This is a genomic window from Bacillus salitolerans, assembly GCF_042680805.1.
GTDB lineage: Bacteria > Bacillota > Bacilli > Bacillales > SA4 > Bacillus_CJ > Bacillus_CJ salitolerans.
In genome coordinates, this window is record NZ_JBHUEM010000020.1 from 147,771 (window position 1) to 263,113 (window position 115,343).

A 115,343-nucleotide genomic window follows, 5' to 3' on the forward strand; every position below is an offset into this window, starting at 1 on the left:
CTAGTTTACAAGGCTGGATGGTTGAAAAATCAAGGAAAGCGGAATACGAGAGAGACATCATTAGCTAAATGGTACGCATGTGATTATGCACTTGAAGCAGCAAATGATGCAGTACAAATTCACGGGGCATATGGCTTTTCAAATGAATACCCAGTTGAAAGATATTTAAGAAATGCAAAGGCACCGGTCATATATGAGGGAACTAGAGAGATTCATACTATTATGCAAGCAGAATATGCCCTAGGATACAGAGTGGATAAACCACTTAATTGTCTCTTACCTTCATGGCCAAGCGAAAATAGACTATAAAGAAAGCAATAATTTTTAACATCTACATACTAACTGGTAGGTATGGTGATATTTTATAAGTATTGGGAGAATAATCTTTCTTTTCAATGAAACTTGTTTCTAAAATTTGAAATGGAGTGAGCGAGATGGATTTACGATTAACGGATGAACAAAAGATGGTACAAAAAACGATACGTAAATTTGTTGAAAGGGAACTAATACCACTTGAAAATGAAGTCCTGAAGAATGAGAGAGAAGGACGCCCTAGTCTTCCAGAAGGGAAACTGGGGGAGCTACAATTAAAAGCGAAAGAAGCAGGGTTTTGGGGGATCAACACTCCTGAAGAATATGGAGGTGCAAACCTTGGTCAAATGATGATGGCAATCGTTTTAATGGAGGTTTCAAAAACGTTTGTTCCATTTAGGTTCGGTGGTTCTGCAGACAATATTCTATATTATGCAAATGACGAACAAAAGAAAAAATATCTTCTACCTACAATAAGTGGTGAGAAGATTTCGTGCTTTGCCATGACAGAGCCGGGAGCTGGATCAGATACAAGAAATATAAAAATGACAGCTGTAAAAGATGGTAGCGAATGGGTACTAAATGGCGAAAAAACTTTTATAACTGGCGGAAACGAAGCAGATTTTGTTATGGTTATTGCAATTACGAATAAGGATAGACATCAGCAAACTCAAGGACGAGAAGGGGTTACGTGTTTCATTGTAGACCGGGATATGGGATGGAGATCGGAGTATATTCATACGATGGGGGAATGGGGACCAGCAGGATTAGTATTTGAGAATGTACGCGTGCCAGAAGAGAATATCTTGGGAGAAGTGGATAAAGGTTATAACCTTGGGTTGGAATGGATAGGTTTTGCTAGATGGGTAGTTGGAGCAAGGGCAGTTGGGAGTGCTGAGCGATTATTGCAAATGGCCATTGAGTATTCAAAAGAGAGAATAACCTTTGGACAGCCAATTGCTGAAAGACAGGCTATTCAATGGATGATTGCTGATTGTGCGGTTGATATTGAAGCTGCAAGATGGTTGGTTTTAAACGCTGCCTTTACGCTCGATCAAGGTGAAGATAACCGACATTATGCTTCAATGGCAAAGCTCTATGGTGCTCAAATGGGCAATCGAGTAGTGGATAAAGTACTTCAAATCCATGGCGGAATGGGATATACGAGAGAGTTACCTATCGAAAGATGGTACCGTGAAGCCAGACTTTGGAGAATTTATGATGGAACAGATGAAATTCAGCGCTTAATCATTGCAAGAAATTTATTAAAAGGCCATGTAAAGGTTAGCCAAATTTAGTGAAATTCAATCAAGGGGGAATCTAAATGTCAAACAGATTCGATGGAAGAGTTGCCTTCGTTACTGGTGGTAGTAAAGGGATTGGTAAGGGGATTACAGAACTTTTTGCAAAAGAAGGTGCAATTGTTGCTTTAGTTGATATAAACGAAGAAGCTTTAAATGAAACTACGAATGAACTGAAGGAAAAGGGATTTGAAGTTTACTCTAAGGTAGTGGATGTTACAAAGGCAGATCAAGTAGAGGTTGCAGTACAAGAAGTGTATGAATCCTACGGTTCTCTTGATATTCTAGTCAATAATGCTGGTGTCATACGAGATAATTTATTTTTCAAAATGACGGATTCAGACTGGGATTTGGTTATGGAAGTTCATTTAAAAGGAGCGTTTCATGCAGCTCGAGCCGTTCAAAAGTATATGGTAGAGAAGAAATATGGGAGAATTATTAACATTTCTTCGACTTCTGCTCTTGGTAATCGTGGGCAAGCTAATTACGCAACGGCAAAAGCAGGCTTACAAGGCTTAACGAAAACACTAGCAATTGAGCTTGGGAGGTATGGAATTACAGCAAATTCTGTAGCACCGGGATTTATTGAAACCGATATGACAAGAGAAACAGCAAGAAGAATAGGAATTTCATTCGATGATTTAATAAAAGCAAGTGTATCGGCAATTCCTGTTGGGAGAAGTGGTAAACCTCAAGATATTGCAAACGCTGTAGCATTCTTTGCGGATGAGAAGTCTTCGTTTGTTAATGGTCAAGTACTCTATGTAGCTGGTGGACCGAAAAACTAGAATATTAAGTGAGGTGAAAAATGATGTTTTCTCCATACATTGGAAAACGTTCAGAAAAGCTAAAGAACATGGTGGAAAGAGGTGCAGTCAAAAAGTTTGCAGAAGCAATTGGAGATCCACACCCTATTTTTCTGGATGAAAAAGTAGGCGCCAAATCAAGATACGGACAAAATATTGCGCCACCTACATTTCCTAGAGTGTTTGATTATGGAACAATTGAAGGTTTGTATCTACCCAATAAAGGCTTAATTCACGGTGAACAGGTGTATCACTATGAGCGACCATTACTTGTAGGAGAAGAGATTTACTGCTATACAGAAATACAAGATTACTATGAAAAAACTGGAAATTTTGGTCAAATGGGTTTCCTCGTTATATCGAATAATGGTGAAGATGATAATGGTTTACCTATTTTTACATCAAAGCAAGTCATTATTATAAGTGAAGCCGTTAGAAGGGAGTTGCTCGTATGACTATATCATTAAAGGAGCTACAAAGTGGCGACCAATTGCCGATTGTTGATCTTCCACCAGTATCACGTATTGATTTAATCAAATATGCGGGAGCTTCTGGTGACTATAATCCTATTCATACAATTGATGATGAAGCAAGGAAGGCTGGCTTGCCAGGTATAATCGCACACGGTATGTGGACGATGGGAAACTTAGGTAAACTTTTCACTTCATTTTATGAAGAAGGATTTTTACAAGATTTTTCAATTCGTTTCCAAGGAATGGTCCTCTTAGATGATGTTGTGACATTGAAAGCAGTATTAAGAGAAACAAATAATCAGAAACTAAAGTTTGATGTGAGAGCGAGTAAGCAGGATGGTACAGATGTGTTAAAGGGTGAAGTGGTTTACTACCTTTACAAAGACTAGGGAAATTATCGAGCCAGTTATTACAAAACTCAATGTAAGATCATTTCGAATTTATTAGACTAACATGTAAAGTGAGGTGGAGCCATTGAACTTTGAACTGTCTGAAGATATTCTTTTTTTAAAGAGAAATGTTCGTGAATTCATACAAACAGAAGTCGAAGCAGTAGCGATGAAAATAGAAGAAGATGATAGAATACCTGAAAGAATCATTACAATGTCAAAAGAGCTAGGATTATTTGGTTTAAGTATTCCAGAAGAATACGGTGGTACGGGCATTGGAATGGTGGGTAAATGTGCTCTTTATGAAGAGATTGGTCAAACACATAATGGATATACAACTTTAATAGGTGCACATACAGGTATTGGTACAGTCGGTATTGTAGAGATGGGAAATAAGAAACAGAAAGAAAAATATCTTCCTAGAATGGCGACTGGTGATTGGATAGGGGCATTTGCGTTAACTGAGCCAGATGCGGGATCAAATGCCGCAAACCTTAAAACGACAGCTGTTAAAAAAGGAGATAAATATATTGTAAATGGATTGAAGCATTACATTACGAATGCTAGCGATGCATATGTTTTTACTGTTATGGCAGTGACAGATCCTGACAAGGGAGCAAAAGGAATCACCTCCTTCATAGTAGAAAAGGATTTTCCTGGTTTTCGTGTAGGATCAATTGAGAAAAAAATGGGATTAAAAGGTTCTCAGTCTGCTGAACTTGTTTTGGAAGATTGCGAAGTGCCAATAGAGAATGTACTTGGTATAGAAGGTCAAGGCTATGTAAATGCCCTGAAGATATTAGCAAACGGACGTGCCGGGCTTGCATCACGAAACTTAGGGTCCTGCCAAAAACTGCTAGATATGTCGATTGCGTATGCAAAGGAACGTATACAATTCGGAGAACCTATCATTCGCTATCAGGCTGTTAGCCATATGCTAGCAGAAATGGCCGTTGAAATCGAAGCTCTTCGTTCGTTTACTTACAGAGTAGCGTGGATGGTAGACCAAAAAATGAAGGTCATTAAAGAAGCTGCGATGCTTAAACTTTATGGTTCAGAGGTTTATAACCGGGTTGCTGATAAAGCAGTCCAAATTCATGGAGGACTAGGATATATATCGGATTACCCGATAGAGCGATTTTACCGTGATGCTAGAATAACAAGGATCTATGAAGGAACATCAGAAATTCAGAAAAACATCATCGCATCAGAACTTGAAAAGGAGATAAAGTGAAACTTCAATCAGTGGGGGGTTCCCCATCCCCCACTGATTGATAGTTGAACCAATCGGGTTCTTACTGGCGCTTATCCCCCACTTAAACTTCTCGATTCATCTAAAGTTTTGAAGTGGGGGTCTTAGCGACAGTTGGAGCGGGATAAAGTAAAAGAATCTGGTGTCTTGTATGCTGCTACCTCTCTAATGAATGTTGTTTTATTATGAATGATTTTAGTTTAGAGAAGATAAATATACTAATTTAACTTGTTTAAATAAAATACTGACTAGTTAGTAACCTGTTTGTGGCTACTGGAAAGTGAGGAAACGATGAATTTTGACTATTCTCAGAAAGTAAAAGAGTATCAACGAAAACTAACCGTATTTATGGAGGATTATATTTATCCAAATGAAAAGCTATATAAACAACAGCTAGATCCGACTAACCCTTTTTCAAAAGTACCTCCGATTATAGAAGAGTTAAAATTTAAAGCAAAAGAAAAGGGGCTGTGGAATCTATTTTTACCAGATAGTGAGTTAGGTGCTGGATTAACAAACCTAGAATATGCCCCTCTTTGTGAGATTATGGGACGATCTGCCATAGCCCCTGAAGTTTTTAACTGTGCGGCTCCTGATACTGGAAATATGGAAGTACTTGTTCGGTATGGTACGGAGAAGCAAAAAGAAGAATGGCTAACCCCTCTATTAAACGGAGATATTCGTTCCTGCTTTTCCATGACTGAACCTGGTGTGGCATCCTCGGATGCGACCAATATCCAAGCAAGTATTATACGGGATGGAGAGGAGTATGTCGTAAACGGTACAAAATGGTGGTCATCTGGTGCAGGAGATCCAAGATGCAAAATTGCGATTGTGATGGGAAAATCTGATCCAAATGCACCAAAGTATTCTCAGCAATCGATGGTTTTAGTCCCTCTCAATACACCAGGAGTTACGATCAAGCGTTTATTACCTGTATTTGGATATGATCATGCTCCTCATGGGCATGCCGAAATAGAATTCAAGGATGTTAGAGTCCCAGATTCTAACATGATTTGGGGAGAAGGAAAAGGATTTGCAATTGCTCAAGGAAGATTAGGCCCAGGAAGAATACACCACTGTATGAGAACAATTGGTGCTGCTGAACGAGCAATAGAAGAATTGTGTAAGCGCATTCAGTCAAGAAAAGCTTTTGGGAAAAAACTATCCGAACAAGGTGTAATTCAGGAATGGATAGCCAATTCAAGGATTGAAATTGAGCAAGCTAGACTTCTGACACTGAAGGCAGCTTATATGATGGATACAGTTGGTAACAAAGAAGCTAAAACAGAGATTGCTATGATTAAAGTCGTTGCACCTAACATGGCACTAACTGTTATTGACCGAGCCATCCAAGCATTTGGTGCAGCTGGAGTTGGTGATGATACACCTCTTGCATCAAGCTGGGCTAACATACGCACGTTACGATTAGCTGATGGTCCAGACGAAGTACACCGCCGTGCGATTGCGAAATATGAACTTGAAAAGTACGAATAGTACGAATAGTGAAGAAGGTGGGGATTAGAATATGCATGTAAAAGAGCTTTTTGATCTTACTGGAAAGACAGCCATTGTAACAGGTGGAGGCCGTGGACTTGGAGAACAAATCGCGTTAGGTTTAGCTGAGGCAGGAGCTAATGTAGTCGTTTGTTCTAGAAAGTTAGATGCCTGCTTGGAAGTGAGTGAAGAATTGAAGAAATTAGGGGTCAATACACTCGCAATAAAATGTGATATTACAAACCCTGATGATATAAGAAATGTTGTGGAAGAAACGGTCAATCATTTTGGACGCATTGATGTTTTAGTAAATAACAGCGGTGCCTCATGGGGAGCACCTGTAGAGGAAATGCCACTGGAAGCATGGCAGAAAGTATTTGATGTCAATATCACTGGAACATTTCTAATGTCACAAGCAGTAGGAAAGGTCATGCTAGCTCAAAAAAGTGGCAAGATTATTAATATCGCATCCGTTGCGGGACTAAGGGGATCACACCCTAAATTTATGAATGCAATAGGCTATAACTCTAGTAAAGGTGCGGTTATTACCTTTACAAAGGATTTAGCTGCAAAATGGGGACCACAAGGCATCTATGTTAATGCGATTGCTCCAGGATTCTTTCCAACAAAAATGTCAAAAATTTTAATTGAGCAAGGAAAAGACCATCTTTTAGAGTCAACACCGCTTCGTAAATTTGGTTCTGATACAGATTTAAAAGGAGTTGCATTATTCCTTGCCTCTGCCGCCTCTGATTTTATTACAGGTGAGGTTGTTGTCGTTGATGGTGGCTCAAGTTCGATGTAAACTTGTAAACTTCACCCTTCTGAAAGTTGCCGATTATAGTTCAAAAGTTGCTGATAAATATTATTTTTGTATTAATTAGCTATTTTTTTCAGCAAATAACAAAACGAATGAATCATTGATTCTCATTTTCTACTAACAGAATAGGAAAACTAAACAAAAATTGATACTTTTTGCTACAAACCTTTAAAAATAGCTAATTTTCTATTCAACTAAACAACAACATGTGAGGTGAATACAATGAATCGGGATGCTGTCATAGTTTCAGCTGTAAGGACAGCGATTGCAAGAGCGGGAGGAGCATTAGCTACTGTTCCTGCACATATTTTCGGTGCTCAAGTTTTTAAGGAAGCAGTAAGACGTGTAAAGATTCATCCAAATCAAATCGAGGATGTCGTTATCGGAAATGTCACGAGTGGTGGAGGGAATATAGCTAGGTTAACAGCACTTCAAGCTGGATTTGGACTTGAAATTCCAGGGATGACGATTGATAGACAGTGTGGTTCTGGAATAAATGCGGTGAACCTAGCAGCACAAGCGATTAAAGCTGGTGTAGGAGACATTTTTCTCGCAGGCGGGATTGAGAGCATGAGCAGGGCTCCTTATTTAATGGAACGTCCTGATAAAGCATATAGCCCAATTCCACCGAGTATAAAAAAGCCAAGACTCTCACCGGATGAGATTGGAAATCCACCAATGGGAATTACTGCAGAGAATCTAGTAAAACAGTATAACATTTCACGAGAAGAACAGGACGAATTTTCATACCAAAGTCAGCAAAAAATGGCTGTAGCCATGAAGGAAGGACGATTCTCTGATCAAATAGTACCTATTCAAATTCCAACAAAAAATAAGAACCCTATTATTTTTAATCAAGATGAACACCCTCGTCCCGACACCACAATAGAAGCACTTTCAAAGATTCCGGCTGCATTTATTAAAGGTGGAACTGTAACAGCTGGAAATAGCTCTGGCTTAAACGATGCTGCAGCAGCACTTGTGATTATGTCGAGAGACAAAGCGGAAGAATTCGGACTCAAGCCCCTAGCAGTGATTAGAGAGTTTGGAGTTGCTGGTGTCAATCCCAATATCATGGGAATTGGCCCGGTACCAGTTACAAAAAAAGTGCTAGAAAAATCAAGACTAACAGTAAATGACTTAGATATTGTTGAAATGAATGAAGCATTTGCAGCTCAAGTTATAGCGTGTAATAGAGAGTTAAAGATCAACCTTAACAAATTAAATGTAAATGGTGGAGCGATAGCACATGGACATCCACTTGGTGCAACAGGCGCAATTCTTATTACGAAAGCTGTATATGAACTTCACCGAAGAAATGGAAAATATGCTCTCATTACAGCATGTATTGGAGGGGGGCAGGGAATAGCGACCATCATTGAAAGAGAGTAGGAACTCGGCCGTCTTTTAAATTCAGAATTTTCAAAAAGAAGGGAGAGCGCCATGGTATCAGATACAATTCCGATTCGGAAAGGTGAGGAAGTCGATATTGCGAGAATTGAAAATTATATTCGAGCACACATTCCGGATTTACCAAGTGAACCGCTTACTATCGAGCAATTTAGTGCGGGTAGGTCCAATTTAACCTATCAACTAAAAATAGGTAACTGGGAGGCAGTATTAAGGAGACCACCAATAGGACCTGTTGCTCCGAAAGCACATGACATGAAGAGAGAGTTTACTATTTTACAAGAAATTCAGCCTTTATATAAACCAGCACCTAAACCATATTTATTTGGTGATGAAACAATTATCGGAAGTCCATTCTTTATAATGGAACGAAAGCATGGGGTGTTATTAGATACACATTTTCCACCTCATATAAAGATAACAGATTCGAAATGCCGTCATCTCTCAGAAGTTATGGTAGATCAATTAGTTGAACTGCACGGAATTAACTATAAGGCAACGAATCTAGCTAATATGACAAGACCTATTGGGTTTATGGAAAGACAAGTACAAGGCTGGATTGGAAGATATGATAAGTCGCGTACGGATGAAATACCACAAGTGGAGGATTTAAAAAAGTGGATGATTGACCACATCCCTAAAAAAAGTGATATTTCAATTATTCATTACGACTTTAAACTCAATAACGCAATGTTTACTGAAGATTTAACTGAAATGATTGGTTTATTCGATTGGGAAATGACTACCGTTGGAGATCCATTAGCAGATTTAGGTGTAGCGATGAGTTATTGGATAGAGGAAAAGGACTCGGATTTACTAAAAAGAGGGATGGGAAAAGCTCCGATTACAACAAACCCCGGATTTATGAGTCGAAATGAGTTTATTCAATCCTACGCTGAAAAAAGTGGAAGGGATGTATCAAACATTGATTTCTATATGACTTTTTCTTATTTTAAATTAGCCGTGATATGTCAACAAATTTACTATCGCTTTAAAAAGGGTCAGACGCAGGATAGGCGGTTTGAAAATTTCAATTTATTCGTCAACAATCTCATTCAATATGCTCATGAAGCTGCTATTTCACAAAGATAATAAAGGAGCGCTAATGATGAGGAAAGTTCACCTTCTATTAAAGAAGGAAGAAATTGACCATGATAGAATTTCAATCGACAAAATAGTCGTGGTGTTCGATATTCTACTCGCCACTTCAACCATAGCCTCTGCCTTAGAATATGGGGCAAAACGAGTCATTCCAGTATTAGATGTAACAGAAGCAAAGTATATGACTACAAGGCTGAAAGATGAGGATTATGTATTAGTTGGTGAATATCAAGGAGTAACAATTGACGGTTTTTTATCACCCAATCCACTACAACTGAAGGATCAAATAAACGGAAAAACGGTTATTCTGTCCACTACGAATGGGACGGTTGCGATAAAAAATAGTGCTGGAGCAAAAATCGTTTACGCAGCATCAATCCTTAATAGTCAAGCAATCGTATCACATTTATTAAGATGTTATCCAAGTAATGAAACGATTGTGTTAGTGTGCGCAGGCTCGTCCGGAATGTTTAATATAGAAGATTTTTATGGGGCTGGATACTTTATCGATTGTCTACTTAAAGTTTCTTCAAGACGACTACAACTAACAGATTCTTCCTATGCTGCCCATCGGTTATATAGAGGAAATCAGCAATTAGGTTCAAGTATATTGCGAAATTCTAGGATCGGAACAAAACTCACTATGTATGGTTATGAGAAAGAGGTTCAATTTGTCACTAGGGAAAGTGTATTATCGAATGTTCCAATTTTAAATGATCAAAATCACATAGTTTGTGCTATGAAATTAGATTGAAATGAGGGAATCAAATGAGCTTACATCCACAGGTTGTATCATTGTTAAAAATGTTTGAGGCAAGGGGATTGCCTCCAATTGAAAAGCTACCCCTTTCTGAAGCGAGGGCTGCTTTTGAAAAGTCAAGCCAATTGTTAAGTAAACCGGAACATATAGTACCTACTGAAAATCGAATGATTAATGGCTATGAACAGGAAATCGGTATTCGAGTGTATACGCCAGAAACAGAAACAGATAGAAAACTCCCTGCGATGGTCTATTTTCACGGAGGGGGTTGGGTGATTGGAAATATAAATACCCACGATTCTCTTTGTCACTCACTTGCGTACCTTTCAAACTGTATAGTAATCGCGGTCGATTACAGTCTCGCACCTGAGAGCAAGTTTCCAGTTGCAGTAGAAGATGCTTATTTGGCCACTAAATGGGTTCATGATCATGCATTAGAATTAGGGATTGATAAACAGCAAATCGCAGTGGGAGGGGATAGTGCAGGAGGAAATCTCGCTGCTGTCGTTACCTATTTAGCGCAGCAAAGAAAGGAACTGTCAGTGAACTATCAGCTGTTGCTTTATCCGTCAACAAGTTTTGACTATACAGAATCATATGAAAGATATGGTGAGGGTTATCATCTAACCAAATCAACGATGAATTGGTTCCGTGAGCAGTATGTAAGTAGTGTAGATGATCTATTGAATCCTCTGGCTGCCCCCATGCTATTCCCAGAAAATGAGACGTCTAAATTACCGTCTACTTTTATTCTGACTGCTGAATATGATCCACTATGTGACGGAGGAGAAGCCTTTGCACAAAAATTGATAACAGCTGGTGTGGAAGTTAATTACGTATGTTATCCTGGCATGATTCACGGGTTTCTTGGAATGACTGAGTTCGTGGATGATGCTAAAAAGGCAGTACAAGAAATTGCTAAAAATATAAAGGCACATTTTGAAAAACAGACAGTAGACCAACAAAATTAACTTAGGGGGATTATTGTATGCAAACCTTACATTATGAATTTTGGCCAAAGCTTTCAAAATCACTGACAATCCCTGATACAACTTTATACGATAACTTACAAGTCTCCGTAAATAGGTATCCAAATCAAACAGCCATATATTACTACGGAACTAAGATTACTTACCGTCAATTAGACGACGAGGTAACAGCAATGGCCGGTTACCTTCAAGAAAAGTTAACTATCCATGCGGGAGATAAAATATTACTATATATGCAAAACTCACCCCAATTTGTAATAAGTTACTATGCTATATTGCGTGCAAATGCAGTAGTTGTACCTATCAATCCGATGCTCACTTCTGGCGAACTTGACTTTTATGTTCGTGATTGTGAAATTGTAACAGCACTTATTGGTCAAGAGCTCTATGCGAAAGTAAGTCCCTTGCTAGAGACAACGAGTCTTCAAAATGTGATACTGGCTGCTTATTCAGACTATGCGGGTGAATTCATTAAAACTCTTCCACCAGAAGTTCAAATGCCAGCCATTGTTGTTAATGAAGATAATCACTACTTATGGAAGGATGCAATTGGAGCAAATTTAAAGCCGTCCGAACATATAGCTAGTGCTGATGACCTAGCTGTTCTTCCATATACTTCTGGAACAACCGGTTTACCTAAAGGATGTATGCACACAAATCGTTCTGTTCAAGCAAATACAGTGGGAGCTTATCACTGGTCGAGATCAACGACAAATTCCGTCCATTTAATGAGTTTACCGTTATTTCATGTAACGGGCATGATTCATTGCATGAACATGCCAATCTATGGTGGAAGTATGATGGTAATAATGACAAGGTGGAATCGGGAACATGCGGTAGAGCTGATCAAAGAAACGGGATGTACACATTGGGTAGCGATTGCTACGATGATTATCGACTTTCTATCAAACCGTAATTTGAAAAAAGAGGATATCTCTTCACTTCAATCTATTTCTGGAGGAGGGGCTGCTCTACCAGAAGCGGTTGGTGAGAAATTATTTGATTTAACGGGTTTAAGGTTCGTTGAGGGATATGGTTTATCAGAAACCATTGCCCAAACTCATTTCAATCCAGCTGATCGTCCTAAAATGCAATGTTTAGGGATCCCATCTTTTGATGTTGATGCAAGAATCATTGATCCTATAACAAATAAGGAACTAGGTATTGATGAAGTTGGTGAGATTATCGTTAACGGTCCACAAGTAATGAAGGGCTATTATAAAAGGGATGATGAAAACAAAAAATCCTTTATTGAGTTAGATGGAAAATGTTTCTTTAAGACAGGAGATATTGGACGATATGATGAAGAAGGATATTTCTTTATCGTAGACAGGGTGAAGAGAATGATTAATGCTTCTGGTTATAAAGTTTGGCCTACCGAAGTAGAATCCTATTTATATAAACACCCAGCTATACAGCAAGCATGTGTGATAGGTGTACCAGACCCTTTACGAGGAGAGACAGTTAAGGCATTTGTGATTTTAAACGAGGAATTTGAAGGAAAAATATTTGAGGAAGAGATTGTGAAATGGGCGAAGGAACGTATGGCTGCCTACAAGTATCCTAGGTATGTGGAATTTAAGTCGCAATTTCCTGTTACAAGTAGTGGTAAAATTCTTTGGCGTAAACTCCAGGAAGAAGAGTGGAATAAGTTTGAACGTACTAGTCAATAGCCATCGCTCTAGAAGAAATAAAGAGAGGGGGAGGAAAGCCACTTGGAAATTTTTATTCAACAATTATTCAACGGGTTAACAATTGGAAGCGTTTACAGTTTAGTTGCACTTGGGCTAACGCTTGTTTATGGTATTCTGCACATTCCTAATTTTGCTCACGGAGCCTTTTACATGATGGGTGGATATATGACTCTTACATTTATGACAAAGCTGAGTATTCACTATTGGATTGCGATAGCTCTCTCAATGATTGTAGTTGGTTTATTAGCCTTACTCATGGAGAGAATTGTCTTTCATCCTCTTCGTAAAGCACCACCAATACATGATAAGATTGCAGCTATTGGGATCTTGTTGTTTCTTGAGGCTTTAGCTCAGTTCATATGGGGAGCGGACTATCAAATAATGCCATCTCCATACGGTCAAGTCGTCAATGTTTTAGGATTAACATTTACATTGCAAAGAATTCTCATCATTGTTTCAGCTGTAATTGTTATGGTTTTGCTTTATTTATTCTTAAAAAAGACATTTACTGGTGCAACCATTATTGCTATGTCACAAAACCGTGAAGGAGCGAATTTAGTAGGCATTAATACAAACAAGGTTGCAATGTTAACCTTTCTCATTTCAGGAGCACTTGCAGCTTTGGCTGCTTCACTATCTGCACCTATTAATCTTGTTTTTCCTGGAATGGGACATTTAGTTATTTTAAAAGCATTTGTCATAATCATTCTAGGTGGGATGGGAAGTATTCCAGGAGCCATAATTGGGGGATATATTTTAGGGTTTAGTGAGAGTTTAGGTGCTACTTACTTCTCTAATGATTATAAGGATATCATTGCTTTTGTGTTGCTAGTCCTTATCATGTCTGTTAAGCCAACAGGTTTATTTGCGAAAGGGGGACACTCATGATATCTATGAATCGTAAAAATATATATCTACTAATCTTAATCACCTTATCCATAGTATTTCCTTTTGCCTTTCAGAATGAATACCTTATTCATATTATGACAATCTCGTTTATTTGGATCATTGCTGTATATGGACTGAATTTGTTAGCCGGTTATACAGGGTACTTATCACTTGCACATGCTGGTTTTTTTGCTATAGGAGCTTATAGCCTCGGTTTATTAACAGTAAAAGCGCATGTTCCATTTTGGTTAGCATTTGCCCTAGCTCCAATAATAACAAGCTTAATAGGTTTTCTAATTGGGTTAATTGCACTCCGAACTAAAGAACATTTTTTTGCTATATATACTCTTTGTGTTGGCTATATTATTTATCTAGTCATTGATAAGTGGGAGGGACTAACAGAGGGTGTCCGTGGTCTTATTGGAATTCCAGCCCCAGCTAATATTGGTCCTATAACCTTTCAGTCATCTATTTCTGTTTATTACCTAGTCTTGGTTTTTCTATTCATAACGGCATTTGTTATGTATCGAATTGTTCATTCTTTAAATGGAAGAACGTATATCGCTATTCGTAATAGTGAAGAGCTTGCCAAGACAATTGGTATTAATACGATGAGGAATAAACTAACTGTGTTTGTAACTTCCACCTTTTTTGCAGGGTTATCAGGTGCCCTATATGCATGCTTTATTCGTTTTATTGGACCAGACATCGGAGGAATTTCAGTTACTTTTGATCTATTAATCTATATGCTAATTGGTGGAATTGGTACTCTGTCAGGTCCAATTGTGGGTACTTTATTAATTGTTTGGTTGTCACAGCAGCTACAATTTTTACAAGATTATCGAATGCTCATATTTGGACCTGTGTTAACCCTTCTAATTATTTTTTATCCAAGAGGAATTGTAGGTGGTGTAATGGGTTGGATACAAGTCTATCAAGAAAGAAAAAAACGGGGAACACAAGCTAGTGTCGACTCCAATTCTATAAATGCCCAAAAAGTAGAGGAGGGGTGATCGTGCTTTTAGAAACAAGAAAATTATCAAAAAAATTTGGAGGACTTGTAGCAGTCAATGATGTTGATTTTACGATAGAAGAGGGCAAAATTAATGCTATTATCGGTCCAAATGGTGCAGGAAAATCAACCTTTTTTAACTTAATTAGTGGATTTCATCCCCCGAGCGCTGGACAAATCCTATTTAAAGGGGAAGACATTACAAACCTTCCATCAAATAAAATTGCAGAAATGGGTATAGCTAGAACCTTTCAAACAACGAATCTATTTGAGCAGACCACGGTATTAGAAAACGTAATCGTTGGACACAGACTAAGAACAAAATCTAATCTAGTTGATGCACTCTTTAGAACGAAACGTTTAAAGGCTGAAGAGAAAAAGTGCTGGGAAAAAGCAATAGAAGTCCTTGATTTTGTAGGATTAACTCACATCGAGAACAAATATGTAGGTAGCATTTCGCAAGAGGAGAAAAAGAGAGTTGCCATCGCACTTGCACTTGCAACTGAACCTAAAATGATTTTCCTTGATGAGCCAGCTGCTGGCGTAAATCCAGATGAAACAGAAGGGCTTGTAAATCTAATCCGAAAAATAGCTAAAAAAGGGATTACAGTCAGTTTAATTGAGCATAAAATGCAAATGATTATGAAGCTTGCGGATAATATTATGGTCTTAAATTATGGTGAAAAAATTGCAGAAGGAACTCCTGAACAAATTAAAACCAATCAAGAGGTAATAGAAGCTTATTTAGGGGGGAGTGTTATTGCTTAACCTTACCAATGTTTCGGTTCAATATGGTAGCTTCACCGCGATTCGTTCAATCAATTTTGAGGTAAATGAAGGAGAAATCATTGTTTTGTTAGGTGCGAATGGTGCTGGGAAAAGTACAATCTTTCATACCATAAGTGGACTCGTAAAGCCAAGTAATGGAGAAATATATTTTCAAGAAAGAGACGTTCACAGGACATCTCCTGATCGGATTGTGCAGTTAGGTCTTGTTCAATGTGCAGAGGGACGAAAGCTGTTCCCTAGTATGAGTGTTTATGAGAATTTAAAAATGGGTGCGTATATTCACCGTAAAATGAAAAGTGAAATAAAACAATCACTTGAGTATGTTTATAATCTTTTTCCAATTTTGAAAGATAAACGAAACGATCCTTCTGGTTCCTTAAGTGGCGGGCAACAACAGATGCTTGCAATTGGTAGAGCACTTATGGCAAAGCCTAAGCTTATGATGCTTGATGAACCATCCATTGGGCTAGCTCCTTTGATAGTGGAACGTATGTTTGAAGTGATTGAACAGATTAATAATGAGGGTACTTCGATTTTATTAGCGGAGCAGAATGCAAATGCTGCACTTAGGATTGCTGATAGGGGATATGTGCTTGAGAATGGATCGATTGTTATGAAAGGTACAGCAAAGGAATTACTTTCAAACGATGATATTCGAAAAGCGTATATTGGGGCATAATGTATAACTTTACTTGAAGGAGGTGGTGAAGAACAAATATCGCAACAAAATTTCTGAATTTTCAATTATCAATAAGATGAAATGAGGGGGAAAATGATGAGAAACGGAAAGTTTTTATGGATCATTTGTGTATTATTCACCTTATTGTTTAGTTTAGCAGCTTGTAATAGTACTACAACCGATTCTAATAATGAGGAAGCGAATAATACTAATGAAACTGATCACAATGAGACCTCGGATAAAAATGAGGAGAGTGCAAGTGCTACAAATACTGCCACAATAAACATTGGATATAGTGGTCCTTTAAGCGGACCAGCGGCCTTTTATGGAAAACGCACTTTAAATGGCGTGTTAATGGCAGCAGAAGAAATAAATGATGCAGGAGGATTTGAGGTAGGGGGAACAAAGTATATGGTCAATGTCGTTTCTCTTGATGATAAGTACTTACCTAATGAAACGGCCAATAACGCGAAACGACTACTACAAGAAAACAAAACACCGATTATTTTTACCCCACACAGTGGTGGAATATTTGCATTACAAGTGTTTAATCAGCAAGATAAATTTATTATTGGTGCCTATTCAAGCGAACCTAAAATAACAGAATCTGGAAATACACTCACTGTGCGTATACCACCACGATATGATGGGTATTTAGAGCCATTTACAACCTATACCATGGAAAAGTTCGGAAAGAGAATTGCCTTCCTACCAACAGCCTCACAATATGGAAAAGACTGGTCTGAGAAGCTACATCCATTTTGGGAAGGTAAAGGTGGCGAGGTTGTCTTTAATTCCTCGATTGACTTTGCTAAAGAAACAGATTTCTTTACAATCGTAACAAATGCCCTAAAAGAGAAGCCTGATGTTCTATTCATTGGTGGACCTTCAGAACCAACTGCAAAGGTTGCTATGCAGGCTCGTGAGTTAGGATTTGAAGGTGGATTTATTGTAATGGATCAAGCTAAGTTCGACGAAATGTTACGAGTGACAGGTTCTTATGATGTGTTAAATGGAGCTATAGGGGTCATGCCTCTCGTTAATTCCGAAACCGCAGCCATTCCTGCATTTGTTGAGAAATATAAAGCTGAATATGGTGAAGACCCTGGTTCAGAAGCTGGATTAAACTACATTGCCATGCATGCATTTGTGGAGGCAATGAAGGCTGCGGGGACTGTTGAAGATGTAGAAGCTATTCATTCACATATGCAAGCTGGTTTAGATAATTTACCTGAAGAAAGTAGGATTTATATTATTCCGTCAATCGGTGGAGACGGTGGTTTTGAAGCTGATTTAGTTGTTGCGGCAATTGAGGACGGCAAAGTTGTTCCAATCGAGGTAGATTAACATAATTATATTATGTAAACTAAAGCAAAGTGGAGCCTTATTTCCACTTTGCTTTTCATTTATAAGGAGAGCCTAAATGCTTTAACGATAATTCCATCCCCAGCAGGTTCAAAATCGTGTTCAGGTAGAAGTGGTAACAGTGGTGCCCAAGTCACAAAGCTACAACAAAATTTAAATGCAATTAAGGCTCAAAACACAGTCCCAAATATGACGACCATTAGTGTCAACGGGGTTTTTGGAACTTCGACAGTAGATAACCTTAAAAAGGTCCAATCATATTATGGATTAACTGCAGACGGTGTGTATGGTACATCTTCTCGAAATCTATTTATGGACCTTATCGGTTCTTCGTCAGAGGGATATATACGATTCCCATTTGGTGGAGGAGTAGGGTTTAAAAACAGAAATGATGAATCCTATGAATCGGTTGATTACAGCTGGTTAACAGTTGATGCAATGAATACAGCTATGTCCTTTGCTGTTTACGCTTCAGGGGTTTTACACAAAGACCTACTCTTTAATGATGGAAGCTACATCAATGGCGGAGATAACACAGACCATGACACTCATACAGATGGAAGAGATCTAGATATATCAACATCCAATTTAACGACAGATGCAGAGCTGAAAACGGCATTGGAGTATATTATAGCTCAATCCAATGTTGAGAGAGTGTTGTTCAAAGAGACTTATGTCTTACCAAAAGTGGTTAAGGACGCAGGTCACTATGACCACTTTCATGTAGATTTTTATAAGTAATATAAAAAATTGAAGGTAGAGAGGTGTTATCTCTCTACCTTGATTATTGTTTTTAAGCTTTCTACGACTTCTTCTCTTTCAATTACATTGGTGTACAAGATGGTTACTTCAAGATTGTGTTCTTCTACATAAAATGATGAGGTACGGAGGGATAGTAATTGATGACTTCCTATGTATTCAATATATGGCAATAAATCTTCCTCTATGATATTTATTCCACTTTTACTGATTGCTAAAGTATAGTTATTATTCCTAATATCCTTCAGTTCATAATTCTCCGAGTGAAAACCAAGCCCAATGTCATTATTATCTACAAATTGAAATCCATCCTCTAAATCAACACTCATAAATGAGTAGTGTGAAGGTAAATAGAAACAATAAGTTCCAAGAAATTCACCACACATTAAGTGATATATTTTTCCATTATTGAGTTTTTTTTCCTTCGGAAGTTGTTCTGTATTATCGACTACTTCAAGAGTAATTAATTTTTCTGTACCTTCTGGAGCAATAAGAACTTCTTTTTCGTCTGCATCTTCATAGATGTGATCTGGCATTCCTTCAATGTAGCCATTCTTATTTTCATCTTCCTTTGATTCAATATCTGAACTAACATCATCTGGCTTTGGTTCACATGCTACGAGTAATATAATAACAAAAGCAATTATTTTAAGGATTTTAAACATATTTACCTCCTAAAACACTGATTTTTTCCTTCTTTTTCCTTTCTTATATAATAGATTAACTATTACAAACAAGAAATAAGGAAAAGTACTTAAGTTAGGTTCTTAAAATAGAGAAGAGGTAGGAGCAATATGATCATAGTTGGTAATATGGAAAACAACTATCCGATTTCTTTTATTCATACTTAGTAGCAACACAGAACCAAAATAGGGCATAAAAAGAGGTCGACAACTCTATATTTGGAACAAAAGGATTAAAAAAATATAACACAAAATAAATTTTGTGTTATTCCCAAAGACTGTCAGAAGAAAATAAAGTATTAGATTGAAAAATAAAGTGTTAGACTAGGAAAATAAAGTTGTAGACTTAGAAAATAAAGTAATAGACTAGCAACTGGTGCCCGTTGGTTAAGCTAACGGGCAGGATAAGGAATTTTTGAAAGGTTATTGATACAATAGAAAGGTGGGAGATTTTTGATAGAAACAAAACGTCTTATAATTAGAGAAATGGGGCAGTCCGATTATGATGCATTGTGCGGAATATTGTGTGATGAGGAAGTAATGCGTGCTGCTTATGAAAGAGCATTCAACTTAGAAGAAGCACAAAATTGGCTTAACAGACATCTTAAAAGATATGAAGAATATGGTTTTGGACTTTGGGCTGTTGTATTAAAAGAAACAAACGAAATGATTGGTCAATGTGGCTTGACAATGCAAGGCTGGAGAGAAAAAGAAATTTTGGAAATAGGATTTTTGTTTCAAAAAGCGTATTGGCACAAAGGTTACGCAACAGAAGCGGCAATTGCTTGCAACGAATACGCTTTTTCAGTTCTTAATGCAAATAGGGTTTATTCTATTATTAGGGACACAAATATAGCCGCTCAAAAAGTTGCTGTTCGAAACGGTATGAATATTATTGATAAAGATACTAAGAATTTTAGGAATATAGATATGGAATTTTTTCTGTATTCTGTAGAGCGAACAAAATGAGCAGGTGAAATTGAAAAAGGTTTCCATGATGAACCCATATACTGTTTGAAATTGAGCTAACAGAGAACGTTAGTTCAACAAAGCGGCGGCAGTCTAAATAAGTCAGGATGAGTTTCTAAAAATATGGAACAAACTTAAACAAGATTTTACAAATATGTAAGTTGTGGAGGGTGTCAAAATTACTTTTTGGCACCCTTTTTTTATTATAGGTTAATGGGTAAGGAGTGCTTTGTAAATAACTTTTAAGAGAAAAGTTATATGTCATTGATATAAAACCTATGTAATTTTTTAGTGTTTTTAAAGTGCATACACTTTAAAAACATATACCCTACTAGCCCCTATTATTTGGAGTAAATAAAGCGAAGAATAATCAGTTACACCATTTCTATTCAATAAAAACCTACCTTCGCTTTCTCTCTGCATTTTAAGTTTTTTTGCAACTTTGACGTACATGGAACGATTATTATAGTGAGGACTATTCCACCTTGATTAACTCCTGAATGTCGATGTCTAACAGTTTGCATACCGTTTCTAAGGTCGTTAGATAAACAAAGAATACGTTTTACTGAGCGTAAAGGTAATCCTGCACATAGTGCTGCTCATTTTGATAAATTAAAAATGCATTATCAGCAAAGTGAAAAGTATGGAAAAGCAGGAGTAAGAGAACTATCAGATGGAAGAATTAGATACTATGGTGAGATACCCCCGGCTACTAAAGCTGGTGAAATGGCAGGGAGAAGAGTATTAAGAGAGTGGAACCCTGCAACAGGTCTAAAAAAAACATGGCATGAAACTATAGACCATAATGGAATAATAAGGAAGTTAGACCTTATGTGAAATTTACAGGTGGGTCAAAAGTTCATTACAGATTTGACGGTAATGGAAGTTATAACGGAAAGTGGAGAAAAAATGGGTCATCCAACAAAAGAAGAGATTTACGGGATTTACATAAGCTGGTAAAGGGATAATAAATTTTTACTTGTAGGAGGAAGAGTATGTTTCAATTTGGTTTTTTTGTTGTTTGCTTGTTTTTGCTAGCTGTATCTATGTATATGTTTTCAAAAAGTGCATCTGAACGAGCTAGGGCTAGAACACAACATTTCTATGCCTCGTAAATTCAGACAACTTACTAGTCAACAAATAAGTTTGGTCTCTTTAAATACCATATAACAAAGTGAATCCTTTTATAAAGTTCTACGTCTAACATGTTAAGCGTGCAAAAAAAGATACGAAAAATAAGGAGATCAACTACAATGAAAAAAAAGATTCTATATATAGTGGGAACATCAATTTTAATTACATCTTTATTAGCTGGCTGTGGAACAAAATCAATACAGCAGGATGAAGTATCTGCCATTCCAGATAAAATGGAAGAGAAAGAGGACTTAAAGCAAGACGAAGGAAAGTTTTTATCCTCCTATGAACTGCATAGTGATTCAGGTACTATCGGCATAACATATGAGTTCAAAAATGTCTCTGGACAGTCACAAACTCTCACATTTCCTAATGGATTACGTGCAGATTGTATGCTGTTTAATGAAAATGGTGATTTACTTTATCAACATTCAAGTCAATTTATGGTTACTCAAGCTATTGAGGAGCAGATTCTAGAACCAAATGAATCTATCATCACAGACTTCATGATGTCTGAATTACCTGATGGGAAGTATCAATTAGTTATGTTTACTACATCTAATGGAGAAGAAGGCAAAATTACTACGGATATAACTATTGAAAATTCAATCTATCATAAAGAAAAAGGCAAATTAGTTGGGTGGGCGGACAACCACTCTGTTGAGTTTGATGTAAATGGGGAGGTAAAAACATTTCAACTGACTGATATAGCGATTGAGCAAATTTCGACATTAGAAGAAGGAGATGAAGTAGAAATCTCCTATACCGTGACAGAAATTGAGGCACCTACTATTATCCACATCGTGGTTCCTACAAAGAAAGTAGTACAAGATACATCAGTGCTCGCTTAAAATGAGAAGCTCGTTTCCATATACCGAGATATTAAACATAATAAATCAACTGAAGCACTAAAAGTACTTACTCCATTTGAAGTTTTCCAACTTTATATGTATTCAAAAAAGCAGGAGGACTTTGAAACATTATTCCATTTACATCCAATGGAAGATGATAATATGCCGCTTGAGCGATTTCTAACTGATTATGCAACTGAAGAAGCCAAAAAAGGAAACAATGCATTTTTTAAGAAATTAGAAGGTGTACGTAATTTTTATTCTACGTCCAATTGATCCAACGAGAACAGTTGTTTCATTTCAGTTGGTGAATGAGGAAATGATTATTGACTTTCAACTTGTCAAGCTAGAGGATGGAAGCTGGCGAGCAGGATGGGTACCCATGCAATAAATTAAACAAATATTCATCAGAGCCATTTCTTCAAGAAGGAGAAGTGGTCTTTTTTGTTGAAGTAATGTATTAAACTTTTATATAGGAGTAAAATCATGGATTATAAAGTGAAAACATATGAAGATGCTGTAAAAATCATTAATGAGATTGGCTTCCTACCTCTAGCCTCATTAGTACCAGAATATCCATCCTTAAATAGTATTACGTCAAAAGAAAGCTGGCATACTGATACAGAATATGATCCTTGGATCTGGAGAACAAAATTTTCAACAGACGGAGTCGCAGGATACGGGAAATTCATTCAGAAGAAATCTATATTAATTTCGAGGGATCTGCTCCCATATGTCAAGAAAGTGTTGGGGTACAATGAATTTGTTGAAGATCGCTACTTAAAGGGCAATGTCTCACGAGAAGCTTTATCAATCTATAAAATCATTGATGAAGAGGCTGGAATAGACACAAGAGTGCTTAGAAAAAAAGCAGGTTTACAGGATAAGGAAAATAAAAAGGTTTTTGATCATGCCCTGCAGGAACTGCAAGGAACCATGGATATTGTAATTTCAGGAATAAAAGAACAAAAAGATGAAAATGGAGAAAAGAATGGGTGGAACAGTACAGCATTTGAAACGTATGAATCATGGTCTAGTCGAAATGGGATTCAAGAAATAATTATGAAAAGGGAGGAAGCAAAGGATTATCTACTACAATTCTTTGCTCAATTTGCAAGTCCTGTTTCAGTTAAGAAGTTTAAGAAGATATTTAAATAAACATAAAACAACAGACTCATAGGGAAAAATGAGTCTGTTGTTTTATGTTTATCTTAATCATTCGCTTGTTCTTCACCAGAGGAATCGTCTGTTTCAAGCTTTTCATCCTCTTCACCCTCAGTTGTATCAGATGTAATACCTTCACGATTCACTTTCAACTCAAAATATTTATCTAGCACTCTCTCACCAATGATTTTATTAACTGGATTCTGGTCATTGTCAAGGAATGGAACGACAATTGAAAATGCAATTTCAGGCTGGTCATATGGTGCATAACCTACTAATGTTAAGTTGTTTAATTGATGGGACGTTTTTGTGTTGACATCATAATATGGCCTTTGGGCAGTACCAGTTTTTCCAGCAGGTTTGTAGGCTTTGTCACTAAACCAACTTCCCGCCGTACCACCTGGCTCCATTACTTGTTTAAACCCTTGTTGTACTCGAAGAAGATGTTCCTGTGACATATCAATTTTATTAAGAACAACAGGTGTAAATGGCTTTAATATTGGACCTAATGAATCCGAGATAGTAGGCTGTCTAATTTCATGTACTAATTGCGGCTTCATACGATAGCCTCCATTAGCGATTGTTGAAATATATTGAGCAAGCTGCATCGGAGTATATGTGTCATATTGGCCGATTGCGAAGTCTAGGAATAACCCAGGGTACTGGAAAATATCATTACTTGCATACCCATCCTCTTCATAAGGTAAGTCAATTCCTGTTGGAACACCTAAACCAAATTGATTAAAGTAATTACGGAACTGAACAATGGCTTCTGTATTACGTGGTACAGCCATACCAGAGTAGTAGTTTGATCCAAGCGAACGTAAGGCAATATGGAACATATAGACGTTTGAAGACTTTTGCAGGGCCTGAAGATCATTAACTGGACCTAGATTTTTATAAGATCCTTTGTCAGGTGTTCCTTTTAAACTCATCCTTTGATCTCGAATAACTTCTCCCGGACGAATAACACCTGAGTCAAATCCAGATAAAACAGTAGCACCTTTTACAGCTGAACCAACTTCAGTTGCATAAGTGATAGTCCCAAGGGCATAGTCTTGAATTTCATAGGATCCATCTTTTTTAGAAATTTGTTTCCCAGCTAATGATAAAACCTCACCTGTTTGAGGATGCATAAGGACGACAAAAGCACGATCTAAAAATGTAGCACCAGGTTTTTCCTTTGCATTAATGAGCTCCTCAATAAGAATTTTTTCCACTTCTTGCTGGAGTTCAAAGTCAATAGATAGTACGAGGTCATTCCCTGGTACTCCCTCTCTTATTACCTCACTTTGTAAAATAGCGCCAGCTTTATTCGTAATAAACTGAATTTGTCCTTTTTGTCCTACTAAGACATCCTCGTATTGTTGTTCAAGCTGGCTTTTTCCAACACGGTCTTTCCGGTTATAACCTCTAGATAAAAAGTAATCAAGAGATTCCAGTGGAAGTCCTTCTTCACTTGTCGTGATGTTACCTAGAACAGAGCGGAGAGTGCCTTCAATTTCGTACTTTCGATCCCAGTTTGAGGTAATAGTGATACCAGGTAAAGAATCTAGGTTTTCAGCTACAACAGCTAATTCTTCATTGGTTAGTGTTTTATCTTTAACCGTCACAGGTGATAGGGCATATCCACTGTTAAGTTCACGGAATATGGCTGCTACCTCCAATTCTTCTTGTGAAAATGAATCGATTTGTTCCGATGACAGTGTTTCAATAATTTGTTTGTAGATTTCATCATCTTTTATCTCAGGGTTATCCGACTTTATTTGTGATGATAATTCTTTCACTTCATCTCTATGAGTTAAGATCCAAAAATCCTTTAAATCTCTTTCCGTTAATTTATCCGTTTCTTTTTCAATCAGAGTGGAGAGCTTTTCGGCAAGATCTAATATGGTGCTTTGTGATGTTTCTTGTGTTCTAGTATATGTTATCGCATTGACAAGCTTGTTATTTACAATAATCTCTCCATTGCGATCGTACATTTTTCCGCGGGGAACTTGTGTTGAAACGTGAACATTTTCCGTTCTAGCAATCTCTTTTTTGTAATCTTCACCATGGACAATCTGAATTAACCCTAAACGTAAAATGAGAAGAGTAAATAATAAAAATACAAAAACAAATAGAAGGTTTAGCCGAAATGGTATCGGATTTTTTTTCGTTTTAATTTGAAACAACTCCTTCGCTGCTAAAAGCTATATATCTATTATACTTATATTCAATTAGAAAGTTATAATTTATATTTCTTCTGTATTATAATGTGTTTTATGATGGAAGTCATATATGAATACTTCTATTTTATAAGAAAAGAATTGAAATATATCTAGGCAAAATATAGTAATGAAGAATTTTCAAGAAATCGGTAGGCAAGTAGAACCCATTTCATTCACATTATATTCAAATAAGGGTTGTATTTTTTTACAGAACGATTTTTTTTTTCAATGTACTCATTCATTGTTTATCACAAATGCAAATCAAGTTAGACCGAGTGTCATTGACACTCGGTCTTTCTCATTGCTTAGGAATTATGTATGCTCACTATTTGTGGATAACTGAGTGATGTTCGTAGTAATCCGGCTCCAGCGCCCAGTCAAGATGAAATTGCAAAGATCGTCGCAATTTCATCCTACTCGAGGGAAAAAGAAAAATCACTTTTTCCTTGGTCAAATAACCCTTGAAGAGTAAAAGGGAAAGAGCGCCCTTTTTCTTCAAGGAACATTTGCTATGCCTGAGGATAAACGGGGCGCCCTGAGCCTTTTGTTCTTTTAATGATATTTAGGTTCTAATGTTTCGAGGTCGTCAATAAATTGCCGAATCTCTTCTTGTGAAAGGGGAATTAACATTTGGTCATAAAGTGTAATAATTTGTCCGTCCTTATTATCAGAATGGCCTTTCAAATAATGATATAAGTAGCTCCATTGGGTCTTTTTTAGAATTGATGCGGTGTTATGATATTTTACTCGTTGTAAATAAAATTCATTATTCAGTTCATCGAATTCCCCTGAAATGATTATTCCATCAATCTTCAACATTCTCACTCCATTTATTTGGCGTAGGATAAAAGATCGTTAATTATTTGAGTCTACTACATTTTTTAACACGAATAGTTTTCTTATTCAAATAAGTGTTAATGATGTTGTATAATTATGTTTAAAAGTAATTAATTTTATGTCATAAAGTAAGAAAAGACAAATGTGGGGTGTATGAATGATTTAAAAAGTCATACATTCAAAACATGTAAAAGATAGCTGGTGCTGGTCATCTACTAAATATGGAAAAGCCTGATGAATGTAACCAAATTGTGAAGGAATGATAATCTTTGAGTCTCAGGTCATAGAGAAAAATTTGTAGAAAAAAAGCATAAAAACACGAAAAAAATATGAAATGTAAGGGTTTTCATAAACTGTCTCGTATCAAGAGTTGTGTTACAATATTTTCTATCATTATTTTTGGAAAATTCAAACTGTTTGAGAGTGAGGTTGTCCCTATGACAAAAACCCTTCAGCGTGTAAAAGTAGAAGACATTTTAAGGGCGTATCATGTATTAAAGGATATTGTTCATAAAACCCCGTGTCAAAAGGATGAGATTTTATCTGAACAATATGAATGTAATGTTTTTTTAAAACGTGAGGATTTGCAAAAGGTTCGATCATTTAAATTAAGAGGTGCCTATTATTATGTGCAAAGTTTAACTAGCGAAGAAAGGGAGAGGGGAATTGTTTGTGCTAGTGCAGGCAATCATGCTCAAGGAGTTGCCTTTGCTTGTAAAGCTTTGGGTATTAAAGGGAAAATCTTTATGCCTTCAACGACACCTAGACAAAAAATAGCTCGTGTTGAATTCTTTGGTGGAAGAGAAATCGAACTGATATTAACAGGTGATTCATTTGATGATTCCTATGAAACAGCTATTCGTTATTGTAAAACTCACGGAATGAACTTTATTCATCCGTTTGATGATTATATGACAATAACGGGCCAAGGGACGATTGGAGTTGAGGTTCTTCAAGAGATGGAGGAGCCAATTTCATATATATTTATGAGTATCGGTGGTGGCGGATTAGTGTCAGGTGTTGGCTCCTACGTAAAAAGTATGAGCCCAGACACCAAAATAATTGGGGTAGAACCAGCAGGTGCTGCAAGTATGAAAAGTTCAATTGAGAAAAATGAAGTTGTTACATTAGATTGTATAGATAAATTTGTGGACGGTGCCGCAGTGAAGCAAGTAGGACACCTTACTTTTGAGATGACTCGGGAATTAGTTGATGATATTGTAGTTGTACCAGAAGGGAAAATCTGTTCAACGATTTTATCTTTATACAATGAGAATGCAATAATTGCAGAACCGGCAGGAGCATTGTCAATTGCCGCACTTAACGATTATAGGGAACAAATTAAAGGGAAAAATATAGTTTGTATTGTAAGTGGTGGAAATAATGATATTGACCGAATGCAAGAGATTAAAGAACGCTCGTTAATCTATGAAGGACTTAAACATTACTTCATTGTTAATTTCCCTCAAAGAGCAGGTGCACTTCGTGAGTTTATGCATGATGTTTTAGGGAAAAATGACGATATTACAAGGTTTGAATATACAAAAAAAAACAATCGCGATAAAGGACCTGTTTTAGTAGGGGTTGAACTTAAGTCCAAAGAGGACTATGACAATTTAATTGAGAATATGAAGAAAAAAGGGTTTACATATTTAGAAATTAATAAAGATCCTAATTTGTTCAACTTATTAATATAAACGTAAAAATTACAACCTATCTTAGAAAGAATGAGGCTATAATGTCTCATTCTTTTTTTTGTAAGAAAAAAATTTTTTTGAACATTTTTTGGAAGCGTTTTCTTTGTTAATTGGACAATGATGTAAGCGTTTTATAAATTGTCAGTATTGTCAGAATAATCTAAAATTGGTGTTGACTCCCAATTTATTCGGTATTACAATAGCAAAAAAATAAGATATTAAACAGTAACTTCAAAAATCGTACTCATAATCAAGAGTGTGTCTAGGGTTCCGATGCTAGAAAAAACATAGCATGACTGGTCCAAGCGACACAAGCACTTATTACTTGGTGTACACCGTGAGGACAAAAGCCTCTGCGGCAGGTCTTGATTCTTGCAGCTCCTACTCCTGACTGCTTGAAATCATTCCTGTTTGTAGGGGCTTTTTGTCGTCTTAATTTTCAATAGAAAAGGAGAGTTGAAAAATGAGTAAATGGATTTATTTGAATGGAGAGCTAGTTGAAAAAGAAAAAGCTGTTGTTTCTGTGTATGACCACGGATTCTTGTATGGAGATGGAGTATTTGAAGGTATTCGAATGTACGCAGGAAACGTATTTCGTCTTCGTGAACATATTGAACGCTTATACGAATCTGCTAGGTCCATCCTTCTCGAAATACCTTATTCCGTAGAAGAAATGGAGCAAATTGTCATTGATACACTAAGAAAAAATCAATTTCACGACACTGCATATATTCGATTAGTTGTATCTAGGGGGGCAGGTGATCTCGGACTAGACCCTACTAAATGTCATCAACCGAATGTTGTTGTTATCACGGAGCAGCTTGCCTTATTTCCAAAAGCGCTTTATGAAAATGGAATTTCAATGGTAACGGTACCTACAAGAAGAAGTCGACCAGATATTTTAAGTCCTAAAGTGAAATCGCTTAACTATTTGAATAATATTATGGTCAAAGTTGAAGCGACAAACGCCGGTGCAGATGAGGCGTTAACCGTTAATACAGAAGGTTATGTTGCCGAAGGATCGGGACAAAATATCTTTCTTGTAAAAAAAGGTGAGTTAATTACGCCACCTAGTTATGTAGGAGCATTAGAAGGAATTACACGTAACGCTATCATGGATTTGGCCAAAGATCTGGGCTATGTCGTAAAAGAATTACCTTTTACAAGGCATGATGTATATGTTGCAAACGAAGTATTCTTAACAGGAACCGCCGCCGAAGTGATTCCAGTTGTAAAAATCGATGGAAGAGTAATATCAGATGGAAAACCTGGCCCACATACACAAGCTCTTCTACATGCGTTTCGAAATCACGTTGTTAAGGATGGAATGAAAATATATCCATCTGAAAAGATTCAAGCAGGCTAAATAAAAAAAGGAAGAGGTATAAAAATGAGAAGTGACATGATTAAAAAGGGTGTCAATCGTGCACCTCATCGAAGCTTGCTATACGCAACTGGAGTCAAGCATGAAGATATGGATAAACCCTTTATTGGGGTCTGTAATTCATATATTGATATTATTCCGGGACATATGCATTTAAACAAATTTGCAGAAGTCGTAAAAGAAGCTATTCGAGAGGCAGGCGGTATTCCATTTGAATTCAACACGATAGGGGTAGATGATGGGATTGCCATGGGACATATAGGGATGCGTTATTCCTTACCAAGTCGTGAGTTGATTGCGGATTCAGCTGAGACGGTTATTAATGCTCACTGGTTTGATGGTGTTTTTTATATCCCAAATTGTGACAAAATCACCCCTGGTATGCTAATGGCAGCGGTTAGAACAAATGTACCAGCTGTGTTTGTATCTGGTGGTCCAATGGAAGCGGGGAAAAGTAAGGATGGAAAACCACTTTCTTTAGTATCAGTGTTTGAAGGAGTTGGAAGTTTTCTATCTGGAACACTAAGTCGAGAAGAGCTGTTAGAAATTGAGTCAAGTGCCTGTCCTACTTGTGGGTCATGCTCAGGAATGTTTACAGCAAATTCGATGAATACGTTAATGGAAATGCTTGGGGTAGCGTTGCCAGGAAACGGAACGATTGTGGCCACTTCAGACGACAGACACAAGCTTATTAAAGAAGCAGCTAAACATTTAATAGAATTAGTGAAAAAAGATATTCGGCCTAGAGACATCATAACGAAAGAGGCTATAGATGATGCTTTTGCTCTTGACATGGCCATGGGGGGCTCAACCAACACCGTATTACATACATTAGCAATTGCACATGAAGCCGAAATTGAGTATGAGCTGTCAGATATTAATAAAATAGCAGAAAAAGTTCCGTATCTTTCAAAAATCTCTCCTGCGTCTGACTTTTCGATGCAAGATGTTCATGAGGCTGGTGGGGTAAGTGCGATTATTAAAGAACTATGCAAAATCGATGGTGCCATTCACCCGGATCGAATGACCGTCTCGGGACGCACATTACGGGAAACAGTTGAACATTCTGAAATCATAAATGATAACGTGATTCGCAGAAAAGAGGACCCATATAGCCCAGTTGGAGGATTATCAGCTTTATTCGGTAATCTCGCTCCAAAAGGTAGTGTGATAAAAGTCGGCGCAGTAGACCCTTCTATTAAAAGATTTCGGGGAGAGGCTATAATTTTTGAGTCCCAAGATGAAGCACAAGAGGGGATTGATTCAGGTCTTGTTAAAGAAGGTCACGTTGTAGTGATTCGTTATGAAGGACCAAAGGGTGGACCTGGTATGCCAGAAATGCTTGCTCCAACATCGTCAATTGCAGGAAGAGGATTATCTACAAAGGTAGCGTTGCTAACAGATGGTAGATTTTCTGGTGCAACTAGAGGTATCTCAATTGGTCATATCTCCCCAGAGGCAGCAGAGGGAGGTCCAATTGCATTTGTAGAAAACGGTGATTTGATTTCAATCGATCTCGAAATGAGAACCATTCATTTACATGTCTCTGATGATGAATTTGAAGTTAGGAAAAGACAATGGATTAAGCCAGAACCAAAAGTGAAAACAGGATATTTAGCGAGATATTCAAAGCTTGTAACGTCAGCAAATACAGGTGCAGTATTAAAAATATAGCATTTTAAGGAGGTGGCAAATATAAAGTGAAAACGCTCGAAGAGAAAACGAGTCAAATCCTTTCCGGCTCAAAAATGTTAGTAGAAGCTTTGAAGGAAGAGAATGTTGAGGTTGTATTTGGTTACCCAGGTGGTGCAGTATTAAATATTTATGACGCTTTATTTGACGGAGGTATTCCTCATATTTTACCTCGTCACGAACAAGGAGCCATACATGCAGCAGAGGGATATGCAAGAATATCTGGTAAGCCAGGAGTTGTGATTGCAACATCAGGGCCAGGTGCAACAAATATTATGACCGGATTAGCGGATGCCATGATGGATTCTCTACCTCTTGTAGTTTTTACAGGACAGGTAAATGATTTCGCTTTAGGGTCAGATGCCTTTCAAGAAGCTCCAATCTTAGGTATGTCCACACCTGTAACAAAACACAATTATCAAGTTCGTGATGTAAAAGACTTGCCTAGGACGATTAAAGAGGCGTTTTACATTGCCACAACCGGAAGACCGGGACCTGTGTTAATCGATATACCAAAGAATATTAGTGCCGCTGCTTGTTTGTTTCATTACCCAGAACATGTGCACTTACCTGGTTATCAGGTTGTTTCAAACCCAGACAAAAGTGCGTTAACTACTCTAGTTGAGGCTATTCATTCATCTAAAAAACCAATCATCCTTGCAGGTGCCGGGATATTACTTTCAAAAGCAAATGGTGAACTATTAACGTTTGTTCAAAAGACAAAGATTCCGGTAGTAAATACGCTACTTGGTCTAGGAAGTTTTCCGGCAAGTCACTCATTATTTTTAGGTATGGGCGGTATGCACGGTACGTATGCTGCCAATATGGGCTTATATGAATGTGATTTATTGATCAATATTGGTGCTCGTTTTGATGATCGTTTAACAGGTAATATAGAGCATTTTGCTAAATTTTCAACAGTAGTTCATATAGACATTGATCCAGCTGAAATCGGTAAAAATGTTTTTACGCATATACCAATCGTAGGTGATGCTAAGGAGACTTTACACCTACTAAATGAAGAAAGCTATACATCAACGTTTCTAGAATGGCATGATTATTTATCAGAACTTATGAGAGAGTTTCCACTTTGGTATGAAGATGATTTACATTCCTTTAAACCACAGAGATTAATAGAGTCCATTCACGCCTGTACAAATGGGAATGCGGTGATAACAACGGACGTCGGACAGCATCAGATGTGGGCTGCTCAATTCTACGGATTTGACTCGCCGAATAAGTGGGTAACCTCTGGTGGATTAGGAACAATGGGGTTCGGATTACCAGCAGCAATTGGTGCACAAATTGCACAACCTAATGAGTTGGTAATCGCAATTCTAGGCGATGCAGGGTTTCAGATGACCATGCAAGAGCTTGCATTGTTAACTCATTACAAGCTACCCATTAAGGTAGTGATTGTTAACAATCAATCTATGGGAATGGTTCGCCAATGGCAGGAAATTTTTTACGATGGTAGGTATTCACATTCATTGCTTCCTGATCAACCGGATTATGTAAAACTAGCTTCCGCATTTGGTTTAAAAGGTGTTGTCATTCAAAGTGAAGACTCGTTTATCCATAATTTAAAAGCCGCGATTGATTTAAATGAACCGATTATTTTAGACTGCCGGATAACCAAGACTGAAAATGTATACCCAATGGTTTCACCAGGTAAAGGAATTCACGAAATGGTAGGTGTCAAACCTTGAAAAGAACGCTATCAATGATCGTAAATAATCAGCTTGGTGTATTGAATAGACTCACAAACTTATTCTTAAGAAAAGGGTTAAATATTGATAGTTTATCAGTAGGACCACTAGACGGAAAGCAAATGTCGCTTCTAACAGTGGTAGTCTCTATTAATGAAGAGAAAGAGGTAGAGCAGATAAAAAGACAGTTAGAAAAACAAATTGATGTTTTACAAATTACCGATTTTAATCAACATTATCAGAATTTTACAAATGCAAGAGGTTAGATAGGAAAAGTTAATAGATAGAAGGGATTAATCATCATTATAAAAGGAGTGATTCTAACATGGCAAACATGTTTTATGACCAAGATCTTTCTTTAGAACTAATAAAAGGTAAGCGTGTAACAATCATTGGATATGGATCACAAGGACACGCACATGCTCAAAATCTTCGAGAAAGTGGAGTTGAGGTAATAGTTGGTGTAAGGCACGGCAAGTCAAGGGATCAAGCTATACAGGATGGATTTAGAGTCCTGTCCGTTGCTGAGGCTACTGATCTAGCTGATGTGGTGATGGTATTGCTACCAGATGAGAAACAGCCAGAAGTCTACAATAATGAGATTAAACCATATCTCTCACCAGGAAAGGCAATAGCGTTTGCTCACGGATTTAATGTCCATTTCAATCAAGTCGTTCCCCCAACTGATGTGGATGTTTTTTTAGTTGCTCCAAAAGGACCAGGTCACCTAGTTAGACGTGTGTTCGAAGAAGGTGGGGGAGTTCCTGCATTGTTTGCTGTTTACAGGAATGCTAGTGGAATTGCACGAGAACTAGCTTTATCCTATTGCAAGGCAATTGGAGCAGGCCGGGCGGCGGTCATTGAAACTACCTTTCAGGAAGAAACGGAAACAGACCTATTTGGAGAGCAAGCCGTATTGTGCGGTGGTACAACGGCACTTATTAAAGCCGGATTTGAGACTTTAACTAAAGCTGGATACCAGCCTGAGGTCGCTTATTTTGAATGCTTACATGAGCTAAAGCTTATTGTTGACCTTCTTTATGAGTCTGGATTAGAAGGGATGAGATATTCGATTTCAGACACAGCACAATGGGGAGACTTTACAGCAGGACCTAGAATCGTTACAAATTCTACGAAACTAGAAATGGAAAAACTTTTATCGGAGATACAAAATGGAGAATTTGCGAAGAATTGGATTTTAGAGAACCAGACAAACCGGCCAGTTTTCAATGCTGTAAATCGCAAGGAAAATCACCACCTTATTGAGATTATAGGCAAAGAGATGAGGGCTAAAATGCCATTTATACACACAAAAAAGAAAGGCTTGGTCACAAATGCGAAAAGTTGATATCTTTGATACAACCTTACGTGATGGTGAACAATCTGCTGGTGTGAATTTACATCCACATGAAAAAGTAGAGATTGCTAAGCAACTAGAAAGATATGGTGTAGACATGATAGAGGCAGGATTTCCTTGTTCATCAGAAGGGGACTTTCAATCAGTCAAACAAATTTCTGAAACAGTTAAACAATGTATGATAGTGGGTCTTGCAAGAGCCAATAAACAAGACATTGATGTTGCCTATGAAGCCCTAAAAGACGCAAAGAACTCAGGAATTCATTTATTTATTGCCACTTCACCACTTCACATGAAGTATAAATTACATTTAACTCAAGAAGAAGTTATTGAAAAGGCTGTTTGGTCAGTAAAATATGCGTCGCATTACTTTTCACATATACAATGGTCCGCTGAGGATGCGACACGGAGTGATTGGAATTTTTTATCAAGAATTATTACGAACGTGATTGATGCAGGAGCAAAAGTCATCAATATTCCAGACACGGTCGGGTACTCAACACCACAAGAATATGGTGAGCTATTTTCATATTTGATGAAAACAGTACCAAATATAAACAAAGTAAAGCTATCTGCTCATTGCCATGATGATTTAGGTCTTGCAGTTGCAAATAGTCTTGCAGCCATTCAAAAGGGGATTCATCAAGTAGAGGGGACTATTAACGGTATAGGAGAGCGAGCAGGAAACGCATCATTAGAAGAAATTGTTGTTGCATTACGAATTCGAAACGATGAATACAAGGTGGATACAAACATTGATTTAAAACAAACGATTCGAACAAGTCAGCTCGTAAGTAAGTTTACAGGAATGATAGTTCCCCAAAATAAAGCTGTAGTTGGTTTAAACGCTTTTGCACACGAGTCTGGCATTCATCAAGATGGAGTGTTAAAGAATAAACAAACGTATGAAATAATCGAGCCCGAGATGATCGGATTAGGGTCAAATAAAATGGTTTTAGGTAAACATTCTGGTAGTCATGCGTTTAAAGAAAAGTGCAAGGAACTAGGAATATCTTTAAATGAAGATGAAGAAAAAAAGCTATTTCATGCATTTAAGGAGCTAACTTCAAAAAAGAAGGAAGTTACTGAAGATGATATCTTTGCACTCATGTTGGACTCCTCTATCAAAGAAATCGGTGCAGGTTATAAACTTGAATTATTACAAGTTTCATATGGTTCGAACATTATTCCAACAGCAACCATTCGAGTGGAAACACCCGAGGGATTCAGGATACAGGAATCAGCAACGGGAAAAGGTAGTGTTGAAGCGGTTTATAATACGATCTCTAGAATATTGAAACAACCTAGTGAACTGGTGGACTATCGTATTCAATCTACAACAAATGGAAATGATGCCATAGCAGAGGTGTATGTAAAAGTAAGGTATGATGGACACATTAGCTCAGGTCGCGGTATAGAAACAGATGTTCTAGAGGCTTCTGCAAAAGCTTATTTCGATGCTGTTAACCGAAGTTTGGTGAAGGTGTGGTTTGAACATCAAACAAAAGGAGTGGAGGCTCTATGAGTTTTAACATTGCTCTACTAGCTGGAGATGGAATTGGACCAGAGGTTATGTTTGAATCTGTTCTTCTTTTAAAAGAAATTGAGAAATTATACAACTGCTCTTTTTCGTTTCGTGAAGGAAAGGTGGGTGGCGTTGCCATTGAACATTATGGAACACCTCTACCAGAAGAAACAGTGGAGCTTTGTAAGAGAAGTGATGCCATTTTACTCGGGGCTGTAGGAGGTCCAGCATGGGATCATTTACCTGTTGAAATCCGTCCTGAAACAGGATTACTACAGCTTCGAAAACAACTAGGGTTATTTGCAAACCTTCGTCCTGTAAAGGTAATTCCACCATTAACTAAGAGCTCCCCATTAAAGGACAGCGTCATAATGGGAGTAGATCTTTGCATTGTAAGAGAGTTAACGGGGGGCTTATACTTCGGTACACCGAGAGAAAGAAGGATAGGACTAGAAGGGGAAGAGGTTATTGACACACTAGTATACAAAAGATATGAGATAGAGAGAATTGTAAGAGAAGCATTTGAATTAGCTAGATTAAGGAAACGAAAACTTGTTTCAGTCGATAAGGCAAATGTATTAGAAAGTAGCCGATTGTGGAGAGAAATAGCAGATGCATTATCTATTGAGTACAGTGATGTTAAATTAGAACATATGTATATTGACAATGCAGCTATGCAATTAATAAAGAAACCTATCGAATTTGATGTTATTGTTACAGAGAATATGTTCGGTGATATTTTAAGTGATGAAGCATCGGTATTAACGGGATCTATCGGTATGTTACCTTCTGCAAGTATAGGAAATGGTCCAAGTTTGTATGAACCAATTCATGGTTCAGCACCTGATATTGCTGGGAGAAATGTGGCAAATCCTTTAGCTGCTTTTTTATCTGTAGCTTTAATGCTTCGATATTCGTTTGGACTTTCGAAAGAGGCGGAGTGCATAGAGGGAGCTGTCCATTCGATTTTACTTGAAGGATACAGAACAAAGGATTTAGCAGATGAAGGAAAAACATTTGTCTCCACATCTGAGATGGGGGCATTAGTTAGAGACGCTATTCAAAATAAATATCTGGATTATGAGCTCGTTAATTTCTATGAGAAATGTAGGTAGGTGAACGAATTGAAACCGCGAACATTAGTAGAAAAAATATGGGATCAACATATTGTCTACCAAGAAGACAATAAACCTGATTTACTTTATATTGATTTACATTTGATACATGAAGTGACATCTCCGCAAGCATTTGAGGGACTTCGTCTAACAGATCGAAAAGTAAGAAGGCCAGATCTCACATTCGCGACTGTAGATCATAATGTACCAACTAAGAACCCATTTGAGATAGAGGATGAGATTGCATTAAATCAATTAACAACACTAGAAAGAAATTGCACCGAATTCGGTATACATCTTGCTAATCTGTCAAGCGATGAACAAGGTATTGTACATGTAATTGGCCCAGAACTTGGATTAACACTTCCAGGAAAAACAATTGTTTGCGGTGATAGTCATACATCGACACATGGTGCTTTTGGTGCATTAGCTTTTGGAATTGGAACAAGCGAGGTTGAACATGTTCTTGCTACTCAATGCTTATGGCAAACTAGACCCAAAAGTTTAAAAGTTGAAATTACAGGAACACCACTGATTGGGACCACAGCTAAGGACATCATTCTTGGATTGATTGCTACATACGGTGTAGAATTTGGAACAGGTTATATTATCGAATTTACAGGGGATACTGTTCTGAAAATGACAATGGAAGAACGTATGACCATTTGTAATATGGCGATTGAAGCTGGAGCCAAAGCTGGGCTAATAGCGCCAGATGAGGTGACGTTTTCTTATATAAAAGGTCGAAAGTACGCTCCAAAAGGAAAGCAATATCACCAGTTCGTGTCTGAATGGAAATCTTTAGTTTCTGATGAGGATGCTACGTACGATAAAGTAATATATTTTGATATCTCTCAGCTAGAGCCCCAGGTTACATGGGGAACCAATCCTTCGATGGGAGGGAGTGTAAATGGAGTAATCCCTTCTCCAGACGAATTTCAAACAGAACAAGAGCGCCTTGCACTCCAGAAAGCTTTAGACTATATGAATTTAGTTCCAGGTACAAAAATAAAGGAGATAAAAATTGATTATGTATTCATAGGATCGTGTACGAATTCGAGAATTGAAGATTTACGAGAAGCAGCCTCGTTCATTAAAGGGAAAAAAGTGGCTAATCATGTAACGGCATTAGTAGTACCTGGCTCTAAACACGTTAAGGCACAAGCCGAACAAGAGGGAATTCATATAGTGTTTCAAGAGGCAGGTTTTGAATGGAGGGAATCAGGATGTAGTATGTGCTTAAGTATGAATCCAGATTTTGTTCCACCCGGAAAGCGTTGTGCATCTACTTCGAATCGAAACTTTGAAGGGAGACAAGGTCGAGGAGCGAGAACCCACTTAGTAAGTCCTATTACAGCAGCAGCTTCTGCAATCCATGGTCATTTTGTAAATGTAAGTGAGCTAATGGAAATGGAGAGTGTGAATCAATGAAACCCTTTACAATTCATACCGGATTCGTAGCCCCTTTACCATATGCAAACGTCGATACTGATCAAATGATCCCGAAACAGTTTTTAAAAAGGATTGAAAAATCTGGTTTCGGCCAATTTTTGTTTTATGATTGGAGATACAAAGAGAATGGTACAGAAGACACTACCTTCATTTTAAATAGATCCTGCTATAGAAGTGCTAGCATACTGATAGCTGGACAGAACTTTGGGTGTGGTTCATCGAGGGAACATGCACCATGGGCACTTTTAGATTATGGTTTTAAAGTCCTTATTGCCCCTAGCTTCGCTGATATTTTTTATAGCAATTGTTTTAAAAATGGCTTATTACCTATTAGACTTTCTGAAAGAGAAGTTGCATTATTGTTTGAAGCAGTAAGGGAAACAAGCTATGAACTAACAATTGATCTTGTTCAACAAACGATTACTAATAAGGATGGGTTAGCTTTTATATTCGAGACAGATCCTTATCGAAAGAGAATGTTAATAGAAGGTTTAGATGATATTGGATTAACAGAGAAATATAACTTATATATATCTAACTTTGAAAAGAAATGTCACTTTCTATAATTTTTGCGGACGGATCTAATAAACTAATCCTTATTAGCTCAGCTTATTTATAAGAACAAGTTAATACACTTTTTGCATAAGGAGGTTGAATATGGACCGTGTATTTAATTTTTCAGCAGGTCCATCTGTATTACCATTACAAGTCTTACACCAAGTTAAGGAAGAAATTACTTTCCTACAATGATCAAGGAATGTCTGTATTAGAAATGAGTCACCGATCTGAGAGCTTTTCTGACATTATGGATAAGACAGAAGAGTTGCTTCGTAAATTAATGAATATCTCACCGAATTATCATGTATTGTTCTTACAGGGCGGGGCATCTCTTCAATTTTCAATGATTCCCATGAACTTATTAATCAATTCAAAAAAAGCATACTATGTTGAAACCGGTTCATGGTCGATAAAAGCAATTGAGGAAGCAAGAAAAATTGGAGAGGTCTCAATTATTGCTTCTTCCGAAGATAAAGACTTTACTTATATACCATCTATAGATTTTTCTTCTATTTCACAATCGGCTAGTTATTTGCATATTACAACGAATAACACAATTGAAGGCACAAGCTATCATATTATTCCGAGGATATCAGAAACACTCCCACTTATTGCCGATATGTCTTCTAATATATTATCCCAGCATTATGATGTATCGAAGTTTGGGCTCATCTATGCAGGTGCACAGAAAAATCTAGGTCCTGCTGGTCTCACCGTTATCATTCTCAAAGAAAATTTATTATGTGAACTTCCAGAAAGTTTTCCAACTATGCTAAACTATCGAACCTTTATAAAGTCACGGTCGTTATATAATACGCCACCTACTTTCAGTATATATGTCATGAAATTAGTACTAGAATGGTTAGACAACAATGGAGGGATTCCTGCAATCGAAGAGAAGAACAAAGTGAAAGCATCCTTGCTTTATGATATTTTAGATCATTCAACATTGTTTTTTTCAAGAGTTGACGTTTCAAGTCGTTCCCTTATGAATATTCCTTTTACTACGAACTCCGAATCTGTTAATAAACAATTTATATATGAAGCAAAGAAAAAGGGCTTATTGAATTTAGAAGGACATCGATCTACAGGAGGTATGCGAGCAAGCCTTTATAACGCCATGCCCATCGAAGGTGTAAGAAAGCTTGTAGATTTCATATATGAATTTGAAAAAAAGTATACATAAAGGGGGTGATATAGTGTATAAAATTCAAATTTTGAACACGATTTCCTCAAAAGGATTAGATGTTCTAAATCGTGAAAATTTTAACAATAATGCTGATGATTCACCTCATGGAATTCTCTTAAGAAGTTACAATTTACATAATACACACATCCCGTCTAGCGTTTTAGCTATTGCAAGAGCCGGAGTTGGAATAAATAATATTCCTGTCAATGATCTAACTTCTAGAGGGATCATTGTTTTTAATACACCTGGTGCTAATGCCAATTCAGTAAAAGAATTGGTGATTATGAGTTTAATCGCATCATCAAGACACTTATTTAAAGCCGTTAAATGGACTAATAGTCTCATAGGAGAAGGCGAAAGTGTTCCAATTTTGGTTGAAGCTGGTAAAAAGGAATTTGTAGGGGTAGAGATACGTGGAAAAAAATTAGGCGTGATTGGGGTTGGTGCAATTGGAGGATTAGTTTCAAACGATGCTGCATCCCTCGGTATGGAAGTTCTTGCATTCGACCCGTTCATTTCTGTTAACACAGCTTGGCAACTATCACGAGAGGTCAAGCGAGCACACAATATCGAGGAAATATTTTCAACATGTGATTACATTACTATGCATGTTCCATTAACAGAAGAAACAAGAGAATTACTAAATGAGAAGGCATTTCAACAGATGAAAAAAGGAGTCCAATTACTGAATTTTTCTAGAGGAGAGTTAGTTGATGAAGTTGCCTTGGAAAATGCTCTACTTTCGAACATTGTTGCTAGTTATATAACTGATTTTCCAAACGAAAAACTCTTATCCATGAAAAATGTGGTTGTAATCCCGCACCTTGGTGCATCAACGATAGAATCAGAAGAGAATTGTGCCTATATGGCTGCTCATCAATTAAAAAATTTCTTGGAAACAGGCAATATAACTAATTCAGTTAACTTTCCTAATGTGTATTTACCATATATAGGTAGGGAAAGGGTGACAGTTGTTCATCAAAATATTCCAAACATGGTTGGTCAAATTACTTCTATTATGGCTAGATACTCGATTAACATTGCGGATATGATGAATAGGAGTAAGGAAGCATGGGCATACACGATGATGGACTTAGATGGAACAGTTGATCATCAAGAAGCATTGATTACTGAACTTTTACAAATAGCAGGGGTAAAAAAAGTTAGAATAATCTAAGGTATACACCGACAGTCTTTCTTGTATTTTTCTTAAATAAAGAATTAAAGGATGAAAGTAATATCCATAACTATAACGTCTATCAATCAAGATAACAAGAAGAGCAGTTGATGATGATAAAGTCAGTCTTTATGTATGGATGCATTTTCTTAATTACTGCCATTTCAATTGCCAATATCATTAATACAATTTCAACGATCATCTCATTAAGAAAAAGGGAGTTTGCCATGTTGAAGTCGATTGGAATGAAACAATTTTCTATGGTTAAAATCTATTTTTTTTTGGAATTCCGCTAAGTGTTGCTGTTATGTATTTAATATACCTATCAGTAATGAACACCTTTAGCTACGGTTTTGAATTACCTTGGTTAGGTATAATGTATATAATTGTTGCTGTCTTTATTATTGTAAGCACTGCTATGCTATACTCGATTTCAAAGGTGAAAAAAGAGAATATAATCGATGCGTTAAGAGAATATTTAAAAAAAATTCATCAAAAGAAATGTAGCGTCGTTCAAGGAGACTGCTAAGTAATGATCGAAGAAAAAAGACAGAAGGAGAGTATATTCCCTCTGTCTTATCATTATTTTTTCGGTATTTCACATCCATTTTCATCACAAGTAATACCGTTTTCTGTTATCTCTTCAATAAAAGGTCCGTCTTTTTCAAGGATTTGCTGCAACGAATTTACAAAGACTTCGGTTGGTTGTGCCCCAGTTATCGCATACTTCCGATTGATAAGAAAATAAGGTATACTTCGAATTCCAAGTTCTGAAGCTTCTTGTTCATCTTTTCGAACTTGATCACTCATTTCATCACTAGATAACATGTTTGCAACAGATTTACCATCTAACCCAACTTCAACTGCTAAATCAATTAGTGTAGAATGGTCACCTATATGTTTTGATTCAGAATAATGGGCACGAAGTAAACGCTCTGTCATCTCGTGCATATACCCTTGCTCTTTTGCATACATAGCTAGTCGGTGAGCGTCAAACGTGTTGGTTAAAATTAACGTATCATATTGGTATTCAATTCCAACTTCATTACCCATTTTAATCATGTTGGCAACACTTGCTTTAGCTTGATCCAAGCTCATTCCATATTTTTGGGATAGCTTTTCATAAATAGAATAATTTACATCTCTCTCTGACGTTGGATCTAATTCAAAACATTTATACACGACTTTTACTGGTTGATCTAATTTGTTAATAGCGTCCTCCAGACGCTTTTTGCCAATATAGCAAAATGGTCAAGCAAAATCTGTCCACATTTCAATTAACATATGCTTACCTCCAAACTAAATTGCTTTCTATACTAGTATATCTATCGTAAAGTCATTTAGTCCAATGGATTGCTTCTTGTATAATCGGACAGTTTGGATTAGGAAAAACACGAAAAAGACAAGCTCCAATTTGCTTGTCTTTTTCGTTATCTATTCATGCAGAATTAATTTATCCGCGTCTACCGCCTCTACCGCCGCGTTTTGTTTCTGTGCTACGTTTAAGCATAGACAGGTTTTCTTCACTAGATTTTAGAAACTTAGCCATTTTGTCTTCAAAGCTTTCCTTAGGTTTGAAATTTCCACCTTTAGAACGAAAATCTCTTGAATTTCTATCTTCTCTTCCTTGGCGGGGAGGTCGATTGGAGTAAGAGTTCGTTTCTCTTTCAGGTCTATCAATCGCTTTTTTAATAGACAAAGAAATTTTTCCCTCTTTTTCACTCAAAACTTTTACTTCAACCTCGTCACCAACTTTAAGATGGTCATTTACATCTTTAACATAATTATCTGCGACCTCACTGATATGAACAAGACCAGTTTCGCCGCCTGGTAATTCAACAAATGCTCCAAAATTAGTAATTCCTGTTACTTTTCCTTTAACCTTGCTACCTAGTTCGATTGGAAGTTCCCCCTTAATAATGTTGAGACCCTATTATACCAAATAATAAACAACTTTTCTATTATCTAAACAGTGTATAGATGGAAAAATTACATTAAAAAGAATTGAATCAAGAATTCAGGGAGAAACTATGATAATAAACATAATATATTCAGGAGGATTTAGCTTGGGTACAAAAGAAAATGTAATTTCAATTTTTGCCTTAGGTGGCTTACATGAGGTCGGAAAAAACATGTATGCTATTCAATATTCTAATGATATTGTGATTATTGATTGTGGTAATAAATTCCCAGACGAAAGTTTACTGGGAATCGATTTAATCATCCCTGACATAGGTTATCTGGTAGAAAACAAAGAGAAAATAAAAGCTCTTGTAGTCACACATGGTCATGAAGATCATATTGGTGGTATTCCGTATTTTTTAAAGAAACTCAATGTACCTGTATATGCTACTAGGTTTACTCTTGGATTGATTGAGTTGAAATTAAAAGAACATCGTATTTTAAGAGAGTCAGAATTAATTGAAATCGACTCTCATTCGAATCTACAGTTAGGGGAGATTGATGTTTCCTTTTTTAAGGTAAATCACAGTATTCCTGATTGTTTGGGTATTGTCTTTAACACCGCAGATGGAACAATCGTTCATACAGGTGATTTTAAGTTTGATTTAACACCAGTAAATAACCAACATTCAGATATTCATAAGATGGCCGAAATTGGTCAAAAGGGTGTACTACTTTTATTGTCTGAAAGTACGAATGCAGAAAGACCAGGACTAACACCATCTGAGCAAATGGTAGGGAAGCACATGGATGACGCTTTTATGAAAGCGAATAGAAAAGTGATTGTTTCTACGTTTGCGTCTAATGTAAGTCGTGTTCAGCAAGTAGTAGAATCAGCAATGAAGACAAATCGAAAATTAGCCCTATTAGGGAGAAGTATGATTAACGTAGTGGAGGTGGCGATTGCTCGTGGTTATTTAGATGTACCAGAGGGGATGATTATCGATCAACATGAAATTAATGAATTACCCCCTGAACAAGTTGCTATACTTTGTACTGGTAGTCAAGGTGAACCATTAGCTGCGCTTTCAAGACTTTCAACTGGGAATTTTCGTGGAGTTGAGGTTTTAAAGGATGACACCGTTATTTTAGCAGCTGGTCCAATCCCAGGTAATGAGAAGAGTGTCACGAAAATTATAGATAATCTGTTTGCCCTTGGAGCCAAAGTGATTTATGGATCAGGAGTTACAACGGGGATGCATGTATCGGGGCATGGTTATCAAGAGGATTTAAAACTAATGCTTACATTAATGAAGCCGAAGTATTTTATTCCAATTCACGGAGAATATAGAATGCTACATCAACACAAATTATTAGCAGAAACTGTTGGTGTTGAGTCTGGGCATACCTTTATATTAAACAATGGAGATGTTGTAGATATTGATAATCAAGTTGCTAGACAAACACGATCGATTCCAGCTGGTAATACGTATGTAGATGGAATGGGTGTAGGAGATGTTGGAGAAATCGTTTTAAGAGACCGGAAACAGCTTTCTGAGGATGGAATGCTCGTAATTGTATTAACGATGAGCAAGTCAGAAAAAAAGCTTATCTCGAATCCTGATACAATATCGAGAGGATTTGTGTATATCAAAGATTCAGAAAGACTATTACATGATGTTGATAACCTAATTAAGAAAACAGTCAATAATTTTCAAGACAGAAACAGAAGCTACTGGAGTGCATTGAAACAAGATCTAAAAAGAACAGTAGGGGAATACATCTATTCAAAAACGAAAAGAAAACCAATGATACTTCCTATCATCATAGAAGTGTAAAAAAATTCGACAGGTGCCAGTCACTTGTCGAATTTTCTGTACCAACCACACCAAGTACATGAAGAGACGTACGTAGAGAAAGTCGAAATTCTCCCAGTACCTAAGATTGAATTATATATGGACAGAAATAGGTTTAAAGTATAAGTTTGAACATATACAACCACGGCAGTTAACAGAGCAAAAGGATTGATGATGTAATCTTTATTAGTATGAATTCCTCGTGAATACACGAGTGCATGTTCACTCCGAAAACTTCATAAAGGTCGAAAAAAAATTTGACACTTCATTAAAATAATCCTATAATAGGCTTTGTAAACGCATACAATGGTTTACATAACAACGTTCGAATTTGAAAAGGTTTTCAAAAAACTAGTGAATATTCTATTAAAAACCTATTTCTCTAGTAATTTTACTCCTATTTATTCTGATTATGGAAAAATCAGAATTATATTTTATGAGTTTTTGAAAAGCTTTTCAAAAAGAGGATTTCTATAAAAGGTACCTAAGAGTGACTATATAAACACTTTTAGTATCGATAAAAACATTTGTCATTTTATATGATGAGGGGGAAAATTGTAATGAAAATGTGGAAAAGTGTTTTATCATTACTATTAGTTTCATCGTTTTTACTTTTGGCCGCATGTGGTGGAAATGAAAGCCAAGACGAAGGAAACAATAGTGGTAATGATAAGGAAAGCGGTTCTGTTGATAAAATTTCAATTTTCGTTAGTAAGGTTGAAATCACTGAGCAATTAGAAGCGTTGGCTAAGGAATATGAAAAGGAAACTGGCGTTGAAGTTGAGGTTTGGGGAACGACAGGTGACGATTACTTCCAACAATTACAAATCCGCTTAAACAGCGATCAAGGTCCATCAATCTTTAGTTTACGTCATTTAACAGAAGCGAAAGCTATGGAATCTTATGCGTACGACTTAAGTAATGAAGAGTATGTACAATACATTGCCGAAAACATGGCATTAGAACTAAACGGAAAAGTACTTGGAATTCCGTTTGGTGTTGAAGGATTTGGATTAGTTTATAACAAGGATTTAGTAGATCCAGCAGATGTTGCTGATTATGATTCTTTTGTAAATACACTAAAGAAATTTAATGGTACAGATGTGTCTGGGCTTTCTCTTTCTCAAGAAGGTTTCTTCTTAATTGGCCACATCAGTAACTATCCATTCTCACTTCAACAAGACAACATTGCATTTATGGATCAGTTAACAGCTGGTGAAGTGACGTTAGCTGAAACTGAAGAATTCCAGAAGTTCGGTGAATTAATGGAAGTATTAAGAGAAAACTCTCGTAATCCATTAGAAGTAACTTACGATTCACAAATTGGTGATTTTGCATCTGGTAAAACAGCAATGATCCACCAAGGAAACTGGGCTAATGGTATGTTAGCTGATTACGATATCGATTTTGAATATGGTATGCTACCGGTTCCACTTATGGATAACGATAAGCTAGCAGTTGGAGTAGGAATGAACTGGTCTGTTAATGCTATGAAAGATGAGGCTGAAATTCAAGCTGCACTTGACTTCTTAGAATGGATGCATACTAGTGAAACAGGTCATAAATATATCGTTGAAGAATTTAAAGCAATTCCAGCTTTAACTAATATCACTCCTGGTGAACTAGACCCATTATCACAAACTGTTTTCGAAGCAACAAATAGCGGAAATACAATTAAATGGTCACACACTTATTATCCTGCGAACGTTGTTGTGAATGATTTCGTTCCAGCAGCACAAAACTTCTTTATTAATAAGGATGTATCAGGACAAGAATTCATTCAACAACTTGATGAAGCTTGGAAAAATGCTAGTAAATAATAATAAGTGACTTTAAATAGAAGGAAGAATGCACTATTGCTCTTCCTTCTAATTCTAGAAATAGAATTAATGAAGTAATTCATTGAAATTATGATCAGATTTTGACTAATTAAAAAGAAAAAAGCCTCTAAAGTAGAATGGCTTTTTTCTTTTTTAAAATGAACGGCCATTACTAATTTTCCGAATGGAATAAACTAGAAAGAAGGGGTTTTCGGTGTTAAAAAGAAAAGATAAAGGGTGGTTTATCCTCTTTACTGTCCCTCTCATTACTATCTTTACCACAGTGGTGCTAATTCCTTTTATGATGGGAATTTATTATTCTTTTTTTAGCTGGGATGGAATTGGTGCTAACCCTAAAACTTTTGTAGGATTCGATAATTTCATAAGTTTGATAGAAGATAAGCGATTTTTAACATCGGCTGTTCTAACTGTAAAGTTTACGGTTTTATCATTGATTACTGTTAATATAATTGGACTTGGTTTTGCCTTATTAGTTACTGCAAAGCTACGGACAGTAAACGCCGCACGTGCAATGTTTTTTATGCCTAATTTAATTGGTGGATTAATACTAGGTTATATTTGGCAGTTTATTTTTTCTGATGCCTTTCGAGTATTAGGAGAACTGACTGGATTTGAAAGTCTCTTCTTTAACTGGCTACTAAATCCAGACTATGCTTTGTATGCCCTCGTATTTGTCTTCACATGGCAGATGGCAGGATATATGATGATCATTTATATTGCAGGACTTCAGGGGATATCGACAGAATATATTGAGGCGTCAAAAATTGACGGTGCAAGTGCATGGCAGAGATTTACAAAAATTACATTGCCATTATTAATGCCAGCATTCACCATCTGTCTATTTTTGACACTTTCGTTTGGATTTAAAATTTATGACGTGAACTTATCCTTAACCGGTGGAGGTCCAATTAATTCGACAGAATTATTTGCGATGCATATCTATAACGAAATATTCGGTTATAGTAGATATGGGTACGGACAAGCGAAAGCTGTAGTATTCTTTATTTTAGTAGCTGGTGTAACATTAACACAGGTTTACTTAACGAAGAAGCGGGAGGTTGAGATGTAATGAAAATAATTGGTAAATACAGCAAGGAAGCAGCCTTGTTTATAGGTGCCATTCTTTTCCTTTCACCTGTGTACATTATGTTTGTGAATTCATTTAAAACACGTGAGGAAATGTATAAAAACGTTTTAGCACTTCCTGAGGAATTAACATTTGAATACTATATAGGCGCTATTGAAAAGATGAAATTCTTAACAGCGTTTGGTAACTCGCTGTTTATTACAATTGTTTCTGTTATATTTATTGTGACTTTGTCATCTATGACTGCTTGGATGTTAGCTAGAACAAACAATACCATAAGTAAAGTTATCTTTATGACATTTATTGCAACTATGCTAATCCCTTTTCAAACAATAATGATGCCATTATTACAATTTATGGATAAAATTATGGATACAACAAGTTTACCAATGCTAAATACAAGAGGTGGACTTATCTACATGCACATTGGTTTCAATGCAAGTATGGCTGTTTTCCTATACCATGGATTTGTAAAATCGATTCCAATGTCATTAGAAGAAGCAGCAACAATCGATGGATGTACAAAATTCGGTGTGTTTTGGAGAATTGTTTTTCCGATGTTAAAACCAATTACAGTTACAGTTATTATTCTCAATGTTATTCAAATATGGAATGACTTTTTACTACCTTCTTTAGTTCTAACAAGTACAGGACTTAGAACAATTCCTCTATCAACTTTTTATTTCTTTGGAGAATTTACAATCCAATGGAATCTTGCTATGGCTGGCTTAACGCTTACCATTATTCCAGTCGTTATCTTTTATTTATTTGCACAAAAACATATTATTAAAGGAATCGGAGAGGGAGCAGTTAAATAAATTATTTAAATTATTACGCTATTCGGTTTGTATAGTTAACATTGAGAGGAGGTAAGAGCATGCACGCACATGGATTTATGGGTTTATTTTATGGACTGACAGAATGGATTATGAAATTATCTGTTATTAACATTTTGTGGAGTATCATAAACATCCCAATTTTTCTTATTCTTTTGTTGATGGCGTTAAGCCCATCTAATAGTGCTGTTGCATTTCTTGCTATTCCTTTTGCGTTTTTATTGCCTCTACTATTTTTCCCAAGTACAACCGCTGTTTTTGGAATGGTCCGTGATTGGCTACTAAAAAAAGAAAATGGTTCATTAGTAAAGGGATATTGGCTTCACCTTAAAAACAATTATAAACCGAGCTCACTTTCAGGGGTTATTTTAACATTTATCTGGTTTGTGTGGGGAATTGACTATTTTTATCTTCGTTCTTTTCATGACATATTAGGTATCGTGTTATTTTTTATAGGGATTCTATTATTTGCTTTTACAATGATCTTTTTTTGTTTATATGTTCATTACCATATGGGAATGAAGGAATTGTTTAAACATACTTTTTTTGTGACGGTTGGTAGCCCTTACACATTATTGGGAACACTTATTATGAATAGTATAGTCATTTTTTTAAGCACAAGATTTCTCTTTTTAATTCCATTTTTTACAATGTCCATATGTGCATTTTTAACGTTTTATCTATTTTATCGTTTCTCATTAAGGGTCACGAACAAAGAGACATAACAAGTAGAGAAATTAGAGATGAAAAGCTTCTCAGAAAGAAACGAGCTAGTTTTGATTAGGAGGTGGACTAATTGGAGGGAATGAAGCATTGCTGCTCAGCAAGTAGAGGTTCTCACCATAAAAATAGTCTTGGCATAGATAATGCTCCAATCTATTCTTCAAAAAGAATGGTGGATACGGATAATATGGTGCTAATCCCTAGTGGTACCTTCATAATGGGAAGTGAGTCGGATGAAATTGTTCCTGGTGATGGAGAAGGACCTGTAAGAGAGGTTGAAGTGCAGGCGTTCTATATGGATAAATGCTCAGTTACAAATAAACAGTTTCAAGAGTTTGTAACACAAACCAATTATGTAACGGAAGCTGAAAAATTCGGATGGTCCTTTGTATTCCATTTATTTGTGTCTGAGGTTGAAGCGAGAAAGGTCAAGCATGTAGTACAAAATACTCCTTGGTGGTGGGTCGTGGAAGGAGCATGCTGGAAATCACCTGAGGGACCAGACTCCACTATTTCTAAGCGAATGGATCACCCTGTTGTACACATATCGTGGAATGATGCAATGGCATATTGTAAATGGGCTGGTAAACGATTACCTACAGAAGCAGAGTGGGAGTATGCAGCGCGGGGTGGACTCGAACAACTGGATTATCCGTGGGGAAATGATCTCTTGAAAAACGGGGAGTATCTTTGTAATATTTGGCAAGGAAAATTCCCAACTGAGAATAGTAAAGAGGATGGGTTTATCGGAACCGCACCAGTAAAAACGTTTCCAACAAATAATTATGGACTTTATCAAGTTTCAGGAAATGTTTGGGAATGGTGTAGTGACTGGTTTCACATTCCCGCCCCCCCAACAAGCTTAATAAAGAACCCAACAGGTCCATCAGAAGGTGAGACAAAAGTCATGCGGGGTGGATCTTACCTCTGCCATCACACATACTGTAATCGTTACCGGGTATCAGCTAGGACTTCAAATACCCCTGATAGTTCTACCGGGAATATTGGATTTCGTTGTGTTGCAGATGTTTAAGAGTTAAAGATAACTACTAAATGTAATAACAAATTGATATAAAGGAAGATGCTACCGTGATTAACAAACCAAATATCGTCTATATAATTTCCCATGATACAGGAAGACATATTGGCCCTTACGGCAAAAAGGTTCATACTCCTGCACTTAATATGCTTGCTGATGAAGGTATTCGGTTTGATCAATACTTTTGTTCACAACCACAGTGCAGCCCAAGCAGAGGAAGTATACTAACTGGTAAATATAGCCACAACCATGGAATGATGGGGCTTGCTCATATGGGATTTAGTATGGATGAGGCTAATGCAACTCTTCCTAGGGAATTATCGAAAAATGGTTATGAAACTCATTTATTTGGCTTTTTTCATGAGTCTATAAATGGAGAACGAAATGCTGAAACACTGGGGTATCAACACTTTTGGAAGGTACCAGGTAATGCGTCTGAGAAAGTAACAGATAAATTTGTAGACTTTTTAAACAATCATTCAAGTGACAAACCTTTATTCTTGTCCGTTGGTTTTGAGGAAACTCACAGACCGTTTGATTTATTTGAAGAAGACGCTGATGAAAATATTGATATACCTCCATATTTACCAGATACCCCTGAGGTACGAAAAGATGTTGCTAAGTTTCAAGGATCTGTAAAGGAAATGGACCGTGCTGTATCAAGAATAATTGATTCGTTAAAGGAACATAATCTTGAGGAAAACACTGTCGTCATATATACAACTGATCACGGTATTGCTTTTCCTCGTGCAAAAGGGACATTAAAGGATTCAGGTTTGGAAACATCGTTAATTATGAGATTCCCTAAAGGTTTTACGAAATCAGGAATCGTTATTGAGGAACTATTATGTAATGTGGATTTGATGCCAACATTGTTAGATCTAATTGGGGCTGATATTCCTAATGACATTGATGGAAAAAGCTTTTTACCTTTATTAGTAGAGAAAGACTATGAACCAAGAGACCACTTTTTCTGTGAATTAACTTGGCATGACCGATATCATCCGATGAGAGGCATTCGTACAAATCGTTATAAATATATCCGTAATTTTGAGGATGGGCCAAAAGTTTATCTACCATTTGATCTCCATGAAAGTCCATCGGGAATGGTCGTAAGAGATCAATATTATGTTTCTAATGAACCTGAGGAGCTATACGATTTAGAATTAGATCCTCTTGAAGAAAACAATATAATCGCGGAAGATACGTATCAAGAAATTGCTGAGCAATTAAGAAATCGCGTTCTTATTTGGATGAAAGAGACGAACGATCCTTTATTAAATGGACCAATACCAGGAATCGAAGCAGACGAATGGGAAGATGAGGTAAAGAACGCAAGAGTTTATAAAGGTAAAGACTAACTCAATGACGGGGTTGGATTAACAATGACAACAATAAAAGATGTTGCGAAATTATCTGGTGTATCAATGAGTACTGTCTCTAGAGTGATGAATGCACCTGAGTCAGTACGTGCTGATAAACGAGAAAAAGTTGAAAAGGCAATACGAGAACTAAGATATTACCCAAACGCTTTAGCGAGGGGCTTAATCTCCAAGCGAACTGAAACTCTTGGTGTATTAATACCAGATGTTTCGAATCCATATGTATCAGAAGTCATACGAGGAATGGAAGATGCTGCACATAGTTTAGGAAGCAATCTCATTTTATGTAATACTGATCGTAATCAAGAGAGAATGATTAATTATTTAAAGGTGTTAAAAGAAAAGCAGGTAGATGGAATCATTTATACGAGTGAGCCGTTTACAGCGGATTTTCATAAACTGTTTGAAGAATTTAATATGCCTGTTGTACTTGCATCAACACAATCAATAGAATACGAGATTCCTTCTGTCAAAATTAATGATGAGAAGGCCGGTTATGATGCGGGAATGTATTTAATTCGAAAAGGTCATTACAAAATTGGGATGATAAGCGGCCCGATCGAAGACCCCATTGCGGGGTATACTCGATATTCTGGCTTTAAAAAGGCAATGAGCGAAATTCTACCGATGGAAACCATTGATGCCTGGATTGAATTTGGTTCGTATCGTTATGAAGATGGATATGAAGCAATGAAAAGACTTTATAAAAAACAGCCAGAGGTTACGGCTGTGTTTGTTGCTAGTGACGAAATGGCACTTGGTGCTATTTCCTATCTTCATCAAATCGGGATTAGTGTTCCAGAAGAGGTTTCTGTTCTTGGTTTTGATAACACGAAAATTGCTAAAATGTGTATCCCAAAATTAACAACAATTGGTCAACCGATGTATGATATTGGGCAAAAAGCAGTATTCAAACTTGAGGCACTATTAAATTCAGAGGAGTTAGATGAACTAAGGTCATATCTAGACCATACAATCGTAGAAAGAGATTCGGTAAAAGAGCTTAGTAGAAAGCTATATTCAAATTGGTAAAGAAGGGACCTAAGAATGAATAAAAAATGGTGGAAAGAATCAGTAGTGTATCAAGTCTATTGGCGTAGCTTTTACGATACAGATGGTGATGGGTACGGTGATTTAGAGGGAGTTATCGAGAAACTAGATTATATAAAAGAACTTGGAGTAGATATCATATGGCTAAACCCGTGTTATGAATCTCCAGATTTTGATAATGGATATGATATATCAGATTATTATGGAATCATGGATAAAGCTGGCGACATGGCGACTTGGGAACGCTTACTTAATGAAGTTCACAAAAGAGGTATGAAGCTAATAATGGATCTAGTCGTAAATCACACCTCCAATCAACACCCATGGTTTGTTGAATCGAGTTCATCAAAGGATAACCCTAAAAGAGATTGGTATATTTGGAAGGATCCAAAAAATGGGAAAGAGCCGAATAACTGGCGCTCTTACTTTACACCATCAGTTTGGGAGTACGATCAAAAGACCGACCAGTATTATATGCATTCCTTTGCAGTAGAGCAACCAGATTTAAATTGGGAAAATGTCGAAGTTCGTAAAGCCATTTATGATATGATGCATTTTTGGTTAAAGAAAGGTATCGATGGCTTTCGCTTGGACGTTATAAATTTATTAGCAAAGTTAAAAGGCTTTCCTGATGTAGAAAACCCTATGAATATTAACTACCTAGGTAATAATGAAGGAATCCATGATTACTTGCAGGAGATGCATCAAGAAGTGTTTAGACATTATGATATTATGACAGTTGGAGAAATTCCGTTTGTTACTCCTGAGGATGGCTTGCTATATGTCGGGGAGGACCGTGATGAGCTTCACACATTGTTCCATTTTGAAGTTGCAGATGACATGCCAAGATGGGATATGAAACGTTTCAAAGAAATTCAAACCCGCTGGTATGAAGGACTAAATGGGAAAGGAACAAACTCTCAGTTTTTAAATAATCACGACCATACAAGACAGGTTACTCGATATGGAAATGATAACGAATATAGAGTGGAATCTGCGAAGCTATTAGCAACAATGATTCATACTCTTCCAGGAATTCCATATATTTACCAAGGTGAGGAAATTGGAATGACCGGTGTCCGCTTTGACTCTATCGAGGATTACAAAGACATTGCAATGAAAAATAAATACAAGGAAGAAGTCGAAAAAGGGAGAGATCCACAGGAGGTATTTGAAAGCCTCTTAATGTTGACTCGTGATAACTCTCGTACACCCATTCAATGGGACGACTCTCCTCAAGCAGGATTTACAACTGGAACCCCTTGGATTAATGTGAATCCGAATTACAAAGAAATCAATGTGAAACAGGCATTAAGCGATCCAAAGTCTGTATTCTATTATTATAAGAAATTAATTGAATTGAGAAAAAACAATGAGCTTATGATTTATGGTAACTATAAGGACCTTTCTTTTGATGAGGAAAGTCTTTATGTGTATACACGTAGTCATGAAGGGAAAATTTGGTTAGTCATATTAAACCATGCAAACCATAAAAGTGAGTTTATATTACCAGAACAATTTAATGATCATGAGAAGGCTTTAATCATTTCGAACTATGAGGATGTACGTGAACAGGATTCTCTCAAAAAGGTAATCCTTCGTCCGCATGAGGCAAGAATTTACCAATTCTAAGTAACATTTACAAACGGGTATGATCCTATTTAGTAGGATTGTACCCTTTTATAATGAATCTTACTATCGCCATGTTAAAATAGAATTATAGAGTAGATTTTCATTAAGAAATTTGGTGGCTAGAATGAAGGAAAAGCACAAGATACATGAAGTAGATCTATATAAACCGATTCAACGGTTTTTTATACGTGAAGACTTTGAGGTTTACGGTGAAGTTAATGACTGTGACATGGTGGCGGTTAAAGGAGATCAAGTTGTTATCATTGAATTAAAGAGAAATTTATCTGTAGAACTACTGGTACAAGCAACAAAACGTCAGAGAATAACAGATGATGTGTATGTTGCTATTCCTAAACCAAGTTATAATTTAAGGTCAAAACGGTGGACTGATGTTTGCCTTCTTATACGTCGCCTCGAGCTTGGATTAATAATCGTCTCTTTTGCAGGTAATGGAAGAAAAGCAGAGGTGGTTATTCATCCCTCAAGTTTTAACCGCAAAAAAAGTATCAGTCAAAATAAACGAAGACGAGAACATCTGTTAAACGAAATAAATGGTAGAAGTGCAGATTATAATATTGGTGGGAGTACACGTACAAAAATTATGACTGCTTATAAAGAAAATTGTATTCAGATTGCATGCTATCTCAATCAGTTTGGAGAAATGTCACCAAAGGCTCTGAGAGAAAAGGGTACAGGAGTGAAAACCTCATCAATTATATCGAAAAATTATTATGGTTGGTTTGTAAGAGTTCGTCGAGGTGTATACATTATAAGTGAGAAGGGGAAGGAAGATATAAAGGAATTTCCGGAAATAGTAAACCATTACTTAAAAATCGTAAAATAGTTACATTAAGGGCTAATTTCTTCCACCAAAACATGGTGATTGCAGAGATTATAATGCCCTTTTCTGTTGTTGCCTTTTATACATCATTCGAGTATTCATTGTGCGATCAGTGAATATTTGTTTTCGCACTTTTTTACTCACTTCCAAGTTAAACAAATTATCAATGAACCAAGCCAGATGATATTCATATTTTGGACCTAAAAATCTTAGTGTAAGGAAAGTCACAATTGCTAAAAAATACAATCCAAGTATTAATAAGAAACTACTAGAAATGAGCCCCGCCAATAACCACCTAATTGTCTCCACTTGATCCCCATTTGGTAAATCGTAATTCTGCTTATTCTCAATTTGTCTGCTATTAAAAGAGTACATACTTAACACCTTCCTCTGTTTTCCATATCATTCGAAAAATAAGATCCAATTATAAGGGTAGAGACATGCCTATTTTATATGTAAGAAGCTCCTTGTACTAGATGCTGAAAATTAACTAAATAGAGTATATAAAGGAGGAGAGACAGAAGCTTATGCAAGCATAAAATTATTTGCTATTGAAAAGGTTCATTACTCCAACAATCAAATACTCTGTTTCAAATGCTTTAGACTGGAAATCGGCATTAACTATCATATGTTGGAATGATGAGAATGTTCGGCTGTTGGATAAGAATAGGTGTTCAAAACAGTTACAGGAGCCATATGAAAGTACATTTTATAGTGAAAAATATTTCCAAAAACCTCTTGACTTCCATTTATTGAGAGTGATATGATTTTTGTCCGTGACTCAAAAATCGATAGGAGGAAAGAATTTGATAACATTACAAGGAATCTGTAAATCTTACAAAGTTGCTAAACGTACAGCAGGACTTCGAGAAGCAGCTAAATCTTTATTTTACCGAGAACACACCATAATACCAGCTCTCCAAGATGTATCATTCAACATAAACCAAGGTGAGATTGTAGGCTACATAGGTCCAAATGGGGCTGGGAAATCAACAACTATTAAAATTATGAGTGGAATACTAATGCCCGACCAAGGCAATTGTTCTATTATGGGTTTCACCCCTTGGAAGAACAGAGTGGAGTACGTAAAAAATATTGGTGTCGTCTTTGGACAACGATCTCAGCTCTGGTGGGACGTTCCTGTCATAGATTCGTTTGAGCTTCTGAGAGACATCTATAAAGTTCCTCTTAAAGAATATACCGATAATTTAGAACTCCTTACGGAATCTCTTGACCTGAATAACCTCTTACAATTACCAGTACGACAATTAAGCTTAGGGCAACGAATGCGTTGTGAAATTGCTGCCTCCTTATTACATAGTCCAAAAATTCTATTCCTGGATGAACCTACGATTGGCCTTGATGCCGTTTCTAAAATCGCAGTACGACAGTTTATAAAAAAAATTAATCAAGAAAAAGGTGTCACAATTATTTTGACAACTCATGATATGAGTGACATTGAAGCACTTGCGAATCGGGTCATATTGATAGGAAAAGGTTCCCTATTGTACGACGGAGGTCTTGATGATTTGCGGAAGCGATTCGGTACGAAAAAAATCATGACGATTGACTACCAAGAAATGAACGAGCCTTTCCAAATTCCTGGAGCAACGATTCTCTCGTGGACACCAGTTCGTGCAACACTTAGTTTAGATAGTGAAGTAACAAATACATCAGAGGCACTTGTCCATATCTCAAACCAGGTAGATTTGATTGATGTAGTTATTCAAACAAGACCCATCGAAGAGATAATTGTAGAACTCTATAAGGAGTACGAAGTATGAATGTATATGTTTCCGTCTTAAAATTACGACTATTAAATGGATTGCAATATCGCACAGCAGCATTAGCTGGCATTGCTACTCAATTCTTTTGGGGATTTATGTACATCATGATATTTGAAGCATTCTACGAGCATGCACTTCACAATCCACCTATGACATTAAAAGAATTAATGACATACATTTGGCTTCAGCAATCCTTTCTAGCATTCATCATGCTTTGGTTTCGTGACAATGAGCTTTTTAATCTAATAACGAGCGGAAATATCGCCTACGAACTTTGCCGACCATGTGATTTGTATGGCTTTTGGTATGCGAAACTTCTAGCACAACGACTATCTAGTGCTTTACTCCGTTGTCTTCCTATTCTTATCTTTGCATTTATTATTGTAGAACCATACCGAATGACATTACCACCGAACCTTTTGACTGGAATTTTATTTATCCTAGCCTTGCTTTTGGGTTTACTCCTTCTTGTAGCGATTTCCTTGTTTATCTATATATCTGTTTTTATTACTATGTCTCCTGTTGGTTCTTTGTTAGTATTTGGAGTTCTTGGTGAATTTTTTGCTGGCCTTATCATACCAATACCGCTAATGCCTGAATGGTTGCAAAAAATCGCTTATTTATTTCCTTTCCGATTAACAGCCGATTTTCCGTTTAGAGTTTATTCGGGGCATATCCCTCAAAACGAAGCAATCATCGGTATATTCCAACAAATTGTTTGGCTTCTTTTATTGGTATGGCTCGGAAAAATGGCAATGAATAAGGTACTCAAAAGAGTAGTTGTGCAGGGGGGATAAGATATGAGTCTATATTTTAGGTATCTATTAATCTTATTTAAATCTCAAATGCAATACCGTACATCCTTTTGGCTCTTAACATTTGGACAGTTTTTTATTCCTTTAGCAGTGTTCGCTGGCCTCTACTTCTTATTCGAGCAATTTGGTCAAATCAAAGGGTGGCAATTTTTTGAAGTTGCCTTATGTTTTGCTGTCATACATATGGCTTTTTCGATAAGTGAATGTTTTGCTAGGGGGTTTGACTCCTTTTCAAGTCTCATCATTAATGGTGAATTTGATCGTTTACTTGTACGACCAAGAAATTCAGTCTTACAGGTACTTGGATCAAAGTTTGAGTTTACTAGATTTGGAAGACTGGTACAAAGTATGATCGTGCTTATATGGGCAACCTCAAATTTAATGATCGATTGGAATCTAATGAGAATTTTAACCCTTTGTTTAATGATCTTAAGTGGAGTGCTTATTTTTGCAGGAATCTATATACTAGCTGCTACGATGTGCTTTTGGACGGTACAAGGACTTGAAATTGCAAACATTTTTACGGATGGTGGGAGAGAAATGGCTCAGTATCCACTAAATATTTATCACAAATGGGTTGTAAAATTTTTTACGTATGTGATTCCTTTTGGAACTGTTAACTATTTACCATTATTATACTTACTTGGGAAAAATGAAGGGAACGATTGGTTGTATATGATTATGCCCGTTCTCGGTAGTCTTTTTATTTTCCCCTGCTTAATCGTTTGGTCAATAGGTGTTAGACATTATCGATCGACTGGTTCATAAGCATACTTATATTTGATTATTTTTTATCCCGCTCTATCCGGCGCTAAGGCCCCACTTCAAAACTTTAGAAGAATCGAAGAAGTTTAAGTTGATGATAAACGCGAGTAAGAACCCTATAATAGGAACACAGACTAAGATCGCCACATCCTGTGGCAACGTCTGTGTGAGGAAAACCATGATACGGACCATGCCCTTGGTATATAAACTATTCTCGTAAGATTGGAAGAATAAACATGGCAGAAGCATTTAATGTACATCTATAAGTTGTCTGTATAATAAATCAGCAACAAATAAAACGTTGAATTCTTCTACGATAAGCTGAAGGTTTTACAAAAACCCCTAATGTTAAGTAGAAAATTTAATTGTAGAATCTACATGACAAAATGAAACATTGTTTCTTATTATTTCGTCTAATTAGTTGTAGTTATTAATCGACAAAAGGGGTATCAAAATGAATAAGGATTTAGGGAATAAATTAAGGAGTTTAAGACAATCATATCAACTTACACAACGCCAGGTATCCCATCAACTTAAGATTAACCATAATACAATTTCTTCATATGAAAATAATAAGTTTAGGCCGAACTTAAAGGCGTTATATCGATTGGCAAAATTTTACAATGTTCCATTAAAGGAATTACTAAGTGAACTTAAATAATTTTTATTTCATCTTCCTAATAAGTGGCCCAATTAAAAAGAGCACACTCACAAAATGGAGTGGGCTCTTTTTTTTGTCATCATTACTAGTTGAATGGATTAACCCTTCATTAAAATGGAATGTTTATTACTTCTTAGTACTGTAATAAAGCCATCTAAGATCTCATGACTTATCGTAAATCCCTTACGTTTATAAAACTCTAATGCTTGATTATTTCCATTTGAAACATAAATGAAATAGTCATCAACATCATCAAATTTCATTAGCCACTGCATTGACATGTCAAAGAGCTTAGAGCCAATTCCATATTGCCTATATCCTTCTTTAATATAAAATTGAGATAAACAACCTACAGTTTTATTATGGACAGATGATAAATCAAAAAAAGTCGCAAAATCATTAGAATAGACTTCTTTTGGTGAAACATTAGAATAAACATATCCAATTTTTTGATCATTTTCCTTTACTAAAATGGTATAGTTGCTGGATGCATTTTTTACAGAAGGTAGCAATCTAGTTTCAAAATTCATCGTATCAAATAATTCACGTTTTATATAAGATAATGATTTCTGATAAGCCATTAGTTCATTACATAGGTCCTTACATACGTCAATTTGATCATCAGGAATTATTTCATATTGAAAATTCATTTTTCATCACTCCTTTTTCAGTATAATTCGAAATAGAATATGCTTAATCCTCCTTTCTAATAACATTTTTTACAGTGATCAAGAAGGTGGCGATAACTAGAGTACAAAGAATAACGATTAGACAAATCTTTGAATAATGGATTGTAACTTAAAATATATATGTACTAACCGGTTACATACCTAAAGTGTTATTCGTTTTGAATTTGGAAAAAAATGAGGTGGCAGAGGATGAATGGAAAAGGGAGTTTAACTATTGAGGAAAGTGTAGAGAAAACTTGGGACGGTTTATTCAATCCTGATATATTAGAAAAATGTATGATGGGATGTAAAAAACTGAACTTGGTTGATCAAAACAAATATAAGGCTGTGCTTTCAATTGGGATTCCGCCAGTAAATGGTAAATATGATGCAACCATAGAAATTGATGAGATTGAAAAATGGAAGACGTATAAATTGATGATAAACGCAGAAGGTAGTGCTGGTACCGTTGAAGCAAAGAGTTTAATAAATTTAGTACGATTGGATGAACTTAAAACTGCACTTCATTATGATTTTGACGCTGCGGTTGGGGGAAAGGTTGCAAAGTTTGGTGGTCCTATCTTAAATGGTGTAGGGAAAATGCTATTACAAGATTTCTTTAAAAAATTTGGAAGAGAGTTGAAAAAAACAAAAACCCAAAATTGATTCTAGCCTGAGTAAAACCTTCGATATCATTTGATATGATAACAGATAGATTATTAATTTTTAGCCCCCATATAATAATTGCAAGAATAGTACTTCATTATTGGGGTACTGTTTTTACTTATAAGTTAAGTAAGTTTCTTGTGTTTAGTTTATACAATGTTACTGCTAAATCCAGCTCCAACGCCCAGCCAAGATGAAATGGCGACGATCTTTGCCATTTTCATCCTACTCGAGGAAAAAAAAATCACTTTTTCCTTGGTCAAAAACATGTCATAAATAAAAGGGAAAACCACCCTTTTTTCATGACAGAACATTTGCTCCACCTTAGGCTAAACGGGGCGCCATGAGCCTTTATGTTTAAGCTTCCAGTATAGATGAAACATGAGAAAACTTTGGCTTAAATATCGACTCTAGTTTACTTTTGAAGCACTTTCAACTGTATTTCAGCTTCTTTTAAGTTGTTCGTTTTACATACCCCATACGCCCGCCATGATGTACAATTCTTGTACAAGCTCATATTTGGCCATTATGAATGTTTTAGTTAATTTAATTGTCCTCTGTTAGAAACAATTATAAAATTCTGTATTATAATAGAAAGATAATTTGTTAATATATATTCAATCTATAAGGATGATGAACGATTTGAGGTGAAGAGATGAATTTATCATTTATTCAAAATAAATTAAAACGCCATAATGCATCAATCCTAGGACATGAACATTTCTCAAAATATGCTGTTTTATTACCACTTATAGAGAGAGAGGACGATATACATATCCTCTTTGAAGTGCGGTCACAACTTTTGAGAAGACAGCCTGGTGAAATTTGTTTCCCTGGAGGACGTATTGATAATCAAGACAAATCCCCAATGGAAGCGGCTGTTCGGGAAACTACTGAAGAATTGGGAATTCATAATGAGGAGATTAAAAGTGTATATCCGATTGATTACCTCGTTTCTCCATTTGGAATGATTGTTTATCCATTCGTTGGAATCATACGTAATGTTACGTCCATTCAATACAATAAGAAAGAAGTGGAAGAAATTTTTACTGTTCCACTATCATTTTTTCTTCAAACAAATCCTAAAACATTTAAAATACATTCAAAATTGATACCTGAGGAAAACTTTCCTTTTGAACTTATAAAAGGTGGAGAAAAATATAACTGGCGAGCTCGGTCAATTGATGAGCTGTTTTACTTTTACGAAGATAAAGTGATTTGGGGACTAACAGCTAGAATATTACATCATTTTTTAGAATTAACGATGGAATAATATATGTACTTGGAGACTTACAATATGAGAAGTGAAACGGAAATGATAAATCTTAATTGTACACAAAGAGTGATAATGGAATAAGAGCTGTTTTACTTAATGGTTCAGGAGACAATCCTACTATTAAACAGGATAGATATCAAGACTATCATATTGTGGATAGCGACAAGTACTTTTTACTGATAATCTATAATCAATTGAACGTTCGCAGGAAGGAGCAACAATGAACATTCATCTAACCCGAAATAAGATTAAACAAATGTGCGGTACAGTCTCCTTCAAAAGAGGGGACTCTTTTTATCGCTCTAATAAAGTAGTAATGAAGAGTAATAATGACAGTCGCTGTTTGGCCATTGTTTGTGGGACAGAGGACTTTAAAGTAGTCATTGAAGCAAATAAACATAGTGAGATAAAAGCAGCATGTAGCTGTCCAAAACTGGCTTCCTTTCAAAAGGATTGTCAGCACGTTGCAGCGGTTTTATTGTATCTATTCCATCACCAACAGAATACTCAAAACCAAACGGAATGTATTAAAGACTCTTCGAATCATACAAGTGAGTTAACTGGAGATTTATTTAATATATTTGATGGAAAATTAGCACCTTCTAGTGGAAAACAGCTACATTTTGAAAATAGGAATAAACTAGACGTACTATTCATTTTACGACCATTTTACTTAGGAACAGGGGAATATATAATTAGTTTTGAAATTTGTATAGGAAACACACAAATTCGAAATATTCGTGAATTTTTAAGTGACATTCATAGTAGCAGTAGAAGTAAAGTGTCTCATTCTTTTACTTATGATCCAGTTTCGCACTATTTTCAACATGAAACAAATCAAATCCTTCAGGAGCTCTATCTGATGACGGAGGATGAAAAGATTAAAATTGAAAGCTATCGTGATGATTATTTAAATCGAGAGCATTTACTTATTTCACCGACTTACTGGCCAAAACTTGTCCCATATTTGGTTAAAACACCGTTTATTAAGCTATATAGTAATGGAGAAGCTATTGATTCACTTCAAATTTCGAATGAGATGCTACCCTTGAACTTCAACATTAATTTTATTGATGGAAGCGGTTATCAGCTTGAGGTTATTGGATTGAACTATTTAACTATACTTCGCTCCTATCATACAATTATATTCGATGGAAAACTGATTGAGTTAGATAGTGAAAATATTGCGCGCTTAATCGAATTAAAACGTCTAATCGACAATTCAGAGAGAAATCAAATTTTAATCCCGAATGAACAGCTCGAAAGTTTCTTGGATAAGGTAGTTCCAGGTCTGAAAAAAATAGGGCATGTTCATATGAGTGAAGAAATAGAAATTCATCTAAAAAAAGCACCATTAGTGGCAAAGTTATATTTAGATCGAGTGAAGAATCGTCTACTTGCAGGAATGGAGTTTAATTATGGAAATACGATGTTTAACCCTTTAGAACCTCAAGATAGTCGATTTGAATCTTTTTTAATCAGAGATCGTGAGTCAGAAGCTAGGATCATTAAGATCATAGAAGATAGTGGTTTTACCAAAACCGAAGGGGGTTACTATTTACATAACGAAGACCTTGAATACGAATTTTTATATGATATCGTTCCGAAACTACAAAAGCTCGTACAAATTTATGCAACAACAGCCGTGAGAAACAGGATTTTTCGAAAAAATCCTCCTCCTCGAATTCGAGTAAAGGTTCCTAAAGAAAGAACAAATTGGCTCGAATTTAAATTTGAACTTAATGGAATACCCGACATTCAAATCCGAGAGCTTTTAGAAGCTCTTGAAGAAAAAAGAAAGTATTACCGTTTGCGCAATGGATCTCTGCTTTCACTTGAAACAAGAGAATTTAAAGAGATTCAGAGGTTTCTTCATTCTATCCCCCAACAAAAAGGAGACTTAGAATATGGATTACACATTCCAATGGTTAGTGGGATTGGCTTACTAGAGACAATCAATGAAAGTGACTTCATTACAAAAGAGGAATCATTTCAGGAATTTATGCAGACGATCTTGCATCCAGAGAGTGTAGAAGTTGAAATACCTAAAACTGTTGAACGATACTTAAGAGATTATCAAAAGACCGGTTTTAAATGGATGAAGACACTTGCACGTTATCGATTTGGTGGAATATTAGCAGATGATATGGGGCTCGGGAAAACACTTCAATCAATAACCTTCATATTATCTGAACTCACTGATATTCGAACGAAGAAACTCCCTGTCCTTGTTGTTTGTCCTTCATCCTTAACCTATAATTGGCTTAATGAAATAATGAAATACGCGCCAGAGCTTGAAACTCTGGTAATCGATGGGGCTACAAAAGAGAGAATGGAGTTGATAAAGGAATTAAAAAATTTCGATGTCATTATTACCTCGTATCCCTTATTACGAATAGATAGTGAGTGGTATTCGAAGCAAAGCTTTCATACAGTCATTTATGATGAAGCCCAATCCTTCAAAAATCCAACTACTAAAACTGCCAAGTCTGTAAAAAAGGTTAAATCCATACACCGTTTTGCTTTAACAGGTACACCTATAGAAAATTCACTCGAAGAGCTTTGGTCGATTTTCCACGTGGTTTTTCCTGAGTTATTTCTAGACTTAAAGGAATTTAGTCAGCTTTCAAAAGAAACAATCTCACGGACTATTCAACCATTTCTACTTAGGAGAATGAAAGAAGATGTATTAGCTGAACTTCCACAAAAAATCGAGACGATACATTCAGTTGAATTACTTTCCGAGCAAAAAAAGCTGTATGCGGCGTATTTAGCAAAACTTCGTCACGATACCTTAAAGCACTTAGATCAAGATACGTTTAGGAAAAACCGCATTAAAATACTTGCTGGTCTGACAAGGTTACGTCAAATTTGCTGTCACCCCTCCTTATTCGTAGAAGGTTATAAAGGAGGGTCAGCAAAGTTAGAACAGCTTCTGCAGATTATTGACTCTAGCAGACGTTCTGACCGTAGAGTACTTATTTTTTCTCAATATACAAAAATGCTTCAAATCATTGGGAAACAACTATTTAACCAAGGCGTTCAATATTTTTACCTTGATGGACAAACCCCATCAGAAGAACGTGTAGAACTGTGTAATCAATTTAATGCAGGTGGATGTAATTATTTCCTGATTTCATTGAAAGCTGGGGGGACTGGACTTAATCTTACTGGTGCGGGTACCGTCATTCTCTATGATTTATGGTGGAACCCTGCAGTAGAAATTCAGGCTGCCGACCGTGCGTATCGTATGGGACAAAATCATGACGTTGAGGTGATTAAGCTAATTTCGAAAGGTACGATTGAAGAGAAAATACATGATTTGCAAGATCAGAAGAAACAACTCATTGACCAAGTCATTCATTCAAATGAAAAAAACACAACACTAACAGAGGATGAAATTCGACAAATATTATTCGACAGGTGACAGTCACTTGTCGAATTTTCTTTGCCGTGTTCAAATGGATACATCAGTATATCCTTATTATTCAGCTTCTGTTGGAGTATGGGGCTAACCCAAATATAGGAAATGATTATGGATGGACCGAATAGGTAGAAACTAGAATGTGGTTACTAGTGACTAGTGGTGATCGATTAAACCCTTGTAAGATGTTTCTGCCATAGGTTGTGCTGAAGATATCGGAAACTCCAATTACGTAGAACTGTATATTTCTTTATATGAAAAGTAGAAAAACCGAATAAAAAACCTATTCTCTAATAGCTGATTTCTTTATTGTTAGGGACTTTTTTAACAGAGCAAGAGTCAGTCTTTTATAGGAATAGGTTATTTTTCAAATTTATTGATGTATTTCCGTACTTACAACGATATTGTTACGTTTCCCTTTAGACTCCTGAACAATTACAACAGCCATAATTACCATAAAGATTCCTATATATTGCCATATGCTTAAATGCTCATTAAATATGAAAAAGCCTACTAACGCAGCGACAACTGGTTCAATAGTGGCAATGATGGAGGCACGACTAGATTCAATTAATTGTAATCCCCTTGTATAAAAAATAAAGGGTAACATCGTCGACAGGAATCCTAGGCCAATTATGAGTAGCCACGATTCTATATTTAAAAATAAGTTGGGAATTTCCCATAGCTTACTAAAAGGTAATATAGCAACAGCTGAAAAAATAAACGTATATAGGGTTACTGTGAGTGAATCGTATTTCTTAAGTGCGAATTTTCCAAAAATGCTATATAGTGCATAGAAAAAACCTGAGCCAAGTCCTAGAATCAAGCCATACAAGGAAATTGAGCCTTCAAATACAGGGAATATACCGATTACAAACGAACAGCCCATAAAGGTGATAAAGAGTGCTAACATTTTTCTAGTAGTGAATAATTCCTTAAACAGTAAACGAGATAAGACGGTCACAAAGGCAGGAGCAGTATATAAAAGGATGAATGAAATCGAAATGGATGTCTCTTCAATGGCACTAAATAAACACCAGTTGAAAAGAGCAATACTAAATACTCCTGTTCCAATAAAATATTTACTATCATTCAAGTGTATTTTTAAGAGGCTTATATTTTTAAAGAGTACATATACTATCATGCATATTGAAGCACATAAAGCACGTACAGCCACTACTTGAGTAGGTGTGAAGCCAAGCTCATACAGGTAAGTCACAAATAACCCAATAATTCCCCATAATGATGCTCCTAAACCAATTAGTAACAACGCCAATTTGTTATCCATCAAAATTCCCCCAATAAATAATAGGCATACTATATACTAACAAAAGTATCGATTCGAAGTAAATCAAATTATTTACAACTTGGTCCATATATGTTCTCATTAAAAAGCAAGTAATATTATATTTGAGGTGAGGCTATATGAGCCAAGATTTTTACTGTGATGAGGTATTAAGCGGAAAAACGATTGTTGAAAAAGTATACGAGACAGAAAATACGTTAGCCTATTATCATACCCGTCCATCCTATGATGTACATATTGTAGTTATACCCAAAAAGCACATACCATCCTTAACAAAAATAGAGAATGACGACCATGATTTATTTGTAGAATTAATGAATGCAGTGAGAAAAGTCGCATCAAATATAGAGCAGGAATATGGTGCTTGTCGTGTAATAACTAATTTAGGAAGGTACCAAGATTCTAAGCATTTACATTGGCATGTAGTATCTGGAGGTAATCGATAAGATCTCAAAACGGTTTTAATAAAAATAAAGATTGCACATGAAATATTGTAGTAAACGGAAGAAGGAGTTATAAGTAGAGGGCCTTTGATCAAATTGGACATTGTTTCCGTTTCATACTTAAAAAATATCTTGGTCAAACTACATATAGTAATGAGCAAAGGAGTGTTTCTTATTATAAAATGTATTGCAATTGATATGGACGGAACATTATTAAATAATGACCACGTAGTGAGTCAAGAAAATACGGAGGCGATTTTGAAAGCTCAGTCCGCAGGGATTGATGTGGTAATTGCAACTGGAAGATCTTACAAGGAAGCGAAGTATGTACTCCTAGAAGAAGGCATTCATTGCCCAATAATTTGTGCAAATGGTGCAGAAATCCGAAGTGAAGAAGGGGACATACTTGCATCAAAACCTTTATCTAAACAAAAAGCACAAGAGTTAACGGGAATTCTTAACAGTCATGATGCCTATTATGAGCTTTACACAAGTGAGGGGACATACACGAAGGATTATGATAAAGCATTAACTGTTATCATGGATATTTTCATGAGTGCTAATTTACGTAGTGATTATGATAAAGCATTAGAAGCAGCAAAAGAACGTTTTGACAAAGGGATGGTTCACCTAGTAGACAATTTTGATAAGTTGCTTCATGATCAAAAGATACCTTTATACAAATTTATCGTATTTTCATTCGAAGAACAGAAGTTAAACCAAATACATAAAGAACTTTTATCCATAAAAGATGTTGCGATTACCTCATCAGGAAAAGAAAACATTGAGATTAACGGTATTCATGCTCAAAAAGGCTTAGCTCTTCAGACGTTTGCGAAACATAACAATATTCGATTGGAGGAAACGATGGCTATTGGCGATAACTACAATGACATTTCAATGTTAAAAATAGCGGGTAGAGCAGTGGCAATGGCTAATGGACCAGAAGAGGTAAAAAAACACGGACATCTTATAACCGATACAAACCATAACAACGGGGTAGCAAAAGCAATCTTGGAAATACTCCATTAACAAAAACGACAGGGAAGAAGACCTGTCGTTTTTATATGAAGAAAAATCGACAAGTGACTGTCACCTGTCGATTGTCACCTGTCGATTTTTAAGCAGTAGATTGGTTCAGGATGGTGACCTTCTTCGATTTCTCCAGTCGGTTTAAATCCAATGTTTTCATATGTTCGAATTGCTCTCACATTGTTATGAATGACAGATAGATAGATTTCATCACATCCATATGTGGTGGTCATGTCCTGTATTACTAATTTAAGAGCAGGAACTCCGTATCCCATACCTTGAAACTGGTGACCTATCATCATACTAATTAACTCATATCTTTTCATAGAGCTCTTAAAATAATCGATATCCCGATGTGCTTGTCGATGACTGATTTCAAATTTCTCCGCTAGAGTAGAAGCATTCGGATATTTACCAAATCTTATCTCTTGATCAAACCACTTAAGTCTATGTAAGTTACTCACCTAGCTAACCACCTTGCAGTTATTCCATTTCAATCTAGTAACAGAATAGAATATTTCTACACTTTTGTATATATCATAGGTGAGACTCACGCCTGGTTAGCTCTACAGAAAGTAACTTCCTAAAATTTCTACTTTTGCACATCTTTTTTTACTTTTTAGATCATTTATAATTTGTGTCCCAGCAGATTTCTTCTATGTTTGTATGAATTCAAGTTCATTTGAAGTGCATCCCAATTTGCAATCAATATCCCTAATAAAATGGTAAACGAACCGAATACCATTGGCCATGATAATGCCTCCCTATAAATAATAATCCCTAGTATCATAGCTATTATTGGAGAGATGTACAACCATGTTGAAGGGAAAACGGGATTCGTCTTTGATACCAACCAGTAAAAGAGTGTATGTCCGACCATCGAGCCTAGAACAATTAAATACATTAAAGAGCCTACTATTTTTAGATTTAATAGAGAGCTCATATCAAGATATGAACTTTCAGTAAACAAAGATAACACGAGAAGGAGAAATCCACCATAAATCATCTGAGCAGCGTTTAATGCAATTGTAGATATGTTATCAAATTTCCTGATAACTTTTTTAGAATATAATGCACCTGAAGCATAAAAGAATTGACCAATTAATATAGAAATACAACCAATAAACCAAAACAAATTGGATTCAAGACTAACCTGTGGAACAACTAAAATGATTAATCCAATGAATGCGATTATACACCCGGCCACTGCTTTTTTAGATATCTGCTCTCGAATGACAAATGCCTGTATCATAATGATTATGATAGGTGCAGTTGCAGAAAGAATAGCTGCGGTTCCAGAACTTACATACTGCTCAGCCCAATAAAGGGTTGAGAAGGTTCCAAATGTTAAGCAAATACCTGTTATTAACATGTCCCGTTGCCAAAGCAATGAAACATGGATTTTCTTTTTCATTACCATCCAAGTAAATAAGAGGAGTCCCGCTATAAAAAAACGAACCCCGGCAGATAAAAAGGGAGGTGCACCTGCATCAATCCCAATTTTTATCCCTAAAAAAGTTGTTCCAAAAATTAAACACATTATTAAATAGTTTACGAGTATCATATTGTATCCGCCTCCTGGAATCATTATAATGGGAAGTGAATAGAACACATGCGATCGAATAGAACAGTTTTGGAGGTGTACCATGGATAAAGAACCTGTGTTTCAAAAGGTTTACGAATATCTTGATAACCGAATTAAACGGGGGGATTGGAAGGAACATGAAAAAATTCCATCTGTACGTAAGCTTGGTGAAGAGTTAGGTGTACATAGACTAACCGTTTTAAAGGCCTATCAGCGATTAAAAGAACAACATAAATTGTATGTTAAGGATAAGTCAGGCTACTTTGTTCATCCCGGAGCTTCTTATTCTTTCAGTGATATGGATGATCCGATTGTCACCTCTTTCATCTACAAGAGTCACTTGTCAGAAATCCATCGTATCCCTGTAAAATATCAGTTCTCTTACTCTTTAATCGATCCAAATTTATTACCTAATCATTATTTTTCGGAGCATATGAAAGAGGTATTTGATCTAAATCCGAAGGTGTTAAGCACATACTCGACGATACAAGGAGACAATGATGTAAGAGAAGCTCTTGCTCAATATTTTAATAAGAAATACCAATTCCATCTTGCTGCAGATGACCTTTTAATTACATCTGGTTCTCAGCAAGCAATTGATATACTATCGAGAATATTTATTCAACGAGGCGATGTGGTGCTGATGGAGCGACCAACATATAGTGCTGCCATCGATATCTTTAGACAACAGGGTGCAAAAATCGTAACGATTGATATCCATCCTTATGGATATGATCTTAATCAGGTTGAAGCGTTCATGAAAAACTACAAGCCACGAATATTTTATATGAATCCGACCTTTCACAACCCAACTGGATATACAGTGCCAACAAACCAGAGAAAAGAATTAGTGGATCTTGCCGAGAAATATAAATGCTTTTTACTAGAAGATGATCCTTTCAATGACATCTATTTTCACGATTTACCACCAAAGCCATTGTTTTCATATGATACATCAGGCTATGTATTGTATATTCGAAGCTTTAGTAAATACATTGCTCCTGGCCTAAGAATTGCAGTTCTATGCACAAGACCTTCTATTATGAAACATGTCATAACGGTAAAGTCACTAACAGACAATGGGACACCGTTACTAAACCAGAAAATGTTTCTACATTACTTTAGTTCTGCGCGCCTTCAACAACACATTGAAAAATTAAGAATTGCCTTGCATATACGGAAAGAAATAATGGAAGAAGAGCTTGCAACAACTAACTGGAATTGGATTAGTCCTAATGGAGGGCTTAATTTGTGGATCCAATTACCAGATACACTTGAAATGGAGACTTTATTAGCAACAAGTCTCGATCACTCAATCTCATTTGTTCCAGGATCAATATGTGATCCTACAAAAGATACTAAGTCGTGGATACGGTTAAGTTACTCCTATATAAAGGAACAGATGATTAGAGAAGGTATTCAGAAGCTTTTAGTTCTCTCAAACCAAATTGAGAATAGATAAGCATATTATAACAAGGGATGGAGGTAAAACATGAGGGTTAAAAATATTCTGGTAGCTGGTAATTATGAAGAGGAATTCAAAAAGATGGATTCCAATTGTTCTAGAGAATATCGTTTTCTCCACGCAGATGAGATCGCAGACTCAGACCTTTCTTGGGCAGACGTGTATGTTGGTTCAAAACCGTGTGCAAATTTTAATCTAGCTAAAGTTAAATGGGTGCATTCCTTTAATGCAGGAGTCAATAATTATTTAGAAATCGATGGATGGGAAAAGTATAACGTTCTTTTAACCCGTACAGTCTGTTCGTTCGGAGAAAGAATTAGTGAGTATTGTTTAAGTTATATTCTTAGAGATCTTCAATACCACGAAGAATTTCTGTTCTGTCAGAAAGAAAAGAAATGGATGCCAAAAACACCTAAGATGATTAAGGATCAAACATTTTTAATATATGGTACAGGAGAAATAGGACAAGTTGTGGGGAAGACCCTGAGTGAATTTGGAGCTACTGTTTTCGGTGTTTCTAAAAGTGGCAAACAAAAACAGAATTTTAAAGAGGTGTTTGATATCAGTTCTGCCTCCTCATTAATTTGTAAAGCAGATTGGATTATAAGTACATTACCTTTAACTCATGACACCATCAGAATCTTTGATACACATTTTTTTGAGAATATGAATGGATCCGTTTTTATTAATGTGGGTAGAGGAGCTACTGTAGATGAAGTTGCTCTTCTGTCTTCTTTAGAAAGTGGAAAAGTACGACATGCCATATTGGATGTTCTATCAGAAGAGCCTCTTCCTGAGAATTCAACTCTATGGGGCAGAAAAGATGTAATAATTACACCTCATATATCTGCAATAACCCAAAAAAATGAGGCAGTAGAATGTTTTTTTGACACTCTATGGAAACTTGAAAACAATGAACCAATTCCTAATAAGGTTGATTTCTCAAAGGGATATTAAATGGCGAAATCTTCATATGAATGAATGAAAATTAGATTAGCGATTGATGAGAAGGAACATTGATTAATAATAGAGAAGTAATTGGAATAGAAGCAGTTATGCGAAATAGATGAAAAGATAGAGGAGGAACATAATTGTACGAATTAAAAACGAAGGAAACAGAGAATAGTGTAATTGAATTTATTGAAAAAGTTGATAGTCCTAAGAAAAAAGAAGATTCCTATAAATTATTAGATATATTTACAGAAACCTCAGGATATCCTGCAAAAATGTGGGGACCAAGTATTATTGGGTTTGGTTCATACCACTATAAGTATGAATCGGGGCACGAAGGGGACGCTCCTTTTGTCGGATTTTCACCTCGAAAAGGGAAAATCAGTTTATATTTTGCGGTCGGTGATACTAACCGAGAAGATTTACTAAAGGACTTTGGAAAACATACGACTGGTAAAGCTTGTGTTTATATAAATAAAATATCTGATATAGATGTAGATATATTAAAAATCATGATTTCACAATCCATCATATTTTTACGAGAACATTACAAAGAAAACACAAATCATTGTTAAAGTAGGTCCTAAAGTAAACCTAGGTCATAATTTTTAAAATTCAATGAATAAATTTGCTGGTTAAAGGACTAAAAGTTTGACGTGATTTTCTACTTCTTGGTACGATATGACAAATCGAAAGAAATGACAGTCATTTATTCCATCCACAATTTTTTTTGAACGTTAGAACAATATTTGTAGGTGAATCAGTTCCATAATCTAATCCATATATAGGAGAGTTGTCAAATGAATGAAGTTACATTAAATAATGGTGTAAAAATGCCTCAGCTCGGGTTTGGTGTTTGGCAGGTGGAAGATGAGCAGGCAGCTACAATCGTATCTAAGGCAATCGATGTCGGATACAGATCGATTGATACAGCTATGATCTACAAGAATGAATGTGGAGTAGGTGAAGCGATTAAAAATTCTTCTGTACCCAGGGAGAACTTATTTATAACAACGAAAGTATGGAATAGTGACCAAGGTTATGATAATACTTTGCGAGCTTTTGATGAAAGTCTTGAAAAACTTGGACTAGATTATGTAGACCTTTATTTAGTTCACTGGCCAACTCCTCAGTTTAATCAGTATGTAAATACATATAAAGCGCTAGAAAAACTTTATCATGATGGAAAAGTCCGTGCAATTGGAGTTTGTAACTTCGAAATTGAACACTTACAAAGACTGTTAAATGAATGTGAAGTTGTACCCGTTCTAAATCAAGTTGAGTGCCATCCATATCTTTCACAAATCGAGTTGAAAGAATTCTGTTCTAAGCATGATATCTTTGTAGAGGCATGGAGTCCACTTGAACAAGGAGGGGAAGTGCTGAAAGACGAGGTTATTAAAAAGATAGCTCGCAGCCGTGACAAATCGCCAGCCCAAGTGGTGCTTAGGTGGCACATACAAAATAACACTATTGTAATTCCAAAGTCAGTAACACCATCAAGAATTGAAGAAAACTTTAACATATTTGACTTTGAACTAACTGCTATAGAAATGTCTAGCATTGACAGGATAAATATTAATAGACGAAGAGGAAAGCATCCAAACGAGATGAATAGCAGATAACAACCTAATGTGTAGAGTTACTAAATGTAGACCTTCTATAAAAGGTCAGTAGTAACTCTACCTTTTTTTATTTTTTCAAAGTATGTTAGAAGCAACAGTGATTAGAAATTACAGGATTCTTATGAAAATTGTAGAATAATTTATATGAAGCGTTTACGTAATACGTCTAATTATTAACAGGTTATAGAAAAGTTGATGAGTTGAATAACGTTTATAAAAATTTCTTACGAATCTCATCTTTGCATTCCAACATATGTGTAACTATATCAATTTAATATTCGTACTAGAAAAAGACTAGAAGCTTGGCTGTTGAAATCAATAAAGGTAAGTTTAGTAGATCAAAAGGGGGTGAAGTCATGCTCGAACTTCGTTTTAGATGGAAACCTTACTTGAGATATGGACAAAAATTGTCAGTTGATAAGAACAAAGTGGTTTATCGTCAAGGTGAAAGGGGAAGAGGATTTTACTATTTAGAAAATGGGGAAATTAAAATCACTCTTCTATCAGATAAGGGAGACGAGCGAATTATTAATATAGTTCCAACAGGTATGTTATTTGGGGAACATGGTGTTCAAAATGAGCCCTATTTAACAAGTGCAAGTACATCATGTGAATCGACTATTTATTATTTCTCTGATGAGGTATTAGCCACGATTTGTCGTGAATATCCCAATGCCGCTACCACTTATACAGATTCATTGATTTATAAATTTAGAATTCTAGCAGAAATTGTTTCACTACTCGATAGTCCTGTCGATCAACAAATTGCCTATTACCTACATAAACTTCACATTGAAAATGGTAGTGTTCCTATGAACCAAACCGCATTCGCTAAGTATATTGGTACATCGAGAGTTACGTTAAATAAAATCCTTCAAGATTGGAAGAAACAAGATTTAATAGAAATAAACAATCGACAAATTAAGATCTTACAATTAGAAAAGATATGGGAAATCGCCACAAAAGAATGAATAAATAGAGAATTACTTCACCAGATTTCTTAAGAAGTCTGGTTTTAAAATGAAGTGTTTTCTGTCTTGGATTTTGATAATTCCATTATCTTGCCACTGCTTTAATACTTTATAGACCGTGATTCTAGTTAAACCCGTACAGTTTGCTATATCTTGCTGGTATAGAGGAATTTCATAACTTTTAAATTCATCACAAACAGTATGAAGAAGAAGTGCGATTTTCTGTTCTGATGTAAGCGCATTCAAGTTTATGTCATCTAAAAGAATACGCATTTTATGAATGACAGTACGTGAAAAAAGCTTAAATATTTCTGGGTGTAAGGTGATAAGGTTTTTAAACTCTAGACATGAAAAATGAAAGAGTACGGAATCCTTTACAGCAATGGCTGTTGTGAAATGTGTTTTTTGGTCTAATACTTGCACACCTAATAGTTGGTTTGGAAGTACAATATTTAGAGTTCGCTCTTTACCAGCTGCTGTTTCAGTAATAATCCTCACTAGCCCCTTATGTAAGTAATAAAATCCCTCTCCTGTAGATCCTTGACTATAAATAATTTCTTTTCTCCTCGTAAACTGTCTCTTTCCATAATGTAAATAAGATTCCCAATTGTAAGTACTTTCATAAACAGTGACCACACCATTACCTCCTTATTATTTGAAAGAGATGCATTAGCATAGCTGAGAATAATAGTACTCTTCCTGGCAAATCAGACTTCAATAAATTCACTTTTATCATAGTAGAGTTGGAAATAAAATACCACATATAAATTTAACTATTTAGAACTTTTTGAAAATTATTTCTACTTTACGTTAACTGCTTTACACTTTTTCCTTAAGATTGCGTATTAAAATCAAAATAGAATTTTCAAATGATTAATAAAGGAGGTATTATATGGGGATTCGTACAGGAGCTGAATACATCGAAGCTGTGAAATCACGTCAACCAGAAGTTTGGTTGTCTGGAAGAAAGGTTACTAATATATTTGATGAGGCGGTGTTCAAGCAACCGATTCTTGAAATTGCCAAGCTTTTTGATATGCAACATAGTCCTGAATTTCAGGAAAAAATTACTCACATTTGTGAGGAAACAGGTGAGAGAGTAAATAATTCGTTTTTAGTTCCTAAAAGCTATGATGATTTAAAAAGACGAAGAGCAGTATTTGAAGAGTTTGCAAAGGCCACATTTGGTCTAATGGGTAGAACACCTGATTTCTTAAATGTCGTTGTCACATCCATGTATTACAATTCATGGTTTTTTGAAAAATATAACAAAGAATGGGCAGTAAATGTTCGAAATTATTATAAATTTATTCGAGATCATGATCTATTTTTAACACACGCAATTATCAATCCTCAAAATGACCGTAGTAAATCATCGCATGAACAACATGATACCTATACTCATTTAGGTGCAGTAAAGGAAACTCCAGATGGACTAATAGTAAGAGGTGCAAAAATGCTAGCTACTTTAGCACCGATTACTGATGAAGTAATCATTTATTCGTTTCCTGGTTTTAGTCCAGGTGATGAAAAGTATGCATTAGCGTTTGCAATACCGATTGACACTCCAGGACTTCGAATAATTTGTCGTGAACCGATGCAAGATGGTACTCGTTCATTTTTTGATCATCCACTCGCATCAAGATTTGAAGAGATGGATGCCTTATTGGTGTTCGATGATGTAGTGGTTCCTTGGAATCGTGTGTTCCTATATAACAATGTAGAAGCGGCGAACAAATTATATCCTATGACAGGTGCTGGTCAACAGCCAGCTCATCAATCAGGGGTAAGAGGTCTTGTTAAACTTCAATTTGTGACAGAGGTTGCCATGAAGCTTGCGGATACGATCGGGGTAGATGGGTATTTAAATGTTCAAAATGACCTCGGCGAGTTGATTCAATCACTAGAATCAATAAGGGCTTTATTAAATATTGCGGAGTACGAGCATACGATGACTGAACATGGGGAAGCAATGCCAGATTATGTCGCACTCGAGACCATTAGAGGACTTCTACCTAAAATGTATCCGAGAGCCATTGAGGTTATGCAAATAATTGGGGCAGGTGGCTTACTAATGTCTCCAACAAGGGCCGATTTTTTGAATGATGAATTACGAGAAAGTATTGATAAGTATTATGTTGGAAGAGCCGGGGTATCCTCACTAGATCGAGTAAGTATTTTTAAACTGGCATGGGATTTATGTGGTGAGGCCTTTGGCCAACGTCTCCTGCAATATGAACGATATTATACCGGTGATCCAATTCGAAAGAGAGCCATCTTCTTTAACAACTATAAACAGCAGCGTTCACTTGATATGGTTGATGAGGCTTTGAAAGTAAGTGTATTAGAAAAAGATGTAGTGAAAAAATAGTGTATTTGTACGAGAGGAGCTATCTATGGAATCGCACTTTAATACTTCTTTAACTTTAAAAAATTCTATCATTGCCATTGGCGCCTTCGATGGTGTCCATTTAGGTCATCAAGCAGTCATCAAGGCAATAGTGGAAAGAAGTAAGTTATTAAAAGTACCAGCTATTGTGTATACCTTTGATCCTCCCCCTCGTGTATATTTTCACGGTGTGCATCATCTAACTTCAATTCATGAGAAGTTAGCAAAGCTAGAAATGCTAGGTGTCCAGCATGTAATTGTTGATAGTTTTGATAAAGCATATTCAAACAGAAGTGCTTATGAGTTTATCGACGATTTAATGAAGCTTAATCCCATGGAAATACTAGTAGGACAGGATTTTAGATTTGGATATGGTAGATATGGAGATATTCAATTATTAAGACAATACTTTACAGTACGGATAGCTGAATCGGTTTGCTGTTCAAATGGAGCAAGAATATCATCGACTAGAATAAGAGCATTAATATCAAAAGGTGATCTCCAACTCTCACAATCTCTTCTTGGATGGCCAATAGTTAAATAAAACACGAGATTGGAAAGGAGTAAGGTTTAATGAAACTACTAGGTATTTCTGGAACAATCATCGGTTCAAAAACGGGAATTATTGTAAGAAGAGTACTGGAAGAAGTGAAGAATAAACATTCGGATATTGAAGTTGAGTATCTAGATATGATGGATTATGATGTCCAGTTCTGTGATGGAAGGGAGCCATCTACTTATTCAGAGGATACCAAAAAGGTAATGGAAATGGTATCCACTGCAGACTTTTACATTATTGGTACACCCATTTTCCAAGGATCTATAACAGGTGTATTAAAAAACTTATTCGATTTAATAAATCCTAATGATTTTCGGAATAAGGTGATGGGATTTGTTGCAAACGGAGGAACATATCAGCACTACCTGGTCATTGAAAATCAATTAAAGCCAATTGCAGGATACTTTAGAGCGTTTGTAGCTCCAAGCTACGTATATGCACATAGTGACCATTTCAATCAACACAATGAACTAGTCGATTCTAATGTTTTGGAAAGAATTCATTATCTTGCTGATGAAGTAGTTTTTATGCAAAAAGCATTAAGATCCAATCATCCTAACTTAGTAGATTAAATTATTCAAAAATTGGGGGAGATTCCTTTGCAAAGACAATTCATACCGATTAATTTAATGCAATTTATTGAAGACAGCAAAGACCAGCTCAAGCCACCTGTAAATAATAAGCTTGTTTGGAAGGACGCAGAATTAATGGTGATGCTTCTAGGTGGACCGAACAAAAGACGTGATTTTCATGTAGACCCTTCAGAAGAGATATTCTATCAAGTAAAAGGTAGTTGTTACGTCGAAGTTATAAACAGTGAAGGAAAGCGTGAGGTTGTCGAAGTGAAAGAGGGAGAAATGTTCTTACTTCCAGCTAATGTTCCTCATTCACCGCACCGAGTTGCAGACACAATTGGATTAGTTATTGAACGAAATAGAGCTGAAGGTGAGCTAGAGGACTTTGTTTGGTTCTGTGATGAGTGTGATCATGAAATGCACCGCGTAACAATCCAACTAACCAATATCGAAGTACAGGTAAAGGAAGCAATTAATGGCTTTAATAGTAATTTAGCGCTTCGAACATGTAATAGCTGTGGTCACGTTATGCCGGTGGAAGCGAGTGAATGGAAATGCGAGTAGATTTTCATACTCACATCATCCCAGAAAATTTTACCGAATTAACAAAACATTTGACAGGTGAAAGATATCCGACTCTCCAGCGTACATGTGCATGCGGAGCAAACATTATGATTGCTGATAAAGTATTCCGTGAGGTAACCGATCAAGTTTGGAGCCCAGAAAAGCGTATGAAGGACATGTCAAAAGAAAATGTGGATATTCAAGTACTTTCCCCAATCCCAGTCACCTTTTCCTACAATGCACCTGTTGCTGAAGCGGAACAATTAGCACGTATTCAAAATGATTTCATTGCGGATATTGTAAGTCAATATTCTTCTAAATTTATAGGACTCGGTACTGTTCCGATGCAAGATGTAACCGTTGCTATTCGAGAAATGGATCGATGTATAAATGAGTTGGGTTTAAAAGGAATTGAGATAGGAACAAATGTAAACGGTAACAACTTAGACGATCCTTCGTTACTGGAATTCTTTGAGATGGCTGAGAAATGGGATGTACCCCTTTTTATCCATCCATGGGAAACTTTAGGGAAGGAACGAATGCCAAGGCACAATTTAATGTACACGATAGGTATGCCGAGTGAAACAGCATTAGCTGGTGCTAGTTTAATTCTTGGGGGAGTCATGGAGAAGTATCCAAACCTAAAAATCTGTTTTGCGCATGGTGGCGGGGCATTACCATATCTACTACCAAGACTCGACCAAGGTTGGAAAGTGTGGCCTCATTTACGGTTACTTGAGGAACCACCTAGCTTTTATGCAAAGAAGTTTTATTTTGATTCCTTGGTAAATGACCCTATTAATGTGAATTACTTGATCCAAAATTTTGGGTATGAACGCATTATTATGGGTTCAGATTATCCGTTTTTATTAAGAGAGGTTCCACCTGGAAAGGTGATTGATGATACGTTAAGTCTAACAGATGAGCAATCTGCTGCAATCCTTGGGTTAAATGCACTACGCTTCCTAAATATGAAGGTTAAGGTGTGATAATCGATGAAGAACGAGACCATTTCACCTGAACAGCGGTTAGAAGAACTTGGGATTACCTTACCTCCTATTAGACCATCAGCTGGTAATTATATAAGCTGTGTACGTACAGGAAATCTTATATTTACTGCTGGTCAAGGTACAGATGAATACCGCGGTAAATTAGGAGAAGATGTAACAGTTGAAGTTGGTTATGATGCAGCAAAACAATGCATGATTAACCTCCTAACTGTTATTAAACATGAACTTGGAGAATTGAGTAAAGTAAGAAAGGTTGTAAAACTGTTAGGGTTTGTAAATAGTTCGCCTTCTTTTATTGACCAACCGAAAGTCTTAAATGGGGCGTCAGATTTACTTGTGCAAGTGTTTGGAGAAAAAGGAAGGCATGGTAGATCTGCTGTTGGAATGGCACAACTTCCAAATAATAACGCCGTAGAAATTGAGATGATTTTAGAAATAGAGGAGTAGGGGGGCATAACATTGAGTCCAATCAAACAACAAGTCATTAAAGACTCAAAACTCTTTATTAACGGAGAATTTAAGGATTCTGTTTCCGGAGAAACCTTTGATACTATTGACCCTTCAACCAACCAGAAGCTTGCTTCAGTAGCAAAAGCAAATGAACAAGATGCTGCCAACGCTATTGAGATTGCGAAACAGACGTTTGATAGTGGTAGTTGGAGTGAAATGCCTGTTGCAGATAGGTCCAACATACTTTGTAAAATGGCAGATCTTGTCATGGAAAGAGTAGATGAATTAGCATTGATTGAGACTCTAGATGTAGGAAAACCTATAAAGGAAAGCAGGGGTTTTGATATACCTAGGGCGGCTGCTAATCTGCGTTTCTTTGCAGAGATGGCGAATTATCTTCACCATGAGCATTACGATCATTCTAAATATATGTCGTATTCAAAGTATTCACCAGCTGGAGTTACCAGCTTAATCATTCCCTGGAACCTACCTTTTATGCAAATGACCTGGAAAGCTGCTGCTGCCATGGCTGCTGGAAATACAGTTGTGGTAAAACCTGCTTCCTATACTCCATTAAGTGCAGTAATGCTTGGAGAAATTGCAAATGAAGCTGGGCTACCACCAGGAGTTTTAAATATTATCACAGGTCCCGGGAATACGGTCGGAACGAGAATGACCAACCATCCATATGTAAGAAGAATTTCCTTCGTCGGTGATAGTACGACTGGTCGAACTGTTATGCAAAACGCAGCTAGTCAACTTACTCCAGTATCACTTGAACTTGGTGGGAAATCAGCGAATATTGTATTTGAAGATGCGGACCTAGAGGAAGCAGTTGCTGGATCTATTGAAGCAATCTTTAGAAATCAGGGTGAAATCTGCTTAGCTGGATCTCGTCTATTTGTACAAGAAAGTATTTATGATTTATTTTTAGAAGAGTTTATAGAAGCGGTAAAAAAAATTAAAGTGGGTGACCCATTAAGTGAAGACACCGATATGGGAGCATTAGTATCAAAGGCCCACTTAGAATCTGTCGATCAATATGTACAAATTGGTCTATCAGAAGGTGCGAAGCTAGCGATTGGTGGAAAACGAGTTGCTGGATTTGAACAGGGAAACTTTTATGAGCCGACCGTTCTTTATGATGTTAATAATAAGTCAACAGTTGCTCAAGAAGAGATATTCGGCCCTGTTTTGGCAGTAATACCGTTTCATACAGAAGAGGAAGCCATTCGACTAGCCAATGATTCCATTTATGGTCTTGCCGGCGTGGTGTGGACAAATGATTTGAGACGTGCTCATCGAGTTGCTTCTCAAATCAATTCCGGGCTTATATGGATAAATTGCTGGTACTACCGTGATTTAAGAACACCATTTGGTGGATCTAAAGCGAGTGGAGTGGGGCGTGAAGGTGGTAGACATAGCTTTGAATTCTATACAGAGGCTAAAACGATTACGTTGAAGTTATAAAAATGACCTATAAAGAGTGAAACATTGTCACTCTTTATTTTTCTTAATGTACAAAGCTAAAGGAGTGAATATATGAATCTTCTAATTGAAGATCTTGCCATTCAATTACTAGATGCTGAGAGGAGTAAGACGGCTATCCCACCTCTTTCTGAACAATACAAAGAATTAAATGTGACAGATGCCTACCAAATTCAATTAGCACTTATGAGGAAAAAATTAAACGAAGGTAAAAAGGTGATTGGAAAAAAAGTGGGCTTAACAAGTAGAGCTATGCAATTAATGCTTGGAGTAAATGAACCCGATTATGGGCATTTACTAGACGATATGAAGGTTGAGGATGGAGATTCAGTAAGAATAAAGGAGATGTTATCTCCCAAAGTAGAGGCAGAGATAGGATTCGTTCTATCTGAAGATTTATCAGGACCTAATGTTACATATATAGATGTCCTAATGGCCACTAAGTATGTTGTACCGACTTTAGAAATAATTGATAGCAGAATTGCAGATTGGAAGATACGATTAGTAGATACCGTAGCAGATAATGGGTCATCAGCAAAAGTAGTCGTAGGAAAGAATACTGTACAGATTGAAGGATTAGATTTACGTAGTATAGGAATGACCCTTTATAAGAATGGTGAAATCGTTTCAACCGGATCTGGAGCAGCTGCTCTTGGCCACCCAGCTCATGCAGTAGCTTGGCTAGCCAATAAGCTATATGATTTTGGAATTACCCTTAAAGCAGGAGAACTTATTCTACCAGGTGCACTAAGTGCAGCAATTGACGTACAGCAAGGGGACATCATCTCAGCCGCTTTTGGATCGCTTGGTTCAGTTTCAGTGACATTTGAGTAGAGGAGTTGATAGTTTGGGAAAAATAAAAGCAGCTATTCTTGGTTCTGGAAATATTGGTACTGACCTTATGTATAAACTAGAACGCAGTAATGTCATTGAATTATCAGCGTTAATTGGAATTGACCCTGACTCAGATGGGTTGAAGCTTGCCTATGAAAAAGGATATCAAGTTTTTTCAAACGGCATTCAAGATCTAATCAATCATCCAGATATGGCAGAGATTGTGTTTGATGCAACTTCTGCTAAAACACACTTACTACATGGGCCTGTCTTAAAAGAATTAGGTAAACTCGCCATAGATTTGACTCCTGCTGCAATAGGTCCATTTGTCTGTCCAACAGTAAATTTAGATCCAAAAATTGAGCTATCAAATGTAAACCTAATTACTTGCGGAGGACAGGCCACAATTCCCATCGTACACGCAGTAAATACGGTGTCCGATGTGTCGTATGCAGAAATAGTTGCCACCATATCAAGTAAGAGTGCTGGTCCTGGAACACGAGCAAATATAGATGAATTTACCATTACAACGAAAAGAGGAATCGAAGAAGTTGGAGGGGCTGACCAAGGAAAAGCGATTATTATTTTGAATCCTGCCGAACCTCCAATCCTTATGCGTGACACGATATATTGTGAAGTGAAGAATATGGATCAATCTGCTATCAGTAATTCTATCTATGCAATGGTAGAGAAGATGAAGGAGTATGTACCTGGATATCGCTTAAAGCAAGATCCATTATTTGATGAGAATAGGGTAACGGTATTTGTTGAAGTACAAGGGGCTGGAGATTATTTTCCCGTATATGCCGGAAACCTAGACATTATGACTGCTGCTGCAACGAGAGTCGCGGAAGTGCTTGCTAAGGAAATTCTTCATAAGAAAATATGAATATTGCTAATTAGAGAGGAGGTTAGTTAGTTGGATCTTAAGAATGATAGATCGATTAGAGTCACAGAAGTTTGTTTACGTGACGGTAGTCATGTTCTTTCACATCAATATACGGAGGAGCAGGTGCGTAGCGTTGTTCGTGGATTAGATGATGCCGGGATGCATTATATAGAGGTAAGTCATGGAGATGGACTAGGAGGCTCAACTCTACAATTTGGCAAATCCCTTGTTAATGAAATGAAACTAATAGAAGCAGCAGTTGATGAAAGTAATCATTCAACAATAGCAGTTCTGTTACTCCCTGGAATTGGCACTGTACATGAACTAAAGGAGGCGCACCGTTTAGGAGCTGGGTTGGTAAGAGTGGCGACACACGTAACGGAAGCAGATGTTTCTGCCCAGCATATCCATATGGCCCGTGACCTTGGGATGGAAACATTAGGATTTTTAATGATGGCACATATGACTCCGATTAATAAGTTAGTAGAACAGGCAAAATTAATGGAAACTTATGGGGCACAGGCTGTGTATGTGACTGATTCGGCAGGTGCGCTTCTCCCAGGTCAAGTTCGAGAAAGAATTGCGGCACTTCGTGAATCATTGCAAATAGAAGTTGGTTTTCATGCTCATAACAATCTATCATTAGCGGTTGCCAATACACTTATTGCCATAGAAGAAGGAGCAACAAGAATAGATGGAAGTTTACGCTGTTTAGGAGCTGGGGCTGGAAATGCACAAACAGAGGTTTTACTCGCTGTACTAGAACGAATGGGAGTAGACGTTGGGATTGACATATATAAATTGATGGATCTTTCGGAGAATATTATTGGTCCATTAATCCCCCGCGCTCAAGAAATTAATAAGGGAAGCCTTGTATTAGGATACGCAGGTGTTTATTCTAGTTTTTTACTCCATGCAGAACGTGCGGGTAAACGTTTCAATTTAGATCCAAGGGATATTTTAATAGAATTGGGAAAGCGAAAAGTAGTGGGTGGTCAGGAAGACATGATCTTAGATGTTGCATCGGAACTTGCACAATCCTATGTACAAAGGGGGTTAAAGCATGACACTAGCATCAACTATTGAAACAGAAATAGTGGAATACTTATACACGGCTGAAAAGGAAAAACGTGAAGTAGTTAAGGTAACAGACCACTATCCAAATCTAAGCTTCTCAGATGCATATTCGATTCAACAAAAACTTATAGAACGACACCTTCAAGATGGTTCTCGCTGTATCGGTTACAAGCTCGGTTTAACGAGTAAAGCGAAACAACAAATGATGGGAGTTCATGAAGCTATTTATGGTTACTTAACAGATGACATGCTTTCACTAGAGTGGGAGCCACTTGAATATAAACAATTCATTCATCCAAAGGCAGAACCAGAAATTGCCTTTCTAATCGATGAAGACTTGAAAGGTACGAATCTCACTGCGGAAGATGTATTACGTGTTACGAAATATGTAGCACCTGCTATCGAAATTATTGATAGCCGATATTTAAACTTTAAGTTTACTCTGACTGATGTAATTGCAGATAATTGTTCCTCCGCAAAGTTTCTAATGGGAAGCAAATGGATGTCCCCTTCTCGTTTAGATCTAGGCAACCTTGGCGTGTTCATGTCAAAAAATGGGGAAGTGGTTCAGGTTGGTGCAAGTGCTGCAGTTTTAGGACATCCTGCAACGTCAGTAGCATGGGCAGTTAACAAACTTGGAGAGGTTAATAAGGGTATTAAAAAAGGGGAAATCATACTAAGTGGGGCAATTTCAGAAGCCATTAGTTTTAAACCTGGGGATACGATCCATGTTCAGTTTTCTGATTTAGGAAGTGTTGCATTTTCATGTAAATAACTGTTGATTGGTTCTAGCAAGTTATTAATTGGATATTCAAATACGGTAACTACTTTACACTTGTTTATGTAAATCGATATTAAAATCCGAATACGTCATAAAAACTTGTACTTAATACAATATTCATGTGGTGATTTCCGTCAAATGATAGGGCTATTGTGAAGGATTATTATAAAAACGAGAAGGGTGTGCTAGAAATGCAAAAGTTAAATAAATGGGGAATGATTCTTTTAACAACGGCTCTGGTTCTCGCAGTGGCTGCCTGTGGAGGAAGAACCGTTTCCAACTCTGATTCTAGTGAGACTTATCATTTTAAACTTGCGCATATTACGCCTACTGATCATATGTGGCATAAGGCTGCTGAAAAATTCAAAGAGGAACTTAATGCTCGTTCTGGCGGTAGAATGATAGTAGAGATTTATCCAGCAAGTCAGTTAGGTACTGAAGCTGACATGGTCCAGCAAATTTCAGCAGGGTCGGTTGATTTTGGCTTTATTACTGCAGCATATATGAGCTCACGTGCACCTGCTTTTACAGCATGGTTTGCTCCTTATGCATTTGAGAATTTAGAAAGTGCGAATAAAGCACGTGAAACAGAAGTTGCTAAAAAAATTCTAGGTACATTAGATGAACAAGGTATAAAGGGCCTAGATTACTTGTTTGCGGGAAACCGTGTAATGATATTTAAAGATAAAGAAGTGATGAAGCCAGAAGATATGAAGGGGTTAAGATTTCGAGTTACACCAAGTCCACCACTACAGGATTTTTACAAATCATTAGGGGCATCTCCAGAATCTCTTCCACTTCCAGAGGTGTATGCCGCTGTTCAAACGGGTGTTATCGATGGAATGGATATGGATTTAGATGCAACAATTACGAATAAATATCATGAAGTTACGAAATATGGTGCTGTGACCAATCACATGGTATGGCCTGCTGTTGCCATGATGAACAAAGGAACATTTGAAAAGCTTTCAAATGGCGATAAGAAAATCATCAATGAAGCCATTAAAGCAGCAGCTGAGTATGCGGTTACAACGCGCTCTGCACAAGAAGAAGAATTTAAAAAGACGCTTAATGACTCAGGAATGAAAATTTATGAAATTGACCAAAAGTTGTTCGAGCCTTATATTAAGCAATTTGATGAAAAATATGGCCCTACTGATCCATTGATTCAGGAATTTCTCGATACATTCCGTAAGTAATCGAATTGGAGGTTAAAATGTGAAAGTTATAAGTGATAGAATAGCCAGTTTCGAAAAGAAACTGGCTATGATCCTCATGTTTGCAATGGCGGTCATCATAGCACTGGCCGTATTCTTTAGATATGTTATTAATTACCCTTTATTTTGGGCAGGAGAAATTTCCATCTTTCTATTAATCTATATAACGTTTATTGGAGGTAGTCTTGGTCTAAAGTATAACTCACAGGCATCTGTTACTATTTTGACAGATTATTTACCTGAAAAAGCAAATAAAATGATAGCAATATCAGGTCATATATTTATGCTGTTATTCATGACCATCCTTCTATTTTATTGTTTTAAGTGGATCACTTCACCAAATGTAGCATTGCAAAAATCAAGTGCGATATTACTTCCTATGTGGGTTCCTTATTGTATACTACCCATTGGCCTATCATTCTCAACACTCCACATACTTAACAATTTATCAATCCTCATAAAAGGTGATGATAGGCAATGATTACAATCGTGATTGTGTCCTTTATCGTATTCTTGCTCATGGGAATCCCAATTTCAATGGTTCTTGGGATGACTACCATTGTGTATTTTTTAGTAACTGGAAATGCAATATTGCTAGATTCAACTCCCCAGAGACTCTATTCAGGTATGGAAAATTTCGGTCTACTCGCAATTCCACTTTTTATGTTAACCGGAGAATTAATGAATAACGGGGGAATTACCAATAGACTTGTTGTATTTTCTAGAAAACTAGTAGGTCATGTTCGAGGTGGGCTTGCATATGTCACGATTATTTCAAACATGTTTTTAGCTTCAATCCTAGGATCGGCTAACGCACAAGCCGCGATGATGAGTAAAGTAATGGTTCCTGAAATGGAGAGAGAAGGCTATAAAAGAGAATTCTCGTCAGCCTTAACTTTAGCATCTTCTATCGTAGCACCCATTATTCCACCAAGTATGATTTTTATCATTTATGGGACTCTTTCAGGCACTTCAATTGGTGCTCTATTTATGGCAGGTATTTTACCTGGAATTATGTATGGAGTAGGTTTTATTGGCCTTATTGCCTATATAGGTTATAAGAATAGTTTTCCAAGAAGTGAAAGGTCCTCGATGAAGGAAGTGTGGCAATCGTTTATCAAAGTCTTGCCAGCACTCCTAGTTCCATTCATAATAACTGTTGGAATATTGAGCGGTGCCTTCACTGCAACAGAATCAGCAGGTGTAGCAAGTGTTGTAGCCTTTATTGTCGGAATGTTTTTTTATAAAGAATTAAAATGGAAGAAACTCCCGACTATTTTAATAAACACAGTAATTAGTACCGCAACAGTTACGTTTTTAATTGCAATGGCAAATCTATTTGGGTGGATAATTGCTTTTGAACAAGTTCCACAATATATAGCGAACTCTATGCTTTCAATTTCCAACAGCCCGTTTGTTTTTCTTTTATTAGTCAATATCTTTTTATTATTAATCGGTACAGTCCTTGATGGGATTGCTGCCTTAATTATTTTGGTTCCTGTTTTTATGCCATTAATTACTGCCTTTCAAATAGACCCAATTCACTTTGGTGTCATCATTTGTATTAACTTAACAATTGGGTTATTAACGCCTCCTGTGGGAACTGGATTATTTATTGTTTCATCTATTGCCGAGGTAAGATTTGAAAAATTAGTTAGGGCAATTTTACCGATGTTATTCCTAGGAATAATGATTTTATTCATCATCACATACTGGGAAGGTTCAACCTTACTTATACCAAAATGGTTAGGCTATTAACGTTTTTTGGAGGTGAAGTTTGTTGCCCATTATTCAAGTGCAAATTCTAGAAGGAAGAACAGACAATCAGATCAGAGAATTAATCAAAGAATTAACTGATGCAACTGTAGGATCTTTACACGTAGAACCTAACCAAGTTAGGGTGATTGTAACAAAGATTCCAAACCAATATTGGGGAGTAGGGGGAAGGACGAAAGCTGACCTAATGAATAGTGATCAATAGTGTTCAAATAAAGAACAGTACTTTGTAAATGAAAGTACTGTTTTTTATTTGAATTTATATTGTTACTATTTCTTTTTCTTTTTTGTATCTTCAGCTAAATGCTTCATTTTTAATGCTTTTTCCAACGTAACATATACATGAAAGTTCATTTCATCAACATTTCTCACATCATCAATTTTCCCTTTACGACCTTTTATCGTTACATTTTCACCAACAGAGGGAACCCTTTTAAGAAGCTGACTTAATAAGAGATGCTTGTTTTCATAAAAATATACATTAAACATTTTCTCACCTTTTCTTCTAATAGTTTATGCTTCTAAATGAAGCTTTTCTATAGACTATTAAAGGTAAGCTTATTTTAGAATCGTCTAGTATATTTTTTTGTATAGTGACAGTTAACAAAAAAAGTAGGGTTAAATGAATAGTAGGAATAGATAATCAGTTAACTAGAATTGTATTATGTCAACTAAATAGATGGATTCAGTTTCGAAATGGCATTTTTGATAGGGAAGAAATCCATGTTGAGATATGAGGGATAAAGTAACATACTTTATCGCCCTCATTAGTAAAGGTTATATTTAATCGACCCCTGTGTATTCGGGTAGTATAATGGTAAACCTTGTCCCTAAACCTAATTCACTAGTTGCAGAAATCTTACCCTTGTGCTCTTCAATAATTTTATAAGATACCATCAACCCTAAACCAGTTCCTTTTTCTTTTGTTGTATAAAATGGCTCACCCATTCTTTCGAGTTGTTCTTCTTTCATTCCTGGTCCATCATCACTTATGACTATTTCAACCATTTCCTTTGTATAAGAATGGACTTGAATATCAATCCTTCCAGAATCATTGATAGACTCAATGGCATTTTTAACTAGATTTACAAATACTTGCTTCATTTGATTTTCATTACAATGGACGAAAAAGGCTTCCTTCGAATACTTTTTATGTATCTCAACATTATGAAGCACTGCTTGGGTTTGAAGTAACAAAATAATTTCATCAAGTAGCACTAGAAGATTGACAGTTTTGAAAGTGTTCGAATGCGGTTTTGCTAAAACAATTAACTCACTAGAGATTTCGTCAATTCTATCTAATTCATTTTCCATTATGGTTAGATATTGATCTAAGTTTTCGACTTTCGACGATTTTATTAACTGTAAAAATCCTTTTAATGATGTAAGTGGGTTTCTTATTTCATGAGCAATACCAGCTGCCAATTGACCAGCAATCGACAATTTTTCTGATTTTAATAGTAATTCTTGGGAAGACTTTCGATCTGTTAAGTCCCTAATCATCGTAATTGAACATTCTTCTCCATTAAACATTGTCAGCATAGTCTTCGTTTCTACTTCCAGTATACGGTTTTTATGAGTGATTAACTTACTGTTTGTAAGAAGAATTTCATTCTTATTATCCTTGTTGTGGATGGTTTCAAATGTAATATAGTCATGTTCTCTTCCAATTAGATCCTCTTTTATTTCAAAGTCTAGTAGTTTTACAGCTTCTTCATTTACATATACGATTTTCCTATCATTTTTAATCACAATAGCTTCTGGTAATTCTTCTATTAATCCCTTATATAACCGTTCGCTTCTTTCTAACCTCTCTTGATTCGTTTTTATATTGTTCTCAGCGGGTCTAGTAAATCTTGAGGTGAAAAGATAAGCAATAAAAATGGCGAGAAATATAAAAACGATAGCCGCGTAAAACATAATTTGATTAATGGAGGCTGCTCGCTCCGTTAGTTCTTCCTGCTCAATTAATGCGACAAACTTCCACCCAAGTTTTGGGGAAGTATACACATTTAGTAAGTAAGTTACTCCATTTTTCTTCGCTTCAGTCATACCTTGAAAAAGATCGTCAGTAGTTTTAATGTTATTAAAGCCGAGTTCTATAATATGCTTTGCATTATATTGAGGAAATTTTGGGTGTGATAAAATAGTGCCATCTTCTTGTACTAACAATAGATATCCTGATCTTCCAATATTAATCCCTTCAATTAGAGCCGTTAGGTTTTTTAAGCTAACATCTATACCTTGAACTCCAATGATATTATTGTCATTATCTTTAATTGTTTTTACAGTACTTACTATATGAGTGTCATCGATTTGGTTATAATAAGCTTTTGTTCGTAAAACTTCGTCGGGCTGATTAATCGCTATATCATACCACGGCCTAAGTCTAGGGTCATAATAAGAAAGTGTTTGACCTTCTGGCCATTGTACATAACCACCATCTGTTGTCCCCATATAGATGTAGGCTATATTTTCATGAGTTTCTCCGAACTCCTTATAAAGAGCATAGATTTCTTCTTCGATACCCCCTGCTTTTGAAGGGGACATATTCGTTGATAAATAAGGTTGCTCAGTATTCATATAGGTAGTTAGATTCTTTGCTTTTCTTACAACATCTGTATTTGATAGGAATGAAGAATTTTCTTTAATTGTTTCAAAATATAGATGGATTGCCTGTTCTACCTGAATAATTTCCTTAGTAGTTGATTCCTCAAATACTTCATATGTTTCTTTTGTTACGAAATAATTTGTGATAGCGCTTGAACAAATAATGGGAAAAACGGCAATGAAAATAAATGCAATAAACACTTTATTATGTATATCAAAAAGCTTTTTCATTTTTCCACTCCATATTGGATCGAATTAAATAGAATATTTTTATTATTAAATAAATTTACTAAATTATAACATAATCTGAAATTTTTATGACAGAAAACAAGGGATTTAAAGATAGTAAGAATGATGAATGTGATTGATGCAATGTTCAAAAAAAATAATTCGATAGACGAAATTTTAGTAAAAATATAGAGGAATCTCATGACCAATTGGCAAATTACTAAAAGAAACATTTTAGAACATACTTAGGGGGTAAGATTGATGAAGTTTGAAGAATATCAGTATAAGAGGCCTAGTTTAGAAGATCTAGAAAGAGATTTTACTCAATTACTTAAAAAGTTCCAAGTCGCGGAGTCCTTTGAAGAACAAAATGGAGTGATGTTTGAAATTAACGATTTGCGTTCTGAATTTGAGAGCTTAAGGCAGATTGTCCAAATTAGACAAACCATCGATACAACAGATGAATTCTATAAAAAGGAAAAAGAATTTTTTAACGAAATAGGGCCAGCATATAAAGGACTAATTACAAAATTTTATGAAGAACTTACTTCTTCAAAATTTCGTCCACAACTAGAAGAGAGGTGGGGAAAACAATTATTTTTATTAGCTGACACTCAGTTAAAAACATATTCATCAGAGGTCTTAAGTGACATGCAAGAGGAAAATAAACTCGTAAGTGAGTATGTTAATTTACTAGCATCAGCAAAGATTCCCTTTGATGACGATGAAAAAAACCTTTCTCAATTAATTCCGTATCACCAATCACCAGATCGAGCTATACGTAAAGAATCAAATGAAGTAAAATACAGTTTTTTTGTTGAACACGCTGAACATTTAGATGAGCTTTACGATAAGCTAGTAAAGGTTCGGACAAATATTGCAAAGAAACTTGGGTTTTCCTCATATACTGAATTGGCGTATGCCCGATTAAATCGAACAGATTATAATGCAGAAATGGTGGCAAAATTTCGTGATCAAGTAAAAGAATATATCGTTCCGTTGGCAACTAAATTAAAACAAAAACAACAAGAACGTATAGACGTTGATTCATTAAAGTATTACGATGAAAGCTTCAGCTTTAAAACAGGTAACCCAGACCCCAAAGGAAATGCAGAGTGGATTGTTGAACAAGGTAAAAAAATGTACGAAGAAATGTCAACTGAAACAAATGAGTTTTATACGTTTATGGTTGAAAACAACTTAATGGATTTACTAAGTAAATCTGGCAAAGCTGGTGGAGGCTATTGTACCTATATCAGTAAATATAAATCTCCTTATATTTTCGCTAATTTTAACGGAACAAAAGGGGATGTTAGAGTATTAAAACATGAGGTTGGGCATGCCTTTCAAGTCTATGAAAGTCGCGGATATGAAATTCCAGAGTATGGATTTCCGACATTGGAAGCCTGTGAAATCCACTCAATGAGTATGGAATTTTTTGCATGGCCTTGGATGGAGCTCTTCTTTGAGGAAGACACAGATAAGTATAAATTCTCTCATCTAAGTGAAGCTGTTCTTTTTATTCCATATGGAGTAGCAGTGGATGAATTCCAACATTTTGTATATGCAAATCCAGAAGCTACTCCAAATGAACGAAAGCTAGCTTGGAGAGAAATAGAGAAAAAGTATTTACCTCATCGAGATTACGAAGGGAATGAATTCTTAGAAAATGGTGGATTCTGGCAGCAACAAGGACATATTTACAAAGTTCCCTTCTATTATATCGATTATACACTTGCTCAAATTTGTGCTCTCCAATTTTGGAAGAAAAATCAGGATGATCCAGAAATAGCTTGGCGTGATTATTTACATCTTTGCAAGCTAGGAGGAAGTAAATCCTTTACAGAGCTTGTAAAAGAAGCAGATTTAATTTCTCCTTTTGAAGGGGATTGTGTTAAATCCATAATTGATGAGATAGAAACATATTTATTTTCGATTGATGATAAAGCACTTTAGTGGCTAGGTTCACAGTAAGGGTACAGTTTAAAGCTGTCCCCTTTTTTGTGTGTAAATAAGAACCTATTCATACTAAAGTGAGACTTTGACAAATTAAATTTAATAAGTAATTCATTGATAATAACTAATACTTATGGTAAGATTCTAAAAATTTATATATTTTAAGGGGGACGAAGTTGATGAGATATGTAACGCTATCAGAAATATACAACCACCGAATTGCTCAGAAATATTTGTCTCGATCAGGAGTTGTTCATGCGATTGCATGTGCTTACCATGCATTTAAATTAGCAAGACAAATGAATGTATCAGTTGATTTGGCAACAAAAGCAGCATTTTTACATGACATGGGCCACTATACGTGGTACCGTGACGGAAAATGGGATTTTGACTTATATAAACGTAATGATATACATGCGATTAAAGGTGCTGAAAGGGCACACAAATTATTAATACGATTAGGCGAAAATCCTAGATATGCAAAAGAGATTGCCATCGCCATATTGTTTCATACAGATTCGTATATAAACGAAGGCATTGTTAAGCGTACACCACTTCAAGAAATCACAAAGCTAGCAGATGAGATGGATGAAGAACAAGCTGGATTACATCACTATAGGATTATTAAAGAAGATAAAGCCAAAAAAATGATAGAACGATTAGATACGTTAGTAGTTGCAGAATGTAAATTACAAATGTAATTCAAGATTGTGTTCGTTAAAAGATATGCTTGTTCTATTATTGAACCCTCACACGATATATACGATTCGGTTATTTTTACCAATTCACACGACTATTGGCGGATTTTGTCGTTTTCCGCACCACACTTTCTAATTTCTTTGTATAATAAGAGTTGGAAAGAAGATAGTTTTGTGAGGAGGTCCATTAACATGGAATGGGCATTTGGTATTTTACTAGGAACTGGATCATTGCTTCTCGTTTTTTCATTCCTACAAAATAAACGAATGGAAAGATCAGAGCAACGAAGGTTAGATACAATGTATTTGGGATGCATGGAAGAAATTGATAAACTTCAAAAACAAATAAAAACTATTCAGCTTGATAGTGAAATAACGGCTCAGGAAATTGGCATATCTCCAAAAGACCGTTTAATGTTGCGAGATATATTAGATTTATATAAGCGTGGTTACTCCACTGATAGTATTGCTGAAAAAATGAAGATAAATAAGATAGATGTTCAAGAAATATTAACTCCTTTTATGTCACCTGATGAAGAAAGGAGAAAGATATCAAATGAACATTAATCGAACAAGTAGTTTTGCTTCCGGATTAATTGTCGCTACACTTATTTGTACCATTGCCTATTTTCTAAGTCCGCGAGATGTATCAAGTAATGAAAGATATGTTGAAATCCCTACAGAAGAAGAAGCGAAAAGTCTTTTAATAGACAAAGGATATGTGATTCAAACAAGAGTAGAGTGGGAGTCACAACAAAACTCACTTAGTAATGCACAGTCCCAAAAGAACAGTGTGAGAGAAAACGAATCAGAGAATCCGACTCTGTCCAAAAATGAAAATGAGGAAGTAGTATATCAAACAATTCTAAATGTATCGACTGGGATGACGAGCATTGATGTAGGGAATGTGCTTGTTCAAGCAGGAATTGTGGATCGACCTATGACGTTTGTACAAGAGGTCGAAAAAAAGGGAGTTGCAAACAAATTACGCCCAGGTACATATGAAATCAACAGTAATATGACAATGAATGATGTTATCTCTATCATATTTAAATAAGTTGTAATTAGGACTACTATAAAGGTAGTCCTATTCTATTAGTACGATATTTGATAGAGGCAGTAAAATAGAAATTATCGCTTGATTTATGGTAATAATAAATGGAAGTGTACATATTTTTTGGTACTATGAGGAGTTCTGGTTAATAATTGGAGAGGATTTGAATTTGTCTAAACTATTCTAGGAGTGAAAGAATATGGAAATAGGTATAAGTACATTTGTAGAAACAACTCCAGATGTTGAATCTGGTAAAATTATTAGCCATGCAAGGCGAATTCAAGAAGTGGTCGAGGAAATCATTCTTGCAGACCAGGTCGGCTTAGATGTTTTCGGTGTTGGAGAACATCATAGAGAGGATTTTGCAGCATCGTCACCAGCAATGATTTTAGCAGCTGCAGCTTCTCAAACGAAAAAAATACGTTTAACTAGTGCTGTTACTGTTCTTTCTTCAGCAGATCCTGTGCGTGTTTTTCAAGATTTTTCAACACTTGATGCAATTTCAAATGGACGAGCTGAAATAATGGCGGGGAGAGGATCTTTTATCGAATCTTTTCCCTTGTTTGGATACGATTTGAGTGATTATGAAGAATTATTTGAAGAGAAATTAGAATTATTATTAAAAATTCGTGAATCTGAAAAAGTTACTTGGAATGGAAAACATCGACCAGCCATTCAAAATAGGGGAATATATCCTCGTCCCATCCAAAGTCCATTGCCAGTTTGGATAGGTAGTGGTGGAAATTCAGAATCCGTCGTTCGAGCTGGTCTATTAGGACTTCCACTTGTACTGGCCATTATAGGTGGAAGCCCCGTACAATTTGCTCCACTTGTAAAGCTTTATCAAGAAGCTGCTACTCATGCCGGACATGACCATTCAAAACTCACGGTAGCTTCACATTCTCATGGTTTTATTGCTGAAGATACGGAGCTCGCTGCAGATAAATTTTTCCCTTCCACTCAACAAGTCATGAATAAATTAGGGAGAGAAAGAGGGTGGGGACCCTATACACGTGCTAGCTATGATGCTGCAAGAAGTTTACACGGAGCTTTATATGTAGGTGATCCAGAAACCGTAGCTCAAAAAATCATCTTTCTTCGAAAAAACGTAGGGGTAACTCGCTTTATGCTGCACGTACCTGTAGGAACAATGCCAGATCATAAGGACGTATTAAATGCGATTGAATTATTAGGTACAGAAGTAGCCCCCCTAGTAAAAGATGAAATAGCTAGGTGGGAAAAAGAACAAGGAATAAAATAGGGCCATCAAGTTGTAGGGTAAGAACAAAAGGCGCAAGCGCTCATTTAGCCTCTGGCAGAGCAAATGTTCCTAAATATGAAAAAGGGTGCTTTTTCCTATTACTCATTAAGGGTTAATTGACCTCGAGTGGGTGGGTGCTGGAGCTGGATTCCAAGTCTTGCTAAAAACTTCCTTTACTTCTTAATAATAAAATAAGAGTCCGTATCTCACAAATGGGGTACGGACCTTCCATATTTTCCATTACTTTTTGAATTATAATAATTCAATTTCAATGGATTGAATTTCTTCTATTTTTTTTAATTCTTCATAGACATCAGAAGTATATCTTTTTCTATTAATAGAAACGACCAACTCTACTTCCCGATAATCTTCTTCGTGGTCTTTAATTTTAACTCTATCAAAAATAATATCCAACTCTCTTAATTTTTCAAATGTTTCCTTAATTGAAAAATTATGATTAATTTTAAGTGTAAGGCTAAGTTCTTTTTGCCTTAATTTCTTTGGACCAATTTTAATTAATAGCGGGCTTAATAATTCCACAGCAAACAACATTAATAAAGTAGCCACAATAGCTTCCATATAAAAGCCGGCACCCACAGCAATTCCTAGGCCCGCAGCTCCCCAGATCATTGCCGCGGTAGTTAAGCCAGTTATAACGTCGTGCTGTTTCCTTAATATTGCTCCTGCACCTAAAAAGCCAACTCCAGAAACAATTTGAGCGGCTAGTCTAAGTGGATCCATTGGCTTTTCATATGATACGGCATAAATGTTGGCAGCTTCAATAGAAACAATTGTCAATAAGCAAGAGCTAATCGAAATAATCATCGTTGTTTTTATGCCAAGTGGCTTTTTCTTAAGCTCTCGTTCTAAACCAACAGCTGCACCTAACACAGTGGATATAATAAGCTTTTGAATAAGAATAATATCTATTATCATATTTTTTTCACCTTACGTTTTAGTTTTATCTATAATAGGGATGATTTATGTATTCGTCAACCCAAATAGTTCTCAATCACAAAAATGGATATCTCATTATATTCTTTATTGATAATCTAAATTCCTTTGTTTAAATATTACATAACGACATATAAAGGGGAATGGATAGTAAAACATTTTAAGGGGAAAATAACACTATTCTTCTTCAAATTATAACTAGTATAAACATAGGGGGGTATCAAACTCGTGCCAAATGTAGAAGTTAGTTGTTCCATTTCAAATTGTTCATTTTATAAGGAAGGTAACCTTTGCGGGGCAGAAAAAATAATGGTGGATATAGATAAACATTCAACGTATGAAGCTGAATTCTCTAATGAATTTGGCTATGAGGACCATCAAGATCAAGTAGCAGAATCTGCTCAAACTTGCTGTAGAACGTTTAAACCGAAAAAGCTTTCTTAAATTAATAAAATACATTTAAAATGGGACATTGGAGTCATTTTTCCTTGTCCCATTTTATATTTATACAAAATCTTGACATGAAACCAAATGGTTCCCATACTCCTTTCAATAAAGAGCGATACATAGTGAGTGAAAAGTTAGTTACACTGACATTCGGCAGACACTCGTCATTAATGCCACTATTCCAATAGATCAGTAATAACATATCGATTCTTAGTTTAATGCTTATATGACTTCAAAGAGAAGCTAAGCTATAATTTACTATATCATTACCGAACGACAACATGTAAGGTGTAAGCGCAACTGAAGCACGATGTTTTTTAAGCTATTGCTGATCAAATCAGGTGTAATATGCAAATGATACTAGCGGATATAAACTTGTCAAATACGATGATTAGTAACCATGTTCCTATTAAATGGACTGCGGTTTTTAAGCATCCTTTATGAAACAAAACTTGTTAGTATGAGAAAGAAGGGGAAAGAAAAAAGGTCAACTCTCGAACCGGTGCAACTTTGGAAATTAGGACTGGTTATCATTTTACCTGCATTTCTAGGACAAAAGGTTGTCAATAAATACATATTGATGAAAATGTATTACGTCATATGGCTTTTCGTATACATATTGATCATTTGCAAAATATGGTTCCGTATTTACTAGAAAAACATTGAAATACTATTTCAGCTAGTAGAGCTTCTATCCTTTATATGAAAGACGAAAACGGTATATATATTCACGAAAATTATGATGGCGTAAGCCAAGATAGGATTTTATTTGTAAAACAGCTGGAATAGAGAATTGTAAAATAATAAAAAGCCGACTAACATCCAGTCGACTTTTTTACTTATCAAAAAGAAGTTTACTTAATCAAGTTCTTTTTGACCTCTATCCTTTGTAACAAAAACCCAACAATGATGCCAGTAATAGCGGGCAGTACCCAACCAATCCCAATGTTATAAAAAGGCAATGAAGCTAATAGAACCTTTATGGATGACGCTTGTTGTAATTTTGACTGTGAAAGTCCATCTAAGATACTAACCACGGATGTTAACAGTAGTGTGATCCTATATACGAAAGTCGATCCATTAAAATAAGGATGAAAAAAGGATAACACAATTAATATTATGGCTGGAGGATAAATCATTAATAATACGGGAATCGAGAAAGAAATTAACTGTGTTAACCCAACATTCGAAATAATAAAGCTAAAACAAGACAAGATAATCACTAATGCAGCATATGGAATTTTGAATATCCGTGAAAAATACTTAGAGCAGGCAGCTACAAGACCTATCGAGGTAGTTAAACATGCAAATGTAATGGCGGTGCCAAGAATTACTGTACCTAAGGGTCCATACAAGGACTTGGAAATACCGGCAAGGATAAGTCCTCCGTTATCAAAATATCCAATCGTTTCAACACTACTTGCCCCCATAAAACTTAACGATACATAAACAAATGCAAGACCAATAGCAGCGATAACACCAGCTTTTATACAAGCAAGAGCCAATTTATCCCTAGAGAGATTATATTTATCCTGAATTGCAGAAATCAAAACAATTCCAAATACTAATGAAGCAATTGTATCCATCGTATAATAACCTTCTAAGAAACCGGTAAAAAACGGTACAGTTTTGTATTCCTCATTTGGTTCAGGAAGAGACCCCATTGGTGTTGCAAACGCTTTAAGAACAAGAAATGAAATAACAACCAATAAAATAGGAGTTAGTAATTTTCCAATACGATCTACAATTTTAGTAGGATTCAAGGCAATCCATGCTGTGAGTGAAAAGTAAATAGCAGAAAAAACAATAAGTGGGAAACCAAGAGCTTGTATATCATCACTCAAAAAAGGCTTAATTCCAATTTCATAAGATACAGTACCAGTTCTTGGAATCCCAAAAAAAGGACCAATCGTTAAATACATAATAATAGAAAAAATGAGACCAAAGGAAGGATGGACCCTGCTGGCAAGATGTTGTAAATCACCACCCGATTTAGCAATTGCAATAATTCCTAATAGAGGTAATCCAACACCAGTTAATAAAAATCCAGAAATAGCAATCCAAACATTCGTACCTGATAACTGGCCTAATAATGGTGGGAAAATCATATTACCTGCTCCAAAAAAAATTGCGAATAACATAAAACCGAGAACAATAATTTCTTTAGATGTCATATTTTGCTTCATGTAAGCCCTCCTAGAATAACTACAGTTATACATTAGATTCGCTAGCAATCTTACCACATTTATTGAAAAAATTGTCGAAATAGTAACAGTTCAGAATAGTTAATATAATCTGATTATCATTATTGAAGGAAAAGGGGTTAATTACACATATTTTATAAATTAACCCATTAAAAAAGACACTTAAATGGAGTGTCCTTTTAGGCAAATCGATAGTAAATCAACAGGAATGTGGATAAAACAAATAAGAAATTCAAAAAAACAAATATCATCTGGTCTAATCGAGATTTATGTATTTTTATTGGAGGATGATAAAATGATATCCCTTCAATAATAAAAATAATAAGAACAATATGAATCATCCCATGACCAACTACTTCAGTGTATCCAAAAATAGTCGTTGTAAGAATAAATAACACTGTAACGATCACAGCTAATAAACGGTTCAATATTCCAACTACTAATAAATACCCCACAACAAATTCAATAAAAGCTGCAAGTACAACAAACAATTCTGGCGGAAAACCGAATGTAGGGACACCGTGGTGATAGATGATTTCAGTTGTCATCATAGGGTAAACCCATTTTTCTACGGCTACCCAACATAAACTTAATCCAGTTCCGAGGTAGAGGAAAGGAAAACCAATCGTTTCAAATTTCGTTTTACCGACTAACAGTACACCTATTATGGCTAGATAAAAGCCGTAATCTAACATATGAAACCAACCAGCTTTTCCCCATATTTGGATAAATAAAATCAGCATGATCAGTGCAGCGAACTTAGAACTAAAATGATGCGGAACTAGAAGAGCGATAATAATAACCCACATTATGATTGTTTGCCATGTAAATTGAATCTCAAATTCTGGAGCAAACATCGTTTCATTAAGTACTTGCAATAAAAAGGCAATCCCAGTCCCATATTTTAGAATAGAATGTGAAAACCTTCTGAAGTGATCAAGCTTTTTATCGAGATTTGATACACCAGGGATTTTCATTAAATAAGGAACCCATTGAGAGAGTAAGGCTAATAATAAGGCAATTAATAATGATAAAATGATAAATTCAGTCGTTATAATTTCTTCAATCGGTACTTTAACCGGGTCTATATTTGAAAACCATTTAACATGTGCTTTAACAACAAGAGGGGTACCTAGAATTCCTAATAATCCAAATAACACAATTTGCTTTACTCTATTCAAAAAAAGAACCTCCAGTACAACAAGGATGAGTCGATACTAGTATGTGTAAGAAGTACTTATTTATAATAAAATCAAATTTCTTATATACAAAACCTGAAAGAAAACTAAATTATCGGTAGCTAAGCTATATCTATAAATGGTACTCCTTGCTAACCAAAGGACAAAATAAATAATCTACACATCACTGACCAACTTCATTATTCTTACATGATATGATATCATGAACGAAAAACGAGATGAGGTAGTGAAATTGTTATTATTACAAGTTACGACTGGTATCAATACTGGAGACATAATATTTCAGCTGTTTTTCATGTTAGTAGTCATTTCGATCCCAGTATTCATCATTTTTCTTTTGGTACAAAATAAAAAAAATAACAGGCTTAAGAGAATTGAAGAAAAATTAGATAGAATAGATTTTGAACAAAAAAATGAAAAGTGACTACTTTAGAAGTCAAGATAACGAACAAATGAATCAACTTAGATGACCCTTTTTTTCTTGCTGGTGAAAAAATCAGTCCGATTAAGATCTATGATTTATAAAGCTTTCATGGATAATTTTTATGTAAACTAAAACACATTTTGTAGTTTTAAACAACGTTCGATTATATAAAAAAGCTTGATTATTTATTACGAATGAAATTTTATAAAACTATCAACTGAATGTAACTATCAGAAAATATACTATTATTTAAATAACCGAAATAGAGATGGACGTTTAATAAGAGAAAGTGTTTTTAGCGCTTTCTTTTTACTATTATCATAACTGTATAACACTACCGTAGGGGTTTCTCTTATTTAAATATGCCTGACCTGCACTTTCCCCTTTTGAAACATCGAGACCAACGACTGGTTTCATTTTAAATCTCATCCACAAATATTAGCACTACTAGAAAACAATTAGTGTAAATCAAAAAAGGAGGATATGACTTGCATAAAAAGAAATATTTCGTTCTAAAGCTATTCATGCTAGTAATCGGAATAATTTTATTATTCTTTCTACCAGTAGGTCAAAAGCATTTTGTGTTTATAGTTCCTATTGTTTATTGGGTAATCTTTTACACTTGGATATATTTTGTGAAAAAAATTAGAGGATATAATGATTGACCTTTACTCAAAAATTAGGAGCATTCTTCAAAAAGAAGGATTGTTTCGACGATCCATTGCTAGATTATCTAACAAGCAGAGGAGTTTATTTATGAAGTGCAACTAATTAAGCAATATGATGTGTTAGAGGGTTATTTTATGAATTAAGAAGACTTTCAGTTATTTGAAGCTGCGAATTAGAAATAATCTATCGAATGTAAGAAAGGCTGTGAAGTTCATTGAAAGTATATAAAGCAATGCTATTTGATTTAGATGATACCTTACTTAATAGGAATAAGGCAGTAGATAAAATGTTCTCAATTATTTTAGAAAAGTTTTATGAGGATGTTAAACATTCAGTAAAAAATAAAATGTTGCAAAAATTCAGAGAATACGATAGTAGATGCTATGGTAATAATGATAAAACTATAGTTTTAGAATCAATTTTTGATGAATTTCCAGCAAAATATAGATTGTCACGCAATGACATGCAAGATTTTTGGAATAATAATTTTCCACAATGTTTTTCTATACACCAAAATACTATAAATATCATAAATACCATAAAGATGCATGTTAAAGTTGCAATTATAACAAACGGCTCAACTCAGAGACAAAAAGCTAAAATAATGAACACTAATTTAAATAGTTGTTTTGATGTAATCATTATTTCTGAAGAAGTGGGAATTAGTAAACCTGACAAACGTATATTTGAATTAGCATTAAATGTGCTTAATGTACAACCGGAAGAAGCATTATTCGTTGGAGATGACCTAGAAAAGGATATTGATGGTTGTCAAAATGCAAATATAAAGGGCATATGGTTCAATCCTCATATGATCACGAATGATACCGAAATAATACCATATGCCGAGATCAATTCTTTTGATAGATTAATAAGTTATTTTACATAAATAGAAGTTATCTTTCTTCGAAATTTTTTATAAAATGAGTAAAAACATTTTGGAGAGATAAATTGCCATATTCTAAATATATTTGAATTTGCGATTAGACCCGAATTGGAAAAAAAGGTTTCATCAGACTGGTTTACAAACTAGTTTATCAGGCTTTCTATCAATGAGATTAAATTCAAGAAAACGTTAAAGTAAATATGTCCAGATTTAAGAGGTCACGTTAAATTGATCGAAAATAATTTTCATATTACTTTAAGGGTTGTGCTTTCGATTTATAAGATTAACGGGTGATAATTACTGAAGATCAGCCAAACTTCTCTTGCTTGCTTCCTCTTGAATAATTATAATACCTTTAATGGTATTATAATCAAAATTCTATTATATAGGAGGGTTTGTCATGGGGAAATATCTTAATTTGAAAATATTCTCTTACTAGTGGCGAAGGCTGCTATTTAGAGAATAAAAGAATAAACAATCCTTTTAGCGGTCTTTGCTATTTCTTATTAGTACACTATAGGAAAGCAGGGACAATCATGGGATATAAAAAAGCAGATGATGTGTTGCCAAAAGAATTAGTGATGTTAATTCAGAAATTCTTTGATGGCGATTATTTATATATACCAAGGAAAAGAGGAAATAAGCTTTCTTGGGGAGAAAAAAATGGGACAAGGAAAGCCCTTAAAGATAGAGATAGAAATATTTATTATAACTACATTAATGGAGCAACAAAGGGGCAACTAGCTAAAGCGAACCATCTATCTATTAAAAGTATTGAAAGAATTATTTCAAAGGAAAAAGAATAAGTTCCTTCAATTGTGTCTTATGTTATCTATTTACATAAGACTTTTTTTATTGCTGTCTCAACTTTCCTACATAACCGTTTATTAGGAAGCGTTGTGCGTAGAACTGGTATAGAATGGGTGTAAGTAAATAGAGAGGCTGATGACTCATGAGTTATAAAATTAGGAAAAGAACAATAGAAGATGTCAATGAATTCATTACTTGGACTTATGAGGGAGTGTATTCTTTTTATGATAATAATATTCAAGCGGAAAAAATTAATGGATTCCTTCAAAGTATAAATACTGATAATTTTTTTTCAGTCATTGATCATCAAGGTGAATTAATTGGAAATTGTGAATTCTTTAATGTTGGGGAAGCCCAGGAAGAAGTAATAGCTGTTGGTGTTCAAATGAAACCTTCTATGACTGGAAAAGGAAACGGATTAAGGTTTATACAAGCAATCATAGAACAGGGAAGAGAACTTATAGGGTATAACCACCTAGAGCTTGCAGTTGTTGAATTTAATAAGCGTGCAATAAAAACTTATGAAAAGGCAGGATTTAAAAGAAAGGGAAACTTTCAAAACAGAATAAGAGGTGAAAACTATAAGTTTATCATAATGGAAAAGGATTGGTGAGTTTAGTCCTTATTCAAAAAAAATAGCTCTATTCAGCAATAACAGAAGGCACTAGTCCAGATCAGGATTAGTGCCTGTATTGTTGGCGTGCCCAGGTAAGCCGTTAATTGCAAACTGGTGAAAGTCCAGTCTAGGTAAAAACTAAGTCGCCTAGTAGCTAACAGGCAACTAGTGGAGAAATCCTAAGGTTGAAGCCCTGTGATCCAAGTTACAGGTTTAACATAAAGTGAATCTTGCCGCTTCGTCAAGGCAACCTGGGAACAGGACCAAGAGAAGTCGAGCCTTGCAACAAAGGGAGAAGATCATGTAAGGTGTATTGAACTAGGAACAACACCGAAGAATCATTAGGGGTATGGGGAGCGACATATAAAGAAAGTAGTTAACGGAACTGGGGAGACCCAATTTTACCCTCAGTGAGGAGAGAGAAAGACTATAAGCATTAGCGAAATGGCGGTCTGTAAAGAGGGAGTCGGAGGAGGTCTTAGTACCAATGATTATCATAACAACACAACGTGGCATAGGGAAGGACCTCTACTTTTTCATGTGTTGAAGGAGGTAAGAGTGAGTGAATGCTATAAAATTAGCTAACTACACCGATGTGAAAGCTCAAGAACTTTGGAAAACACTATATCTTTGTGCCAAGGATAATCCGAAACGTAGGTTTCATGTATTATCTGATAAGGTATATCGTCCTGATATATTGCTAGATGCATAGAATCGTGTGAAAAGGAAGAAAGGTAGTGGTGGGATAGACGGTCAAACGATTGAAGAAATCGTTATAAGTTACGGTGAAAGGGAATTTCTAGACGAGTTATATATTCAATCAAAAGGAGATAAATACAATCCTAGTCCCGTAAAGAGAACATATATTCCAAAAGAAAATGGAAAGAAAAGACCTTTTGGAATTCCAACTATATAGGATAGAGTCGTTCAAATGGCTACAAAGATGGTTATTGAGCCAATTTTCGAAGCTGATTTCCAAGAATGCACGTTTGGTTTTCGTCCAAAAAGGATTGTACACCAAGCTAGGGCTAGTATAAGCGAAGCAAGCAAAAGCAGTTCTTGGGTACTTGATGTCGATATTCAAGGATATTTTGATAACATCAACCAAGAGAAATTGATAAAATTAGTTGTGCAGAAAATAAGTGACCGTAGAATCCTAAAAAAAAAGATTACTTAAATTTTTTAATATTTACTTAGCAACAAATTAATGGTTTGGGAGTGATTAAACTGACAAATATATGTTTAGTAAGACATGGTGAAACAGAATGGAATAGAATAGGGAAACTACAAGGGAGAACGGACGTTCCGTTAAATTCAACGGGAATAAAACAGGCAGAGGAATGTAGTATGTTCTTATCCGATTATAATTGGGATGTTATTATCACAAGTCCATTAAAAAGGGCTAAAAAAACAGCAGAGATAATAAATATCAAATTAAGATTACCATTTTTTGAAATGGAAGAGTTTCTTGAAAGAGGCTATGGGGATGCTGAAGGAATGGATATGAAGGAAAGGCTAAATAGATTTCCAGATGGAATTATTCCGAAGAATGAAGATATGCATTCTCTAAAACAGCGTGTAATGGAGGGGATAAAAAATATAAATGAAAAATTTCCAAATAAGAAGGTAATTCTTGTAGCTCACGGTGCTGTAATTAATTCCATATTAGCTACTTTATCTGATGGTAAAATTGGTTCAGGAAAAACGAAGTTAATCAATGCCTGTATTAGCAATATTCATTTCAATAATAATGATTGGAGTATAATGGATTATAATCAAGTAACACATCTTTCACAATATAATGAAAAACGGGGATTTTAGTTTATTTTCCTAGGTGCATTTCTTTAATAAGGGATGTTTTTTCTTATGCTATAAGCTTGGATATCTAGAATGGTATTACTAGAAGGGGAGTCAAATGTGATTAAAGCTATTATTTTTGATTTGGACAATACATTGATGAATAGAAATGAAGCATTTAATAAGTTTGCTTACAAACTAATAGATAAGTATATTTATTTTTCTATTGAAAATGAACGAAAAAAAGTACACGAAATACTAAGGATTGCTGACAGAGATGGCTATAGAAGTAAAGAAGAAATTTTTCAGGAATTATCTACAATTTTACCATGGAAATATAGACCAAGTATTGATGAATTTATATCTTTTTGGTTTTCAGAATTTCCTAAATTTTCTGTGCCGATGGAGAACGCATTAGAAGTAATAAAAGAGTTTAAAAGAAGGAATATAAAGCTTGGAATAATTACTAATGGTTCGATTCAAACCCAACATTCTAAAATAGACTGCTTAGGAATAAGAAAATATTTTGATGATATTATTGTTTCTGACGAAGTAAAAATTCATAAACCGAATACAAACATTTTTAAAATATCACTTGAAAGACTGGAGGTTTTACCACAGGAAGCATGTTATATTGGAGACCATCCAATTAATGATATAAAAGGTGCCACTGAAGCAGGTATGAAAGCTATTTGGTTGAAAGGTTTTCGAGAATGGGATGACTCTTTGGTGGAACCTGAAATGGCAATAGACAATCTTAAAGAATTATTAGAATTGGTTTAATAGTATTATAGGGTTTTGAACTAATTATTATTTTCCGAAAAATAATGGTAACAAAAGATAGTATATAAATAATTGTGCTTGAACTAAACGAACAGGTGCTCATTTACATAAAAGGAAATATTACGAGCAGATGTAATTCAGGATGCTATTCTAAAAGCAAACTAGAGATCAGTTGCAGTTTGCTTTCCCAACGGTTTGACCTGACTATATTCTTTGGACACATCCAGACCTATGACTGGATTCATACACTATTTCCTCCTGGATTCAATCCTGCCGGTAACCCCTAAAAAACCTTCAAGGAGTGTTATAGCTTCGATGTTTTACGAGTTCAGAGTTCCAACCATCCTCAAACACAATTAGTGGGCGAACAGTTTAGGTTACAGGATTAAGCACCACGAATGAAGACGTTCTACCCCGGCTAACGTAATAAAAAAACCATAGAAAAGAGCACGAATGTTCCTAAATGAGAATAAGGGCGCTATACCCCTTTTACTCATTTAGGTTACCATTCCAACTGGCGGTAAAGTAACAAAACAGCTAGTAAGAGATTGGTTCAACTAACCACCAGAAAAGTTCACTGATGGAAGTTTTACTGTTATTCAGACCCCGATTAGCTGGGCGGTGGAGCCGGATTACTTAGCACATCGTAATAAGATACAATTAAAAACTTAGATTTTCTTGTTCATTGAAAAAAGGTCAACCATAATATTCTGGCTGACCTTATCATACGAAAGGGTGCGGTTGTTGAACATTGTAGCTTCCCTAAATTATTTAAGTATAGGGGAGTTAAACAAAAAGTATATGATAAAAAGGGAACTTCCAGTTTAATGGAGTTCCCTTTAGTGTATCAGAGCAAACATAATTGCTAACCATTTTGTCATTATTTGCTTATATCGCTATTGTAACATCTAATGTCGTGAATTATAAGACTATTATTTCAAGGAATTGTCTATTACCATTAATTTGAAATGGACAGGGGGAGAAGGATGAAATTTGAAAATCTATATTACAAGAGACCAGACATTGAGGAATTTGAAGGAAAAGTTCTTCAGCTTTTAGAAAGATTCAAAGTTAGTGATTCCCATTTGGAACAGTTAGAATTAATTGATCAAATCAACTCTCTTCGTGCTGATGTATTAACGATGCTCACTATTGCTCAGATTAGGAGTCACTTAGATACTTTAGATGTAAAATATCAAAAAGAGCAAAAGTATATCAATCAAAACTGGCCAACATATGAAAAAGTAGTAGCTTTATTTCATGAACACCTTTCGGATTCTCCTTTCAAAGATGAAATCAAAAAGAATTTTGGAGAACAATTAGTTAACCTAGCTGGTGTGTCACAAAGAACAGTTAGTCCAGAAATTATTGAGGACTTAATCAAAGAGAATAACCTAATAAGTGAATACACAAAATTGATGGCCAATTCAACCATTGAATTCAGAGGAGAGAAGAGCACCTTTTCACAATTAGAAGCAAAATTGTTTTCTTCGGATCGTACAATTAGAAAACAAGCCGGTGAAAAAAAGTACGAGTTACTCGGCCACCTAGAATATAAGATCGATCAGATTTTCGATAAATTAATTAAAGTAAGAACCACCATAGCAAAGAAGCTCGGGTATGATTCCTTTGTGGAGCTTGGTTATGCCAGGCTATCAAGAGTCGATTATAAACAATTCGAGGTAGAAGTTTTCAGGGAGCTAATCTTAAAATACATCGTCCCTATTGCAGAAAAAACCAGAGACAAACAACTAATCAGATTGGGTCTAGAGAAGATGACTTTTTACGATGAAGATATTCGTTTCAGTTCGGGCAATCCTGTCCCAAAAGGGGATAGTAAATGGATCGTATCTAATTTTGAAGAGATTCTCAATGAAATCTCTTTGGAAGCTGGGGAATTCTTCAAATCAATGTGCACCAGTCATCTAATAGACATAATTCCTAAAGAGGGGAAAGCGAGAGGATCTTACGCTACTTATTTATGTAATGAAAAAAAACCATATATTTTTGCGAATATGAATGGTACGAGAAAAGATATTAAAGTGCTAAGCCATGAATTTGGACACGCCTGGCAAATGTATCTATTTAATCAACATAACTCCATCCCGGAATATATACTGCCTACAAAAGAAGGTTGTGAGATCCATTCTATATCGATGGAATTCCTTATTTGGCCCTATTTGGAGAAAGTATTTGGTGAGGATGCTGACAAGTATAGATTTGCTCATCTTGAAGATGCCTTATTTTCAATGCCTTATAGGGCTGCAATTGATGAATTTCAACATTTCATCTATAAAAATCCTTCATTATCGTATTCAGATAGAAAAGAAATTTGGACTGAAATTGAGTGCAAATATATGCCTTACAAGGCAAATTACGATCATCCGTATTTAAAGAGAGGATCTTATTGGCAGCAACAAGCACACCTATTTACCTCCCCCTTTTACTATATAGACTATGCCCTTGCCCAAATGTGTGCTTTACAGATATGGTGCAATGCACAAACAAATGAGCCAAAGGCTTGGAAAGTATATATGGACCTTTGTAATCTGGGTGGAAGTAAATCATTTCTGCAATTATTAGAACAGAGTGGTATTACCTCACCATTTGAAGAGGAGGGGTTCATTTTTATAACGGGTTTAATCGAATTATGGTTGGAATCGAACGAAAAAAATATTAAATAATCGAGTTAAAGGAAGCACCTATTTGGTCGCATGCATCTCTTATTCAATAAATTGAAGCTGTAAAGAGAAGAAGAATGTTGAAAGGCTGTTGTATACCGATTTGGTGGACATATCTATATTCAATATGGAAAACGTATAAGTGGTATTTTCGCTGAATATTAGAATAAGACTTTTGTTAAGGTTAACGAAAATTATATAAACAAAATGATGTAGACGCCCCTTATTTTCAAGAAGAGTTATTTTTATTATTCTACATAAAGAAAATGCTAATTAATATTCTACTCGATTTTAATTGGATGATATTGTTAGGAGAATTAAATTGTATCTATATTAATTTTTTAAAAAAACATATTAAATAAATGGTGATACCTAAAAGTAAAGGCAATACTGAATGAATTCAAAAATAGATAATATCTATTTTTGAATATAAAAAGTTTTGGAAGATGAATTATTTTGATATTTTACTGCGAAGGAAATAGGTATAAATGCCTGTTCCGTCGATCTTGTTTAACCTTTATAATAATAAAATATCCTACTAATGGACTAAATAGTGTTCCTGCTGTCAATTTTATTCCTGTAAATTAGAGGTTATAAGTATATGCTCCTACCTTCTTTACTAATACGCCTTAATCAAAATAGACCCAACTCTTGTTTAGGGCTGTTTATTATTTAATAGGAATAAGAGAAAGGTGACTTAACAAAAAGGTTCGGCATGCAGAATATGACCTACTCATTAGTGAGAAAAAATATCACTGCCAGCACTGTTACCCCAAGGACCATTATGTATTAAAGCTCTAGTTGACAGAGGGTATATAGCAACTATGATGGACATAGATTATTTGCATAACACCACCAGCACCTCGTATTTTAGAAGAATCAAGAGTCTTACTTGTAAGTATTCATGGAAAGCAAAGTTGTTTATTAGTGGATATGGTTAGAGAAATTCTTGAATTGAATGAAGGGGAAATAAGACTACTTTCAGAGTTTATCAAACTGTAACTTTTCTAGAAGGTGTTGTTCATCATGCAACGAGATGGATCTCTATTCATAACTTGAGGATTTATTTGACTCTTTAGTTAATAACCCTAATGTAGCACCAGGAGAAGTAGTATAGGACAAACAAATAATTCATTGAGGTGAAAAGAATTGAAGCTGACATTAAAATTAGGTACAAAAATAAATCTAATCGTATTAGGAATTATACTTATATTATCTACTGTAATAGGTATTGTGGTTAATCAGGACATTACAAAAGGTGTTAAAGAATTTGCGGTTGAAAAAGCAAAGGGGGACCTAGCTTTAGCCTATAGATACGTTAATAATAAATACCCAGGTGAATGGGAAATAAAAAATAATCAGTTGGTTAAGGGAACAACTGTGATGAATGCTAATTTTATTTTAGTAGATAAAATTGGAGAAGACACGGGTGATACTGTAACTATATTCCAAGGTGATACCCGAATTGCCACTAACGTTATGAAAGATGGAAACCGAGCTGTAGGAACACAAGCTTCTCCGGAGGTTGTGAATGCTGTATTGAAAAAGGGAGAGAACTTTTATGGAGAAGCAGATGTAGCTGGTAATAAATATCAAACGGCTTATATGCCAATTAAAAATTCAGGTGGAGAAGTAATTGGGATATTTTATGTTGGGGCATCTGAAGCGATCATTAACAGTATCCTATCTTCATTTTTAGTTAAGTTTTTATCACTATTGGTTATAATGATTGGTCTTTCTGTTTTGGCGGTCTACATGTTTACATGGAAATTGAAAAAGAGGCTGTCCACTATAACGGAAGCTCTAGAATTAGCTGGTAACGGAGATTTTACGTCAGTCGTTCATGATGACGCAGGAGACGAATTAAGTACTTTGACTTCAAGTTTTAATAAAATGGTAACTAATCTTAAAACGATGATGCATGAAGTCATTTCAACCTCTGAATTAGTTGCTTCATCTTCAGAGGAGCTAACTGCAAGTGCAGAGCAAACTAGCAAAGCCACCGAAACCATTACAGAATCAATTCAGCAAGTCGCTACTGGGGCAGAACATTCAACTATCAGTATCCAAGAGAGTGCAACAGCTTTAGAAGAAGTAACCAAGGGTGTTCATTCAATTGCGGAAAATATTTCAGTTGTTTCAGAAGTAAGTTCTCAAGCGACTGAAAAAGCAAAAGAAGGCGGAAAATTTGTAGATAATACGGTTAAACAAATTAATGAAATAAGTCGTTCAGTTACACAAAGTGGAGAGGTGATTAAAACTTTAGATAAGAGATCACAAGAAATTGGAGAAATTACAAAGGTCATTTCAGGAATTGCCGAACAAACAAATCTATTAGCTTTAAATGCAGCCATCGAGGCAGCAAGAGCTGGCGAGCATGGTAAAGGATTTGCAGTTGTTGCGGATGAAGTCCGAAAGTTAGCCGAGCAGTCTCAGATATCCTCATCACAAATTTCAAATCTCATAAAAGAAATTCAGCAGGATATGGTGCTCTCAAACCAATCTATTGAACAGGTATCTATAGATGTTAAAGATGGGTTAAACATTGTAAGACAAACAGAAGTAAACTTTAAGGAAATTTATCAATACATGGAAAAACTTTCAGGGGAAATTAATGATATGGCGGCTACTGCAGAGGAGGTTTCTGCAAGCACTCAGGAGGTTTCTGCCACAGTAGTAGGTATCACAACCATTTCGAATGAGACTTCCATACATTCTCAAAATGTAGCAGCATCTGCAGAAGAACAGCTAGCTTCAATGGAGGAAATTTCAGCTTCGGCATATTCATTATCTAAATTAGCTGAGGATTTACAAAAACTAATAAGCAAGTTTAAGGTATAAAAACCACACATACAACCATCCAAGTATAGTCGTGTCGTTATTTACGTTGAACCCTATTATAATAATAGTCTTCGATTAATGAGATATTTTTTTATATCTAAAAGGTGAACCCAGTAGATACTAGGTTCACCTTTTGTCTAGACTTTTTTCTGTGGCTCGGCTATCATAGCAATAAGTTATTTTAAGCCTGTAGCTTTGCGTCCTTACCTTACGATTATATTTGCATTTCTTTTTTTGATAATTGTTCCATAATGCATTCTATAACCTCTCTAAGTGAATGTAATTAATTGGAATATAATGTAACTGGAACTTCAACTACAAAAGAAGAAATACTTTCAGCATCAGACGTAGATACGATATTTCCACAAGGAGTATTTTATCGTAACGGACTAAGGATTAAAAGTGGAGCAAAACAGGATTATGGTACAATAAGTGTAGAAAAAAGCTTCTCTACAACTGAATATGACGGGGATTGCAAATATACGATTGAAACTAGTGTTTCTGTAAAATATAAAGATGGAACCACAGATACAGACAGTAACATAAGAATTCTTTACATAGATACTATTATTAGCAATTAGAAAAATTACAACAATTGATAAACAAATACTATTGATAAATTTCTTCAAACAGTTCACTCACAGAAGCAGCAGTTTCTAATAGCGATTCTTATATTGATATCAATGTTTTGGGTTCTTCCTATAATGTGGATTATAGTTCAACAACTGAAACATATGGTTATATGAACTCTGTATCGGTTTCTTCTCATGTATACTTTAACAGTGTAAAATAAGTTGCAGAAACAAATACAACCTATAATTCTAACAAATCTTCAATAAATGAAAATGAAAATGGAAAAATCCTTCACTCTTAAAGGCACATGGGAAGTAGTTGGATTTCATTTGGATAGTAGCATGAGTTCATCAGAAGCGACTACAAGTTATGATTCAATATACTGGGATGCAATAGGTTATTAGAGGAGGAAAAATGATGAAAAAGAAATTAATTATTGGTGGTATTACAGTGGCAGTACTTCTAAGTGCTGGTGCAGCTTTTGCAGATGATGTAAAGCACAATGCATTTAAGGAACCGCAAAACGAGGAACAAGAGGCAATTAAAGAACGGATCGATAGTGCAAATTCAGAGTTTATGGATAATGTTAATCAGGATGTATTAGAAACGTTTGATTTAAAATTAGACGATTATGAAAAGCTTGACAATCAAGACTTATATGAGGATGATACATACAAAGATCTTCATGGAGTATTATTTGAAGTAATGATGTCACAAGAAGATGGAGATATTAAACCGACTGTATATGTTAAGGGAAATATAGCATATATATTAGAAAAGAAGGCAGATGGCACAAACATTTTACATGAGTATAAAAAGTTAGATGGTAAAGGCGGTAAATGGAAGAAAGAATCGAAAAAAGAAGAAAAAGGGGAAAAGATTAAACACCCTCTTGATAAGTAACGTTTAATTAAAAATTCAGATTTAGTCAAAGAAATATTTATCAGAGCATAGTACCTTTAAAGGTACTATGCTCTTTTTCCTTTTGGATATAAAAGCAATAGCACTTAAACATGTTGAAGGTTAGTCTAAGGATTAGGCATCTTCTTTTTTGTCAGCATATCTAAACCGTCTAAAAAAAGAACAATAAAAAGGAGATGAGAAAATGCATCCTATTCTAGAGAAATTTGAACAGGTTCCACTACTAATAAAACAAGATAGAAATGAAACAGAAAATAAGTTACTGACCTGCTGCCCTCCCCTTTAAGGATATCAAAGGATCCCCCAATCTTCATCTTGTCGTAACCGCTCTTTAAAAAATGATACCAGTAGTCCTACTTGTTCTAAATCGTTTCCATTTTCAACTTCATAAACCTCTAAAATATACTCGGTTGTTTCCCTCTAAAGGATACTGAGGACCTAGGTAGGAAGAGAGCGGAGCGGGAAAGGAAAAGAAAAGAAATAAAAAAATAGAATATCAGCACCGAACAAGGGGGAGAACGACTCTCAAACGGCGCTCCCAAATCCAAAAACATTTAAAAGAAAGGACATTACAATCTTTATTTTAAGGCAACACATTATATTTGTAAAAAAATCACCTACAATGTCAAGACGTTGTTATCCAATATAAGGAATTTGGTGTTATCATATCATTGAGGAGCTATGACAATCATTTGAATATAGTAATCTAAAAATATTGATCTCCTATTTATATACGTTTTTTAATACATTTAATAAGAATGCGTAGGAATTCAATGATGGGTATGAATGTAGGAGGAGGGATATTACATGAAAGAAAATAAGGATATCAATGATGAAAAATCTGGAAGGTGGTTGATAGATTTTTTACGACAAGTTTGCAATCATTCATGACTGGTAAAGCCAACCAAGTTAAGCAAACCTTTAAATATCTTACAAAGACAGTTATATTTTGGGAGTAATTTTTGCCGCTTGTTCGTTTACAATCGTTATTTACTTCCTATCATAAAATTTTTTATTTATAATGAGGATCGTATTACCTACATATCCTAATAAATAGCAAGATAGAGGCAAGACAGTTATTGGATGGTTGTCCTGATGAATGATCTAAGGAGACAATTGCTATTCAAAGATATTTCCTTACGGATTTAGCAGACGATTTTATAGGTTCGAACAACAGAGAAGAAATAATCTTTATTGCCAATCAAATGGCCGAGTTAATGAGTGAGTTTGTGTTAAGAACGAATAGAAAATGGGTAGGATCCTCTAAATGGTTAATTCGTTCACTAAGAGAATTTGATGCTACGTTTTCCATGGATTTTGTAGAAGCATTTGATACTTTTTATCAAAAAAATGACAAAGCCAAAATTATTGACTTAGTTGATCTAATATTACGTCCTTATGGTGGAAGATTATTTGACGGATTCTCAATTGGAAAATAAGAATATTGTCAATTACACTAGGTAGGATGGAGTAATCAAAATACATATTCGAAAG

Annotated in this window: 111 protein-coding genes, 4 pseudogenes and 1 riboswitch (1 of these 116 only partly in view); of the genes and pseudogenes, 98 read left to right on the forward strand and 17 right to left on the reverse strand. The window is 35.7% G+C overall.

Features of this window, described 5'->3' with window-relative positions:
• The 19 genes from ACFSCX_RS12365 to ACFSCX_RS12455 form a co-directional block, all read left to right on the forward strand.
• Positions 1–309: the 3' portion of an acyl-CoA dehydrogenase family protein gene (locus ACFSCX_RS12365; protein ID WP_377928557.1), read on the forward strand. Its footprint begins 894 nt before the window's first position; 309 of the gene's 1,203 nt are visible here — the last part of the coding sequence; its start codon lies off the left edge, out of view; the stop codon is at positions 307–309.
• Between the two features lie 125 nt (positions 310–434).
• Positions 435–1,610 (forward strand): acyl-CoA dehydrogenase family protein, encoded by a 1,176-nt coding sequence (locus tag ACFSCX_RS12370; protein WP_377928558.1) that lies wholly within the window; start codon positions 435–437, stop codon positions 1,608–1,610.
• 26 nt (positions 1,611–1,636) lie between these two features.
• Positions 1,637–2,401 (forward strand): 3-oxoacyl-ACP reductase FabG, encoded by a 765-nt coding sequence (gene fabG / locus ACFSCX_RS12375; protein ID WP_377928559.1) that lies wholly within the window; start codon positions 1,637–1,639, stop codon positions 2,399–2,401.
• Positions 2,402–2,424: 23 nt separating this feature from the next.
• Positions 2,425–2,874: a MaoC family dehydratase N-terminal domain-containing protein gene (locus ACFSCX_RS12380; RefSeq protein ID WP_377928560.1), complete on the forward strand. Its 450-nt coding sequence runs from the start codon at positions 2,425–2,427 to the stop codon at positions 2,872–2,874.
• A complete protein-coding gene (locus tag ACFSCX_RS12385; RefSeq protein WP_377928561.1) occupies positions 2,871–3,281 on the forward strand; it encodes a MaoC/PaaZ C-terminal domain-containing protein in 411 nt (136 codons plus the stop codon). The genes ACFSCX_RS12380 and ACFSCX_RS12385 overlap by 4 nt, the downstream gene beginning before the upstream one ends.
• Positions 3,282–3,366: 85 nt before the next feature.
• The gene (locus ACFSCX_RS12390; RefSeq protein ID WP_377928562.1) at positions 3,367–4,515 is read left to right on the forward strand and encodes an acyl-CoA dehydrogenase family protein; all 1,149 of its coding nucleotides are present in this window, start codon (positions 3,367–3,369) and stop codon (positions 4,513–4,515) included.
• A 309-nt stretch (positions 4,516–4,824) separates the two neighbouring features.
• Entirely contained in the window at positions 4,825–6,030 is a 1,206-nt protein-coding gene (locus tag ACFSCX_RS12395; protein ID WP_377928563.1) for an acyl-CoA dehydrogenase family protein, read from the forward strand.
• Positions 6,031–6,061: 31 nt separating this feature from the next.
• Positions 6,062–6,835: an SDR family oxidoreductase gene (locus ACFSCX_RS12400; RefSeq protein WP_377928564.1), complete on the forward strand. Its 774-nt coding sequence runs from the start codon at positions 6,062–6,064 to the stop codon at positions 6,833–6,835.
• A 237-nt stretch (positions 6,836–7,072) separates the two neighbouring features.
• Positions 7,073–8,242 (forward strand): thiolase family protein, encoded by a 1,170-nt coding sequence (locus ACFSCX_RS12405; RefSeq protein WP_377928566.1) that lies wholly within the window; start codon positions 7,073–7,075, stop codon positions 8,240–8,242.
• A gap of 51 nt (positions 8,243–8,293) precedes the next feature.
• A complete protein-coding gene (locus ACFSCX_RS12410) occupies positions 8,294–9,352 on the forward strand; it encodes a phosphotransferase family protein (RefSeq protein ID WP_377928567.1) in 1,059 nt (352 codons plus the stop codon).
• A gap of 16 nt (positions 9,353–9,368) precedes the next feature.
• Complete coding sequence (locus ACFSCX_RS12415; RefSeq protein ID WP_377928569.1) at positions 9,369–10,115, forward strand: 2-phosphosulfolactate phosphatase; 747 nt, start codon at positions 9,369–9,371, stop codon at positions 10,113–10,115.
• 14 nt (positions 10,116–10,129) lie between these two features.
• Positions 10,130–11,092, forward strand: a complete 963-nt coding sequence (locus ACFSCX_RS12420; protein WP_377928570.1) for an alpha/beta hydrolase — start codon at positions 10,130–10,132, stop codon at positions 11,090–11,092.
• Between the two features lie 17 nt (positions 11,093–11,109).
• Positions 11,110–12,783 carry a long-chain fatty acid--CoA ligase gene (locus ACFSCX_RS12425; RefSeq protein WP_377928571.1) on the forward strand — a complete coding sequence of 558 codons (1,674 nt, stop codon included), beginning with the start codon at positions 11,110–11,112 and terminating at the stop codon, positions 12,781–12,783.
• A gap of 42 nt (positions 12,784–12,825) precedes the next feature.
• Complete coding sequence (locus tag ACFSCX_RS12430) at positions 12,826–13,692, forward strand: branched-chain amino acid ABC transporter permease (protein ID WP_377928572.1); 867 nt, start codon at positions 12,826–12,828, stop codon at positions 13,690–13,692.
• Positions 13,689–14,705, forward strand: a complete 1,017-nt coding sequence (locus tag ACFSCX_RS12435; protein ID WP_377928573.1) for a branched-chain amino acid ABC transporter permease — start codon at positions 13,689–13,691, stop codon at positions 14,703–14,705. Before ACFSCX_RS12430 ends, ACFSCX_RS12435 begins: the two co-directional genes overlap by 4 nt.
• A gap of 2 nt (positions 14,706–14,707) precedes the next feature.
• On the forward strand, positions 14,708–15,472 hold the full coding sequence (locus tag ACFSCX_RS12440; RefSeq protein ID WP_377928574.1) for an ABC transporter ATP-binding protein: 765 nt from the start codon (positions 14,708–14,710) through the stop codon (positions 15,470–15,472).
• Complete coding sequence (locus ACFSCX_RS12445) at positions 15,465–16,172, forward strand: ABC transporter ATP-binding protein (RefSeq protein ID WP_377928575.1); 708 nt, start codon at positions 15,465–15,467, stop codon at positions 16,170–16,172. The genes ACFSCX_RS12440 and ACFSCX_RS12445 overlap by 8 nt, the downstream gene beginning before the upstream one ends.
• Before the next feature lie 96 nt (positions 16,173–16,268).
• Positions 16,269–17,519 (forward strand): ABC transporter substrate-binding protein, encoded by a 1,251-nt coding sequence (locus ACFSCX_RS12450; RefSeq protein WP_377928576.1) that lies wholly within the window; start codon positions 16,269–16,271, stop codon positions 17,517–17,519.
• A gap of 48 nt (positions 17,520–17,567) precedes the next feature.
• Positions 17,568–18,278, forward strand: coding sequence for a peptidoglycan-binding domain-containing protein (locus ACFSCX_RS12455; RefSeq protein ID WP_377928578.1), 711 nt, complete (start codon positions 17,568–17,570; stop codon positions 18,276–18,278).
• Positions 18,279–18,304: 26 nt separating this feature from the next.
• Here ACFSCX_RS12455 and ACFSCX_RS12460 read toward each other — a convergent pair whose 3' ends face one another.
• Complete coding sequence (locus ACFSCX_RS12460) at positions 18,305–18,961, reverse strand: hypothetical protein (protein WP_377928580.1); 657 nt, start codon at positions 18,959–18,961, stop codon at positions 18,305–18,307.
• Positions 18,962–19,432: 471 nt separating this feature from the next.
• Here ACFSCX_RS12460 and ACFSCX_RS12465 point away from each other — a divergent pair, with 471 nt between their 5' ends.
• Positions 19,433–19,948 (forward strand): GNAT family N-acetyltransferase, encoded by a 516-nt coding sequence (locus ACFSCX_RS12465; RefSeq protein WP_377928582.1) that lies wholly within the window; start codon positions 19,433–19,435, stop codon positions 19,946–19,948.
• Between the two features lie 475 nt (positions 19,949–20,423).
• Here ACFSCX_RS12465 and ACFSCX_RS25710 read toward each other — a convergent pair.
• Positions 20,424–20,492 (reverse strand): annotated as a pseudogene (locus ACFSCX_RS25710) (helix-turn-helix domain-containing protein); the annotation flags it as partial.
• Positions 20,493–20,566: 74 nt separating this feature from the next.
• Here ACFSCX_RS25710 and ACFSCX_RS12470 point away from each other — a divergent pair.
• The 4 genes from ACFSCX_RS12470 (at position 20,567) to ACFSCX_RS12485 (ending at position 23,091) form a co-directional block, all read left to right on the forward strand.
• Positions 20,567–20,785, forward strand: coding sequence for a hypothetical protein (locus ACFSCX_RS12470; RefSeq protein WP_377928584.1), 219 nt, complete (start codon positions 20,567–20,569; stop codon positions 20,783–20,785).
• A 416-nt stretch (positions 20,786–21,201) separates the two neighbouring features.
• On the forward strand, positions 21,202–21,933 hold the full coding sequence (locus ACFSCX_RS12475) for a BsuPI-related putative proteinase inhibitor (protein WP_377928585.1): 732 nt from the start codon (positions 21,202–21,204) through the stop codon (positions 21,931–21,933).
• A gap of 244 nt (positions 21,934–22,177) precedes the next feature.
• On the forward strand, positions 22,178–22,324 hold the full coding sequence (locus ACFSCX_RS12480) for a hypothetical protein (RefSeq protein WP_377928586.1): 147 nt from the start codon (positions 22,178–22,180) through the stop codon (positions 22,322–22,324).
• A 95-nt stretch (positions 22,325–22,419) separates the two neighbouring features.
• Positions 22,420–23,091, forward strand: coding sequence for an AlkZ-related protein (locus ACFSCX_RS12485; protein ID WP_377928587.1), 672 nt, complete (start codon positions 22,420–22,422; stop codon positions 23,089–23,091).
• A gap of 53 nt (positions 23,092–23,144) precedes the next feature.
• On the opposite strand, the gene ACFSCX_RS12490 is transcribed toward ACFSCX_RS12485, so the two are convergent.
• Positions 23,145–25,262, reverse strand: a complete 2,118-nt coding sequence (locus ACFSCX_RS12490) for a peptidoglycan D,D-transpeptidase FtsI family protein (RefSeq protein WP_465252670.1) — start codon at positions 25,260–25,262, stop codon at positions 23,145–23,147.
• Positions 25,263–25,859: 597 nt separating this feature from the next.
• The gene (locus ACFSCX_RS12495; RefSeq protein ID WP_377928589.1) at positions 25,860–26,123 is read right to left on the reverse strand and encodes a hypothetical protein; all 264 of its coding nucleotides are present in this window, start codon (positions 26,121–26,123) and stop codon (positions 25,860–25,862) included.
• Between the two features lie 458 nt (positions 26,124–26,581).
• Between ACFSCX_RS12495 and ilvA the strand changes: the two genes are divergently transcribed.
• The 13 genes and pseudogenes from ilvA to ACFSCX_RS12560 form a co-directional block, all read left to right on the forward strand.
• On the forward strand, positions 26,582–27,841 hold the full coding sequence (gene ilvA / locus ACFSCX_RS12500) for a threonine ammonia-lyase IlvA (protein ID WP_377928590.1): 1,260 nt from the start codon (positions 26,582–26,584) through the stop codon (positions 27,839–27,841).
• 463 nt (positions 27,842–28,304) lie between these two features.
• Positions 28,305–29,207, forward strand: a complete 903-nt coding sequence (gene ilvE, locus ACFSCX_RS12505; RefSeq protein ID WP_377928591.1) for a branched-chain-amino-acid transaminase — start codon at positions 28,305–28,307, stop codon at positions 29,205–29,207.
• A 24-nt stretch (positions 29,208–29,231) separates the two neighbouring features.
• Positions 29,232–30,899: a dihydroxy-acid dehydratase gene (gene ilvD, locus ACFSCX_RS12510; protein WP_377928592.1), complete on the forward strand. Its 1,668-nt coding sequence runs from the start codon at positions 29,232–29,234 to the stop codon at positions 30,897–30,899.
• 26 nt (positions 30,900–30,925) lie between these two features.
• Positions 30,926–32,626, forward strand: a complete 1,701-nt coding sequence (gene ilvB, locus ACFSCX_RS12515) for a biosynthetic-type acetolactate synthase large subunit (protein WP_377928593.1) — start codon at positions 30,926–30,928, stop codon at positions 32,624–32,626.
• Positions 32,623–32,892: an acetolactate synthase small subunit gene (gene ilvN, locus ACFSCX_RS12520; RefSeq protein ID WP_377928594.1), complete on the forward strand. Its 270-nt coding sequence runs from the start codon at positions 32,623–32,625 to the stop codon at positions 32,890–32,892. Before ilvB ends, ilvN begins: the two co-directional genes overlap by 4 nt.
• A 26-nt stretch (positions 32,893–32,918) precedes the next feature.
• The gene (gene ilvC, locus ACFSCX_RS12525; RefSeq protein WP_377928791.1) at positions 32,919–33,974 is read left to right on the forward strand and encodes a ketol-acid reductoisomerase; all 1,056 of its coding nucleotides are present in this window, start codon (positions 32,919–32,921) and stop codon (positions 33,972–33,974) included.
• Entirely contained in the window at positions 33,961–35,508 is a 1,548-nt protein-coding gene (locus tag ACFSCX_RS12530; RefSeq protein WP_377928595.1) for a 2-isopropylmalate synthase, read from the forward strand. The genes ilvC and ACFSCX_RS12530 overlap by 14 nt, the downstream gene beginning before the upstream one ends.
• Complete coding sequence (leuB, locus tag ACFSCX_RS12535) at positions 35,505–36,623, forward strand: 3-isopropylmalate dehydrogenase (RefSeq protein ID WP_377928596.1); 1,119 nt, start codon at positions 35,505–35,507, stop codon at positions 36,621–36,623. The genes ACFSCX_RS12530 and leuB overlap by 4 nt, the downstream gene beginning before the upstream one ends.
• Positions 36,624–36,632: 9 nt before the next feature.
• Complete coding sequence (gene leuC, locus ACFSCX_RS12540) at positions 36,633–38,054, forward strand: 3-isopropylmalate dehydratase large subunit (protein WP_377928597.1); 1,422 nt, start codon at positions 36,633–36,635, stop codon at positions 38,052–38,054.
• Positions 38,051–38,641, forward strand: coding sequence for a 3-isopropylmalate dehydratase small subunit (gene leuD / locus ACFSCX_RS12545; protein ID WP_377928598.1), 591 nt, complete (start codon positions 38,051–38,053; stop codon positions 38,639–38,641). Before leuC ends, leuD begins: the two co-directional genes overlap by 4 nt.
• A 91-nt stretch (positions 38,642–38,732) precedes the next feature.
• Positions 38,733–39,819: pseudogene (gene serC, locus ACFSCX_RS12550) on the forward strand (3-phosphoserine/phosphohydroxythreonine transaminase).
• A 13-nt stretch (positions 39,820–39,832) separates the two neighbouring features.
• Positions 39,833–40,999: a phosphoglycerate dehydrogenase gene (locus ACFSCX_RS12555; protein ID WP_377928599.1), complete on the forward strand. Its 1,167-nt coding sequence runs from the start codon at positions 39,833–39,835 to the stop codon at positions 40,997–40,999.
• Between the two features lie 53 nt (positions 41,000–41,052).
• Positions 41,053–41,528, forward strand: a pseudogene (locus ACFSCX_RS12560) (FtsX-like permease family protein); the annotation flags it as partial.
• Between the two features lie 53 nt (positions 41,529–41,581).
• Here ACFSCX_RS12560 and ACFSCX_RS12565 read toward each other — a convergent pair.
• Together ACFSCX_RS12565 and ACFSCX_RS12570 are read right to left on the reverse strand one after the other, a co-directional pair.
• Entirely contained in the window at positions 41,582–42,238 is a 657-nt protein-coding gene (locus ACFSCX_RS12565; RefSeq protein WP_377928792.1) for a DsbA family oxidoreductase, read from the reverse strand.
• Between the two features lie 214 nt (positions 42,239–42,452).
• On the reverse strand, positions 42,453–42,917 hold the full coding sequence (locus tag ACFSCX_RS12570) for a S1 domain-containing RNA-binding protein (protein WP_377928793.1): 465 nt from the start codon (positions 42,915–42,917) through the stop codon (positions 42,453–42,455).
• A 148-nt stretch (positions 42,918–43,065) separates the two neighbouring features.
• Between ACFSCX_RS12570 and ACFSCX_RS12575 the strand changes: the two genes are divergently transcribed.
• The 10 genes from ACFSCX_RS12575 to ACFSCX_RS12620 all read left to right on the forward strand — a co-directional run bounded on the left by ACFSCX_RS12575 (position 43,066) and on the right by ACFSCX_RS12620 (position 55,191).
• On the forward strand, positions 43,066–44,739 hold the full coding sequence (locus ACFSCX_RS12575; RefSeq protein ID WP_377928600.1) for a ribonuclease J: 1,674 nt from the start codon (positions 43,066–43,068) through the stop codon (positions 44,737–44,739).
• A gap of 578 nt (positions 44,740–45,317) precedes the next feature.
• Positions 45,318–46,577: a sugar ABC transporter substrate-binding protein gene (locus ACFSCX_RS12580; RefSeq protein WP_377928601.1), complete on the forward strand. Its 1,260-nt coding sequence runs from the start codon at positions 45,318–45,320 to the stop codon at positions 46,575–46,577.
• A 214-nt stretch (positions 46,578–46,791) separates the two neighbouring features.
• On the forward strand, positions 46,792–47,667 hold the full coding sequence (locus ACFSCX_RS12585; protein ID WP_377928602.1) for a carbohydrate ABC transporter permease: 876 nt from the start codon (positions 46,792–46,794) through the stop codon (positions 47,665–47,667).
• A complete protein-coding gene (locus ACFSCX_RS12590; RefSeq protein ID WP_377928603.1) occupies positions 47,667–48,503 on the forward strand; it encodes a carbohydrate ABC transporter permease in 837 nt (278 codons plus the stop codon). Before ACFSCX_RS12585 ends, ACFSCX_RS12590 begins: the two co-directional genes overlap by 1 nt.
• A gap of 59 nt (positions 48,504–48,562) precedes the next feature.
• A complete protein-coding gene (locus ACFSCX_RS12595; RefSeq protein WP_377928604.1) occupies positions 48,563–49,246 on the forward strand; it encodes a YesL family protein in 684 nt (227 codons plus the stop codon).
• An 80-nt stretch (positions 49,247–49,326) separates the two neighbouring features.
• A complete protein-coding gene (locus tag ACFSCX_RS12600; protein ID WP_377928794.1) occupies positions 49,327–50,277 on the forward strand; it encodes a formylglycine-generating enzyme family protein in 951 nt (316 codons plus the stop codon).
• A 56-nt stretch (positions 50,278–50,333) separates the two neighbouring features.
• Complete coding sequence (locus tag ACFSCX_RS12605; protein WP_377928605.1) at positions 50,334–51,644, forward strand: sulfatase family protein; 1,311 nt, start codon at positions 50,334–50,336, stop codon at positions 51,642–51,644.
• 24 nt (positions 51,645–51,668) lie between these two features.
• Complete coding sequence (locus ACFSCX_RS12610; protein ID WP_377928606.1) at positions 51,669–52,697, forward strand: LacI family DNA-binding transcriptional regulator; 1,029 nt, start codon at positions 51,669–51,671, stop codon at positions 52,695–52,697.
• 15 nt (positions 52,698–52,712) lie between these two features.
• Positions 52,713–54,347, forward strand: coding sequence for an alpha-glucosidase (locus ACFSCX_RS12615; protein WP_377928607.1), 1,635 nt, complete (start codon positions 52,713–52,715; stop codon positions 54,345–54,347).
• 124 nt (positions 54,348–54,471) lie between these two features.
• Complete coding sequence (locus ACFSCX_RS12620; RefSeq protein ID WP_377928608.1) at positions 54,472–55,191, forward strand: DUF2161 domain-containing phosphodiesterase; 720 nt, start codon at positions 54,472–54,474, stop codon at positions 55,189–55,191.
• Between the two features lie 48 nt (positions 55,192–55,239).
• On the opposite strand, the gene ACFSCX_RS12625 is transcribed toward ACFSCX_RS12620, so the two are convergent.
• Entirely contained in the window at positions 55,240–55,563 is a 324-nt protein-coding gene (locus ACFSCX_RS12625) for a hypothetical protein (protein ID WP_377928609.1), read from the reverse strand.
• Positions 55,564–55,994: 431 nt separating this feature from the next.
• Here ACFSCX_RS12625 and ACFSCX_RS12630 point away from each other — a divergent pair, with 431 nt between their 5' ends.
• From ACFSCX_RS12630 to ACFSCX_RS12645, 4 genes are all read left to right on the forward strand, one after another.
• Positions 55,995–56,972, forward strand: a complete 978-nt coding sequence (locus tag ACFSCX_RS12630) for an ABC transporter ATP-binding protein (RefSeq protein ID WP_377928610.1) — start codon at positions 55,995–55,997, stop codon at positions 56,970–56,972.
• Positions 56,969–57,772, forward strand: a complete 804-nt coding sequence (locus ACFSCX_RS12635; protein ID WP_377928611.1) for an ABC transporter permease — start codon at positions 56,969–56,971, stop codon at positions 57,770–57,772. The genes ACFSCX_RS12630 and ACFSCX_RS12635 overlap by 4 nt, the downstream gene beginning before the upstream one ends.
• A gap of 3 nt (positions 57,773–57,775) precedes the next feature.
• On the forward strand, positions 57,776–58,558 hold the full coding sequence (locus tag ACFSCX_RS12640) for an ABC transporter permease (RefSeq protein ID WP_377928612.1): 783 nt from the start codon (positions 57,776–57,778) through the stop codon (positions 58,556–58,558).
• A gap of 451 nt (positions 58,559–59,009) precedes the next feature.
• Positions 59,010–59,216: a helix-turn-helix transcriptional regulator gene (locus ACFSCX_RS12645; RefSeq protein ID WP_377928613.1), complete on the forward strand. Its 207-nt coding sequence runs from the start codon at positions 59,010–59,012 to the stop codon at positions 59,214–59,216.
• Between the two features lie 98 nt (positions 59,217–59,314).
• On the opposite strand, the gene ACFSCX_RS12650 is transcribed toward ACFSCX_RS12645, so the two are convergent.
• Positions 59,315–59,866 (reverse strand): GNAT family N-acetyltransferase, encoded by a 552-nt coding sequence (locus tag ACFSCX_RS12650; RefSeq protein WP_377928614.1) that lies wholly within the window; start codon positions 59,864–59,866, stop codon positions 59,315–59,317.
• 228 nt (positions 59,867–60,094) lie between these two features.
• Here ACFSCX_RS12650 and ACFSCX_RS12655 point away from each other — a divergent pair, with 228 nt between their 5' ends.
• The 4 genes from ACFSCX_RS12655 (at position 60,095) to ACFSCX_RS12670 (ending at position 65,253) form a co-directional block, all read left to right on the forward strand.
• On the forward strand, positions 60,095–60,550 hold the full coding sequence (locus ACFSCX_RS12655; protein WP_377928615.1) for a CoxG family protein: 456 nt from the start codon (positions 60,095–60,097) through the stop codon (positions 60,548–60,550).
• Between the two features lie 655 nt (positions 60,551–61,205).
• Complete coding sequence (locus ACFSCX_RS12660) at positions 61,206–61,823, forward strand: NUDIX hydrolase (RefSeq protein WP_377928616.1); 618 nt, start codon at positions 61,206–61,208, stop codon at positions 61,821–61,823.
• Positions 61,824–61,879: 56 nt separating this feature from the next.
• Entirely contained in the window at positions 61,880–62,050 is a 171-nt protein-coding gene (locus tag ACFSCX_RS12665; RefSeq protein WP_377928617.1) for an aminoglycoside 6-adenylyltransferase, read from the forward strand.
• Complete coding sequence (locus ACFSCX_RS12670; RefSeq protein WP_377928618.1) at positions 62,047–65,253, forward strand: SNF2 helicase associated domain-containing protein; 3,207 nt, start codon at positions 62,047–62,049, stop codon at positions 65,251–65,253. The genes ACFSCX_RS12665 and ACFSCX_RS12670 overlap by 4 nt, the downstream gene beginning before the upstream one ends.
• A 370-nt stretch (positions 65,254–65,623) precedes the next feature.
• Here ACFSCX_RS12670 and ACFSCX_RS12675 read toward each other — a convergent pair whose 3' ends face one another.
• Entirely contained in the window at positions 65,624–66,538 is a 915-nt protein-coding gene (locus ACFSCX_RS12675; RefSeq protein WP_377928619.1) for a DMT family transporter, read from the reverse strand.
• Between the two features lie 137 nt (positions 66,539–66,675).
• Here ACFSCX_RS12675 and ACFSCX_RS12680 point away from each other — a divergent pair, with 137 nt between their 5' ends.
• Together ACFSCX_RS12680 and ACFSCX_RS12685 are read left to right on the forward strand one after the other, a co-directional pair.
• Complete coding sequence (locus ACFSCX_RS12680) at positions 66,676–67,002, forward strand: HIT family protein (RefSeq protein WP_377928620.1); 327 nt, start codon at positions 66,676–66,678, stop codon at positions 67,000–67,002.
• Between the two features lie 162 nt (positions 67,003–67,164).
• Entirely contained in the window at positions 67,165–68,031 is an 867-nt protein-coding gene (locus ACFSCX_RS12685) for an HAD family hydrolase (RefSeq protein ID WP_377928621.1), read from the forward strand.
• 74 nt (positions 68,032–68,105) lie between these two features.
• Here the strand turns inward: ACFSCX_RS12685 and ACFSCX_RS12690 are convergent, their stop codons facing one another.
• Positions 68,106–68,495, reverse strand: coding sequence for a GNAT family N-acetyltransferase (locus ACFSCX_RS12690; protein WP_377928622.1), 390 nt, complete (start codon positions 68,493–68,495; stop codon positions 68,106–68,108).
• Positions 68,496–68,659: 164 nt separating this feature from the next.
• Positions 68,660–69,595, reverse strand: a complete 936-nt coding sequence (locus ACFSCX_RS12695; RefSeq protein ID WP_377928623.1) for a DMT family transporter — start codon at positions 69,593–69,595, stop codon at positions 68,660–68,662.
• An 82-nt stretch (positions 69,596–69,677) separates the two neighbouring features.
• Here ACFSCX_RS12695 and ACFSCX_RS12700 point away from each other — a divergent pair, with 82 nt between their 5' ends.
• From ACFSCX_RS12700 to ACFSCX_RS12720, 5 genes are all read left to right on the forward strand, one after another.
• The gene (locus ACFSCX_RS12700; RefSeq protein ID WP_377928624.1) at positions 69,678–71,078 is read left to right on the forward strand and encodes an aminotransferase-like domain-containing protein; all 1,401 of its coding nucleotides are present in this window, start codon (positions 69,678–69,680) and stop codon (positions 71,076–71,078) included.
• A 30-nt stretch (positions 71,079–71,108) separates the two neighbouring features.
• Complete coding sequence (locus ACFSCX_RS12705) at positions 71,109–72,038, forward strand: D-2-hydroxyacid dehydrogenase (RefSeq protein WP_377928625.1); 930 nt, start codon at positions 71,109–71,111, stop codon at positions 72,036–72,038.
• Between the two features lie 134 nt (positions 72,039–72,172).
• Entirely contained in the window at positions 72,173–72,607 is a 435-nt protein-coding gene (locus tag ACFSCX_RS12710; RefSeq protein ID WP_377928626.1) for a DUF1801 domain-containing protein, read from the forward strand.
• A gap of 225 nt (positions 72,608–72,832) precedes the next feature.
• A complete protein-coding gene (locus ACFSCX_RS12715) occupies positions 72,833–73,657 on the forward strand; it encodes an aldo/keto reductase (RefSeq protein WP_377928627.1) in 825 nt (274 codons plus the stop codon).
• A gap of 356 nt (positions 73,658–74,013) precedes the next feature.
• Positions 74,014–74,628: a Crp/Fnr family transcriptional regulator gene (locus ACFSCX_RS12720; RefSeq protein WP_377928628.1), complete on the forward strand. Its 615-nt coding sequence runs from the start codon at positions 74,014–74,016 to the stop codon at positions 74,626–74,628.
• A 12-nt stretch (positions 74,629–74,640) separates the two neighbouring features.
• Here ACFSCX_RS12720 and ACFSCX_RS12725 read toward each other — a convergent pair whose 3' ends face one another.
• Positions 74,641–75,264: a Crp/Fnr family transcriptional regulator gene (locus tag ACFSCX_RS12725; RefSeq protein ID WP_377928629.1), complete on the reverse strand. Its 624-nt coding sequence runs from the start codon at positions 75,262–75,264 to the stop codon at positions 74,641–74,643.
• Between the two features lie 256 nt (positions 75,265–75,520).
• Between ACFSCX_RS12725 and ACFSCX_RS12730 the strand changes: the two genes are divergently transcribed.
• From ACFSCX_RS12730 to ACFSCX_RS12800, 15 genes are all read left to right on the forward strand, one after another.
• Positions 75,521–76,999: a 4-hydroxyphenylacetate 3-hydroxylase family protein gene (locus ACFSCX_RS12730; protein ID WP_377928630.1), complete on the forward strand. Its 1,479-nt coding sequence runs from the start codon at positions 75,521–75,523 to the stop codon at positions 76,997–76,999.
• Between the two features lie 25 nt (positions 77,000–77,024).
• Positions 77,025–77,561 (forward strand): FAD synthetase, encoded by a 537-nt coding sequence (locus ACFSCX_RS12735; protein ID WP_377928631.1) that lies wholly within the window; start codon positions 77,025–77,027, stop codon positions 77,559–77,561.
• A gap of 29 nt (positions 77,562–77,590) precedes the next feature.
• Entirely contained in the window at positions 77,591–78,148 is a 558-nt protein-coding gene (locus ACFSCX_RS12740; RefSeq protein ID WP_377928632.1) for an NADPH-dependent FMN reductase, read from the forward strand.
• A 57-nt stretch (positions 78,149–78,205) separates the two neighbouring features.
• Positions 78,206–78,715: a 3-hydroxyanthranilate 3,4-dioxygenase gene (locus ACFSCX_RS12745; protein WP_377928795.1), complete on the forward strand. Its 510-nt coding sequence runs from the start codon at positions 78,206–78,208 to the stop codon at positions 78,713–78,715.
• A complete protein-coding gene (locus tag ACFSCX_RS12750; RefSeq protein WP_377928633.1) occupies positions 78,700–79,704 on the forward strand; it encodes an amidohydrolase family protein in 1,005 nt (334 codons plus the stop codon). Before ACFSCX_RS12745 ends, ACFSCX_RS12750 begins: the two co-directional genes overlap by 16 nt.
• A gap of 6 nt (positions 79,705–79,710) precedes the next feature.
• Positions 79,711–80,172 (forward strand): RidA family protein, encoded by a 462-nt coding sequence (locus ACFSCX_RS12755; RefSeq protein WP_377928634.1) that lies wholly within the window; start codon positions 79,711–79,713, stop codon positions 80,170–80,172.
• Positions 80,173–80,184: 12 nt separating this feature from the next.
• Positions 80,185–81,645 carry an aldehyde dehydrogenase gene (locus tag ACFSCX_RS12760; RefSeq protein ID WP_377928635.1) on the forward strand — a complete coding sequence of 487 codons (1,461 nt, stop codon included), beginning with the start codon at positions 80,185–80,187 and terminating at the stop codon, positions 81,643–81,645.
• Between the two features lie 72 nt (positions 81,646–81,717).
• Positions 81,718–82,497: a 2-keto-4-pentenoate hydratase gene (locus ACFSCX_RS12765; protein WP_377928636.1), complete on the forward strand. Its 780-nt coding sequence runs from the start codon at positions 81,718–81,720 to the stop codon at positions 82,495–82,497.
• Positions 82,498–82,510: 13 nt separating this feature from the next.
• Positions 82,511–83,386 (forward strand): acetaldehyde dehydrogenase (acetylating), encoded by an 876-nt coding sequence (locus ACFSCX_RS12770; RefSeq protein ID WP_377928637.1) that lies wholly within the window; start codon positions 82,511–82,513, stop codon positions 83,384–83,386.
• A gap of 30 nt (positions 83,387–83,416) precedes the next feature.
• Positions 83,417–84,472, forward strand: coding sequence for a 4-hydroxy-2-oxovalerate aldolase (dmpG, locus tag ACFSCX_RS12775; RefSeq protein WP_377928638.1), 1,056 nt, complete (start codon positions 83,417–83,419; stop codon positions 84,470–84,472).
• Entirely contained in the window at positions 84,450–85,238 is a 789-nt protein-coding gene (locus ACFSCX_RS12780) for a 2-keto-4-pentenoate hydratase (protein WP_377928639.1), read from the forward strand. Before dmpG ends, ACFSCX_RS12780 begins: the two co-directional genes overlap by 23 nt.
• A 197-nt stretch (positions 85,239–85,435) precedes the next feature.
• On the forward strand, positions 85,436–86,443 hold the full coding sequence (locus ACFSCX_RS12785) for a TRAP transporter substrate-binding protein (RefSeq protein WP_377928640.1): 1,008 nt from the start codon (positions 85,436–85,438) through the stop codon (positions 86,441–86,443).
• 19 nt (positions 86,444–86,462) lie between these two features.
• Positions 86,463–86,942: a TRAP transporter small permease gene (locus ACFSCX_RS12790; RefSeq protein ID WP_377928641.1), complete on the forward strand. Its 480-nt coding sequence runs from the start codon at positions 86,463–86,465 to the stop codon at positions 86,940–86,942.
• Entirely contained in the window at positions 86,939–88,219 is a 1,281-nt protein-coding gene (locus tag ACFSCX_RS12795) for a TRAP transporter large permease (protein ID WP_377928642.1), read from the forward strand. Before ACFSCX_RS12790 ends, ACFSCX_RS12795 begins: the two co-directional genes overlap by 4 nt.
• Positions 88,220–88,241: 22 nt before the next feature.
• Entirely contained in the window at positions 88,242–88,442 is a 201-nt protein-coding gene (locus tag ACFSCX_RS12800) for a 2-hydroxymuconate tautomerase family protein (protein WP_377928643.1), read from the forward strand.
• A 65-nt stretch (positions 88,443–88,507) separates the two neighbouring features.
• Here the strand turns inward: ACFSCX_RS12800 and ACFSCX_RS12805 are convergent, their stop codons facing one another.
• Together ACFSCX_RS12805 and ACFSCX_RS12810 are read right to left on the reverse strand one after the other, a co-directional pair.
• On the reverse strand, positions 88,508–88,726 hold the full coding sequence (locus tag ACFSCX_RS12805) for a hypothetical protein (protein WP_377928644.1): 219 nt from the start codon (positions 88,724–88,726) through the stop codon (positions 88,508–88,510).
• Between the two features lie 294 nt (positions 88,727–89,020).
• The gene (locus ACFSCX_RS12810; RefSeq protein ID WP_377928645.1) at positions 89,021–91,078 is read right to left on the reverse strand and encodes an ATP-binding protein; all 2,058 of its coding nucleotides are present in this window, start codon (positions 91,076–91,078) and stop codon (positions 89,021–89,023) included.
• 258 nt (positions 91,079–91,336) lie between these two features.
• Here ACFSCX_RS12810 and ACFSCX_RS12815 point away from each other — a divergent pair, with 258 nt between their 5' ends.
• The 5 genes from ACFSCX_RS12815 to ACFSCX_RS12835 all read left to right on the forward strand — a co-directional run bounded on the left by ACFSCX_RS12815 (position 91,337) and on the right by ACFSCX_RS12835 (position 96,044).
• Positions 91,337–93,031, forward strand: a complete 1,695-nt coding sequence (locus tag ACFSCX_RS12815) for a M3 family oligoendopeptidase (protein ID WP_377928646.1) — start codon at positions 91,337–91,339, stop codon at positions 93,029–93,031.
• 179 nt (positions 93,032–93,210) lie between these two features.
• On the forward strand, positions 93,211–93,732 hold the full coding sequence (locus ACFSCX_RS12820) for an HD domain-containing protein (RefSeq protein ID WP_377928647.1): 522 nt from the start codon (positions 93,211–93,213) through the stop codon (positions 93,730–93,732).
• Positions 93,733–93,921: 189 nt separating this feature from the next.
• Entirely contained in the window at positions 93,922–94,296 is a 375-nt protein-coding gene (locus tag ACFSCX_RS12825; RefSeq protein ID WP_377928648.1) for a hypothetical protein, read from the forward strand.
• Positions 94,286–94,786, forward strand: coding sequence for a hypothetical protein (locus tag ACFSCX_RS12830; RefSeq protein WP_377928649.1), 501 nt, complete (start codon positions 94,286–94,288; stop codon positions 94,784–94,786). The genes ACFSCX_RS12825 and ACFSCX_RS12830 overlap by 11 nt, the downstream gene beginning before the upstream one ends.
• A gap of 196 nt (positions 94,787–94,982) precedes the next feature.
• A complete protein-coding gene (locus ACFSCX_RS12835) occupies positions 94,983–96,044 on the forward strand; it encodes an LLM class flavin-dependent oxidoreductase (RefSeq protein WP_377928650.1) in 1,062 nt (353 codons plus the stop codon).
• Between the two features lie 252 nt (positions 96,045–96,296).
• On the opposite strand, the gene ACFSCX_RS12840 is transcribed toward ACFSCX_RS12835, so the two are convergent.
• Positions 96,297–96,980, reverse strand: coding sequence for an MgtC/SapB family protein (locus tag ACFSCX_RS12840; RefSeq protein ID WP_377928651.1), 684 nt, complete (start codon positions 96,978–96,980; stop codon positions 96,297–96,299).
• Between the two features lie 246 nt (positions 96,981–97,226).
• Here ACFSCX_RS12840 and ACFSCX_RS12845 point away from each other — a divergent pair, with 246 nt between their 5' ends.
• Entirely contained in the window at positions 97,227–97,442 is a 216-nt protein-coding gene (locus tag ACFSCX_RS12845) for a DUF1540 domain-containing protein (protein WP_377928652.1), read from the forward strand.
• A gap of 857 nt (positions 97,443–98,299) precedes the next feature.
• On the opposite strand, the gene brnQ is transcribed toward ACFSCX_RS12845, so the two are convergent.
• Positions 98,300–99,631, reverse strand: a complete 1,332-nt coding sequence (brnQ, locus tag ACFSCX_RS12850; RefSeq protein ID WP_377928653.1) for a branched-chain amino acid transport system II carrier protein — start codon at positions 99,629–99,631, stop codon at positions 98,300–98,302.
• A gap of 197 nt (positions 99,632–99,828) precedes the next feature.
• Complete coding sequence (locus ACFSCX_RS12855; RefSeq protein WP_377928654.1) at positions 99,829–100,830, reverse strand: DoxX family membrane protein; 1,002 nt, start codon at positions 100,828–100,830, stop codon at positions 99,829–99,831.
• Positions 100,831–101,050: 220 nt separating this feature from the next.
• Here ACFSCX_RS12855 and ACFSCX_RS12860 point away from each other — a divergent pair, with 220 nt between their 5' ends.
• The 15 genes and pseudogenes from ACFSCX_RS12860 (at position 101,051) to ACFSCX_RS12930 (ending at position 115,288) form a co-directional block, all read left to right on the forward strand.
• The gene (locus ACFSCX_RS12860) at positions 101,051–101,272 is read left to right on the forward strand and encodes a hypothetical protein (protein ID WP_377928655.1); all 222 of its coding nucleotides are present in this window, start codon (positions 101,051–101,053) and stop codon (positions 101,270–101,272) included.
• Positions 101,273–101,760: 488 nt separating this feature from the next.
• Positions 101,761–101,937, forward strand: a complete 177-nt coding sequence (locus ACFSCX_RS12865; RefSeq protein WP_377928656.1) for a hypothetical protein — start codon at positions 101,761–101,763, stop codon at positions 101,935–101,937.
• Between the two features lie 236 nt (positions 101,938–102,173).
• Complete coding sequence (locus ACFSCX_RS12870; protein ID WP_377928796.1) at positions 102,174–102,830, forward strand: HAD family hydrolase; 657 nt, start codon at positions 102,174–102,176, stop codon at positions 102,828–102,830.
• A gap of 533 nt (positions 102,831–103,363) precedes the next feature.
• A complete protein-coding gene (locus ACFSCX_RS12875) occupies positions 103,364–103,633 on the forward strand; it encodes a CD3324 family protein (protein WP_377928657.1) in 270 nt (89 codons plus the stop codon).
• A gap of 146 nt (positions 103,634–103,779) precedes the next feature.
• The gene (locus ACFSCX_RS12880) at positions 103,780–104,250 is read left to right on the forward strand and encodes a GNAT family N-acetyltransferase (RefSeq protein WP_377928658.1); all 471 of its coding nucleotides are present in this window, start codon (positions 103,780–103,782) and stop codon (positions 104,248–104,250) included.
• Positions 104,251–104,815: 565 nt separating this feature from the next.
• A complete protein-coding gene (locus tag ACFSCX_RS12885) occupies positions 104,816–104,965 on the forward strand; it encodes a hypothetical protein (protein ID WP_377928659.1) in 150 nt (49 codons plus the stop codon).
• 6 nt (positions 104,966–104,971) lie between these two features.
• Positions 104,972–105,169, forward strand: a complete 198-nt coding sequence (locus ACFSCX_RS12890; protein ID WP_377928660.1) for a hypothetical protein — start codon at positions 104,972–104,974, stop codon at positions 105,167–105,169.
• A 12-nt stretch (positions 105,170–105,181) separates the two neighbouring features.
• Positions 105,182–105,430: pseudogene (locus ACFSCX_RS12895) on the forward strand (group II intron reverse transcriptase/maturase); the annotation flags it as partial.
• A 41-nt stretch (positions 105,431–105,471) separates the two neighbouring features.
• The gene (locus tag ACFSCX_RS12900; protein WP_377928661.1) at positions 105,472–106,074 is read left to right on the forward strand and encodes a histidine phosphatase family protein; all 603 of its coding nucleotides are present in this window, start codon (positions 105,472–105,474) and stop codon (positions 106,072–106,074) included.
• A gap of 96 nt (positions 106,075–106,170) precedes the next feature.
• The gene (locus ACFSCX_RS12905; protein WP_377928662.1) at positions 106,171–106,833 is read left to right on the forward strand and encodes an HAD family hydrolase; all 663 of its coding nucleotides are present in this window, start codon (positions 106,171–106,173) and stop codon (positions 106,831–106,833) included.
• A gap of 986 nt (positions 106,834–107,819) precedes the next feature.
• On the forward strand, positions 107,820–109,517 hold the full coding sequence (locus ACFSCX_RS12910) for a M3 family oligoendopeptidase (protein ID WP_377928663.1): 1,698 nt from the start codon (positions 107,820–107,822) through the stop codon (positions 109,515–109,517).
• A 1,146-nt stretch (positions 109,518–110,663) separates the two neighbouring features.
• Positions 110,664–112,355, forward strand: a complete 1,692-nt coding sequence (locus ACFSCX_RS12915; protein ID WP_377928664.1) for a methyl-accepting chemotaxis protein — start codon at positions 110,664–110,666, stop codon at positions 112,353–112,355.
• Positions 112,356–112,502: 147 nt separating this feature from the next.
• Positions 112,503–112,590: riboswitch (cyclic di-GMP riboswitch) on the reverse strand.
• A gap of 52 nt (positions 112,591–112,642) precedes the next feature.
• A complete protein-coding gene (locus ACFSCX_RS12920) occupies positions 112,643–112,936 on the forward strand; it encodes a hypothetical protein (RefSeq protein ID WP_377928665.1) in 294 nt (97 codons plus the stop codon).
• A gap of 409 nt (positions 112,937–113,345) precedes the next feature.
• The gene (locus tag ACFSCX_RS12925; RefSeq protein ID WP_377928666.1) at positions 113,346–113,831 is read left to right on the forward strand and encodes a hypothetical protein; all 486 of its coding nucleotides are present in this window, start codon (positions 113,346–113,348) and stop codon (positions 113,829–113,831) included.
• A 1,247-nt stretch (positions 113,832–115,078) separates the two neighbouring features.
• Complete coding sequence (locus ACFSCX_RS12930; protein ID WP_377928667.1) at positions 115,079–115,288, forward strand: phospholipase D-like domain-containing protein; 210 nt, start codon at positions 115,079–115,081, stop codon at positions 115,286–115,288.
• Positions 115,289–115,343 lie beyond the last annotated feature (55 nt).

What these genes read in the sequence shown, in the direction of transcription:
- ACFSCX_RS12620 (WP_377928608.1), top strand. Translation starts at nt 54,472, where the DNA reads ATGAAGGAAAAGCACAAGATACATGAAGTAGATCTATATAAACCGATT.
- ACFSCX_RS12615 (WP_377928607.1), top strand. Translation starts at nt 52,713, where the DNA reads ATGAATAAAAAATGGTGGAAAGAATCAGTAGTGTATCAAGTCTATTGG.
- ACFSCX_RS12640 (WP_377928612.1), top strand. Translation starts at nt 57,776, where the DNA reads ATGAGTCTATATTTTAGGTATCTATTAATCTTATTTAAATCTCAAATG.
- ACFSCX_RS12485 (WP_377928587.1), top strand. Translation starts at nt 22,420, where the DNA reads ATGGATTATAAAGTGAAAACATATGAAGATGCTGTAAAAATCATTAAT.
- ACFSCX_RS12420 (WP_377928570.1), top strand. Translation starts at nt 10,130, where the DNA reads ATGAGCTTACATCCACAGGTTGTATCATTGTTAAAAATGTTTGAGGCA.
- ACFSCX_RS12395 (WP_377928563.1), top strand. Translation starts at nt 4,825, where the DNA reads ATGAATTTTGACTATTCTCAGAAAGTAAAAGAGTATCAACGAAAACTA.
- ACFSCX_RS12695 (WP_377928623.1), bottom strand. Translation starts at nt 69,595, where the DNA reads ATGATACTCGTAAACTATTTAATAATGTGTTTAATTTTTGGAACAACT.
- ACFSCX_RS12610 (WP_377928606.1), top strand. Translation starts at nt 51,669, where the DNA reads ATGACAACAATAAAAGATGTTGCGAAATTATCTGGTGTATCAATGAGT.
- ACFSCX_RS12755 (WP_377928634.1), top strand. Translation starts at nt 79,711, where the DNA reads ATGAAGAACGAGACCATTTCACCTGAACAGCGGTTAGAAGAACTTGGG.
- ACFSCX_RS12835 (WP_377928650.1), top strand. Translation starts at nt 94,983, where the DNA reads ATGGAAATAGGTATAAGTACATTTGTAGAAACAACTCCAGATGTTGAA.
- ACFSCX_RS12880 (WP_377928658.1), top strand. Translation starts at nt 103,780, where the DNA reads ATGAGTTATAAAATTAGGAAAAGAACAATAGAAGATGTCAATGAATTC.
- ACFSCX_RS12470 (WP_377928584.1), top strand. Translation starts at nt 20,567, where the DNA reads ATGCATTATCAGCAAAGTGAAAAGTATGGAAAAGCAGGAGTAAGAGAA.
- ACFSCX_RS12595 (WP_377928604.1), top strand. Translation starts at nt 48,563, where the DNA reads ATGCACGCACATGGATTTATGGGTTTATTTTATGGACTGACAGAATGG.
- ACFSCX_RS12780 (WP_377928639.1), top strand. Translation starts at nt 84,450, where the DNA reads ATGACACTAGCATCAACTATTGAAACAGAAATAGTGGAATACTTATAC.
- ACFSCX_RS12370 (WP_377928558.1), top strand. Translation starts at nt 435, where the DNA reads ATGGATTTACGATTAACGGATGAACAAAAGATGGTACAAAAAACGATA.
- ACFSCX_RS12730 (WP_377928630.1), top strand. Translation starts at nt 75,521, where the DNA reads ATGGGGATTCGTACAGGAGCTGAATACATCGAAGCTGTGAAATCACGT.
- ACFSCX_RS12675 (WP_377928619.1), bottom strand. Translation starts at nt 66,538, where the DNA reads ATGGATAACAAATTGGCGTTGTTACTAATTGGTTTAGGAGCATCATTA.
- ACFSCX_RS12925 (WP_377928666.1), top strand. Translation starts at nt 113,346, where the DNA reads ATGAAAAAGAAATTAATTATTGGTGGTATTACAGTGGCAGTACTTCTA.
- ACFSCX_RS12715 (WP_377928627.1), top strand. Translation starts at nt 72,833, where the DNA reads ATGAATGAAGTTACATTAAATAATGGTGTAAAAATGCCTCAGCTCGGG.
- ACFSCX_RS12380 (WP_377928560.1), top strand. Translation starts at nt 2,425, where the DNA reads ATGTTTTCTCCATACATTGGAAAACGTTCAGAAAAGCTAAAGAACATG.
- ACFSCX_RS12625 (WP_377928609.1), bottom strand. Translation starts at nt 55,563, where the DNA reads ATGTACTCTTTTAATAGCAGACAAATTGAGAATAAGCAGAATTACGAT.
- ACFSCX_RS12670 (WP_377928618.1), top strand. Translation starts at nt 62,047, where the DNA reads ATGAACATTCATCTAACCCGAAATAAGATTAAACAAATGTGCGGTACA.
- ACFSCX_RS12860 (WP_377928655.1), top strand. Translation starts at nt 101,051, where the DNA reads ATGAACGAAAAACGAGATGAGGTAGTGAAATTGTTATTATTACAAGTT.
- ACFSCX_RS12680 (WP_377928620.1), top strand. Translation starts at nt 66,676, where the DNA reads ATGAGCCAAGATTTTTACTGTGATGAGGTATTAAGCGGAAAAACGATT.
- brnQ (WP_377928653.1), bottom strand. Translation starts at nt 99,631, where the DNA reads ATGAAGCAAAATATGACATCTAAAGAAATTATTGTTCTCGGTTTTATG.
- ACFSCX_RS12815 (WP_377928646.1), top strand. Translation starts at nt 91,337, where the DNA reads ATGAAGTTTGAAGAATATCAGTATAAGAGGCCTAGTTTAGAAGATCTA.
- ACFSCX_RS12910 (WP_377928663.1), top strand. Translation starts at nt 107,820, where the DNA reads ATGAAATTTGAAAATCTATATTACAAGAGACCAGACATTGAGGAATTT.
- ACFSCX_RS12530 (WP_377928595.1), top strand. Translation starts at nt 33,961, where the DNA reads ATGCGAAAAGTTGATATCTTTGATACAACCTTACGTGATGGTGAACAA.
- ACFSCX_RS12785 (WP_377928640.1), top strand. Translation starts at nt 85,436, where the DNA reads ATGCAAAAGTTAAATAAATGGGGAATGATTCTTTTAACAACGGCTCTG.
- ACFSCX_RS12810 (WP_377928645.1), bottom strand. Translation starts at nt 91,078, where the DNA reads ATGAAAAAGCTTTTTGATATACATAATAAAGTGTTTATTGCATTTATT.
- ilvD (WP_377928592.1), top strand. Translation starts at nt 29,232, where the DNA reads ATGAGAAGTGACATGATTAAAAAGGGTGTCAATCGTGCACCTCATCGA.
- ACFSCX_RS12385 (WP_377928561.1), top strand. Translation starts at nt 2,871, where the DNA reads ATGACTATATCATTAAAGGAGCTACAAAGTGGCGACCAATTGCCGATT.
- ACFSCX_RS12825 (WP_377928648.1), top strand. Translation starts at nt 93,922, where the DNA reads ATGGAATGGGCATTTGGTATTTTACTAGGAACTGGATCATTGCTTCTC.
- ACFSCX_RS12400 (WP_377928564.1), top strand. Translation starts at nt 6,062, where the DNA reads ATGCATGTAAAAGAGCTTTTTGATCTTACTGGAAAGACAGCCATTGTA.
- ACFSCX_RS12700 (WP_377928624.1), top strand. Translation starts at nt 69,678, where the DNA reads ATGGATAAAGAACCTGTGTTTCAAAAGGTTTACGAATATCTTGATAAC.
- ACFSCX_RS12600 (WP_377928794.1), top strand. Translation starts at nt 49,327, where the DNA reads ATGAAGCATTGCTGCTCAGCAAGTAGAGGTTCTCACCATAAAAATAGT.
- ACFSCX_RS12765 (WP_377928636.1), top strand. Translation starts at nt 81,718, where the DNA reads ATGAATCTTCTAATTGAAGATCTTGCCATTCAATTACTAGATGCTGAG.
- ACFSCX_RS12795 (WP_377928642.1), top strand. Translation starts at nt 86,939, where the DNA reads ATGATTACAATCGTGATTGTGTCCTTTATCGTATTCTTGCTCATGGGA.
- ilvA (WP_377928590.1), top strand. Translation starts at nt 26,582, where the DNA reads ATGACAAAAACCCTTCAGCGTGTAAAAGTAGAAGACATTTTAAGGGCG.
- leuB (WP_377928596.1), top strand. Translation starts at nt 35,505, where the DNA reads ATGAGTTTTAACATTGCTCTACTAGCTGGAGATGGAATTGGACCAGAG.
- ACFSCX_RS12460 (WP_377928580.1), bottom strand. Translation starts at nt 18,961, where the DNA reads ATGTTTAAAATCCTTAAAATAATTGCTTTTGTTATTATATTACTCGTA.
- ACFSCX_RS12875 (WP_377928657.1), top strand. Translation starts at nt 103,364, where the DNA reads ATGGGATATAAAAAAGCAGATGATGTGTTGCCAAAAGAATTAGTGATG.
- ACFSCX_RS12650 (WP_377928614.1), bottom strand. Translation starts at nt 59,866, where the DNA reads ATGAATTTTCAATATGAAATAATTCCTGATGATCAAATTGACGTATGT.
- fabG (WP_377928559.1), top strand. Translation starts at nt 1,637, where the DNA reads ATGTCAAACAGATTCGATGGAAGAGTTGCCTTCGTTACTGGTGGTAGT.
- ACFSCX_RS12745 (WP_377928795.1), top strand. Translation starts at nt 78,206, where the DNA reads ATGCAATTTATTGAAGACAGCAAAGACCAGCTCAAGCCACCTGTAAAT.
- ACFSCX_RS12740 (WP_377928632.1), top strand. Translation starts at nt 77,591, where the DNA reads ATGAAACTACTAGGTATTTCTGGAACAATCATCGGTTCAAAAACGGGA.
- ACFSCX_RS12830 (WP_377928649.1), top strand. Translation starts at nt 94,286, where the DNA reads ATGAACATTAATCGAACAAGTAGTTTTGCTTCCGGATTAATTGTCGCT.
- ACFSCX_RS12705 (WP_377928625.1), top strand. Translation starts at nt 71,109, where the DNA reads ATGAGGGTTAAAAATATTCTGGTAGCTGGTAATTATGAAGAGGAATTC.
- ACFSCX_RS12870 (WP_377928796.1), top strand. Translation starts at nt 102,174, where the DNA reads ATGCTATTTGATTTAGATGATACCTTACTTAATAGGAATAAGGCAGTA.
- ACFSCX_RS12720 (WP_377928628.1), top strand. Translation starts at nt 74,014, where the DNA reads ATGCTCGAACTTCGTTTTAGATGGAAACCTTACTTGAGATATGGACAA.
- ACFSCX_RS12820 (WP_377928647.1), top strand. Translation starts at nt 93,211, where the DNA reads ATGAGATATGTAACGCTATCAGAAATATACAACCACCGAATTGCTCAG.
- ACFSCX_RS12435 (WP_377928573.1), top strand. Translation starts at nt 13,689, where the DNA reads ATGATATCTATGAATCGTAAAAATATATATCTACTAATCTTAATCACC.
- ACFSCX_RS12805 (WP_377928644.1), bottom strand. Translation starts at nt 88,726, where the DNA reads ATGTTTAATGTATATTTTTATGAAAACAAGCATCTCTTATTAAGTCAG.
- ACFSCX_RS12475 (WP_377928585.1), top strand. Translation starts at nt 21,202, where the DNA reads ATGAAAAAAAAGATTCTATATATAGTGGGAACATCAATTTTAATTACA.
- ACFSCX_RS12840 (WP_377928651.1), bottom strand. Translation starts at nt 96,980, where the DNA reads ATGATAATAGATATTATTCTTATTCAAAAGCTTATTATATCCACTGTG.
- ACFSCX_RS12635 (WP_377928611.1), top strand. Translation starts at nt 56,969, where the DNA reads ATGAATGTATATGTTTCCGTCTTAAAATTACGACTATTAAATGGATTG.
- ACFSCX_RS12580 (WP_377928601.1), top strand. Translation starts at nt 45,318, where the DNA reads ATGAAAATGTGGAAAAGTGTTTTATCATTACTATTAGTTTCATCGTTT.
- ACFSCX_RS12425 (WP_377928571.1), top strand. Translation starts at nt 11,110, where the DNA reads ATGCAAACCTTACATTATGAATTTTGGCCAAAGCTTTCAAAATCACTG.
- ACFSCX_RS12750 (WP_377928633.1), top strand. Translation starts at nt 78,700, where the DNA reads ATGGAAATGCGAGTAGATTTTCATACTCACATCATCCCAGAAAATTTT.
- ACFSCX_RS12415 (WP_377928569.1), top strand. Translation starts at nt 9,369, where the DNA reads ATGAGGAAAGTTCACCTTCTATTAAAGAAGGAAGAAATTGACCATGAT.
- ACFSCX_RS12645 (WP_377928613.1), top strand. Translation starts at nt 59,010, where the DNA reads ATGAATAAGGATTTAGGGAATAAATTAAGGAGTTTAAGACAATCATAT.
- ACFSCX_RS12735 (WP_377928631.1), top strand. Translation starts at nt 77,025, where the DNA reads ATGGAATCGCACTTTAATACTTCTTTAACTTTAAAAAATTCTATCATT.
- ACFSCX_RS12410 (WP_377928567.1), top strand. Translation starts at nt 8,294, where the DNA reads ATGGTATCAGATACAATTCCGATTCGGAAAGGTGAGGAAGTCGATATT.
- ACFSCX_RS12450 (WP_377928576.1), top strand. Translation starts at nt 16,269, where the DNA reads ATGAGAAACGGAAAGTTTTTATGGATCATTTGTGTATTATTCACCTTA.
- ilvE (WP_377928591.1), top strand. Translation starts at nt 28,305, where the DNA reads ATGAGTAAATGGATTTATTTGAATGGAGAGCTAGTTGAAAAAGAAAAA.
- ACFSCX_RS12405 (WP_377928566.1), top strand. Translation starts at nt 7,073, where the DNA reads ATGAATCGGGATGCTGTCATAGTTTCAGCTGTAAGGACAGCGATTGCA.
- leuD (WP_377928598.1), top strand. Translation starts at nt 38,051, where the DNA reads ATGAAACCCTTTACAATTCATACCGGATTCGTAGCCCCTTTACCATAT.
- ACFSCX_RS12660 (WP_377928616.1), top strand. Translation starts at nt 61,206, where the DNA reads ATGAATTTATCATTTATTCAAAATAAATTAAAACGCCATAATGCATCA.
- ACFSCX_RS12655 (WP_377928615.1), top strand. Translation starts at nt 60,095, where the DNA reads ATGAATGGAAAAGGGAGTTTAACTATTGAGGAAAGTGTAGAGAAAACT.
- ACFSCX_RS12590 (WP_377928603.1), top strand. Translation starts at nt 47,667, where the DNA reads ATGAAAATAATTGGTAAATACAGCAAGGAAGCAGCCTTGTTTATAGGT.